The 113,283-nt window shown below is 63.7% G+C and carries 107 protein-coding genes, 1 tRNA gene and 2 pseudogenes (1 of these 110 only partly in view); 56 read left to right on the forward strand and 54 right to left on the reverse strand.

From position 1 onward, the window contains the following. The 3 genes from NKI31_RS03165 to NKI31_RS03175 all read right to left on the reverse strand — a co-directional run. Nucleotides 1-543, reverse strand: a 543-nt coding sequence (locus NKI31_RS03165; RefSeq protein ID WP_502899092.1) for a transposase, incomplete at its 3' end; no start/stop codon positions are given. A 240-nt stretch (nt 544-783) separates the two neighbouring features. After that, nucleotides 784-2,010 carry an amidohydrolase/deacetylase family metallohydrolase gene (locus NKI31_RS03170; RefSeq protein WP_352650376.1) on the reverse strand — a complete coding sequence of 409 codons (1,227 nt, stop codon included), beginning with the start codon at nt 2,008-2,010 and terminating at the stop codon, nt 784-786. 104 nt (nt 2,011-2,114) lie between these two features. Then, entirely contained in the window at nt 2,115-2,480 is a 366-nt protein-coding gene (locus NKI31_RS03175; protein ID WP_023683098.1) for a RidA family protein, read from the reverse strand. Between the two features lie 175 nt (nt 2,481-2,655). On the opposite strand from NKI31_RS03175, the gene NKI31_RS03180 reads away from it, so the two are divergent. Beyond that, nucleotides 2,656-3,141, forward strand: a complete 486-nt coding sequence (locus tag NKI31_RS03180; protein ID WP_352650379.1) for a hypothetical protein — start codon at nt 2,656-2,658, stop codon at nt 3,139-3,141. 132 nt (nt 3,142-3,273) lie between these two features. Here NKI31_RS03180 and NKI31_RS03185 read toward each other — a convergent pair whose 3' ends face one another. Further along, nucleotides 3,274-3,504: a hypothetical protein gene (locus tag NKI31_RS03185; protein WP_023669703.1), complete on the reverse strand. Its 231-nt coding sequence runs from the start codon at nt 3,502-3,504 to the stop codon at nt 3,274-3,276. Nucleotides 3,505-3,650: 146 nt separating this feature from the next. Between NKI31_RS03185 and NKI31_RS03190 the strand changes: the two genes are divergently transcribed. The 3 genes from NKI31_RS03190 to NKI31_RS03200 all read left to right on the forward strand — a co-directional run bounded on the left by NKI31_RS03190 (nt 3,651) and on the right by NKI31_RS03200 (nt 7,026). After that, nucleotides 3,651-4,292, forward strand: a complete 642-nt coding sequence (locus NKI31_RS03190; protein ID WP_023754275.1) for a glutathione S-transferase family protein — start codon at nt 3,651-3,653, stop codon at nt 4,290-4,292. Between the two features lie 137 nt (nt 4,293-4,429). Beyond that, nucleotides 4,430-5,932: a helicase HerA domain-containing protein gene (locus NKI31_RS03195; protein ID WP_352650381.1), complete on the forward strand. Its 1,503-nt coding sequence runs from the start codon at nt 4,430-4,432 to the stop codon at nt 5,930-5,932. 128 nt (nt 5,933-6,060) lie between these two features. Beyond that, on the forward strand, nt 6,061-7,026 hold the full coding sequence (locus NKI31_RS03200) for a hypothetical protein (RefSeq protein ID WP_023714109.1): 966 nt from the start codon (nt 6,061-6,063) through the stop codon (nt 7,024-7,026). A 70-nt stretch (nt 7,027-7,096) separates the two neighbouring features. Here NKI31_RS03200 and NKI31_RS03205 read toward each other — a convergent pair whose 3' ends face one another. Further along, a complete protein-coding gene (locus NKI31_RS03205; RefSeq protein WP_352650383.1) occupies nt 7,097-7,540 on the reverse strand; it encodes an SRPBCC family protein in 444 nt (147 codons plus the stop codon). Between the two features lie 416 nt (nt 7,541-7,956). On the opposite strand from NKI31_RS03205, the gene eglC reads away from it, so the two are divergent. From eglC to NKI31_RS03220, 3 genes are read left to right on the forward strand one after another with little or no spacing between them, the layout of a single operon-like run. Then, nucleotides 7,957-9,381 (forward strand): endo-1,3-1,4-beta-glycanase EglC, encoded by a 1,425-nt coding sequence (gene eglC / locus NKI31_RS03210; protein WP_352650385.1) that lies wholly within the window; start codon nt 7,957-7,959, stop codon nt 9,379-9,381. Next, on the forward strand, nt 9,382-11,142 hold the full coding sequence (locus NKI31_RS03215; protein WP_352650387.1) for a type I secretion system permease/ATPase: 1,761 nt from the start codon (nt 9,382-9,384) through the stop codon (nt 11,140-11,142). Nucleotides 11,143-11,145: 3 nt separating this feature from the next. Beyond that, on the forward strand, nt 11,146-12,465 hold the full coding sequence (locus NKI31_RS03220; RefSeq protein WP_352650389.1) for an HlyD family type I secretion periplasmic adaptor subunit: 1,320 nt from the start codon (nt 11,146-11,148) through the stop codon (nt 12,463-12,465). Here NKI31_RS03220 and NKI31_RS03225 read toward each other — a convergent pair. The 3 genes from NKI31_RS03225 to NKI31_RS03235 all read right to left on the reverse strand — a co-directional run bounded on the left by NKI31_RS03225 (nt 12,452) and on the right by NKI31_RS03235 (nt 14,108). Beyond that, nucleotides 12,452-12,766: a type II toxin-antitoxin system RelE/ParE family toxin gene (locus tag NKI31_RS03225; RefSeq protein WP_023669695.1), complete on the reverse strand. Its 315-nt coding sequence runs from the start codon at nt 12,764-12,766 to the stop codon at nt 12,452-12,454. The genes NKI31_RS03220 and NKI31_RS03225 overlap by 14 nt on opposite strands. Then, on the reverse strand, nt 12,763-13,044 hold the full coding sequence (locus NKI31_RS03230) for a type II toxin-antitoxin system ParD family antitoxin (RefSeq protein WP_023669694.1): 282 nt from the start codon (nt 13,042-13,044) through the stop codon (nt 12,763-12,765). Before NKI31_RS03230 ends, NKI31_RS03225 begins: the two co-directional genes overlap by 4 nt. 68 nt (nt 13,045-13,112) lie before the next feature. Next, nucleotides 13,113-14,108 carry a GlxA family transcriptional regulator gene (locus NKI31_RS03235; RefSeq protein ID WP_352650392.1) on the reverse strand — a complete coding sequence of 332 codons (996 nt, stop codon included), beginning with the start codon at nt 14,106-14,108 and terminating at the stop codon, nt 13,113-13,115. A 289-nt stretch (nt 14,109-14,397) separates the two neighbouring features. On the opposite strand from NKI31_RS03235, the gene NKI31_RS03240 reads away from it, so the two are divergent. The 4 genes from NKI31_RS03240 to NKI31_RS03255 all read left to right on the forward strand — a co-directional run bounded on the left by NKI31_RS03240 (nt 14,398) and on the right by NKI31_RS03255 (nt 17,886). Further along, nucleotides 14,398-15,546: an amidohydrolase gene (locus tag NKI31_RS03240; protein ID WP_352650394.1), complete on the forward strand. Its 1,149-nt coding sequence runs from the start codon at nt 14,398-14,400 to the stop codon at nt 15,544-15,546. Nucleotides 15,547-15,634: 88 nt separating this feature from the next. After that, nucleotides 15,635-15,994, forward strand: coding sequence for a hypothetical protein (locus tag NKI31_RS03245; protein WP_023691921.1), 360 nt, complete (start codon nt 15,635-15,637; stop codon nt 15,992-15,994). 105 nt (nt 15,995-16,099) lie between these two features. Continuing rightward, nucleotides 16,100-16,975, forward strand: coding sequence for an alpha-1,2-fucosyltransferase (locus tag NKI31_RS03250; RefSeq protein WP_023686531.1), 876 nt, complete (start codon nt 16,100-16,102; stop codon nt 16,973-16,975). After that, complete coding sequence (locus NKI31_RS03255) at nt 16,972-17,886, forward strand: glycosyltransferase family protein (protein WP_352650396.1); 915 nt, start codon at nt 16,972-16,974, stop codon at nt 17,884-17,886. The genes NKI31_RS03250 and NKI31_RS03255 overlap by 4 nt, the downstream gene beginning before the upstream one ends. Here NKI31_RS03255 and NKI31_RS03260 read toward each other — a convergent pair. Together NKI31_RS03260 and NKI31_RS03265 are read right to left on the reverse strand one after the other, a co-directional pair. Then, complete coding sequence (locus NKI31_RS03260) at nt 17,870-19,081, reverse strand: cytochrome P450 (RefSeq protein ID WP_023686529.1); 1,212 nt, start codon at nt 19,079-19,081, stop codon at nt 17,870-17,872. The genes NKI31_RS03255 and NKI31_RS03260 overlap by 17 nt on opposite strands. Nucleotides 19,082-19,094: 13 nt before the next feature. After that, a complete protein-coding gene (locus NKI31_RS03265; RefSeq protein WP_352650397.1) occupies nt 19,095-19,763 on the reverse strand; it encodes a GNAT family N-acetyltransferase in 669 nt (222 codons plus the stop codon). Nucleotides 19,764-19,961: 198 nt separating this feature from the next. On the opposite strand from NKI31_RS03265, the gene NKI31_RS03270 reads away from it, so the two are divergent. Both NKI31_RS03270 and NKI31_RS03275 read left to right on the forward strand, forming a co-directional pair. Then, on the forward strand, nt 19,962-20,954 hold the full coding sequence (locus NKI31_RS03270) for a hypothetical protein (protein WP_352650399.1): 993 nt from the start codon (nt 19,962-19,964) through the stop codon (nt 20,952-20,954). Nucleotides 20,955-21,114: 160 nt separating this feature from the next. Next, nucleotides 21,115-21,555 carry a lipid-binding SYLF domain-containing protein gene (locus tag NKI31_RS03275; protein WP_023686526.1) on the forward strand — a complete coding sequence of 147 codons (441 nt, stop codon included), beginning with the start codon at nt 21,115-21,117 and terminating at the stop codon, nt 21,553-21,555. Between the two features lie 289 nt (nt 21,556-21,844). Here NKI31_RS03275 and NKI31_RS03280 read toward each other — a convergent pair whose 3' ends face one another. From NKI31_RS03280 to NKI31_RS03315, 8 genes are all read right to left on the reverse strand, one after another. Continuing rightward, the gene (locus NKI31_RS03280; protein ID WP_352650401.1) at nt 21,845-22,825 is read right to left on the reverse strand and encodes an ABC transporter permease; all 981 of its coding nucleotides are present in this window, start codon (nt 22,823-22,825) and stop codon (nt 21,845-21,847) included. A gap of 241 nt (nt 22,826-23,066) precedes the next feature. Beyond that, on the reverse strand, nt 23,067-24,038 hold the full coding sequence (locus NKI31_RS03285; RefSeq protein WP_023710849.1) for an ABC transporter permease: 972 nt from the start codon (nt 24,036-24,038) through the stop codon (nt 23,067-23,069). Further along, nucleotides 24,035-25,585, reverse strand: coding sequence for a sugar ABC transporter ATP-binding protein (locus tag NKI31_RS03290; RefSeq protein WP_352650403.1), 1,551 nt, complete (start codon nt 25,583-25,585; stop codon nt 24,035-24,037). The genes NKI31_RS03285 and NKI31_RS03290 overlap by 4 nt, the downstream gene beginning before the upstream one ends. A 267-nt stretch (nt 25,586-25,852) precedes the next feature. After that, a complete protein-coding gene (locus NKI31_RS03295) occupies nt 25,853-26,887 on the reverse strand; it encodes an ABC transporter substrate-binding protein (RefSeq protein WP_352650405.1) in 1,035 nt (344 codons plus the stop codon). A gap of 79 nt (nt 26,888-26,966) precedes the next feature. Next, the gene (locus NKI31_RS03300) at nt 26,967-27,881 is read right to left on the reverse strand and encodes a sugar phosphate isomerase/epimerase family protein (protein WP_352650407.1); all 915 of its coding nucleotides are present in this window, start codon (nt 27,879-27,881) and stop codon (nt 26,967-26,969) included. 22 nt (nt 27,882-27,903) lie between these two features. Then, a complete protein-coding gene (locus NKI31_RS03305; RefSeq protein WP_352650409.1) occupies nt 27,904-29,439 on the reverse strand; it encodes a mannitol dehydrogenase family protein in 1,536 nt (511 codons plus the stop codon). Next, nucleotides 29,436-30,218, reverse strand: a complete 783-nt coding sequence (locus NKI31_RS03310) for an SDR family oxidoreductase (RefSeq protein WP_352650411.1) — start codon at nt 30,216-30,218, stop codon at nt 29,436-29,438. Before NKI31_RS03310 ends, NKI31_RS03305 begins: the two co-directional genes overlap by 4 nt. A 79-nt stretch (nt 30,219-30,297) precedes the next feature. Beyond that, entirely contained in the window at nt 30,298-31,185 is an 888-nt protein-coding gene (locus NKI31_RS03315) for a MurR/RpiR family transcriptional regulator (RefSeq protein ID WP_352498316.1), read from the reverse strand. A gap of 86 nt (nt 31,186-31,271) precedes the next feature. Here NKI31_RS03315 and NKI31_RS03320 point away from each other — a divergent pair, with 86 nt between their 5' ends. Next, nucleotides 31,272-32,456, forward strand: a complete 1,185-nt coding sequence (locus NKI31_RS03320) for a Gfo/Idh/MocA family protein (protein ID WP_352650413.1) — start codon at nt 31,272-31,274, stop codon at nt 32,454-32,456. Between the two features lie 6 nt (nt 32,457-32,462). On the opposite strand, the gene NKI31_RS03325 is transcribed toward NKI31_RS03320, so the two are convergent. Genes NKI31_RS03325 through NKI31_RS03335 form a run of 3 tightly spaced genes read right to left on the reverse strand, consistent with a single transcriptional unit; the run spans nt 32,463 to nt 35,505 of the window. After that, on the reverse strand, nt 32,463-33,326 hold the full coding sequence (locus NKI31_RS03325; protein ID WP_352650415.1) for a carbohydrate ABC transporter permease: 864 nt from the start codon (nt 33,324-33,326) through the stop codon (nt 32,463-32,465). Next, nucleotides 33,323-34,213, reverse strand: coding sequence for a carbohydrate ABC transporter permease (locus NKI31_RS03330; protein ID WP_352650417.1), 891 nt, complete (start codon nt 34,211-34,213; stop codon nt 33,323-33,325). Before NKI31_RS03330 ends, NKI31_RS03325 begins: the two co-directional genes overlap by 4 nt. Further along, entirely contained in the window at nt 34,213-35,505 is a 1,293-nt protein-coding gene (locus NKI31_RS03335) for an ABC transporter substrate-binding protein (protein WP_352650419.1), read from the reverse strand. Before NKI31_RS03335 ends, NKI31_RS03330 begins: the two co-directional genes overlap by 1 nt. A 317-nt stretch (nt 35,506-35,822) precedes the next feature. On the opposite strand from NKI31_RS03335, the gene NKI31_RS03340 reads away from it, so the two are divergent. From NKI31_RS03340 to NKI31_RS03370, 7 genes are read left to right on the forward strand one after another with little or no spacing between them, the layout of a single operon-like run. After that, nucleotides 35,823-37,097 (forward strand): extracellular solute-binding protein, encoded by a 1,275-nt coding sequence (locus NKI31_RS03340; RefSeq protein ID WP_352650421.1) that lies wholly within the window; start codon nt 35,823-35,825, stop codon nt 37,095-37,097. 49 nt (nt 37,098-37,146) lie between these two features. After that, on the forward strand, nt 37,147-38,079 hold the full coding sequence (locus NKI31_RS03345) for a carbohydrate ABC transporter permease (RefSeq protein WP_352650423.1): 933 nt from the start codon (nt 37,147-37,149) through the stop codon (nt 38,077-38,079). After that, on the forward strand, nt 38,076-38,933 hold the full coding sequence (locus NKI31_RS03350) for a carbohydrate ABC transporter permease (RefSeq protein ID WP_023700930.1): 858 nt from the start codon (nt 38,076-38,078) through the stop codon (nt 38,931-38,933). The genes NKI31_RS03345 and NKI31_RS03350 overlap by 4 nt, the downstream gene beginning before the upstream one ends. Further along, nucleotides 38,930-39,670: a PIG-L deacetylase family protein gene (locus tag NKI31_RS03355; protein ID WP_031195993.1), complete on the forward strand. Its 741-nt coding sequence runs from the start codon at nt 38,930-38,932 to the stop codon at nt 39,668-39,670. The genes NKI31_RS03350 and NKI31_RS03355 overlap by 4 nt, the downstream gene beginning before the upstream one ends. Then, a complete protein-coding gene (locus tag NKI31_RS03360; protein ID WP_352650426.1) occupies nt 39,667-40,542 on the forward strand; it encodes an ROK family protein in 876 nt (291 codons plus the stop codon). Before NKI31_RS03355 ends, NKI31_RS03360 begins: the two co-directional genes overlap by 4 nt. Then, complete coding sequence (locus NKI31_RS03365; protein WP_023683130.1) at nt 40,539-41,309, forward strand: GntR family transcriptional regulator; 771 nt, start codon at nt 40,539-40,541, stop codon at nt 41,307-41,309. Before NKI31_RS03360 ends, NKI31_RS03365 begins: the two co-directional genes overlap by 4 nt. Nucleotides 41,310-41,346: 37 nt before the next feature. Next, nucleotides 41,347-42,138, forward strand: a complete 792-nt coding sequence (locus tag NKI31_RS03370) for a sugar isomerase domain-containing protein (RefSeq protein ID WP_352650428.1) — start codon at nt 41,347-41,349, stop codon at nt 42,136-42,138. Nucleotides 42,139-42,198: 60 nt separating this feature from the next. Here the strand turns inward: NKI31_RS03370 and rsgA are convergent, their stop codons facing one another. Next, nucleotides 42,199-43,224: a ribosome small subunit-dependent GTPase A gene (rsgA, locus tag NKI31_RS03375; protein ID WP_502899093.1), complete on the reverse strand. Its 1,026-nt coding sequence runs from the start codon at nt 43,222-43,224 to the stop codon at nt 42,199-42,201. 174 nt (nt 43,225-43,398) lie between these two features. On the opposite strand from rsgA, the gene NKI31_RS03380 reads away from it, so the two are divergent. After that, the gene (locus NKI31_RS03380; protein WP_023691904.1) at nt 43,399-43,536 is read left to right on the forward strand and encodes an endonuclease/exonuclease/phosphatase family protein; all 138 of its coding nucleotides are present in this window, start codon (nt 43,399-43,401) and stop codon (nt 43,534-43,536) included. Between the two features lie 459 nt (nt 43,537-43,995). Here the strand turns inward: NKI31_RS03380 and NKI31_RS03385 are convergent, their stop codons facing one another. Continuing rightward, entirely contained in the window at nt 43,996-45,591 is a 1,596-nt protein-coding gene (locus NKI31_RS03385; protein WP_352650433.1) for a GMC family oxidoreductase, read from the reverse strand. A 305-nt stretch (nt 45,592-45,896) separates the two neighbouring features. Between NKI31_RS03385 and NKI31_RS03390 the strand changes: the two genes are divergently transcribed. The 4 genes from NKI31_RS03390 to NKI31_RS03405 all read left to right on the forward strand — a co-directional run bounded on the left by NKI31_RS03390 (nt 45,897) and on the right by NKI31_RS03405 (nt 50,591). Next, nucleotides 45,897-46,967 (forward strand): sugar ABC transporter substrate-binding protein, encoded by a 1,071-nt coding sequence (locus NKI31_RS03390; protein ID WP_023683136.1) that lies wholly within the window; start codon nt 45,897-45,899, stop codon nt 46,965-46,967. A 159-nt stretch (nt 46,968-47,126) separates the two neighbouring features. After that, entirely contained in the window at nt 47,127-48,110 is a 984-nt protein-coding gene (locus NKI31_RS03395; RefSeq protein WP_023704160.1) for an ABC transporter permease, read from the forward strand. A 5-nt stretch (nt 48,111-48,115) separates the two neighbouring features. After that, entirely contained in the window at nt 48,116-49,618 is a 1,503-nt protein-coding gene (locus NKI31_RS03400; RefSeq protein WP_023704159.1) for a sugar ABC transporter ATP-binding protein, read from the forward strand. 4 nt (nt 49,619-49,622) lie between these two features. Beyond that, nucleotides 49,623-50,591, forward strand: coding sequence for an ABC transporter permease (locus NKI31_RS03405; RefSeq protein ID WP_352514027.1), 969 nt, complete (start codon nt 49,623-49,625; stop codon nt 50,589-50,591). A 74-nt stretch (nt 50,592-50,665) separates the two neighbouring features. Here NKI31_RS03405 and gloA read toward each other — a convergent pair whose 3' ends face one another. Next, a complete protein-coding gene (gene gloA / locus NKI31_RS03410; protein WP_019856614.1) occupies nt 50,666-51,076 on the reverse strand; it encodes a lactoylglutathione lyase in 411 nt (136 codons plus the stop codon). 161 nt (nt 51,077-51,237) lie between these two features. Here gloA and NKI31_RS03415 point away from each other — a divergent pair, with 161 nt between their 5' ends. Both NKI31_RS03415 and NKI31_RS03420 read left to right on the forward strand, forming a co-directional pair. After that, the gene (locus NKI31_RS03415) at nt 51,238-52,680 is read left to right on the forward strand and encodes an FAD-binding oxidoreductase (RefSeq protein ID WP_352650435.1); all 1,443 of its coding nucleotides are present in this window, start codon (nt 51,238-51,240) and stop codon (nt 52,678-52,680) included. A 3-nt stretch (nt 52,681-52,683) separates the two neighbouring features. After that, the gene (locus tag NKI31_RS03420; protein WP_023671079.1) at nt 52,684-53,478 is read left to right on the forward strand and encodes a FadR/GntR family transcriptional regulator; all 795 of its coding nucleotides are present in this window, start codon (nt 52,684-52,686) and stop codon (nt 53,476-53,478) included. 323 nt (nt 53,479-53,801) lie between these two features. Here NKI31_RS03420 and NKI31_RS03425 read toward each other — a convergent pair whose 3' ends face one another. From NKI31_RS03425 to NKI31_RS03440, 4 genes are all read right to left on the reverse strand, one after another. After that, a complete protein-coding gene (locus NKI31_RS03425; RefSeq protein ID WP_031251333.1) occupies nt 53,802-54,686 on the reverse strand; it encodes an AraC family transcriptional regulator in 885 nt (294 codons plus the stop codon). 320 nt (nt 54,687-55,006) lie between these two features. After that, entirely contained in the window at nt 55,007-55,774 is a 768-nt protein-coding gene (locus NKI31_RS03430) for a DUF1829 domain-containing protein (protein ID WP_023698607.1), read from the reverse strand. After that, entirely contained in the window at nt 55,771-56,301 is a 531-nt protein-coding gene (locus NKI31_RS03435) for a hypothetical protein (RefSeq protein WP_023713329.1), read from the reverse strand. Before NKI31_RS03435 ends, NKI31_RS03430 begins: the two co-directional genes overlap by 4 nt. A gap of 154 nt (nt 56,302-56,455) precedes the next feature. Continuing rightward, complete coding sequence (locus NKI31_RS03440) at nt 56,456-57,481, reverse strand: NAD(P)-dependent oxidoreductase (RefSeq protein WP_352650438.1); 1,026 nt, start codon at nt 57,479-57,481, stop codon at nt 56,456-56,458. Between the two features lie 2 nt (nt 57,482-57,483). Between NKI31_RS03440 and NKI31_RS03445 the strand changes: the two genes are divergently transcribed. The 3 genes from NKI31_RS03445 (at nt 57,484) to NKI31_RS03455 (ending at nt 60,790) form a co-directional block, all read left to right on the forward strand. Next, a complete protein-coding gene (locus tag NKI31_RS03445) occupies nt 57,484-58,224 on the forward strand; it encodes a FadR/GntR family transcriptional regulator (protein ID WP_023704152.1) in 741 nt (246 codons plus the stop codon). Between the two features lie 225 nt (nt 58,225-58,449). Next, nucleotides 58,450-59,436 (forward strand): aldo/keto reductase, encoded by a 987-nt coding sequence (locus NKI31_RS03450; RefSeq protein WP_352650441.1) that lies wholly within the window; start codon nt 58,450-58,452, stop codon nt 59,434-59,436. A gap of 205 nt (nt 59,437-59,641) precedes the next feature. Beyond that, a complete protein-coding gene (locus tag NKI31_RS03455; RefSeq protein WP_352650443.1) occupies nt 59,642-60,790 on the forward strand; it encodes an extracellular catalytic domain type 1 short-chain-length polyhydroxyalkanoate depolymerase in 1,149 nt (382 codons plus the stop codon). Nucleotides 60,791-60,837: 47 nt separating this feature from the next. Here the strand turns inward: NKI31_RS03455 and NKI31_RS03460 are convergent, their stop codons facing one another. The 4 genes from NKI31_RS03460 to NKI31_RS03475 form a co-directional block, all read right to left on the reverse strand. Beyond that, entirely contained in the window at nt 60,838-61,458 is a 621-nt protein-coding gene (locus NKI31_RS03460; protein WP_352650723.1) for a hypothetical protein, read from the reverse strand. A gap of 182 nt (nt 61,459-61,640) precedes the next feature. Beyond that, complete coding sequence (locus tag NKI31_RS03465; RefSeq protein ID WP_023704148.1) at nt 61,641-62,246, reverse strand: general stress protein; 606 nt, start codon at nt 62,244-62,246, stop codon at nt 61,641-61,643. A 31-nt stretch (nt 62,247-62,277) separates the two neighbouring features. Next, entirely contained in the window at nt 62,278-63,030 is a 753-nt protein-coding gene (locus NKI31_RS03470; protein WP_023733543.1) for a DUF4142 domain-containing protein, read from the reverse strand. 262 nt (nt 63,031-63,292) lie between these two features. Continuing rightward, entirely contained in the window at nt 63,293-63,481 is a 189-nt protein-coding gene (locus NKI31_RS03475; protein ID WP_023671089.1) for a hypothetical protein, read from the reverse strand. 130 nt (nt 63,482-63,611) lie between these two features. Here NKI31_RS03475 and NKI31_RS03480 point away from each other — a divergent pair, with 130 nt between their 5' ends. The 4 genes from NKI31_RS03480 (at nt 63,612) to NKI31_RS03495 (ending at nt 66,591) form a co-directional block, all read left to right on the forward strand. After that, complete coding sequence (locus NKI31_RS03480; protein ID WP_352650446.1) at nt 63,612-63,998, forward strand: hypothetical protein; 387 nt, start codon at nt 63,612-63,614, stop codon at nt 63,996-63,998. 200 nt (nt 63,999-64,198) lie between these two features. Continuing rightward, nucleotides 64,199-64,408 carry a hypothetical protein gene (locus tag NKI31_RS03485; RefSeq protein WP_023671091.1) on the forward strand — a complete coding sequence of 70 codons (210 nt, stop codon included), beginning with the start codon at nt 64,199-64,201 and terminating at the stop codon, nt 64,406-64,408. A gap of 515 nt (nt 64,409-64,923) precedes the next feature. Further along, on the forward strand, nt 64,924-65,472 hold the full coding sequence (locus tag NKI31_RS03490) for a dihydrofolate reductase family protein (protein ID WP_352650725.1): 549 nt from the start codon (nt 64,924-64,926) through the stop codon (nt 65,470-65,472). A gap of 684 nt (nt 65,473-66,156) precedes the next feature. After that, nucleotides 66,157-66,591 carry a hypothetical protein gene (locus tag NKI31_RS03495; RefSeq protein ID WP_023671095.1) on the forward strand — a complete coding sequence of 145 codons (435 nt, stop codon included), beginning with the start codon at nt 66,157-66,159 and terminating at the stop codon, nt 66,589-66,591. A gap of 409 nt (nt 66,592-67,000) precedes the next feature. On the opposite strand, the gene NKI31_RS03500 is transcribed toward NKI31_RS03495, so the two are convergent. From NKI31_RS03500 to NKI31_RS03530, 7 genes are all read right to left on the reverse strand, one after another. Then, nucleotides 67,001-67,813, reverse strand: a complete 813-nt coding sequence (locus NKI31_RS03500; RefSeq protein WP_352650448.1) for an SDR family NAD(P)-dependent oxidoreductase — start codon at nt 67,811-67,813, stop codon at nt 67,001-67,003. After that, nucleotides 67,813-68,805 carry a sugar phosphate isomerase/epimerase family protein gene (locus NKI31_RS03505; RefSeq protein ID WP_352650450.1) on the reverse strand — a complete coding sequence of 331 codons (993 nt, stop codon included), beginning with the start codon at nt 68,803-68,805 and terminating at the stop codon, nt 67,813-67,815. Before NKI31_RS03505 ends, NKI31_RS03500 begins: the two co-directional genes overlap by 1 nt. 26 nt (nt 68,806-68,831) lie before the next feature. Then, a complete protein-coding gene (locus NKI31_RS03510; protein WP_352650452.1) occupies nt 68,832-69,599 on the reverse strand; it encodes an SDR family NAD(P)-dependent oxidoreductase in 768 nt (255 codons plus the stop codon). Nucleotides 69,600-69,638: 39 nt separating this feature from the next. Next, the gene (locus NKI31_RS03515; protein ID WP_352650454.1) at nt 69,639-70,745 is read right to left on the reverse strand and encodes an ABC transporter ATP-binding protein; all 1,107 of its coding nucleotides are present in this window, start codon (nt 70,743-70,745) and stop codon (nt 69,639-69,641) included. Between the two features lie 25 nt (nt 70,746-70,770). Then, the gene (locus NKI31_RS03520) at nt 70,771-71,676 is read right to left on the reverse strand and encodes a carbohydrate ABC transporter permease (RefSeq protein WP_023671100.1); all 906 of its coding nucleotides are present in this window, start codon (nt 71,674-71,676) and stop codon (nt 70,771-70,773) included. Further along, nucleotides 71,669-72,604, reverse strand: coding sequence for a carbohydrate ABC transporter permease (locus NKI31_RS03525; RefSeq protein WP_023831735.1), 936 nt, complete (start codon nt 72,602-72,604; stop codon nt 71,669-71,671). Before NKI31_RS03525 ends, NKI31_RS03520 begins: the two co-directional genes overlap by 8 nt. A gap of 80 nt (nt 72,605-72,684) precedes the next feature. After that, nucleotides 72,685-73,950 carry an ABC transporter substrate-binding protein gene (locus NKI31_RS03530; protein ID WP_352650456.1) on the reverse strand — a complete coding sequence of 422 codons (1,266 nt, stop codon included), beginning with the start codon at nt 73,948-73,950 and terminating at the stop codon, nt 72,685-72,687. 145 nt (nt 73,951-74,095) lie between these two features. Between NKI31_RS03530 and NKI31_RS03535 the strand changes: the two genes are divergently transcribed. Continuing rightward, nucleotides 74,096-75,301, forward strand: a complete 1,206-nt coding sequence (locus NKI31_RS03535) for an ROK family transcriptional regulator (protein ID WP_352650458.1) — start codon at nt 74,096-74,098, stop codon at nt 75,299-75,301. A gap of 29 nt (nt 75,302-75,330) precedes the next feature. On the opposite strand, the gene NKI31_RS03540 is transcribed toward NKI31_RS03535, so the two are convergent. After that, nucleotides 75,331-76,410, reverse strand: coding sequence for an aminopeptidase (locus tag NKI31_RS03540; RefSeq protein WP_352650460.1), 1,080 nt, complete (start codon nt 76,408-76,410; stop codon nt 75,331-75,333). A gap of 199 nt (nt 76,411-76,609) precedes the next feature. Then, a complete protein-coding gene (locus NKI31_RS03545) occupies nt 76,610-76,843 on the reverse strand; it encodes a hypothetical protein (protein WP_023686482.1) in 234 nt (77 codons plus the stop codon). A gap of 185 nt (nt 76,844-77,028) precedes the next feature. On the opposite strand from NKI31_RS03545, the gene NKI31_RS03550 reads away from it, so the two are divergent. The 4 genes from NKI31_RS03550 to NKI31_RS03565 all read left to right on the forward strand — a co-directional run bounded on the left by NKI31_RS03550 (nt 77,029) and on the right by NKI31_RS03565 (nt 80,678). Further along, complete coding sequence (locus NKI31_RS03550) at nt 77,029-79,029, forward strand: AI-2E family transporter (RefSeq protein WP_352650463.1); 2,001 nt, start codon at nt 77,029-77,031, stop codon at nt 79,027-79,029. A 129-nt stretch (nt 79,030-79,158) separates the two neighbouring features. Further along, nucleotides 79,159-79,317, forward strand: a complete 159-nt coding sequence (locus NKI31_RS03555; RefSeq protein ID WP_023744144.1) for a hypothetical protein — start codon at nt 79,159-79,161, stop codon at nt 79,315-79,317. A gap of 31 nt (nt 79,318-79,348) precedes the next feature. After that, nucleotides 79,349-79,804, forward strand: coding sequence for a hypothetical protein (locus NKI31_RS03560; protein ID WP_352650465.1), 456 nt, complete (start codon nt 79,349-79,351; stop codon nt 79,802-79,804). A gap of 118 nt (nt 79,805-79,922) precedes the next feature. Beyond that, entirely contained in the window at nt 79,923-80,678 is a 756-nt protein-coding gene (locus NKI31_RS03565; RefSeq protein ID WP_352650467.1) for a Crp/Fnr family transcriptional regulator, read from the forward strand. A gap of 161 nt (nt 80,679-80,839) precedes the next feature. Here the strand turns inward: NKI31_RS03565 and NKI31_RS03570 are convergent, their stop codons facing one another. Next, the gene (locus NKI31_RS03570) at nt 80,840-81,208 is read right to left on the reverse strand and encodes a response regulator (protein WP_352650469.1); all 369 of its coding nucleotides are present in this window, start codon (nt 81,206-81,208) and stop codon (nt 80,840-80,842) included. A gap of 155 nt (nt 81,209-81,363) precedes the next feature. Here NKI31_RS03570 and NKI31_RS03575 point away from each other — a divergent pair, with 155 nt between their 5' ends. From NKI31_RS03575 to NKI31_RS31820, 4 genes and pseudogenes are all read left to right on the forward strand, one after another. Beyond that, the gene (locus NKI31_RS03575) at nt 81,364-83,157 is read left to right on the forward strand and encodes a PAS domain S-box protein (protein WP_352650471.1); all 1,794 of its coding nucleotides are present in this window, start codon (nt 81,364-81,366) and stop codon (nt 83,155-83,157) included. Nucleotides 83,158-83,349: 192 nt separating this feature from the next. Then, nucleotides 83,350-83,643, forward strand: coding sequence for a hypothetical protein (locus NKI31_RS03580; RefSeq protein ID WP_023704064.1), 294 nt, complete (start codon nt 83,350-83,352; stop codon nt 83,641-83,643). 1,029 nt (nt 83,644-84,672) lie between these two features. Further along, nucleotides 84,673-87,498, forward strand: a pseudogene (locus tag NKI31_RS31815) (beta strand repeat-containing protein); the annotation flags it as partial. A 150-nt stretch (nt 87,499-87,648) separates the two neighbouring features. Beyond that, nucleotides 87,649-89,013: pseudogene (locus NKI31_RS31820) on the forward strand (autotransporter family protein); the annotation flags it as partial. Between the two features lie 161 nt (nt 89,014-89,174). Here the strand turns inward: NKI31_RS31820 and NKI31_RS03590 are convergent. The 6 genes from NKI31_RS03590 to NKI31_RS03615 form a co-directional block, all read right to left on the reverse strand. Beyond that, a complete protein-coding gene (locus NKI31_RS03590) occupies nt 89,175-90,407 on the reverse strand; it encodes a MalY/PatB family protein (protein WP_352650475.1) in 1,233 nt (410 codons plus the stop codon). Nucleotides 90,408-90,456: 49 nt separating this feature from the next. Further along, nucleotides 90,457-91,581, reverse strand: a complete 1,125-nt coding sequence (locus tag NKI31_RS03595; protein WP_502899094.1) for an amino acid ABC transporter permease — start codon at nt 91,579-91,581, stop codon at nt 90,457-90,459. An 18-nt stretch (nt 91,582-91,599) separates the two neighbouring features. Beyond that, complete coding sequence (locus NKI31_RS03600; protein ID WP_352650477.1) at nt 91,600-92,787, reverse strand: amino acid ABC transporter permease; 1,188 nt, start codon at nt 92,785-92,787, stop codon at nt 91,600-91,602. A gap of 171 nt (nt 92,788-92,958) precedes the next feature. Beyond that, nucleotides 92,959-93,972, reverse strand: a complete 1,014-nt coding sequence (locus NKI31_RS03605; protein WP_352650478.1) for an amino acid ABC transporter substrate-binding protein — start codon at nt 93,970-93,972, stop codon at nt 92,959-92,961. 165 nt (nt 93,973-94,137) lie between these two features. After that, nucleotides 94,138-95,097, reverse strand: coding sequence for a LysR family transcriptional regulator (locus NKI31_RS03610; RefSeq protein WP_352650481.1), 960 nt, complete (start codon nt 95,095-95,097; stop codon nt 94,138-94,140). Nucleotides 95,098-95,379: 282 nt separating this feature from the next. Further along, nucleotides 95,380-95,469: transfer RNA gene (locus NKI31_RS03615), tRNA-Ser, on the reverse strand. Between the two features lie 359 nt (nt 95,470-95,828). Here NKI31_RS03615 and NKI31_RS03620 point away from each other — a divergent pair. From NKI31_RS03620 to NKI31_RS03630, 3 genes are all read left to right on the forward strand, one after another. After that, nucleotides 95,829-96,584 (forward strand): hypothetical protein, encoded by a 756-nt coding sequence (locus NKI31_RS03620; protein WP_023831745.1) that lies wholly within the window; start codon nt 95,829-95,831, stop codon nt 96,582-96,584. 105 nt (nt 96,585-96,689) lie between these two features. Next, nucleotides 96,690-97,013, forward strand: a complete 324-nt coding sequence (locus NKI31_RS03625; protein WP_023691865.1) for a hypothetical protein — start codon at nt 96,690-96,692, stop codon at nt 97,011-97,013. A 252-nt stretch (nt 97,014-97,265) separates the two neighbouring features. Continuing rightward, nucleotides 97,266-98,255: a BMP family lipoprotein gene (locus tag NKI31_RS03630; protein WP_023683177.1), complete on the forward strand. Its 990-nt coding sequence runs from the start codon at nt 97,266-97,268 to the stop codon at nt 98,253-98,255. Between the two features lie 291 nt (nt 98,256-98,546). Here the strand turns inward: NKI31_RS03630 and NKI31_RS03635 are convergent, their stop codons facing one another. Together NKI31_RS03635 and NKI31_RS03640 are read right to left on the reverse strand one after the other, a co-directional pair. Continuing rightward, on the reverse strand, nt 98,547-98,960 hold the full coding sequence (locus tag NKI31_RS03635) for a hypothetical protein (RefSeq protein WP_352650483.1): 414 nt from the start codon (nt 98,958-98,960) through the stop codon (nt 98,547-98,549). Nucleotides 98,961-98,973: 13 nt separating this feature from the next. Then, nucleotides 98,974-99,180, reverse strand: a complete 207-nt coding sequence (locus NKI31_RS03640; protein WP_196813821.1) for a SlyX family protein — start codon at nt 99,178-99,180, stop codon at nt 98,974-98,976. A 220-nt stretch (nt 99,181-99,400) separates the two neighbouring features. Between NKI31_RS03640 and NKI31_RS03645 the strand changes: the two genes are divergently transcribed. The 6 genes from NKI31_RS03645 to deoA all read left to right on the forward strand — a co-directional run bounded on the left by NKI31_RS03645 (nt 99,401) and on the right by deoA (nt 105,700). Beyond that, the gene (locus tag NKI31_RS03645; RefSeq protein WP_352650485.1) at nt 99,401-100,933 is read left to right on the forward strand and encodes an ABC transporter ATP-binding protein; all 1,533 of its coding nucleotides are present in this window, start codon (nt 99,401-99,403) and stop codon (nt 100,931-100,933) included. Then, complete coding sequence (locus NKI31_RS03650) at nt 100,930-102,069, forward strand: ABC transporter permease (protein ID WP_023686470.1); 1,140 nt, start codon at nt 100,930-100,932, stop codon at nt 102,067-102,069. The genes NKI31_RS03645 and NKI31_RS03650 overlap by 4 nt, the downstream gene beginning before the upstream one ends. A gap of 1 nt (nt 102,070) precedes the next feature. Continuing rightward, complete coding sequence (locus NKI31_RS03655; RefSeq protein ID WP_023683182.1) at nt 102,071-103,042, forward strand: ABC transporter permease; 972 nt, start codon at nt 102,071-102,073, stop codon at nt 103,040-103,042. 115 nt (nt 103,043-103,157) lie between these two features. Next, the gene (cdd, locus tag NKI31_RS03660) at nt 103,158-103,550 is read left to right on the forward strand and encodes a cytidine deaminase (protein WP_023683183.1); all 393 of its coding nucleotides are present in this window, start codon (nt 103,158-103,160) and stop codon (nt 103,548-103,550) included. A gap of 12 nt (nt 103,551-103,562) precedes the next feature. Continuing rightward, on the forward strand, nt 103,563-104,381 hold the full coding sequence (locus NKI31_RS03665; RefSeq protein ID WP_023686468.1) for a purine-nucleoside phosphorylase: 819 nt from the start codon (nt 103,563-103,565) through the stop codon (nt 104,379-104,381). Then, complete coding sequence (gene deoA, locus NKI31_RS03670) at nt 104,381-105,700, forward strand: thymidine phosphorylase (RefSeq protein WP_023683185.1); 1,320 nt, start codon at nt 104,381-104,383, stop codon at nt 105,698-105,700. The genes NKI31_RS03665 and deoA overlap by 1 nt, the downstream gene beginning before the upstream one ends. A gap of 9 nt (nt 105,701-105,709) precedes the next feature. Here the strand turns inward: deoA and NKI31_RS03675 are convergent, their stop codons facing one another. From NKI31_RS03675 to NKI31_RS03685, 3 genes are all read right to left on the reverse strand, one after another. Continuing rightward, entirely contained in the window at nt 105,710-106,273 is a 564-nt protein-coding gene (locus NKI31_RS03675; protein ID WP_023683186.1) for a TIGR02281 family clan AA aspartic protease, read from the reverse strand. A gap of 129 nt (nt 106,274-106,402) precedes the next feature. Next, nucleotides 106,403-107,032, reverse strand: coding sequence for a uracil phosphoribosyltransferase (gene upp / locus NKI31_RS03680; protein WP_023671129.1), 630 nt, complete (start codon nt 107,030-107,032; stop codon nt 106,403-106,405). 142 nt (nt 107,033-107,174) lie between these two features. Next, nucleotides 107,175-108,146 (reverse strand): adenosine deaminase, encoded by a 972-nt coding sequence (locus NKI31_RS03685; RefSeq protein ID WP_023683187.1) that lies wholly within the window; start codon nt 108,144-108,146, stop codon nt 107,175-107,177. Nucleotides 108,147-108,279: 133 nt separating this feature from the next. On the opposite strand from NKI31_RS03685, the gene ubiE reads away from it, so the two are divergent. The 3 genes from ubiE (at nt 108,280) to coaBC (ending at nt 112,196) form a co-directional block, all read left to right on the forward strand. After that, entirely contained in the window at nt 108,280-109,056 is a 777-nt protein-coding gene (gene ubiE / locus NKI31_RS03690; protein ID WP_023833596.1) for a bifunctional demethylmenaquinone methyltransferase/2-methoxy-6-polyprenyl-1,4-benzoquinol methylase UbiE, read from the forward strand. Nucleotides 109,057-109,087: 31 nt separating this feature from the next. Further along, nucleotides 109,088-110,662, forward strand: coding sequence for a 2-polyprenylphenol 6-hydroxylase (gene ubiB / locus NKI31_RS03695; RefSeq protein ID WP_023683189.1), 1,575 nt, complete (start codon nt 109,088-109,090; stop codon nt 110,660-110,662). A gap of 67 nt (nt 110,663-110,729) precedes the next feature. Next, nucleotides 110,730-112,196, forward strand: a complete 1,467-nt coding sequence (coaBC, locus tag NKI31_RS03700; protein WP_352650488.1) for a bifunctional phosphopantothenoylcysteine decarboxylase/phosphopantothenate--cysteine ligase CoaBC — start codon at nt 110,730-110,732, stop codon at nt 112,194-112,196. 119 nt (nt 112,197-112,315) lie between these two features. Here the strand turns inward: coaBC and NKI31_RS03705 are convergent, their stop codons facing one another. After that, a protein-coding gene (locus NKI31_RS03705) for an MFS transporter (protein ID WP_352650490.1) crosses the window boundary here: on the reverse strand, nt 112,316-113,283 show its 3' portion. Its footprint extends 469 nt past the window's final position; 968 of the gene's 1,437 nt are visible here — the last part of the coding sequence; its start codon lies off the right edge, out of view; the stop codon is at nt 112,316-112,318.

The raw sequence follows: 113,283 nt of genomic DNA on the forward strand, positions 1-113,283 counted from the left end.
GGCCTGCAGATAGGCGCGGTCACCGATGCGGATCTCGCCCGCCACCACCGGCACGCGGTCGATCAGCTCGGCCTCGCTCTGGTCGGTGATCTCGATGAAGTCGAACTGCTCGCGCTCAAGCTCGAAGGCGCAGTGCATGCGCCAAAGACCATTGTTCTTCTTCTCATACGCACCGGCCTTGGCAACCGCTGTCGCATCGAGGATGCGAACCAGCCGGCCTTTGGCCAAACCTGCATCCTCGCGCTTCAAAAGGTGCCCAATCAACTGCTGCAGCCATGGTCCTGCATTGCGCAGCCGGCCAAGCAACGCCACGTCCGAAATGTCGGCAATCCCGCTCGCCGCCGCCCAGGCCACGACGCCCCGCATGCCAACCTTGCCAAGGCAGTAAGCCAGTGTCAGGCGCAACAGGTCGCTCGCCGACCTGACGCCGCGCGGGCGCAGGAACGCCTTCGTCTCGCGGGCACTTCCTGCGATCAACTCTTCGCCGCCCAGAAGCTCAATCGTCTCGGCCCAGCCGTCATCAACAAGCGATTCGTGTGTCATCGCAGCGTAGAATCACACCCGATTCCGCAAGGCAATACCTATCTTAGCGCCTATGGGTGTTTGGGGCGGTGAGTAATTCGGGGCGCTAGCGATCTCCCCCCTTGAGGGGGAGATGTCGCCGAAGGCGACAGAGGGGGTCGCCGCGCGTGGAGCGCTGACCTCCAGCTGCCGCGAGGAGCTTGCGTCCGGTCGAACCGACCCCCTCTGGCCTGCCGGCCATCTCCCCCTCAAGGAGGGAGATTATCCACGCCCGAAATGCCGTGCCGCGATCTCGACATGCGTATGGTGCGTGTGGGCCTCGAAGCGCTCAGTCTCGTTGTGGCCGGCGGCTTCGTTCGGCCACCAGACACCACCCACGACGATGCCGTCCGATGTGAGCCGCTGATCCGCGATCAGCGCCGCACCGACCGCATCGACGAAGGTAAAGCGCCCGGGGCGCAGTCTCAGCACCGCGACATCGCCGACACCGCCAACTTTCAGCGTCCCAAGCTCCGGCCTGGCGATCGCCTCGGCTGGCCTTTGCGTGGCGGCGCGCAGCACCTCGACCAGCGGCATGCCCAGCGCCATCAGCTTCGACATGCAGACCAGTATGTCGAAGGCCGGACCGTCGACGCAATAGAGATGCACGTCGCTGGAGATGACGTCGGGCGCCAGGCCCTCGGCCAGCATTGCCTTCGCGACGGCGAAGTCGAACGAGCCCATGCCGTGGCCAATGTCGAAGATGACGCCGCGTTCGCGGGCCAGCCGCATGTCCGGCCGGACCGCGCCGGAGGCGAACACCGGTGCGTTGGGGAACGGGCGAAAACAGTGGGTGAGGATGTCGCCGCGGCGCAGCCGTGGCAGCACCTCGGAACGGCCGGGCGGCGGCTCGTCTATATGCGCCATCAGCGGCAGACCGGCCTGGTCGGCGGCTTCCAGCGCGAGGTCCACCGGGGCGATGCCGCTGGTGCCGCCGGCATGCTTGCCGGAGCGCACTTTTACGCCGACGACGACATCGGCGTGCTCGCGCACCGCGGCCACCGTCTCGCGTGGCTCGCAGAGCCTGAGATCGCTGCATTCGCCGACGGAGACCGTCTGCGAAAAGCCGAATATGCCGGCAAAGGAGATGTTGACATAGGCCAGGATGCGCACCTTCGAGCGCTCGATGACATGGCGGCGAAAGCCCAGAATATTGCCGGCGCCGGCGCTGCCGGCGTCGATGAAGGTGGTGGTGCCGCTCTTGGCCGCCAGCCGGTCGGCATCGACGCCAAGCGAGGTGCCGCCCCAATAGACATGGCTATGCAAATCGATGAGGCCGGGCGTGACGATGCAATCACGAGCGTCGACTATCTTGGTGGCGTGCTCGGCATCGATCGCCGCCTCGATGGCCACGATGCGTCCGCCCGCAACGGCGACATCGCGCGGCGCGTCCAGGCCCGAGGCCGGATCGATCAGACGGCCGCCCTTGATCAGGAGATCGAACTGCATCGGCGCCTGCCTCTCTTCGTTTTGGGGCATGATCTCTGGACAAAACGGTTTCCGTTTGTCCGAGAAAACCCCGTCTCCACTTTTCGGGATCATGCCCCGGCTGGTCAAACCGGCCGGTAGGCGACGGCTTCGACCTCGATCTTGATGTCGATCATCAGCCGCGATTCGACCGTGGTGCGGGCCGGCGGATTCTTCGGGAAGTGCTTGGCGTAGACGGCATTGAAGGCGCCGAAGTCGCGCGCGTCCTCGAGCCAGACCGTGGTCTTGACGACATCGTCCATGGTGCAACCGGCCAGCGCGAGTGCCGCCTTCACATTCTGCAGCACCTGCTCGGTCTGCTCGGTGATGCCGCCCTTGACCACGATGCGGTCGCCGTCGACCGGCACCTGACCTGAGATGTAGACGAAATCCCCGGCGCGCACGGCCGGCGACAGCGGCACGTGGGATGTTCCAAAACACTCTTTGGGCAAGGGAAACTCCTGTTCAGAATGGCGGGCCGCGCGCCGTTTTCGCCGACCGCTCTACGCCTGTCCCGGTGATCCTCATAGGGGGCTTTTTGGAAAGCAACATTTTTCCAAACGCGTGTTGCTTTATCGCAGGCTCGCCAGCATCTTGCGCGTCGCATTTTCCCGACAGGAGATTTCAATGACCTTCGACAAGAACCCGTTTCCAGAGGGCGATGCCGATCGTCACGCGCTCTGGGAAATGCTGGTGCGGCGCGACATCGACGCCTTTGTCGGTCAGGACTGGTCGATGGTCGAGGATGATTTCCTCGCCGACAGCTTCTTCGGCATGCATGCGCATTTCCTCAGCGATGCCGACGCCTGGCGTCTGCAATTCCCGAGCCTTGCCGTCTATCGCGACGAATGGCTGCGCCAGGCCAAGGAGACGGCGGCGGCCAGATTCGCCGAGCCGCTGCGCGAGGCGCTGTTTCGCGTCACCAACATGCGCGACATCGATGTCGATGGCGACCGCGCCGTGCTGCACAAGAAGTTCAACGGCTCGGTGGCCAAGGCCGATGGCAGCGTCGACAAGCTGAAATGGCAGACGCTGTATTTTTGCAGGAAGGTGGCGGGCCACTGGAAGATCGGCGGCTTCGTCGGCTACATGCCACATCCCTTGGGGATCTGAGGTTTACCCGCTTATGCTATTGCCGGCCTTCGCGCACGAAGACGTCCGCTTCCGGGCTGCAGCTGTAAAAGCTCGCCAACCGAACCCACTCGAGCTCAAGCGAGTTGAACGGGACAGGTTCGTCCAACAGGGCTAGCGGGAGCGGTGGTCGAACACAACCGCCATGGTCTTACCAATTGCCGCCATGACGACGAGTTCGACGAGATCGTCGTCGCTGTCGACACAGGTTGGATCCATGCGGCGGATGGCGTCGAGCGCCGCCCTGGTCGAGACGGTATCGCCAGCGCGGAATCTGGAAAGCGCAGAGGAAACAAGGTTCTGGGTTGTCACGTCGATGACAGGTACGCTCGGCACTACGTTCATGGCTTCCTCCTGCCAAGAACCCTCTCCCGAAGGAAATAATACGCCGAACAACGGCGTGTGCCAGCGGATTCGTGGTCCGACCAGATTGCCGGGAGGGCACGTTTGCGTGTTTGATAGGGTCGAGCCCACAGCGTCCAGGACCGGATATGAAACTGTACTTCAGCCGCAATCCCAATCCGCGCCTTGCGGTAGCAACGGCACGTCATCTGCAGGCCAAGGTCGAGTGTGAGTTCGCGGCACCCATGGCGCCCGGGCAGGCTGAGCGGTTTCGTCAGCTCAATCCCAATCTTACCCTGCCGATATTGGCATGGACGGGCGGCAGCCTGTGGGAAGCCGACGCCATAGCCTGCCTTCTGTCGCGCGAAGCGGGTTCGGATTTCTGGCGCGGCGGCGGCGACCAACCCGACATGATCCGCTGGCTGAGCTGGGGCAAGGAAAATTTCGTGCGGGCCTGCGACACCGTGCATTTCGAGCGCGGAACCAAGCAGCGCTACGGGATTGGGCCTGTCGACCAGGGCAAGGTCGAGGAGGGGCTGGCGGAGTTCCGCATCGCGGCAGCGATTCTCGAGGCGGAGCTCGCCAAGCGGCCATGGCTTGTGGGCAAGTCGCTTTCCTATGCCGATTTCCGCATGGCGACGTTTTTGCCGTTCAACGATGCAGCCGGCCTGCCGCTGGCGGACTATCCCTCTGTTCTGGGTTGGTATCGCCGGCTCGAAGCCATCGATGCCTGGCGCGATCCCTTCGACGGGCTGGAAGCGCCGCTTCTGCCGCCGGTCAACTCCGCTTGATGTGCCTTCCCTTTGGGCAGATGGGCTGATGTGTGGCGCTTTGGCAGCATAGGTGTGGAACAGCGGGCGAGTTGCCATGGCGCGCTCGACGGCTCGCGGCCGGGTTGATAAGCCCTGTCCGCAAGGAGAGTCGTGACATGACCGTAGCCATCGAGATGGGACAGACGACGGCGGGTGCGTCGGCGGCGCTCGACCTTGAGGAGCTGCTGGCCACCCGGCTTCTGGTGCAGGGCAATTCCGGCTCCGGCAAATCGCACCTTTTGCGCCGGCTCCTGGAGCAGAGCGCGCCCTGGGTGCAGCAGACCATCATCGACCCGGAAGGCGATTTCGTCTCGCTGGGCGACCATTACGGCCATCTGGTCATCGATGCCGAGGAGCATACGGAGCGTGGCCTGCAAGCAGCCGGCGAGCGGGCGCGCATCCACCGCGTCTCCACGGTGCTCAATCTCGAAGGGCTCGATGCCGAGAACCAGATGCGGCGCGCCGCTGCCTTTCTCGGCGGATTGTTCGAGGTTGCCCGCGAGCATTGGTATCCGATGCTGGTGGTGGTCGACGAAGCGCAGCTGTTCGCGCCCGCCGTGGCCGGCGAAGTGTCCGACGAGGCGCGAAAGCTCTCGCTCGGCGCCATGACCAATCTGATGTGCCGCGGCCGCAAGCGTGGCCTTGCCGGCATCATCGCCACGCAGCGGCTGGCAAAGCTCGCCAAGAATGTTGCGGCGGAGGCCTCCAACTTCCTCATGGGCCGTACCTTCCTCGATATCGACATGGCGCGCGCCGCCGACCTTCTGGGCATGGAACGGCGTCAGGCCGAGGCGTTTCGAGACCTGGAGCGCGGGCACTTCATGGCGTTGGGACCGGCGCTGTCGCGCCGCCCGCTCGGCGTGCGCATCGGCCAGACCGAGACCAGCCCGCGCAACGGTACGCCGCGGCTGATGGCAATGCCGGAAACAGCGCTTGAAGACGCACGCGCCATCATCCTGGCGGCGCCGCCGCCCGAGACGATCCGCGCGCCGCGCCGGATGGCGTCGCCGGAGCTGCTCGACCAGCTGATGGCGGCCAAATCGGCGGCGCTGGACATCCGCCCCGAACCTGCGGAACCGGCGGTAAGCGCCGAGGATATGGCCGAGCGGCGAGAGCGGGTGGACCGTGTCCTGCGCGCCATCCTGGCGCAGCCCGATGCGGGTTTCCGCGTCATCGGCGTGCTTTATCAGGAGTTCGTCGTCCGCTGCCGCATCGAAGGCCTCGCTTCGGTGGTGCCGGACCTCTCAGAATTCCGTCGCATGCTGACGCGCGCCCGCGCCGGGCTCGGCGCCGACATGGCAGGCGATGACGCCTGGCAGGACGTTTCCGTGCGCGCCTCGCTGCTGCCCGAGGACATGCAGGGCGTGTTCATGATGATCGCCCGCGCCGCCAAGGAGGGCTGGCCGTGCCCGAGCGACGCGGCGATCGCGCGCGCCTACGGCTCGCATTCGCTGCGGCGCGCCCGGCGGCTGCTCACCTATATCGAGGAGCAGGGCCTCATCGTCTGCCAGCTCGACGGCACCGGCCGCCGCACGGTGACGCTGGTCGAGCTCGCCTGGGCGACGGCGCCGGGCGACCCCAATGCCGCGGAGGCGGAACAGGGCAGCCTGGCGCTGTGAAAGGCGAACAGGCAGCTACCTGACTTGCTTGCGCGGTTCTGAACAAGATGTGTTTCGCCGATCGGCGCGCGACGATTTATGATGGGTTTCCGAGAATCGCAGAACGGTTCGGGCGGGAGGGTTGTCCGGTGCGGTTGAAATCTCTGGCTGTCTTTGTCTTTGGCCTCCTCGCCATCGCCGGCATCGCCTTGACGATGTCTGCCCGGTCTTTTGCCGCGTCCTCCGATTTACCGGCGTGGCTGCAGGCCCACGTCGGCAATGACGACGGCGAGATTTCGCAAGTGGTGCTGGAGCGGGCGCGCGCGCTTTACCTGAAGAAGGTCGCGCAAGGCGCTGTCCACAATGGCTGCTATTTCGCCATGGATGCGACGCGCCCCGGCGATCTCGGCAATGGCGTGCTGGGGCGGCGCTACTACGTCATTTGCGAGGCCAAGCAGTCGTTCAGGGCGATCTCGTCGGGCCATGGCGGCGGCCGCAATCTGAAGGGCGTGGTCGATTTCTCCAACGGGAAGCGCTGCGCGAAAAACTTCGGCAATGCGCTGGACTCGTCCTTGACGACCGGCGGCGCCTATATGACCGGCGAGGCAAAGACCTCATTCAAGGGTTTTTACCGCATCGGCGCAAAAAAGGACCAGGCGCTGCTGCGCACCTTCATCCAGTTCGACGGCGAGGGCGAGACGGCGAATGCCAGGCAGCGGGTGATCGGCGGCCACGCGGCGCGGCTGTTGCGCGGCATGTGCCTGCGCAAGAACCCGAACAGCTCCTATGCCGACCATGACGGCTTCGTCCCATACGGCAAGCTGGTGGATTACGCCGGCGGCCGCAGCAATGGCTGCACCAGCTGGTCGCCGTCCGACGCCGACCAGATCATTTCGATGGTGAAGAGCAATCCGACGACGCTCTATATCTACCCGGAATCGCGCGACATCGCCGCCGTTGGTAAATCGGGCGCCTATTGGAATGCGTCCTGCCTGAAGGAGATCGGCAAGCCGAAATTCTGGCCGCGAAAGAGCCTTGAGCCGATCATCGCGCAATACGCCAAGGACAACCCGCCACCGCCGCCACAACCGTTGCCGATCTGCACCGGGCCGTGAGGGATGAGTCCTCGGCTCGGCATTGTCGGCGGCGCGGACTGGCTGGGCGGCGCCGCCGATCCGATGGGCTCTACTGATTGATCTCGGGTTCGACGAGCTTTGCCAGATTGCGCAGCGACTCCTGCCAGCCGAGATAGCAGGCTTCGGCCGGAATAAGGTCCGGAATGCCGGCCTGCGTGATGTCGAGTTCCGTGCCGACCGACACTTTCTTCAGGAGCACGGTCACTTCGATCTGGCCGGGCAAATTGGGGTCGTCGAACCTGTCGGTGTAGCGCAGGCGCTCGCCGGGAACGAGTTCGAGATATTCGCCGCCGAAGGAATGGCTGCCGCCCGTCGTGAAGTTTCGGAACGACATCTTGAAGGCGCCACCGACTTTCGCGTCGAAGCTGTGTACCGTGCAAGTGAAGCCGTTCGGCGGAAGCCATTTCGCCAGCGCGTCGGCTTCTATGAATGCGCGGTAGACCTTCTCCGGGCTGGTCGTCAGAACGCGGTGCAAACGTACGGTGCTTGGCATCTCTTCGGTATCCTTTGTGGTTTCGTTGTTCGATGCCCCAAGGACGGGTGAACCTCACCCGGTCCGACACAGCCTGTCAAATTTTCTTGAGCCCTTTGCCGGCGGCCATCCGCCCACGACTTCGACCGCCGCCTCAGGCAGGCGGCCGTGTCGCGTCAAATTTGCATGCATCATTGACAGATTGCTTAACTTTTCGGCGCGGATCTCACAATTTATTAAAATTGTAAGTCTCTCCTACAAAGTTGTATTAGGATCGGCTTAACGCCTTCGGCATTATCTATTAAATGATGGGCGACGATCTTCTTCGTGTACTATAGGATGATTCCCTGGAACGATGGATCAATTTAAAAGTTGATCCGAAATGGTTGCTCGAAGGTTGTCGAACGATCAAGACAGCACGCACAAGGAGTGTCGGAATGACCACAGTCCTCAACGCCAAAGGCATTCCACTTCCCTATACCGGCGCTTCCACCCACTGGTTCTCAGCGACTGGAGGCGCGCCTTACCGCTACGGCACCTCGGGCAACGATTCCTTCTGGGGCGACACCAACGTCAGGGTCACCATGTATGGCGGCGCGGGCGACGACTATTACCATCTCTATTCGACGATCAACAAAGCGGTCGAGAACTACGGCGCGGGCGTCGACACGATCGACACCTGGATGAGCTACAAGCTGCCCGCCAATTTCGAGAACCTCGTCGTCACCGGCGACGGCCACTATGCCTTCGGCAATGCTCAGGACAACATCATAACGGGCGGCGCTGGCAGCCAGACGCTGGACGGCGGCAAGGGCAATGACGTGCTGATCGGCGGCGCCGGCGCCGACACCTTCATCATCGCCAAGGGCAATGGCAGCGACCTGATCTCCGATTTCGGCGCGACCGACACGGTGCGCCTCAACGGCTATGCCTTCACCTCGTTCGAGGCCGTCCACGCCAATATGGTCCAGGTGGGATCGAACGTGCAGCTGAACCTCGGCTCGAGCGAGGTGCTGGTGTTCCACAACACCACGATCGACAAGTTTCAGCCCGGCCAGTTCGAGCTGCCGATCGACAAGACCGGCATGACGCTGTCCTTCAACGACGATTTCAACACGCTGAGGCTGTGGAACGGCCAGAGCGGCATCTGGGATTCCAATTTCTGGTGGGGGGCGCAGAACGGCAGCTCGCAGCCCCAGAACGGCGAGCTGCAATGGTATATCGACGCCAATTATGCGCCGACCAGCTCGGTCCATCCGTTCAGCGTCGCAAGCGGCGTGCTCACCATAACCGCGGCGCATGCGCCCGACGACATCAAGCCGCTGATCAACAATTACGAATACACTTCCGGCATACTGACGACGCACGACACCTTCTCGCAGACCTATGGCTATTTCGAAATGCGGGCCGATCTCCCGGAAAACGCCGGCGCGTGGCCGGCCTTCTGGCTTCTGCCCGAAGACGGTTCATGGCCCCCGGAACTCGACGTGATCGAAATGTATGGGCAGAACCCGAATGCGCTTCTCATGACCGCGCACACAAATGAGACGGGAACCCACACCACGGTCGGGTCGACGGTGAATGTCTCCAACACCGACGGCTATCACACCTATGGCCTGTTGTGGACGCCGGACAAGCTGGTCTGGACCTATGATGGCGTCCAGGTCGCGGAAGCGGCGACGCCGTCCGATATGAACAAGCCCATGTATATGCTGGTCGACCTTGCGGTCGGCGGTCAAGCCGGCGCGCCGCCCGACCATCTGGCGACGCCCGCGCAAATGAAGATCGACTATATCCACGCCTATACGCTGAACGATTTGCAGCAGAGCCATCTGAGCACGACAGCCGAGCACGCGGTCTAGATGTCACGGGACCGCGCGCCACTCAGGGATGCGGCCATCGGCCTGCGCCCGGTTTTCCTGCGCGGCATCGCCGATATCGGCATCTTTTCGTTGCTGATCAACATCCTGCTCCTGGTGATCCCGCTCTATCTGCTGCAGGTCTATGACCGGGTGTTGCCGTCCTCCAGCGTCGAGACGCTGCTTTATCTCTCGGCCATGGCGGTCCTCGCGCTCGCCTTCCTCGGCCTGCTGGACGCGGTCCGCGCCATCTACGCGCAACGTGTTGCGGCCACCGTCGACCAGAAACTGGGCGCGCGGACATTCGCCGCCTCGCTTGGCGCCAGACATGCCGGCAGCGGGCTGTCGCCGCTGAACGACCTTGCCACGGCCTGCGCCTTCATCAGGTCGCGCGGCGTGGCGGTGCTGTTCGACCTGCCGTTTGCGCCCGTCTTCCTGGCCTTGCTCTATTTCATCCATCCCGTCCTGTTCTGGCTGACGCTCGCCGGCGCCGTGCTGCTGTTTCTCTTGGTCGTGGCCAACCAGCTTGCCATCGGCAGGAACGATGCCATGTCGGCGGAACGCTCGGCGGTGGCCAGCCAGGCGGAGCAGGCCTTCGCCCGCAACACCGACACGCTGCGCGCCATGGGCATGGTGCAAAATGCCGCCGCGGTCTGGGGACAACACGTTGCTGAGGCGCTGACCCTGCATGACCGTTCCGGAAGCGCCAATGCGATCTTCAGCGCGACGTCGCGGGCGCTGCGCATGATGCTGCAACTGGCGATCCTCGGCGCCGGCGCGTGGCTGGTGCTGCAAGGGCAGATGACCGCCGGCATGATCTTCGCTTCGTCGCTGGTGTCGTCGCGCGCGCTGCAGCCGCTCGACCAGCTGATCGGATCCTGGCGGCAGATCGTCGACGCCAAGCGATGCTGGAAACGGCTGGACACCGCCCTTGCGGCGCAACCAGCGCAGGGGCGCAAGCTCGCACTGCCCGATCCATTGGGCGCGATTTCGGTGCAGGATCTGTTCTTCATCGCGCCGACTGCGGCTTTCGGCACGGAGCCCATCCTCAAGCGGTTGAATTTTGCCATCGGCGCCGGCGAAGCGGTGGCGATCGTCGGCCCGAGCGGGGCCGGCAAATCGACGCTGGCGAAATTGCTTGTGGGCGCGCTGCAGCCGACCGGCGGCGCGGTCAGGGTCGACGGCGCCGACCTGAGGAGCTGGGACGAAACCCAGCTTGGCAGGCATATCGGCTATCTCGCGCAGGAGGTGGAGCTTTTCCCGGGATCGATCGCGCAAAATGTCGCCCGCTTCGAACCCGACGCCGATGACGCCGCGATCGTCGAAGCGGCCAGGCGCGCCGAGGCGCATGAGCTGATTCTCACGCTGCGCGACGGCTATCAGACCATGATAGGCCCGTCGCATACCGTGCTGTCGGGCGGCGAGCGCCAGCGGATAGGGCTGGCGCGCGCCTTCTACGGCAAGCCACGCATGCTGGTGCTGGACGAGCCCAACGCCCATCTCGACGGCAGTGGGGAGGCGGCGCTCGAAGGGATGCTTTCGGCCGCGCGAAGTGTAAGCGTCACGACAGTCGTCATCACGCATCGCCCTTCGATCGCCGCGGCCTGCGACCGCGTCATGGTCCTGCGCAACGGCATGGTCGAAGCTTTCGGCCCTGCGAGCGAGGTGCTGAGGCAACCGGCGGCCGGCAAGGCCGGGAGCGCGGTGGTGACAGGCTCGTTCGTGCCGACCGTGCGCCCGCACAGCGTCCGCTTCGGGTCATAGACGATGATGCAGCAGAGCCTCGCCTTCGAAGGTCGACCGCGCACCGACTTCCGCCGCATGGCCGTCGTCGGCTACGTGGCCATAGCGCTCTTCGTCGGCTGCTTCGGCTATTGGGCGGCGAACGCGCCGCTCTCCGGCGCGGTGATCACCTCCGGCACGATCTCGGCGACGGGCGGCAACATCCTCATCCAGCACCCCGAGGGCGGCATCATCGAGCAGTTGCTGGTGCATGAAGGCGACCGCGTGCAACAAGGCGAACCGCTGGTCCTGCTCGACCGCAGGGCGGCCGAGACCGACCTCAACCGGCTGACCAGACAGACGATCGCGCTCAGGGCAAGTGCCGCGCGACTTGAGGCCGAGCGCGACGGATCGGACAGGCTGGCGCCGATCGCCGAAGCAGCACCCGCGCCGTTCCAGCGCGATTTCGACAATCTGGTGCACGAACAGCAGAAGGAGTTCGAGGCCAGGCTCGCCCGGTTCCGCTCCGAGCAGTCGATCCTGGCGCAGCGCGTCGCCATGCATCGTGAGTCGGCGCTGGGACTGGAGGCGCAGAAACTCGCCATCCAGCAACAGGCCGAGATCGTGAAGAAGGAACTCGGCATCAAGACCGGCCTGCTCGACAAGGGTCTCACCAACCGCAGCGAATATTCGCAGCTTCTGCGCAGCGAGGCCGATCTGGTCGGCCAGGCCGGCGCGCTGGAGGCGGATATCGCAGCGACCAAGACGCAGATCGTCGAAGCCCAGGCGCAGGTCGAGCGCGCGACCACGCAGCGCGTCGAGGACGCGCTGACCAAGCTCGACGAGGTTCGCACCAGCCTGGCCGACATCGGCGAACAGATCACCGCAGCCGAGGCGGTGCTGGGGCGCACGACGATCAAGGCGCCGGCAGCCGGCATCGTGGTATCCTCGATCTACAACTCCAAAGGCAGCGTGATTGCGCCGGGCCAGAAGATCATGGAGATCCTGCCGACCGAGTCGGGCCTCATCGTCGACGCGAAGCTGCGGCCGAAAGACGTGGACCTGGTTCGCGTCGGCCAGCCGGCGAAGCTCAGGCTGTCCGCCCTGAACGCGCGCCTCACCCCTGAGGTCCCGGCTACGGTGACGCAAATTTCCGCCGACCGGCTGATCGATGAAACCACGCATGAGGCGTATTTCCGCGCCAGGCTGAAGATCACCGACACGCTGCCGCAGAGCGTGAAAGCCGAGCAGCTTTACCCAGGAACGCCGGTCGAGGCGTTTATCAGCACCGGCGACCGAACCTTCCTCGAATATCTGGCGCGGCCGATGCTGGACTCGTTCGCGCGGGCGTTCACGGAGCGATAGGCGCCAGCTCGTCCTCCCAGTTGACGCCGCCGTAGAACACCCTGAGAATCACCACCTGGTCGCCTTCTACGGTGAAGGCCACAGTCAGGCGGCGCTCGAAGCCAACGATGCGAAGCCCCGGCCGCACATCATCCCTTAGGGTTCCGCGTTCCGAGGCATAGTCGAGACCCAGGCAAAATCGCTCGATCCGCTCGATGTAGCGAAGGGCGGTGAGGTTGCCGGATGCGTGAGCGACCGTATCGTATATCCATAACAGGTCCGTCTGGGCTTCCGGCAAAAGGACAACATGCCGGCGCTTCACACGTTCCCCTTGAGGCGAGCTGCGTGATGTGCGCGGATGCTGTCAAAAGACTTGTCGGCCGGGATGGCCTGGGAGGGGTCTGCCTTCCACCTATCATAGGTCGGCGCGACCTCCTCACGCAGCCAGCGCTCCACGGCGGCGTCGCGTTCCTGCAATGCGCGAAGACCGGCGCGGATCACTTCACTGCTGGTCGCGTATGTGCCGGACCGAACGAGCTGGTCGATGAAAGCAGCCTGCTCGGCCGGCAGGCTGAAGGTGCGTTTTTCGGTGGCGGACATGGATCCCTCCTATCAGGTTGGTATGATATTATCATACCAACGGCGAGATCGCACGCCCCAATATAGGCTTAGGGACCGCTCCCCTTGCCGTCGGCAAAGACACCGGACATTCGGTTCGGATGCCTGAGATGGGTCGGCGTGATACCGGTCTGATGGCGGAAGACACGGCTGAAATGGCCGGCATTGGGAAAACCGCAGCGGTAGGCGATGTCGCCGATTGCCAAGTCGCTCCCCTCCAGCAGCGACTTGGCCTGATGTACACGCAGCGCAAGATAGGCGGCCATCGGGCCGATGCCGAGCTCGGCGCCGAACAGCCGCTCAAGCTGGCGCCGGGATAAATGCAACCGGCCCGCGATCTCGGCGACCGACAGCGTCTCCTGGAGATTGCTTTCCATCAGAAGCAGCGCCCGTTTCACCGCTCGGCTCGACGCGGCCGGAAAGAGATCGCCGACGGGCTGCACATCCAGGCTCGAGCGGATGCGGTCGAGCACGAGGATCTTGGCGGCTTTTTCCGCAGCCTTGCGGCCGATGAACTGCGACACGAAATGGCCGGCAAGGTCGGCCGCACCCGTGCCTCCGGCGCAGGTCGAGCGGCCCCTATCGACGGAAAACAGGCTGTCGGCATGGGCGTTCACATCAGGGAATTGGCTGCGGAAATCCTTGATGTGAAACCAGCTGACTGCAGCACTGTAGCCATCGAGCAGACCGTAGCGCGCGAGCACGAAGCTGCCGGTGCAGAGTGCCGTCAGCGGCACGCCCTTTTCGGCCGCCCGCAACAGGAAGACCTCCTTTTCGGAGCTGAGGCTGCGGTTGGTGTCGAGCAGGCCACCGACCACGACGACATTGTCGAACTCCTGCGGATTGCCGATCGCCTTGGTCGGCAGCAACTCGACACCGCAACTCGCCCGGATCGGCAGGCCACGCTCGCCGACGATCTCCCAGTCGAACTCGATCCGGCGGCTGCGGTCGCCTTCATCGCCGGCGAGCCGCAGCGTGTCGATGAACAGCGACAGCGGCGACAGCGTGAAGTCGCGAACCAAGAGAAACGCAAACCGCCTGGCCATTGTTGCTCCGAAACCGTTCCTTCGGGTGGATGGAAGCAATTATCGCGAAAGATGTCGCACAGGCGAGCACGCGGCGCTTTTCAGGAGAAGCCACCGGATGTCGGAGATGAGATCGACGGCCTCAGTGCGGAGCTGGAAATTCTCTGGGTTGTGTGGTGGTCATGGGATGTCGTCATCTACGCTCACACAAGACAGGCAGATGGACCAGTGGAATTGATCAGTATGGCACGGCGTGAGAAAAACCCTATCGTGTTTGTGTAACCTGCAGCACCAAAGCGGAGCCCAAGCCATGACCCTGACCAATCGCGATATCATCGAGCTGACGGCATGGCGCCGCAAGCTGCACCAAAACCCGGAAATCTCCAACGAGGAAGAACAGACCGCCAAGGAAGTCGTCAGCTTCCTCGCCGATACAGCGCCGGACAAGGTGCTGACCGGCCTCGGCGGTCATGGCGTGGCGGCGGTCTATGACAGCGGCCAGGCGGGACCGACGGTGCTGTTCCGCTCGGAGATCGATGCGCTGCCGATCGAGGAGCTTTCGGGCGTCGAGCATGCCTCGCAGGTGCCGGGAAAATCGCATATGTGCGGCCATGACGGCCACACCGCGATCCTGGCCGCACTTGGCCGCCAGCTCGGGCGTGAGCGGCCGGCCCGCGGCCGCGTCGTCTTGATGTTCCAGCCGGCGGAGGAGACCGGCAATGGTGCGGCCGGCGTCGTCGCCGATCCACGCTTTGGCGAGATCGCGCCGGACTTCGCCTTCTCGCTGCACAATCTGCCGGGCGTGCCGTTCGGCGAGGTGCGGCTCAAGCCCGGCGTCGTCAACTGCGCCTCGCGCGGCATCCGCATCGTGGTGGAGGGCAAGACCGCGCATTCCTCCATGCCCGAAACCGGCGTGTCGCCGATGCCGGCGATCAGTCAACTGATGCCGGCGCTTCCGGCACTGGGGCGCGGCACTTTCGCCGATGCTGATTTCAGCATGGTGACCGTCACCCATGCGACCATGGGCGAGGCCGTGTTCGGCATTGCGCCCGGACATGCGGAGGTGTGGGCGACGCTGCGCACAAGGCGCGACGAGCGCATGGCGGAGCTGGTCGCAGCTGCGGAAGCCCTGGCTGCCAGGACCGCGGACGAGCACCACCTTTCCGTGCGCTGCGACTATCACGAGATCTTCGTCGCCAGCATCAATGCGCCGGATGCGGTGGAGCATCTCAACCGCGCACTCGACGAGGAAGGTGTCGCGCGCAGCGAAGAGGCCCTGCCGATGCGCGCCTCGGAAGATTTTGGCATCTTCGGCCACAAGGCGAGCTCAGCCATGTTCTTTCTCGGCGCCGGCGAGCGCCATCCTTCGCTGCACAATCCCGATTATGATTTTCCCGACGATCTGATCCCGATCGGCTCGAAAATCTTCATGCGCACGGCGCGCAACCTGTTGGGGTGAGCGGCCATGCAAGATCCGCATCCTGAACCTGCCTTTTTCCCGCTGGAATCGTCTTGTAGTCGCCTCCTACATTAGGAGGGGCTTGCGGATGAGAATTGCAATGGTCGTCGCGTTGACCGCGACAGTGGCAGGGTGCGTATCGTCTCCGGTCCAGTATGGAGCCTCGCTCTCGACCCAAGACCCGAAATGGGCGACGCCGGAATGCCAGCAGGCCCGCACCGATGCCATGAATTACGACGCGCGCGAGAAGGAGCATCCGGGATGGGCCGCCGGCGTCGTGCTGGGGCCCTACAGCATGGGCCTCGTGGCGGCCATCAAGGAGAACGAGCAGAAGCAGCGAAGGCTGCTCGCACGCGAGGTGCATTTGCAGTGCTCAAGCCTGCCCTTGCCGAGGGATCTGGACTTCGATCCAAAGATCTACGCGCCAAAGCCGACGCATTACCCCTGAGGGTGGCTTGCCGGCGGCGATCATGATGCGCCCTTGGCGTCAGAGGCCAGTCGACCGGCCCGCGCAGCTCGGGTAACAATGACCGTCTTTGGCGAAAGGGGTCCAATGCGGCAAGTGCCCATCGTGATGCAGCCGTTTGGCGGCATGGCGAACAAGATGTTCCAGTACATGTTTTGCCATGTGCTGGCGAAGCGTATCCCCGGTGGCTATGTCTGCGACGCCGACCTGCCGGAATGGTCCATTGCCAGGGTGCGGCCGCCTTTGTTGTGGAAATACCGGCTGCTTCGGGTCGACGGCTATCACCGCTACGACCTCGACGGGATCATAGCCGCGTTCCGCGACAGGCGGGCGCGGAGCATCCGCTTCAAGGGCTTCGCGCAGCGGCTGGGTTATTATGACCGGGACGAGGTCTCCGGGCTGTTCGACGGGCGTGCCGTCGCCGCGCCGACCCATGGCGACGATTTTCTCGTCATCCATGTGCGGGCCGGCGACATCCTCGACGGCTTCCACCGCAACTATTGCCCGATGCCATTCGGCTTCTTCGAGACGCTCATCAAGGATAGCGGCCGCAAGCCGGTCTTCGTCGGCCAGACCCATGACGACAACGATTATTGCCGGCGCCTGCGTCAGCGTTTTCCCGATGCTGTCTTCGCGCCGAAGGCGTCGCCATTGACCGATTTCGAGACGCTGCGCCGGGCGAGCCATCTCGTCACGGGGGTGAGCAGCTTCTCCTGGCTGGCCGGTTGGTTGTCTTCGGCGCGGACGATCCATCTGCCGGTGGCCGGCATATTCGACCGGTGCATCAGGCCGGATATCGACCTGCTGCCCCTTGACGACCCACGCTATCGGTTCCACCAGTTCGACATGGGCGACTGGACGGGCTCTTCGGAGCAGCTTGCGGCATTTTATGGCGATGCGATCCCGTTCCGGCAGGTCGAGCCTCAAGCAGCAGCGGGTGGCGCGGGGAAAGCGTTGCGATGAGAATTCCGTTTTCCGTCAACAGGCCGGTGATCTGCGCGATCATGAAGCTGGAGCAGCCCTATGTGATCGAGTGGGTCGCCTGGCACAAGCTGCATGGCTTCGACCTGATGATCGCCGACAACTGCAGCGCCGGACCGCAGACGGCGGTGCTCCAGGCGTTGCGCGATGCCGGCTGGATCCGGCTGGTCGACTGGCGACACGACACGGTGCTGCCGCAGCGGCGGGCCTATTCCTATCTTTACTGGCAGGCATTGCTCCACGGCTATCGCTATCTGGGCTTCATGGACGCCGACGAGTTCCTCGAGCCGCTCGACGCGCCGCCGTGGAGCGGAGCCGAACTGGTCCGCTCGCTTTTGAGCCGCCCGGGCGTGCGCAGCGTCGCCTTTCGCTGGGTGAATTTCGGCAGCGACGGCAAAGAGGCCTATGACGACGAACTGGTGACGGTGCGGTTTCAAAGGCGCGGCACGCATGACGCCCCGACCGCGCGCTGGAAGAAGTCGTTTGCCCGCGTGTCCTCGGTGCTGCGCAAGGCGCTGCGGGATCCCGGGCAGTTCATGCCGCACCCGCACGGTTTCCGCATCTCGCTGCGCAGGACGCTGGTCGACGGCATGACGCTCGACAAGCACCCGGCGGCCATGCCGATGGAATGGAAGATCGGCTGGATCCGCCACTATGCCGTGAAATCGAGGCAGGAACTGGCCGACAAGCATGCCCGCGGCGGCGGCTTCACGCCGTCGAGCGAGGCGCCGTCGCTGGACGAGTACCGGGTATCGAGAGATCAGAACGATATTCTCGATCCGCTCGACGATGCGACGGTGGGCGCCTTGCGGGCAAAGGTTTCGGAAATCGTCAGGTCGCTCGACCCGGCGGTCATCCCCCTGACGCGGCCGCTTTTCACGCAGCGGGGTTGAGGATCAGCGGCGCGGTAGCCATGCCGTGAAACGACATCGAGGCGCGGCGCTCGGCATTTGCGGCATCGAGCCGCCATCCGGGCGCACGGGTGAACAGGGCTTCTATCATCGCCGCGATCTCGATACGGGCGACATGCTGCCCGAGGCAGACATGCAGGCCGGTGCCGAAGGTCATCGACATGGTTGGCGGGCGCGTGAGGTCCAGCCGGTCGCCATCGGCGAAGACGGCATCGTCGCGATTGCCGCTGCCGAGCACCGGCACGACCGCTTCGCCAGCCGCAATCCTGACGTCGCCGAGGTCGATGTCCTGCGCCGCGATGCGGGCGACGGCGTATTGCACCGAGGCGCCATAGCGCAGCAGTTCGGCCGCCGCGCTGCTCCAGTCGACAGCGCCGCGCTCGAGCAGCGCGCGCTGTTCGGGAAAGCGATCCAGCGCAACAATTGCGTTGCCGAGAGCGTCGACGACAGTCTCCTGTCCGGCAAACAGCATGAAGACGATGTTGGCCACCATGTCCCCGCGCGACCAGCGGCCTTGCGCAACCTCCCGCACCATGCCGGCAACCATTCCGTCCGGCCGGTAGGCCTGTCGAGCCAGCCGCTCCTCGACAAAAGCCTGGCATTCGCGATAGGCCTCGGCGCTTGCTGCCGGCGGCTGCGCTCTTCGCAGGTCGAATGCGCTGGCCATGCGGCGGGTCACCGATTTCAACGCCCAAGGGTCCTCGATCTCGATGCCGAGGATTTCCTGCAGCAGCCAGAAGGACACCGGCACGGCGAGCCCGGCGACGGCGTCGACGCGGCCATCCGCCAGCGCACGCTCGACCAGCTCGTGGCTCAGCGCGCGAAGACCTTGCGTCAGAGCTTCGATGGCCGGCCGTGAGAAAAAGCCAGCGACCGGCCGGCGCAAGGCGCCATGCTGAGGCGGATCGGCGAGCAGCACCGAGCGGCTGAGCAGAGCCATGGGCGCATGGTCGACGAGCTTGCGGCGGACCTCTTCATATGTACCCGGCGGCGCCTGAAGAAGAGCGGGATGCTTCAGCGCGCCCGACACCAGCTCATGGCTGAACACATAATGCGCGTCGGCCAGCTCGGGATAGGGCGCGACGCCGCGCGCAATGCCGCCGGCGGCGCGCATGCGGGCGAAATGCGGAAACGGGTCGTCGCCGAGCGCGAACGGATCGAAATGCGGAGCTGTCATGACGGCTCGAATCTCATGCCTTGAGATTCTTGGCTGAAATGACCCTGAAGCCGCCTGACGTGGCGTCCTGCGGGAAGAAGTCCGGCATGACGTAGAGGAACTCGCATCCGTAGACGCGGTAGTGCATGCGCAGCAGCGGATCGCGGATGATCTCTTCCAGCGGCGGTCTTGTGCCGGTCTGGTTCCAGCGGTCGATGGTGGCGCGGAACCGCGCATCGGCCTTGACATGATCATACTCTTCGCCCGAGGAGCCGGCATAGGACGAGCAGCGGCCATCGCCGATCAGCCAGCTGGCGCCCAGGCGGCGGCCGTGGCTCTCCATCTCCTTCAAGAGCCGCACCGCCGTGTTGGAGCCGCGATGGCTCGGCCGGACGCAGAGATTGTAGGCGTAAAGTGCGTAAACCGGCTCGCTGCGCGGCAGCGATGCATAGGCATCGAAATTCCTGGGGAAATCGGCGCGCACCAGCGGATCCTGGCTGGTCTCGGTAAAGCAGATGGTGCCAGCAAGCAGATCGCCATCGATCGCGCCGAACATGGTGTGTCCGAGTGCCAGCCGGTGGCGGATGGTCGTTTCGCTCGCCTGCAGCGGTGCGACCCAGGCGGCAGCCTCAAGCTCCATCAGCAAAGGGATGTCTTCCAGGTCTAACCGGCGGATGGGTATCGCAACATCGTCTAAATTCATGTGTCGGCTGCCTCGACTTCTAACGCGTTGATGGCGCATGGCAGTTTCTTGCCAATGCGGTTTGCAGCTTCACGGAAACGTCAACCTGTTCTATCTCCTGTTTGACGCATGCCGGATCGAGAACCATTTCACGGCTTTCACAAGCCTGTCTAATTATCATGGTTCCCCTTTGCAATTACATACGGACAACGGAAACGCATGATATTTTACGTCGCGCACCGGGAGCACGCCTACACGCAGGCGGTGGTGCTTCTGTATCACCGGACTGACCTGGAGGCGTGGTTCCGGCTGGTGCGCTACGAGGATGCCGGGCTGCTGCGCGGCGTTCGCGCCGGGGTGGTCATCTGGTCCGACATGGACCGGCTGACATCGGACGAATTGAGCCGCGCGGCCGGCATCAGCGCCGAACTGGCTGACAACACCGGCCTGACGCAGCTCAATCACCCGACCGCCAGCCTGCAGCGCTTCGACCTGCTGCGCCTGCTTCATGCCGACGGCAGCAACGCTTTTCGTGTGTTCAGGCCGGACGAGCTGGAAGAGGCGATACGCTATCCCGTTTTCATCCGCGACGAGACGGGCGCACTCTACAGGGAGCCGCCGCTGCTGCACGACCGGCCGGCGCTGGACGCCGCGATCGCCCGGCTGGACGGTAGCGATCTGGTGCGGCCGATGGTGGTGGAGATGATCGGCACCCCCGGAATGGACGGTTATTTCAGGAAGTACGCGGCGTTTCGGGTCGGCGATACGATCTACGGCCAGCATTGCGCCATGTCGAAATCGTGGTTCGTCAAGAATTCGCCCGAGCAATTGCTGCCGGCGCATATCGAAGAAATCAGGACCTATATCGATACGAATCCTGACGCCAATGCGGTCATGCAGGTCTTCGAAAAAGCCCGCATGCAGTATGGCCGCATCGACTACACTTTCGTGGACGGCAGGCTTGTAGTGTTCGAGATCAACAGCAACCCCACCGTGCTCAGCGACCCGCCGACGCCGTTCGCCATCTATGACCCCAAGCCCTTTGCCGATCTTCAGGCCGACGCGCTGCTCGCGCTGCCGCAGGCTACCGAAGCGGACTCGCTGGCTGCAATCGACACCGCCCACCAGTCGGCGCTGGCCAAGTTGCGGCGCCATTACCAGATGAGGCGGTTGAAGTTAACGCTGCGAAAAGTGCTCAGGAAGAGGAAATAGCCGCCGCCTCCTCCGCAACCCGAAAGTACACCACGTCACGTTTCGTCGGATCTTGTCACAGCCTGCCTGGAACCAAATCACGGGCTAGATTGTTCAAGTTGGTTACGACGCCGACGAGCCCTGCCGGTTGGGTGAGCGGCGCACTTGAGGAGCTCCCACCATGACCATCTCGTCCAGCTTTCGTTCGCTCGCGGTTGCGGCCATCACAACTGTGTCCGTCAGCGCTGCCAGCGCCGCGCATGCCGATAGCGGCACGATCCGCTTTGCCGTCTACAAGGCGGCCTTCTTCGTCGGCGGCTCGGGCGGTGAGGGCACGCTGACCTTCCATGGGCGCTCCTATCCGATCACGATCGGCGGCGTTTCGGGCGGCTTCGCCTTCGGGGTTTCCAAGACCTATTTCCGGGGCACCGTGCGCCATATCCGCAGGGTGCGGGATGCGACCGGGGTTTACGGCGCGGCGGGTGGTGGCGGCGCGCTCGGCAAGGGCGCGCAGGTGATCGTCATGACCAACGACAAGGGCGCCCAGCTCGAGCTTACCGGCCGGCAGGTGGGCCTGCAGGTGAATGCGGATCTGAGCGGGATGGCGATTTCGTTGAAGTAAGGGGCGTTGCGTCTGGGTGGGCAAGGTCGCCCAGGATGGTGGCAACCGCATAGGGTGCTCCCCCACTCCGTCTCGGCTTCGCCGAGCCACCTCTCCCCCACATCCGTGGGGGAAGAGGAAACGCTAATCTCCGAGGTCGCGGCCTTCAAAAGTTTGGGTGTCCCTCTCTCTCGAAAAGCTTGGGTTCCTCCACGCCAAAAAGCTTGGCATTTCCTCTCCCCACGGACGTGGGGGTAGAGGGGGCTCGGCGAAGCCGAGAGGGAGTGAGGGCTGGCGCTGGCCTCGGCCACTACCGCTCCTCCACAATCCGCAAATACGCCGCCGTCACGAACAGCACGATCAGCCCGAACAAGATCCGCCGTGCTCCCTCCGGCATCTGCAGGATGGTCAGCAGTGTTGTCAGCACGGTCAGGATCAGGGCGCCGATGATGGTGCCGGTGTAGCCGCCGCGGCCGCCGAAGATGGAGGTGCCGCCGATGACGGCGGCGGCGACCGAGGGCAGCACCAGCGGTTCGGCGAGCGACAGCGACGGCGCCTTGATCAGGCCGATATAGAGCAGGCCGGTGATGCCGGCGAGCACGCTAGAGGTGACGTAGAGCGCGGTGATGACCTGCCAGTATTGCACGCCCGACAGGCGGGTCGCGCGCTCATTGTCGCCGACGGCGTAGAGCAGGCGGCCGAAGCCGGTGCGGGCGAGCGTGAAGACGATCAGGGCGGCGAGCGGCACGAACAAAAGCAGCGCGTTGGGGAAGCCCCATGTCACGCCGGTGCCGAGCCAAGCCAGGAAGTCGGGGATTTTTGCGCCCGACGCGATCACCGTGCGCTGGTAGACCTGCAGGCAGCCGGTGCCGATCAGGCTGGTGCCCAGCGTCATGATCAGCGGGTGGACGCGGAAGACACCGACGCCGATGCCGTTAACGAGGCCGATCAGCACCGCCGGCATCATCGCCAGGAGGAACGCCACCGCCGGGTCCTGGTTGACCACTTGCGTCGCCATGATGAAGGCGCTCATCGTTGCCACCGTGCCGACCGACAGGTCGATGCCGCCGGTCAGCATGGTCATGGTCTGGCATCCCGAGAGGATCGCCAGCGGGATGGCGAATTTGATGGTGTTGGCGATCCAGCGCTCGTTGACGATGCCGGGGCGCAGGACCTGCAGGACTATAACCAGGATGGCGAGCAGGACGATCAGCGGGATGAGCGGGCGATCGGCCATGAAGCGCTTTATGCGGCGGCCGAAGGGGACCGGGGTGATGGCGGTGGTGCTCATGGGGCGGCTCTTGGTGTTGTGTGCTGCGAGGATGGCGCTCTACGGCGCCCCCCTCTGGCCTGCCGGCCATCTCCCCCACTTGTGGGGAGATTGGCAGCTCCAGCGCCTCGCTCCTTTTTGCAACGTTGAAGGCTGGCGAAAGCGGCGATGACAGCTGATCTCCCCCCTCGTGGGGGAGATGTCCGGCAGGACAGAGGGGGGCGCGAAGGAACGCCGACGTCTCTCTGCGACAGCACACCCATCATTGCCGCCCCCGCATGGTGATAAACGCCCCGAACATCACCACCGCCACCATGATCAGCCCTTCAATAATCGCGGTGACATTCGGGTCGATGGCGAGCAGCGTCAGGTCGGTGCGCACCAGCCTCAACACGAAGACGGCGACGATGGGGCCGAGCAGGCCGCCCTTGCCGCCGCCGAGCGCTACGCCGCCCAGCACCACGGCGGCGACGCTGGCGAGCAGATAGGGGCCGGGGATGGGGGCGCCGATGCCGGTGCTCATGGTCAGCGCCAGGCCGCCAAAGGCGGCGAACAGGCCCGACAGCGCATAGGCGATGATGCGAGTGCGCTTGACCGGCACGCCGGAGCGGAACGCCGCCAGTTCGCTAGAGCCGATGGCGTAGATGGAGAGGCCGAGGCGCGAGCGCCGCAGCGGTATCCAGATGACGCAGAGGCACACGATCAGCACCAGCAGCGCCTTGGGCAGCCAGGCATCTACGGCGTCGGGCAGGCCGGGGATCGGTACCGTGCCGGAGATCAGCGCCTTCAGCCATTCGGCGATGCCACCGCCGGGCGCATCGAGCACCAGCAGGGCGGCGCCCTGCAGCACGAACAGCATGGCCAGCGTGACGACAATGTCGGGCACGCGGGTGACGACGATGAGCAGGCCGTTGAGCGCGCCAAGGCCAAACCCCATGGCCAGCACGAAGGGCACCACGAACAGCGCGTATTCCTCGCTCGCGCCATTCATCATCGACGCCGCGGTGACGCTGGTCAGCGCCATCATGGCGGCGACCGACAGGTCGATGCCGCCGGCGATGACGACCACCGTCTGCGCGGCGACTGCGAAGGCATAGGGCAGAACGGCGCGGGCGAGCGAGCCGAAATCATTGCTGCCATAGGCCGGCTGGATGATCCTGGTGGCGATGAACAGGACGATGAGCAGGGCGAACAGGCCGACAACCCAGCCCTGGCGGCGCAGGAAATGGCTCATGGCGTCGCCTCCGGCGAAGCCGAAGTGTTCGCGGTCGGATCAGCCAATATGCCGATATCGGCCTTGGCGCCGCGCGGCAGGCCGTAGGCGGCGCGCATCAGCGCCGGCTCGTCGGCCTCCTCGACCGGAAAAATGTCGACCAGGCGGCCGCCGAAGATGACGATGACGCGGTCGCAGACGCGCTGCACCTCCTCCAGCTCCGAGGTGTAGAACAGCACCGACTTGCCGTTGCCGGCGAGTTCGCGCAGCAGCTTGTAGATCTCCTGCTTGGTGCCGACATCGATGCCGCGCGTCGGGTCGAAGCACAGGATGGTGCGGGCATCCGCCGCGATCCAGCGGGCGATGGTCACCTTCTGCTGATTGCCCCCGGACAGGCGCTGCACCTCGCCTTGCGCGCGGGTGTCGATCTGCAGCCGCTCGATGGCGCTGAGCACGGTCGTGCGTTCGCGGCACCTGTTGATCGGGCCCCAGTTGCGCAGCGCGGCACTGAAAGGCAGCGCGATGTTTTCGCGCACCGAGCGCTGCATGGCGAGCGCTTCCGAGCGGTCGCCCGGCACATAGGCAATGCCGGCGCGGATGGCGTCGATCGGATGCGAGAATTTCACCGGCTGGCCATCGACTTCGATCGTGCCGCCGGAGGGCCGGATCGAGCCGGCAAGGGCGGCGAACAACTCGTCCTGGCCCTGGCCTTCGAGCGCCACGACGCCGGCCACCTCGCCGTCGGCGAGATCGAAGGAGACATCGCTGAGCTTGGCGCCGACGCGCAGGTTTCGCACCGAAATGCGCGGCCGGGTGGTCGCGGGCGCGGCCTTCTCGGCGGCGCTGCGGGCGGCGACATGAGTTTTCACGATACGGGTGCCGAGCATCAGCTCGACGATCTTTTCCTCGACGCCCGGCACGATGTCGACGACGCCGACGGTCTCGCCGTCGCGCAGCACGGTGGCGCGGTCGCATAGTGCGGAGATTTCGACGAAGCGGTGCGAGATGAAGATCACGGCGCGGCCTGAATCGCCCTGGCGGCGCACCACTTCCAGCACCTTTTCGGCGAGGTTGGCGGGCAGGGCCGCCGTCATCTCGTCAAGCAGCAGCACGTCGGGCCCGACGGCGAGCGCCCGCGCCAGGTCGAGCACGCGCAGCACGGCCAGCGGAATGTCGCGCGCGGTGTCGCGCAGATCGAGGTCAAGAATGCCGAGCTCGCGCACCCAGGCGCGGAACGGCTCGACCGGCGTGCCGGTGAGCCTGAGATTGGAGAGAACGTCGAGATCGGGGATTAGCGACGGCTCCTGGTAGACCGGCAGCAGCCCGGCGCGGCGCGCGGCGGCGGGCGAGCGAATGTCGCGCGCTTCGTCGCGGATCAGGATGCGGCCGGCATTGGCGGGAATGGCGCCGGTCAGGATCTTTACCAGCGTCGACTTGCCGGCGCCATTGGCGCCCATAAGCGCGTGGACTTCGCCGGGCCGGACGGAGAGCGACGCGTTGCGCAAGGCCGCGACCGCGCCGTAGTTCTTGGCGACGCCGGTGGCGTCGAGGAGGGGGCTGGTGGTCAAATCGATGTCCGCATCAGAAATTCTCTTGCTGGCACTCTACGGCGCCCCCCTCTGTCCTGCCGGACATCTCCCCCACTTGGGGGGAGATTGGCAGTTCCGGCGCCGTCCCTCGTCTTGCGACGTAGAAAATTAGCGAAAGCCGAGATGACAGCCAATCTCCCCACCTGTGGGGGAGATGTCCGGCAGGACAGAGGGGGCGCGGTAGAGCGCTAGTCTGTGTGGCGAGGGGGGCCGTTCGCCGTCCTCGCCAGTTCATTCAAACCAGGCTTACTCCCCCGGCCCCTTGCAGGCCACGATCTGCTCCTTCGTGTAGGTCGTCCACTCCGGGATCGAGATCGAGACCGGCCATTCCGGGCTGAGCGACGGGTCGGCGGCTGCCTTCAGCTTGGCCTTGCCTTCGTCGGTGGCGTTGTCCCACAGCTGCGGGTCGACCAGCACGGTCTGCTGCGCCGGCTTCTTGCCGTCGAGGATCTGCAGTGCCAGCGTCACGCCCGCGCCGCCGATCGAGCCGGGGTTGGTGACGGCTGCACCGACGAGACCTTTCACCGAGCTCAGCTGGCCGACGAAGCCGGCATTGTCGGCGCCGACCACCGGCACCAGCGGCGCCTGCGATTCGACCAGCGCGTCGACGATGACGTTGTCGATGCCCGACGTCCACACGCCGTTGAACGGCGTGCCGGTGGCCAGGAACGACAGCATCTGCTGCTTGGCCTGATCCTGCTGCCAGCCGGTGAAGACTTCCTGCGCCACCTTCACGCCGGGGTTTTCGGCCAGCGCCTTCTTGAAGCCTTTGTCGCGATCGCTATCGGCCGAGGCGCCGGCGGCACCGCGCATGTAAAACACCTCGCCCTTGCCGCCCATCTGCTGGAACAGCCATTTGGCGCCGAGATAGGCGTACTGTTCCTGGTTGTTGGAGATGATGTAGGCCGACGGTTCGGTGACCGCCTGGTCGACGGCGACGACGACGATGCCGGCCTTGGTGGCTTCATCGAGGCCCGCCTTGATGCCGGCGGGATCGGCCGGGTTGACGACGATGGCGTCGACCTTGGCGCTGATCAGGTTGCGGATGTCTTCAAGCTGGCCGGCGGCGTCGGTGTTGCGGTGGGCGATGTTGAGCTTGGTCACTTCGCCCGAAGCCAGCGCCTGCGCCTTCATGGCGCAGACCATCTCCTCGCGCCAGCCATTGCCCTGCACGGTGTTGGAAATGCCGATCGTGTATTTGCCTTCGGCCGACGAGACGCCCATCGACGCCAGCAAGGCAGCGCCCGCAAGCAACGGGACCATGGTCAGTATTTTCTTCATGTCAGTACTCCTCCACATTGTTATTTTTCAGTCTCAGGGCCAGACCCTTCGGCAGGATCAGACCAAGCCATTCACCCCGTCATTTGACGAAGGGACGCAGCACGTCGCGGGCGAGCAGAAAGCCCCGCTTGACCTGATCGTCGCTGCCTTCAAAGCGCCTGTCTTCGTGTTCGATGATGACCGAGCCGTCATAGCCGGCGCGGTAAAGGCCGGAGAAGAAGCCGCTCCAGTCGACATCGCCCAGCCCCGGCATGCGCGGCACCTGCCAGCCTATCCCGGCCGAGAGGATCCCGCGCTCGAAAAGTCCATCATGATCAATCATCAAATCCTTGGCGTGGACATGCAGCATGTAGGGGCCGAATTCCCGGATGAAGCGAGCCTGGTCGATCATCTGCCAGACCAGATGCGAGGGGTCGAAATTCATGCCGACCTCGCCGCCCCAGGCTTCCAGGATGCGACGCCACACCTGCGGCGAATAGGCGATGTTGTGCCCGCCCGGCCACTCGTCATAGCTGAAGATCATCGGGCAGTTTTCGAAAGCGAGTTTGACGCCGTGGTCACGCGCATGAGCGACGATCTCGGGCCAGACGGTGAGCGCGTCCTGCCAGTTCACGTCGACGGTCTTTGAGGCATCGCCGCCGCAGAAGGTGTTGACCACGCCCACGCCCATATTGGCGGCGAGCACGATGACCTTCTTCAGATGGCCGATGACCGCCTCGCGATGGGCGGCGTCGGGATGCAGCGGGTTGGGGTAGTAGCCGAGGCCGGAGACCGTCAGCTTCTTCTCCGTCAGCGAAGCGACGATCTCCTTGGCCTGCGCGGGCGAGGTGGAGGCGGCGTCGATATGGCTGGTGCCGGCATAGCGCCGCGTCGCGCCGGAGGTCTTCGGCCAGCAGGCGATTTCCAGCGCCTCGAAGCCGGCCGAGTGCGCCCAGCCGGCGACCTCGCCAAGCGGCGTCTCCGCAAACGGTGCTGTAAGCACTCCTAGTTTCATTCTGCCTCCCTAGACCCGACGACTATAATGCCGATTGTTTGGATCGCTTCAACCTCGCGACCTCATCTTGTTCGAGACTGTGCCGGACAGCCGCCATCGGATCGTCCGACAGCAGGTCGCCCAGCGCCGATGTGACGGCCGCACGGAACGTCCCGTCAGCGGCAAGGCCGGGGTCGAATATCCCGTCGATGGCAAGGATGGCGGACACCAGCGCGCTGGCATCGTGACCGGTCGCATCGGCGATTGCGGCGACCTTGCCGGCATAGGGATCCGACACCGGCCAGCGTCTGCCGAAACGTTCCGAGGCCTGGATCAGATAGGCCATCCAGCCGGCGACCGGCACCGACAGCAGGCCGATGCTCTGGCCCATCGCGAGCCGGTCGCGGATCGGGTTGAGCAGGCGCTGGACGATCTTCTGCGAACCGTCGGTGGCGACCTGGTGGTTGCGGTGGCGGATCGCGGTGTTCTTCAGCCGGGCAAGGCTCTGCTCGACATAGGCAAGCGGCAGGACGCCGGATACCGGCATCAGCGTCGGCACAGTCTCCTCGACCAGCATGCGCCTGATGAAGTCCGACAGCAGCGGGTCGGCCATGGCATCCGATGTGTGCTCGAGACCAGCCAGAACGCCGAGCGTGGCGAGTGCCGTCTGGGCGCCATTCAGCACCCGCATCTTGAGATGCTCGAACGGCGTGACGTCGTCGACGAAGGTGGCGCCGACCAGGTCCCAGCGCGGCATGCGGCCGGCGAATTTTTCCTCGATCACCCACTGCCGGAACGGCTCACCGACAGCGACGGCGGCATCGTGGTAGCCCAACCATTGCTCGACACTGTCGAGGTCATCTTGCGTTACCGCCGGCGCGATGCGGTCGACCATTGCCGCGGGGAACGCGACATTGGCCTCTATCCAGCGGGCCAGCCCTTTGCTCCGCCGTTCGGCAAACGTCCGCACGACATTGTTCAGGATAGTACCGTTGGTCGGAATGTTGTCACAGGAGAGAAACGTTATGGGTCGCCCATGCGTGGCCCGGCGCTGCTCCAGCGCCCGCACCAACAGGCCGGGCACGCTGCGCGGCGTCTCGGGGTTGGCGAGGTCATGGACGATGTCGGGATGGCCGAGGTCGAGTTCGCCGCTCGACGGGGTGTGGCAATAGCCTTTTTCCGTCACCGTCATCGTCACCAACTCGATATCAGGTGAAATCAGCACGCCGAGCGCCGGTGCGGCACTGTCCTGGCTGTCGACCACCCGGACGATGCTGCCGATGACGCGCGCCTCGATGTGGCTGTTTTCGCGGATCAGCCTTGTGTAGAGCCCGCCCTGCCGTCCCAGCGTGTCGGCAAGGCGGGGTGGGCGGATGTTGACGCCGACAATGCCCCAGCGGTCGAAGCGCAGCGAGATGAGATCGTCGGTGTATTCGGCCTGATGGCAGCGATGGAAGGCGCCGACGCCGAGATGCGCCATGCCGGGCGCCAGCATCGTGCGGTCATAGGACGGTCTCTGCACCGATGCCGGCAAGCGGTCGAGCAGCGCCGGCCCAAGCGTTTCGGTGGAAGCGCTCACCGGTTCGCCCCGATCACCGCCTGCTCCTGGTCGATGACCGCGCCGGTCATCGGGCCGGCCGCGTCGGACAGCAGGAAGACGGCGAGGCTGGCGATGTCGTCCGGCGTCAGCAGCCGGCCGAAAGGCTGCGCGGCATTGGCCTTGTCGAGCCAGCCAGGGCCGTTGCCCAAAGTCTCCGCCTGCATGATGCGTTCGGCCGGCGTGTCCGTCCAACCGACATTGATGCCGTTGACGCGGATGCGGTCGAAACGGTGGGCGTTGGCGGCGTTCTTGGTCAGCGTCGCCAGCGCGCCCTTGGTGGCGGAATAGACGGCAAGCTCCGGCGAGCCGCAATGGGCGTTGATCGACAGAATGTTGAGAATGGCGCCACCTTGGCCGCGCTGCTTCATGTCGGCAATCGCCGCCTGCATCAGGAAGAACGGCGCGCGCGCATTGACGGCAAACAGTGACGCCCAGTCGTCGAGGCTGGCGTCGAGGAAAGAGGCGCGATCGGTCAGGCCGGCGGCGTTGACCAGCGCATCGATGCGGCCGAAGCGCTCGATGCAGGCTTGCGCCAGAAGGGTGGGGGCGTCAGCATCGGCAAGGTCGGCGGCGACGAAGATCGTCGGCGTGCCCATTTGCGAAAGCTCGGCCGCCACAGCCTCGCCACGCGTCTTCTCTCGGCCGGTGACCAGCAGCCCGGCGGCACCGGAACGCGCCAGCGTCTCGGCAATGGCGCGGCCAATGCCTTGCGTCGACCCGGTGACCAGAGCCACCTTGCCGTCAAGCCGGATCTCCATTCCTCCTCCCGGGAATAAAGTTTCTATTTTGAGAAATATGGAACGACAATTCCCGATAGTCAATTGGACCAGTGACGCCTCATTCGCCGCGCCGCGCCGCCACGCCATGGACCAGCGCCATCCCAACGGCGAGCGAGGCCGCCAGTGAGCGGAAGCCGGCAAAGTCGGATTCCACCACTTCCAGCCAGCTGTCCGAGAGCGGGATCAGCGGGCTGAAGGTGCTGTCGGTGACGGTGACGATACGCGCCTTGCGCTCATGCGCCACCGCGACGAGATCGGGCGTGATCGAATTGTAGGGGCTGAAGGAGACAGCGAGCACGGCATCCCGGCCGCCGATGCAGCCGATCTGGTCGAGTGCGGAGGACCCGACATTGTCGACCAGCACGTTGCGCACGCCTTGCTGCGAGAGCGTCAGCGAGAGATAGGCGGTGACGGGAAAGGCGCGCTTGGAGCCGATGACATAGATCAGCTCGGCCGCCGCCAGCAGCGCCACCATCTTGTCGAAACTCTCGACGTCGAAGCCGGTCTCGATGCGGCCCAGCGAGGCCTGCGATGCGCCGACCATGCCGTGCAGGAAATGCAGATTTGGCTCGGTCTCGGTGCGCGGTTCGCCGCGCCCTTCCGGCCATGAGCCCTTGATGTGCTCCTTGAACAGGCCCTGGAAATCGGAAAAGCCGGAATAGCCGAAGATCTGGGCAAAGCGCACCAGCGTCGAGGGCTGCACGCCGGCCTGTGCCGCAACCTGCGCGATGGTGCCGAGCGCGACGTCGCTCGGATGCTGCCACAGGAAGATTGCCACCTGGCGCAGCCGCTTGGGGAAATGCACCGTGCCCGACGACAGCACCGCGCGTAGCTCCTCATAGGTCTGCGGCTGGATGTAGCCAAGCGCGGCCAGCGAGCGCCCGCGCTTGCGCGTCGCCGCCTCGTCGGTGCTGGACCGTCCGGATGCCTTGCTTGCCCCACTCATGATTTCAGGCTAGCGCGATACGATCGTTTTACAATATGAAAATTGGAAATCATGTTCGAAAGCGGTGTGCCGGGAGGAGCTTGAAAATGGTCTACGCAACATCGGACGGATCAGCCGGCAAGCGGCTGCGGGTCGGCATGGTCGGCGGCGGCCGCAATGCCTTTATCGGCGCCGTGCATCGGCTGGCCATGCGCCTCGACGACCAGATCGTGCTGGTCGCCGGCGCTCTGTCGTCGGACCCAGAAAACGCCGCCGCGTCGGCTGCCGAGATCGGCATCGCGCCGGAGCGCAGCTATGCCGATTACCATGTCATGGCAAAGGCGGAAGCTGCTCGGCCAGACGGCATCGAGGCGGTGGTCATCGTCACGCCCAATCATCTGCACGCGCCGATCGCCACGGCCTTTCTGGAGGCCGGCATCAACGTCATCTGCGACAAGCCGCTGTCGACGACGCTGGATGAGGCCGAGGCGCTGGTGGCGCTGGCGCGGGAGAAAAAGCGTCGCTTCGTCGTCACGCTCAACAACACCGGCTACGCCATGGTCCGCCAGGCGCGCGAGATGGTGGCGGCGGGCGCGCTTGGCCGCATCGTGTCCGTGCATGGCGCCTACATCCAGGACTGGCTGACCAAGCCGATCGACGCCGAGGGCCAGAAGCAGGCGGAGTGGCGCACCGATCCGGCGCGCGCCGGGCAGTCGGCGGTGCTGGCCGATATCGGCGTGCATGCCTTCAACCTGGCAAGCTATATCTCCGGCTGTGAGGCCGAGGCGGTGTCGGCCGATCTGTTCACTGCCGTGCCGGGACGCCGGCTCGACGACAATGCGCATGTGCTGGTGCGCTGGACCGGCGGGGCGCGCGGCACGATCCTCGCCAGCCAGACCTCGCCCGGCCACTACAATGATCTCTCGGTGCGCATCTATGGCGACAAAGCCGGGCTCGAATGGTCGGGTGGCCGGCCGGAGGAATTGCGCTTCTCACCATATGGCGAGGAAACCCGCACGCTGGTGCGTGGCGGTCACGGCTCGACAGCTGAAAGCCAGCGCGTGTCGCGCATGCCAGCGGCGCATCCGGAGGGATATATCGAGGCCTTCGCCAATTTCTACCGCGACGCCGCCGATATCATTCGCGCGCACCGTTCGGGCGGGACGGTTGATCCGGCGCGCGCGGCACAGGTGCCCGATGTCGTCGATGGCGCGCGCGGGGTGAAGTTTGTGGCGGCGGCGGTGGAGTCGAATGCTGCGGGTGGGGCTTGGACGGCGGCAAGGTTCGGGTGAGGCGAGCTATCCCTTGATCGCCGAGCCGACGATGGAATCGACGAAGAAGCGCTGCAGGAAGACGAACAGGATGAGCGGCGGCAGCACGGCCAGCGTCGCGCCGGCCATCACCAGGCCGGTGTTGACCGCACCTCTGTTGTAGCTGAGCAGGCGGCTCAGGCTGATGACGATCGGATAGGCGTCGGCATTGCCCTGCAGCACGGTCAGCGGCCACAGATAGCTGTTCCAGTGGTAGACGAAGGCGAAGAGGGCCAGAGCCGCGATTGCGGGGGCGATGCTGGGCGCGACGATCTTGTAGAGGATCAAGAACTCCGAGGCGCCGTCCATGCGCGCGGCGTCGATAAGCTCGTCGGGAACGCCGGAGATGAACTGGCGCATCAGGAAGATGCCGAAAGCATTGGCGAGATTGGGCACGATGATGCCGGCGAGGCTGGCGTTGAGGCCGATCGAGCCGACCAGGCGATAGAGCGGGATCAGCGTCACGATCGGCGGCAGGAACATGGTGGCGATCAGCACAGAGAACAGCAGCGACTTGGCGGGGAAGTAGTATTTGGCGAAGGCGTAGCCGGCCATCATGCTGGTCAGCAGGATGCCGGCGGTGGTGATCGAGGCGATGACCAGGGAATTCCACATCGAGCGGCCGACATTGACCACGCCCGACACCTTCTCATAGGCGTCGAAGCTCGGCGTAAGGGGGATCCACACCGGCGGCACCTGCATGCTCTCGGCCGGCGTCTTGAGGCTCGACAGCACCATCCATACCAGCGGGAAGGCCGAGGCGACGGCGACCAGCAGCATCAGCGTCGCCAGCAGCGCCTTGCGGCCCGACGGGCGCCGGCGCGACAGCCGGCTCGACGATCCCGCGCTCATTCGTCGTTCTTCCGGTTGGCGAAGGCAAACAGCGCGCAGACGACGACAATCAGCGAAAGCATCAGCATCACCGCCATGGCCGAACCCAGTCCACCCTGCGCACGCTCGATGCCGACGCGGCGGATGTGGTAGGTCAGCACATTGGTCGAGCCGACCGGCCCGCCCTGCGTGATCAGGGCAACCGGCTCGAACACCTGCACGGCGTTAATGATGGCGATGACGGCGCTGAACAACAGCGTGCGCCGTATCAGCGGCAGGGTGATGAAGCGGAACTGCTCGAAATGGTTGGCGCCGTCGAGCTTTGCTGCTTCATACAGGCTGCCGGGAATCTGCGTCAGCCCGGCGATCGCCAAGACGGTGAAATAACCGACCTGTTGCCAGACATTGAGGAAGACGATCGAGATCAGCGCCGAGCGCGGTGACGACAGAAAGGGCTGTGGTCCCACACCGATCAGGCCGAGCATCTGGTTGAGCGGGCCTTCGCTCGGCGAATAGAGTTTCGACCACACCAGCGCGACAGCGATCATCGGCACCATGTAGGTGGCAAACAGCACCGTGCGCAGCGCCGTGCCGCCGGCGACATCGCGCTGGTAAACCATCAGCCCAAAGGCCACCGACAGAGGCAGGATGAGGATGACGGAGAGCGCGGTGTAGACGGCTGTGTTGGCGAGCGCGGCCTTGAAATCGCGGCCAACCGAGGAGACCCCAAAAATCTCGCGGAAATTGTCGAGGCCGATGAAGCCGGCGCTGGAAAACGGCGTCTGCGTCGACCAGTCCTGGAACGACAGCCAGACGGTGAGCAGCATCGGCAACAGGATGAAGATGCCGATCAGCGTCACGGCGGGCGCCAGCATGATGCCCGCCGAGGCACGGTACCTCTGAATCATTATCTGGCGGCGCGCTCCAGGATCGAAATGGCGTCGGCCTGCGCCGTCGCCTGCGCATCCTTGGCCGAGACCTGGCCATACTGCAACGCCTCGAGCGTCTGCTGCAGCGATTCCGAGAATTCCTGGCCGCCGGGCACGACAGGGAACGGCTTGGCGTCGGTGAGCACGCTGACATAGCCGGAGAGGAATTCCGAGCCGAGCTTGTCCTTGTGCGCCTCGATGTCGGAGAGGCGTGAGGGCAGGATGCCCATCGACATCAGGATATCCGACATCGCGGAAGCGCCGTTCTTGCCGGACTTTGGATTGTTCAGCCAGGCGAGGAAGTCCCACGCCGCCTTCTGCTCGGCGGTACCTGCATTGGCGTTGACCACGGTCATCCAGGAGTAGGAGATCGAATGCGGCTTGTCGCCGCTCGGGCCGACGGGAATCGGCGCCGTTGCAATGTCGGCGAACTTGTCGCCCATGCCGGCCTTCAGCGCGCTCTCCCACCAATTGGCCATGATGATCATGCCGGTCTTGCCGGAGACGAAATTGTCGAGGAAGGGGCCGGTGGTGTTGGCGTCGGCTGTCGCCATCGCCGGCACGCTGGCGCCCGACTTGATCAGGTCTTCATAGAGCTGGAATGTCTCGGCGGCCTGCGGGCTGTCGAGCACCGGCTTGCCGTCCTTGACCAGGTCGCCGCCATTGGAGACCAGCAGCGAGGCGAAGGGGTGGACGACACCGGCGGCCCATGAATTGATCATGCCGAAGCCTTGCTGTCCCGCATCCTTGTTGGTCAGCTTTTTCGCCGCGTCCTTGAACTCGTCCCAGGTCTTGGGTGGCGCCGCGATGCCGGCCTGCTTGAACAGCGCCTTGTTATAGTTCAGCGCATAGACGTCGATTTCGTTGGGGATGCCGTAGAGCGTGCCGCCGACCGAGGCGGCGCTGGTGACGCCCGCCGGCCAGGCGGCCTTGACCTCGCTGGCCACCGCATCGGGAGCGGGCGCGACCAGCTTGTCGCGCGCCAGTTCCGGCAACCAGAGATCGTAAATGCCGCCGATCGTCGGACCGTCCGCGCCGCCGCCTTGCGAGCGCAGCGTGGTCAGGAGGTCGCCGAAGGGGACGGCGCGCACGGTGACGCTGACATCCGGATTGGTCTTGGCATAATCCTTAGCCGCCGCTTCCAGCAGCGCGACCGTCTCCGGCGACCAGTGGGTGAGATAGGAGATGTTGACCGACTGCGCCCAGGCCGTGGCGGGCAGGATGGCGAGGCCTGCGGCCAGTGCCAGTTTCGACGTCCAGGCAAACGACATTCCTCATCCTCCCTATTGGTTCGCATGAGGTTATGACAAGTCAGCGCGGCGACGCAAGGGCTTGCTGGCGAAAAAGTCTCACATGGTACGGTCACAGATTTCTTTGCGGCGCTGGAATGTGGGTATTTGTCGTTATGTAACAAACAGTTGCGGGTACTGCAATGTCGCGAGGGGGCCAAACGCCGCCATTCCTGAGGCGCAGCAGACCTCTTGCGAATACCGCTATGTCGTTATAATGACTTTTGCCGAACCAATGACTTCTCACGGCACGGGAACGCCGCGGGACGCCAAGGACAGAGAACAATGGGAGACTGGCAATGAGCATGCTTTCACTTGACCGGCGCGTAGCACTTGGCCTGATCGGCGGCCTTGCCGCCGCCTGCGCCGGCGTCTTTGCCTCATTGCCGGCGCGAGCCGCCGACAGCACGGTGACGCTGTGGAGCTGGCGCACCGAGGACGAGGCGGCGATGCGCCGCATCTTCGATGCCTTCGAGGCGAAGAAGCCCGGCATCAAGGTCGCCATCCAGTTCACGCCCGATGCCGACTACCAGAACCGGCTGAGCACGGCGCTGCGCGGCGGGCGCGGGCCCGACATCGCCCAGCTCAAGGCCTATGGCGAATTGCAGCCCTTCGTCGAGGCCGGCTATCTCGACGCGCTGGACGACAGCGTGCCGGAGCTGAAGAACATGGAGGACGCGGCGCTTGGCGGCGCGCGCGGCCGCAGCGACGGCAAGCTCTATGGCGTGCCCTACTCGGTGCCGATGATGGGCGTCTTCTACAACCAGGATATTTTCGCCGCCCAAGGCATCGAGATCCCCAAGACCTACAAGGATTTCACCGCTGTCTGCGAGAAGCTGAAGGCGGCCGGCATCACGCCGATCGCCACCGGCGGCGCCAACGGCTCGGCCTGGGAACTGGAGATCGCCGTCGGCGTCGTCGGCCCGACCGTCTATGGTCCTGAATTATACGACGAGATGATGAGCGGCAAGGCGACCTTCGAGGATCCGCGCTATGTGGCGGCGCTGAAGCGCTTCGCCGAGCTGAAGCCGTATTTCCCCGACGGCTTCGCCGGCATCGACTACACCACCGCCACGCAGCAGTTCATCGGCGGCAAGGCGGCGATGTTCCTCGGCGGTTCGTTCGAGAACGGCAGCTTCAAGGCGCAGAACCCGAAGCTGAAATTCTCGATCTTCCCGTTCCCCGCCGACGATGCCGGGGCAAAACTCTACACCTCGGCGTTCTCCGACGGCTCCTATGGCCTGGTCTCCGAGAGCCAGAACAAGGAAGCCGCGACCAAGGTGCTGGGCTTCATGGCTTCGGCAGAGTTCGCACAGATGTTCGCCGACGAGCTCGGCTGGCCGCCGGCCCGCACGGATGTGACGGTGAAGGATCCAGTGCTGGCCGCGATGATGGAGATGGCGAAGAATTCGACGCCGTATCTGACGCTGGTCGGCTTCCGCTGGCAGTCGCCGACGGCGTCTTCGGTGCTGCAGTCGGAGATCATCGACATGGTCGAAGGCAACATCGCGCCGGAGAAGCTGGCGGCCGACATGCAGGCCGCGGTCGCCACCTGGTTCAAGCCGAAGCAGTAGGCGTGGCCGGTCGCAAAAGCGGCCGGCCTCTCACGGACCAGAAAAGCGCATGAGCACCCTTCGCCGCACCAGCAGCCTTCGCCGCACGCAGCAGCGCATGGCCGTGCTGTTCATCCTGCCGGCGCTGGCGGTCTATGCGCTGTTCGTCCTCTATCCCCTGGGGATGTCGCTGTGGGGCAGCTTCTTCGTCTGGAAGGGGCTGCGCATGGTCGAGTTCGCCGGCCTGTCGAATTTCTCAAGGCTGTTCGTTTTCCCCAGCGGCGCGCGGATCTACGGCGCGCTGTGGCACAACACCGCCTGGTTCTTCGGCATCATGGTCTTCCAAAATGGCCTCGGCCTGTTGTTCGCCTGGCTGCTGTTCCTGCGCGACAAGGGTGCTGCGTTCTTCCAGTCGGTGTTCTTCTTTCCGGCGGTGCTGAGCCCGGTCATCGTCGGCGCGCTGTGGCGGTTGCTTTTGGCACCGGGCGGCGTCGTCGAATGGGCGCTGAACGGGCTTGGCCTGCACCAGGGCAGCCTGACCGTGCTCGGCAACAGCCACACCGCGCTCGCCATGCTGATCGCCGTCGATGCCTGGAACTGGATGGGCCTGCCGGTGCTGATCTACACGGCAGGTCTGCGGCAGATTTCCGGCCAGATTTTCGAGGCGGCAAAACTTGACGGCGCCGGCAATGCGCGCATGCTGTTCTCGATCGCGCTGCCGCTGCTGATGCCGGCGCTGGGCACGCTGACGACGCTGTCGTTCATCAACACCTTCAACCAGTTCGACATCGTCTATGTCATGCAGGGCGTGCAGGGCAATCCGAGCTATTCGACCGACACGCTGGTGACCTACTTCTACCGGCTGGCCTTCGGCGCGGAAGGTGCTGTCGGCATCACCGATATCGGTCTGGCTTTGGCGCTCGGCACCGTGCTGTTCTTGATCCTCAGCATCGGCACGCTCATGATGCTGCGCTTCTTCGACCGCCGCACGGTGCAGCTATGAGCGCGCTGGCGATTTCGCAAAGACCGGCCATCTCTCGGCAGCTGGCGCGGCTGCCCGGCTGGACGGTGCTGGTCGTTTGGACGGCGGCCGTGCTGTTGCCGCTCTACATCCTCATCGTCTCCTGTTTCAAGACCACGGCCGAGATCTACGACAACAGGCTCGGCCTGCCGCAAAGCTTTGCCTTCGATAATTTCGTCAACGCCTGGACGCGCGCCGATCTCGGCCAGAATTTCATCAACAGCCTGATCGTCACGGGCGGCGCTGTCATCCTCACCATCGTCGTCTCGGCGATGGCCGCCTATCCGCTCAGCCGCTACAAGCTTGGCTGGAATGCCATCATGCTCGGCCTGTTCTTGTCAGGCATCATGCTGCCGATCCGGCTCGCCTCGGTCGAACTGTTCACGCTGATGCGCAATCTCGGCCTGCTGGATTCGCTGACCGGGCTGATCCTGGTCTATTCGGCGATCCGCATTCCCTTCGCCGTCTTCATCTTCGCCAATTTCATGCGCGTCTTGCCCTCCGAGTTGGACGAGGCGGCGCGCATGGACGGCGCCGGCGAGGTCCGCATCCTGTTCCAGATCATCCTGCCGATGGTCAAGCCGGCGGTGTCGATCGTGGCAATCTTCACCGCGATCGCGGTGTGGAACGATTTCTTCTTCCCGCTGATCTTCATCTTCGACGACCGCTACAAGACGGTGCCGCTGGCGATCAGCGTCTTCGTCGGCCAGTTCCGCACCGACTGGGGCCTGGTGTTCGCCTCGCTGGCGATATCCATGGCGCCCATCCTGATCATGTATTGTCTGCTGGCGCGCCAGATTCGCGAAGGCGTCGGTACCGGAGGGGGCATGAAATGATCGAAGACAGGATTTATGCGGCGAAATCGATCCTGGTGGTCGGCGCGCACGCCTTCGATGCCGAGGTGATGGCCGGGCCGCTGGCGGCTGCTGCCGTCAAGCGCGGCGCCACGGTGACCTTCCTGCATCTGACCATGGGTGAGCAGGGCCATCCGTACCTGGTTCCCGCGCATTATTGCGTGCAGAAGGAAGAGGAAGCGGGCAGCGCGGCGGAGCGGCTCGGCGTCACCATGCGTGGCTTTGGCCTGCGCGACGGCTTCCTGCCCACAGACGATCAGACGGCGCTCGAAGTGGGCGACATCATTCGCGAGCTGAAACCCGAGATCGTCATCACCCATTGGCATGGCAGCTGGCACAAGGACCATCGCGCCGCCGCGCATTTGACGAAGACCGGTATCTTCTTCGCCGGACTGCCGACCGTTGCCAGCGACCATCCGGCGCACACGCCGCAACTGCTGCTGTTCGGCGAGAACTGGGAGGACGATGACGGCTTCCGGCCCGAGCATCTCGTCGATGTCAGCGACGGGTTCGAGGCCTGGCGCGACGCGGTCATGGAGTATGAGCTGGCGCGCGGCCTGAGCAGCTTCCCCTATGTCGACTATTACAGTTCGCTATACCGGCTGCGCGGCTGCCTGCGTGGCACGCGCCATGCGCAGGCCTTCGCGGCGGCGTCGCATTCGTGGAATGCCGGCAGCGGCCTGTTCTCGCTCCCCTTCGGCAAAGGGTCCGGTCGATGAGGCGGGTACTCGCCATCGATCTCGGCGGCACCAATCTGCGCGCCGCCGTATCTACGGGCGATGTCGGTGCGTTGGAGGCGCTGGGCAGCGAGCCGGCGCCGGCAACCCTTGGTGCCTTCATTGCGCGCATCGACGCGCTGTGCGCTGAGGCCGGGTCGGTCTCAGCGCTTGGTATCGCGGTGCCGGGTCTGGTCGAGGGCTCAATCTGCCGCTGGATCCCCAACTTGCCGTTCCTCGACGGCGTCGATATCCAGCCGCTGTTTCCCAAACTGCGCGTAGCGCTCGGCAATGACGCGCAGATTGCGCTGCTGGCGGAGGCTGTCGAAGGCAGTGCGAAAAACATGTCGGATGCGATCCTGCTCGCCATCGGCACCGGCATCGGTTCGGCGGTGCTGGCCAATGGCCGCATCGTTGCCGGCGCGCATGGCGGCGCCTGCTCGTTCGGCTGGGCCTGCGCCGACGTCAAAGATCATGGCGAGGAGCGCAGCGGCTGGCTGGAGCGCGTCGCGTCGGGCCGGGCGCTTGATGCCCTTGCCGGACAGATCGGCCTTGCCGACGGCCGCCAGCTGATCGCCGCTGCCCAGGCCGGCGAGCTGGCTGCACTCACCTTGCTTGAACTGCCGGCGCGACAGCTCGGCACCGCGCTTGCAGGCGCTGTCGCGCTGCTCGATCCGCAAGCGGTGCTGATTTCGGGTGGTTTGGCGGACGCGCTGGATGTGATCCGGCCGCCGCTGCTTGCGGCGCTGCGACGTCAACTGCCGCCGCATCTGCGCGGCATCGACGTCAAGGCTGGAAAGTTCGGTCCCCGCGCCGGTCTGGTCGGCGCGGCGCTGGCCGGCGCCGTTGGGCAAGGGTGGAGGCAGGTGCGATGAGCGAAGCAAGCTTTCAGCAGCCGGACCGCAGACGGCCGGAGCCGCTCTGGTATCAGGTCGAAGAGGCGATCCGCGCCATCGTCAAGAGCGGCGAATGGGCAACGGGCGACCAGATCCCGGCGGAGGACAGGCTGTGCGCCCTGTTCGGCGTCAGCCGTATCACGCTGCGCCACGCCTTGCGCAATCTGGAGGAGGCCGGGCTGCTCAGGCGCGAACATGGCCGCGGCACGTTCGTGCGCTCGACCACGCTGGTCGCCGGCACGCGCGAACTGACCAGCTTCACCCAGGAGATGGGCAATATGGGCGTGGTCGCGGGCTCGCGTCTGCTCGACTGCAGCCTGACCACCGCCAACGCGGCGGCTGCCGGCGCGCTGGAGATCGAGGAGGGCGATCCGGTGGTGCGCATTCGCAGGCTGCGGCTCGGCAACAATGAGCCGATCGGCATCCAGACGGCGCAGCTGTCGGCCGTGCGCGTGCCAGGCTTCCTCGATGCCGGCCTGCTGCAGGGCTCGCTCTACGAGGCGCTGGAGCGCCATTACGGCATCGTGCCGGTGGCCGCGCGGGAGAACTACCGGGTCGGCGCGGTCGGCGCGGCGGACGCCGAACTGCTCGACCTCGCTGTCGGCAGCCCGGCCTTCGTCGTCGAACGCATCACCACCGACGAGCGCGGCCCGTTCGAATTCACCGTCTCGATCATGCGCGGCGACCGCTACGAAATCCGCTCGACGCTGCGCGCCGGACGCGTGCCGCTGAACCCGAGAAGCTGATCCATTCCAGACCGACACAGCAAACAGGAGTACCCACGTGTCCGATCTCTACATCCACCGTCTCGCCGCCCTCATCGACCAGGCTGCGAAAGCCAATGAAGAGGCCTTTGACCAGGCCGCCAGCCACTTTGCCGACTCGCTCGAGGGCGGCGGGCTGGTGCATCTCTATGGCTCCGGCCATTCGGTGCTGCCGGTGCAGGAAGTGTTTCCGCGCTATGGCAGCTATGTCGGCTTCAACCCGCTGACCGACCCGCGCGTGATGTGGCACAATGTGCTCGGCGCCGGCGGCGTGCGCGAGCTTTTGTGGCTGGAGCGTACGGAAAAATACGCCGAAAAATTCCTCGACCACCAGCCGCTCAACAAGGGCGATTCCATCATCATCTTCGGCCATAGCGGCCGCAACTCGTCGGGCATCGACACCGCGCTATACGCCAGTAAGCGCGGCATCTTCGTCGTCGCGGTCACCAGCAAGAACAATCTGGACAAGCCGGCGACGCACTCCTCCGGCAAGCGGCTGGCCGATGCCGCCGACCTCGTCATCGACACCTGTTCGCCGATCGAGGACGCCATCGTGCCGGTCGAGGGCTGGAGCCGGCCGGTGTCGGGCTCATCGACGGTGCTTGCCATGATCCTGGCGCATGAGCTGATCGCGCGCACCGCCGAGCAGCTCGCCAAGCGGGGCATCGAACTGCCGGTCTTCGCCTCGCCGACCATTGCCGGCGTGACGCTGCACGACACCGACGTCATCTACGGCGTCTACCGCGAGCGCATGCTTGACGCGCAGCAGAAGCACCTGCCGACCTTCCAGGCAACGATGCGCGGAGAGTGAAAAAAGGGAGGCCCGGCACATGCCGGGCCTCCGACGTCTCGTTCCGCAACTCCTATCCTCTCAACGCCGCTTCGGGCGCCCGGCAGGCGATTTGTTGCCGCGCGGGCCGCTCTGAACCGGCGTGTTGCCCTGGTTTTCCTCCGACAGCTTGCGCCAGCGGGCAAGGCGCTCAGGGTCGAGCGTACCCGCCTTCAACGCAGCCTGCACCGCGCAGCCCGGTTCGTGGACATGGGTGCAGTCGCGGAATTTGCACAGCGGTGCGAGCTCGGTGATTTCGGCAAACAGCGTGTCGATGCCGGATGCGACGTCGCTGACATGCAGCGTGCGCATGCCCGGCGTGTCGATCACCCAGCCGCCACCGGCAATGGGGTGCAGCGACCGCGCCGTGGTGGTGTGGCGACCCTTGGCATCGTGTTCCCGGATGCCCGCGGTCTGTTGCGGCGATTGCTGCGCCGATCCGGCCAGCGTGTTGACCAGCGTCGATTTGCCGACGCCGGAGGAGCCGACCAGCGCCACCGTCTGCCCTGCGCCACACCAGGGAGCAAGCGCCGCTGCGGCATCGGCGACGCGCGGGTTCAGCACCACCACGGCCAGCCCACGCTGCAGGGCGGCGGCCTGGCCTTGGTAAGCCTCGGCATCGTCAGCGGTGTCGGCCTTGGTCAGCAGGATCACCGGCGTCGTTCCGGCCTCGTTGGCCAGCGCGAGATAGCGCTCGAGCCGGGCGATGTTGAAATCGGCATTGCAGGACGTCACGATGAACAGCGTGTCGACATTGGCCGCGGCCAGCTGCGGCACCCTGCCGCCCTGTGTGCGGCGCTCCAGCACCGTCTTGCGGGTCAGGCGGCGGCGCAGCAGATGCGTGTGAGGCTCGACCAGCACCCAGTCGCCGACGGCATAGTCGCCGGTGTTGGCATTGGCCGGCAGCGTCAGATCCACTGGCCCTGCCCGGGACAGGCCGGCCAGACGGTCGCGGTGCACCGAAGCGATGCGCGTCGGCACCAGGTCTGCCTCATCGGCTTCAAGCTGGTCGCCGAAGAAATCCGTCCAGCCCAGGGTTGCGAGGGAAGCCGTCACGGTTTTGACCACGGCGACGGCGTCACAGACATCGGAGAGTATCCTTTGGCAAAATGGGCGCGGACCCTCGGGGCGGTTGTTCAAGCTGTGTATGGGCGGCATGGCGGCATTTGGCAAGCCGAACCGCGCCGATGGCCGAGCCGTTTCGCGCACCACGTTGGAACGCATCGCGGCGGTGGTTCGCTGATGCGCTTACGCGTCGTTACTCTCAATGTCTGCAACACGGAAGGCGAACCGGAGCGCCTGGCGGCCATCAACCGGGAGCTGAGGCGGCTCGACCCCGATCTGTCGCTCTCCAGGACGTCGTCCAGACAGCCGATGTGAAATCCCTCGATACGCTGCCGATGGTCTTGATTTGCATGCCACGCATCAGGCCTCGTCGTCGACCTCGAAGTTGGCAGGGACGGCTGAGGATGGCAGGTCGAGAAGCCTGCCAAAAGGGGGAGGGGGATGGCCGGTACCGCAGGGGGCGGGGGGTTGGGATGGGGTTGCCTGAAGCACCGGCCAAAGCGGGACAAGTCCCACGCCCACAAGCTAGCAGAGCTTGGATCGGTTCATATGGTGTGATCGCGGAACTGGCGCAAAAGCGCTTTCACATCCCCGCGCAGGCGTCGGCAACGAGCCCGCAACCGGGGGTTTCCGGTCGGTTGGTGGGTTGCGCAAGCGTCGGTTGAAGGCGCTGCGGGAGGCTGTCGTTTTTAGTGCGGTTCGAGTGCTATGCGCTCAGCGACAGGTGCTCAAGGCAGGGCAATCGCGTGGCGCCACCACATGCGATTGTCCTGCTTACGCCACCGGCAGCGTTCGCCCCGCAATCAGATCCGCAGCCTTCTCCGCAATCATGACCACGGCCGCGTTGGTGTTGGAGGACACGATGCTTGGCATGACCGAGCTGTCGCAGACACGCAGGCCTTGCAGACCGCGCACGCGCAACTCGGGATCGACGACGCTGTCGGCATCGCCGCCCATCCGGCAGGTGCCGACTGGGTGATAGGCGCTGCGGCCATGTTCTCGGGCGAAGGCTTCGAGTGCTGAGCGCCCCTGCATCGCCTTGCCGGGCAGATGCTCGCGGCTGATGTATCTGGCGAAGGCTGGCTGCGACAGGATTTCGCGGCTGATCTCGATGCCGTCGATGGCGCGTTCGAGATCATAGCGCTCGGCGAACGGGTTGGGGTCGATGATGGGCGCATCGCGCAGGTCCGCGGACTTGAGCGTGACGCTGCCGCGCGAACGCGGGCGCACATGGTAGGAGTTCAGCGTGCAGCCATTGCCGCCGGGAACCGAGCCGATGCCTTCCTCGACGCCGGCGCCGGGCAGGAAATGGAACTGGATGTCCGGCGTCTTCTCCGCGCGGTCGCCCCACCAGAAGCCGCCGGCCTCTACAATGTTGGAGGCCACCGGCCCCTTGCCGAACAGCGCATATTCAAGACCGGCAACCGCCTGCCAGCGCTTCTTCTTGTAACGGTCGATGCCATGCGGTCCGTTGAGCTCGGCGACGACATCGACGTCCATGTGATCGTGCAGATTCTGGCCGACGTTTTTGGAATCGTGGACCACCTCGATGCCGTGATGGCCGAGATGCACGGCCGGGCCGATGCCGGACAGCATCAGCAATTTCGGCGAGCCGATGGCGCCGGCGGCGACGATGACTTCGCGCTCGGCGCGGAGCAGTTCGGTGCGGCCATTGACGATGATCTCGACACCGATGGCGCGGCCGTTCTCGACCACGATGCGGCTGACGGAGGCGTCGGTGCGTAGCGTCAGATTCTTGCGGCCGAGCGCCGGCTTCAGATAGGCGACCGCCGTGCTCGAGCGTTTCCCCCGGCGCGTCGTCGTCTGGTAGAAGCCGGCGCCCGCCTGCTTACCGGCGTTGAAGTCGGCGCGGAAAGGAAGGCCCGCCTGCTGCGCCGCCTTGACGAAGATGCGGGTCAGCGGATGCGGCGCGCCGCTGGAGACGCCGAGCGGGCCGTCAGTGCCGTGCTGCGCATCGGCAAAAGTGTCGTTGCCCTCGGAGCGGACGAAGTAGGGCAGCACGTCGGCATAGCTCCAGCCGGCACAGCCATTCTCAGTCGCCCAGCCGTCATAATCCTCAGGGCAACCGCGGGTGAACACCTGGGCGTTGATCGAGGAGCCGCCGCCCAGCACGCGGGCCTGCGGATAGACCATGGTGCGGCCGTCGATCTCCTTGCCGGGCGCGGTGTGATAACCCCAGATCAGCGGCCCCGACGTCATCTTGAAGAAGCCGACCGGCAAATGGATGTAGCGGTCGGTGTCGGGCGGACCGGCCTCGAGCAGCACGACGGACACGTCCGGGTCCTCGCTCAGCCGGGCGGCCAGAATGCAGCCAGCCGAACCGCCGCCGACAATGATGTAATCCGTCATTTCCACTCCCGGGTTCTCTTTGTTGGAGCATGATCTCCGGACAAAACGGTTTCCCGATTTGTCCGAGAAAACCGGTTCCCACTTCTAGGGATCATGCTCCGGCGGGCGATGAAAATCACCGCCCCTTCCTCTTGCGCGCGACGATCTCAAGTCGCTTGTGCCACGTCAAGAGAAAGGGTATGGTTATCGTGTTGAAGGGTTGTCGTACAAGTGGAGGAGCTTGACGACCCTCACCAGGAGGTCCCGGCCGCGCTCCCCGCGCAAGATGCCGGGCGGAACAGAATTCAATCGGGAGGATTCGAGGTATGAACGACACGAAGAATTTTGCGGTCAACCGGCGCACGCTGATGATGGGCGCCACCGCCGGCGTGGCGGCACTCGCCATGCCGAGCGTGCTGCGCGCGCAGGACAAGCCGACGCTGGTGACGTCGATCCGCTCGCTGTCCAACCCCTATCACGCGGTGTGGAAGACCGGCGCGGAAGCGTATGCCAAATGGGCCGGGCTGGAACACGTCACGCTGGTTTCGGAAGGCAACAGCGAGAAGGGCATTGCCGACATCAAGGCGATGCTGGCCAAGACCGGCGGCAACATGGTGCTGAATTCCGATCCCAACGACACGCCCGATGCGCGCCCGATCGTCGAGGCCTGCGCCAAGGCCGGCGCCTATGTGGTGACGCAGTGGAACAAGCCTGGGGATCTGCACCCGAAGGATTTCAACCCGAACTATGTCTCGCATATCGAGTTCGACGGCATCGACAGCGGCAAGACCATCGCCGAGATCCTGTTCAAGACCATTGGCGGCAAGGGCGGCATCGTCGCACTCGGCGGCCTGATCTCGACCACGGCGGCGATCGAACGCAAGAAGGGCCTCGATGCGGCGCTCGCCGCCAACCCGGACATCAAGCTGCTCGACTTCCAGGTCGCCAACTGGAAGTCGACCGAAGCCTTCGACCTGATGGGCAATCTGCTCACCCGCTTCGGCGACGACATCAAGGGCATCTGGGCCGCCAATGACGATATGGGCTCCGGTGCACTGGAAGCGCTGCGTGCCGAAAATCTCGCCGGCAAGGTGCCGATCGTCGGCGTCGACGGCATCAAGACGGCGGTCGATGCGGTGCGCACCGGCGAGTTCGCCTGCACCGTCACTTCGGATCCGTTCTGGCAGGGCGGCATGGGTCTGGCCATCGGCTACAACGCCAAGATCGGCAAGTTCGACCCGACCAAGGAGCCCCCGGAGCACCGCGAGTTCTACGGCAAGGCGGTGCTGATCTCGCACGACAATGTCGAGGAATATTACAAGACCAATGTCGATGCGAAGCCCGAGATCGACTGGAACGATCTGTGGGGCCGGGTCACCGGAGCAATCCGCACCTGATCCATCGGAGTGGGCTGCAACTCCCTGGCGGCCCGCTTCCTCCCGCAGCCGTCGCGATCCCCTTGTCGCGACGGCTGTCACCAGCAGACGGGAAGCGGTTTCTTGACAATCCATACAGAACCCCTGAAGTCCGTTTCGGACATCGAGCGGACGACGCCCATGACACCGTTCCCCGGCCGCATCGCGACATTCCTGGGCGGCAGGCGCTGGCGCAGCCTGGCGCCGCTGGCGGTGCTGATTGTACTCTGCGTACTCATCGCCATTGCCAACCCCAATTTCATCGAGCTGCGCAATCTGGTGCGGCTTGCGAATTCCGCCGCCGTGCCGCTGACGCTGGCGATGGGGCTGACCTTCATCATCCTGATGGGCAGCATCGACCTCGCAGTCGAAGGCACGCTTTCGGTGGCGGCGATGGTGCTTGTGCTGCTCGCCGCCAATGACGGCAACGGCAACGACTATGGCTGGTGGGCGGTGCTCGCTGCCATCGCCGCCGGCACCGCCATGGGCTTCGTCAGCGGTCTCATCCAGACCATGCTGCGCATCCCGTCCTTCATGGGCACGCTCGGCATGTGGTTCATCGGCCTCGGCCTGTCGGTCTATATGCTGGGCGGCACGGCCATCAAGCTGAACGACGCCTCGATCCGCGACCTGGCCTTGCACCGTTTCCTCGGCCTGCCGGTGGCGGTCTGGGTCGCGTTCGGCGCCTTCCTGCTCGCCACTGTCATCCAGTATCACACCAAGCTCGGCCGCCACATATTGGCGATCGGCGGTGATGAGGATGTCGCCAAGCTCTCCGGCGTCAATGTCGTGCGCGTGCGCATCACCGCTTTTGCGCTGGCCGGGTTCTTCTTCGGCATTGCCGGCGTGCTGGCCGCGGCACAGCTCGGCCAGTCGCACGCCGTCATCGGCGACGGCAGGCTGTTTGCAGCGGTCACCGCAGTGGTCGTCGGCGGCACCGCTTTGACCGGCGGCGAGGGCGGCGTCGTCAACACGCTGATCGGTGTGCTGATCGTCACCGTGCTTGCCAATGGCATGATCCTGCTCGGCATCTCGCCCTACATCCAGCAGACGGTGCAGGGTCTGATGATCATCGCCGCGGTGGCGCTGTCGCTCGACCGTGTCCGCCTGAAAATCGTCAAGTGAACGCCATGCTGCAGGCGTCCAGCATCATCAAGAATTTCCCCGGCGTCCAGGCGCTGCGCGACGTCTCAATCGAGGTGCGGCCCAATGAAGTTGTCGGGCTGATCGGCGAGAACGGCGCCGGCAAGTCGACGCTGATGCGGGTGCTGGCCGGCGGCTACCGGCCGGATAGCGGCTCGCTGACGCTGGATGGCGAACAGCTGCGCATGCGCAACGCCCGTGATGCGGCCAGGCATGGCATCGGCATGGTGTTCCAGGAGCAGTCGCTGGTGCTGAACCTGACGGTTGCCGAAAACATCTATCTCGGCGAAGAGGACCGCTTCACCCGCTTCGGCCTCGTCAATTGGCGCGCCATGAACGCGGCGGCGCGGCGGCAACTGGCCAAGATCGGCATCGACATCGACGTCACCGCGCGCACCTCCGAACTCACCTTCGCCGCACGCCAGATGGTCGAGCTCGCCAAGGCGCTGACCTTGGAGGAAGTGGTCGAGCGGCAGTTGCTGATCCTGCTCGACGAGCCGACCTCGGTGCTCAACGCCGCCGACATCGAGGTGCTGTTCGCGCGGGTGCGGTCGCTCAAATCCCGCGCCAGCTTCGTCTTCGTCTCGCACCGCCTCGAAGAGGTGCTCAATATCTCCGACCGCGTCTACACGATGAAGGATGGCGCCGTCGTTGCCGAACATCGTGCAGCCGAAGTCACCGCGCCTGAGCTGCACGAGATCATGGTCGGGCGCGGCCTGCAGGCCGAATATTACCGCGAGGCCCGCCAGCTCGCGCCGCGCGATATCGTGATGGTCGAGGCCAAGGGGCTTGGCGCCAACGGTTTCTATCACGGCGTCGATCTCTCGATCCGGGCCGGCGAGATTGTCGGCATTGCCGGCGTCGTCGGCTCCGGCCGCGAGGAGGTGACGCGCACCGTTGGCGGCTTCGTCCAGCATGATGCCGGCGAGATGAAAATCGCCGGCGATGCCGTGCGCTTCTCCTCGCCGGAGCCGGCTGTGCGCAAGGGCATCGGCTATGTCCCGCGCGAGCGCCGGCTCGAAGGGCTGGTGATGTTCCTGTCGATCGCGGAGAACATTTCGCTGGCCGATCTCTCCAGCGTCATGCGCCATGGCGCCATCGACTATGGCAAGGAGCGCCGGCTTGCCGCCGACTGGATCAAGCGGCTGCGCATCAAGGCGCCCGGTCCCGATGCCGCCTGCCGCAAGCTCAGCGGCGGCAACCAGCAGAAGGTGGTGCTGGCGCGCTGGATGACGGCGGGCTCGCGCATCCTGGTGCTCGACCATCCCACACGCGGCCTCGATGTCGGCGCCAAGGAGGAGGTCTACGAATTGGTGCGCGATCTCTCGGCGCAAGGCGTGGCGATCCTTTTGATTTCCGACACGCTGGAGGAAACGATCGGTCTGTCGCACCAGGTGCTGGTGATGCGCGACGGTGCAATCACCGCGCGCTTCGATGCCAGTCCGGGCAACAAGCCGAACCAGGTCGATCTTCTCAGGGCAATGGTGTGAACCGATGAATGAGGCGTTCTCCATCAGGCAGGTTTTCGAGGGCAAGTGGACGCAAGGCGCCATTCCGCTGATCCTGCTGGTCGGCCTGCTGCTGATCATCGAGATCGCCGCGCCAGGCTTCCTCACCGGCGAAACCGTGGCGCTTTTGTTTGCCAACACCGCCGTGCTGTTCATCCTGGCGACCGGCGTCACCTTCGCCATTCTGCTCGGCGGCATCGATTTGTCGATCCAGGCGGTGGCGTCACTAGCCAGCGTCATCCTGGCGCAATTGCTGCCGTCGCTCGGCCTCGCCGCCTTTCCGGTGGCGATCCTGTCGGGGCTCGCCTTCGGCGTGTTGAGCGGTGTCGTCCATGTCAAGCTGCGCGTGCCGTCCTTCGTCGCGACACTCGCCACCGGCGGCGTGGTCACCGGCCTTGCGCTCTGGGTCTCCAATGGCCGCGCCATCACCATCGAGGAAGGTGGCCGAGAAAACACGGCGTGGATCAACGCCACCATCATCGGCATTCCGGTGGTGGTGCTGATTTCGGCGGTCATCGGCATCGCCGCCTTTCTGGCGCTGCGCTACACACGCTTCGGCCGCCAGGCGATCGCGGTCGGCGCCGGCGAGCCGGCGGCGTGGGCCGCGGGCATCAATGTCGACCGCACCAAGATCATCGCCTTTGCCGCGTCGGGTATGCTCGCGGCCATCGCCGGCGTCGTGCTGGCGGCCAGGTTGTCGAGCGGCTCGCCGGTGCTGGCCAACCAGCTGCTGCTGCCGGCCATCGCCGCCGTCATCGTCGGCGGCACGGCGATCACCGGCGGGCTCGGCGGCGTTGCCCGCACGGCGGTCGGCGCGCTGATCATCTCGATCGTGCGCATCGGCATGACCTTTGTCGGCGTCAATATCTTCCTGGAAAACATGGTGTTCGGCGCGGTGCTGATCGCTGCCGTCGCCATTACCATCGACCGCAGCAAGATCGCGGTCATCAAGTGATCCCGCCTCCCAGGCAAGCGCGGACAGGACGGGACCGCATCGGCGCGAGGCCGATGCGGTCCGGCCCGATCGGATCACATCGTGTCGAGGCCGATCAGCTCGATCTTGTAGCCGTCGGGGTCTTCGACGAAAGCGATGTGGGTGGTGCCGTGCTGCATCGGGCCGGGCTTGCGCGGGATCTTGGCGCCGCGCTTTTCCAGTTCGGCGCAGACGGCGTAGATGTCGTTGACGCCGAGCGCCAGATGGCCGAAGCCGGTGCCGATCTCGTAGGGTTCCTCGCGGCCCCAGTTCAGCGTCAGCTCGACGACGGCTTCCTTGTCCTCGGGGCCATAGCCGACAAAGGCGTTGGTGAACTTGCCGCCGGGGTAGTCGTCGCGGCGAAGCAGGGTCATGCCGAGCACCTCGGTGTAGAAGGCGATCGACTTGTCGAGGTCGAGCACCCTGATCATGGTGTGCATATAGCGAAAGCCCGGGGCGTCGCTCATTGGGGAAGTCCTCCGAATTCTGTGATTTGCGAGTCTGATCATCCACATCGAACGCTTGGCGGCAAGATGGCCTCGCTTGATGTTCTCAATCAGGGTTGTATGATAACACGACAACGCCGGTATTTGTCCAGCCGTTTTGCCGAGGGGCCCAGAGCCAATCCATGAATGCCGTGCCGCCACCCTCCGCATCGCAGATCGCAGCCCTGGCCGGCCTGCTGCCGAATGGCGGGCTGCTGACCGAGGAAGTGGATCTGGCGCGCTACAGCCGAGATTGGTCGGGAGATCATTTCGGCCGGCCGCTGGCCGTGGCGCGGCCCTCTTCGGTGGAGGAAATGTCGGCGCTGATGCGGTTCTGCCATGCCGAGCGCATTCCGGTGGTGCCGCAAGGCGGCCTGACCGGGCTCGTCGGCGCCGCAGTGGCGGCGGATGGCGGCGAGATCGTCATCTCGCTGGAGCGCATGAACAAGATTCGCTCGATCAGCCCGATCGACTTCGCCATGGTGGTCGAGGCCGGCTGCATTCTCGAGGACGCCAAGCGCGCCGCCGAAGCGAGCGACTGCCTGCTGCCGATCACTTTCGGCGCGCAGGGCAGCTGCCGCATCGGCGGCAATGTCGCCACCAATGCCGGCGGCTTCAACGTGCTGCGCTACGGCATGACGCGCGACCTGGTGCTTGGCCTCGAAGTGGTGCTGGCCGACGGCCGCATCTGGAACGGGCTGAAAGTGCTGCGCAAGGACAACCGCGGCTATGATCTGAAGCAGATCTTCATCGGCTCGGAGGGCACGCTAGGCATCGTCACCGCGGCGGCGCTGAAACTATTCCCCAAGCCGACGCAGATCGAAACCGCGCTGGTTGGCCTGCGCTCCGTCGAGGACGCGATGGCACTCTATGCAAGGGCGCGGCGCGATTGCAGCGATTTGCTCACCGCCTTCGAACTGATCCTGCGCGGCGGCATCGAGATCACCATGCGCGAAGGCCAGGATTTTCCCGATCCGCTCAGCCAGCCCTATCCCGTCTATGTGCTGATCGAGGTGTCGTCGGGCGGGCTGATCGACCTCTCCAATATGCTGCTGGGGTTTCTCGGCAGCGTCGAGGACATCGTCGAGGACGGCGTCATCGCTTCGACCAGGGCTCAAGGTGAGCGGTTGTGGCTCTACCGCGAGATCATGGTCGAGCGGCAGGGCAGGGGCGGGCGCTACCTGCGCACCGATGTGTCGGTGCCGATCTCCAGGCTTGCCGATTTCGTCACCGATGCGCTGGCCGCCTTGGAGAAAGCCCGGCCCGACGCGCTGGCCGTCACCTACGGCCATGTCGGCGACGGCAACATCCACCTCAACGTCGTGCCGCCGGAAGGCATGGGCACCGAGGCGATGGAACATCTGTTCGAGCAGGCGGAAGCCGAGATCTTCACCGTCGTCGATCGCTATGGCGGCTCTATCAGCGCCGAGCACGGCATCGGCCGGGTCAAGCAGAAGGCGTTCCTCGAACGCATCGATCCGGTGACGCTCGACCTCGCCGCCGGCATCAAGGACGCATTCGACCCGCGCCACATTCTCAGCAACGGCCGCATTCTGGCGTCCGCACCCGCCGTCGACTATAGGTGAGCGATGACGCTGAAACTCGACAAGGTCAATCGCGGCCCACACCTCTCCACTCTGGTGGCCAGTTCCATCTCGCGCGAGATCGCGCAAGGCCGGCTGAAGCCGGGTGACCAGCTGCCGACCGAGGCGGCGCTGGCAACCACTTTCGGGGTCAGCCGCAACGTGGTGCGCGAGGCGATCGCGCGGCTGCGCTCGGAAGGCCGAATCTGGTCGCAGCAGGGGCGCGGCGCCTTCGTGGTCGAGAGCAACAACCCGACGGTGCTGACCATCGACCATGAGACGCTGCAGCGCGCCGACTCGTTTCGCAATCTGTTCGAACTGCGTGGCATCCTCGAAGTGCAGGCGGCGGCCCTTGCCGCAAAACGGCGCAGCGACGCCGATCTCAAAGCCATGGGCGATGCGCTGTCCGGCATGCGCGCCGCCCCCTATGGCAGCGTCGCCTGGCTGCGCAGCGACCTCGAATTCCACCGCACCGTCGCCGAGGCGACGCGCAATTCCTACATGGGCCAATTCCTGGTCTTCGTGTCCGAGCGGGTGCGCGAAAGCATTCTCGCTGCCGGCAACCAGCAAAAGTCGGACGACATGGCCCGCATCACGCTCGGCGAACATGAGCGCATCCTGAGAGCGATCCGTGCCGGCGACGCCGAAGGGGCGCAAGCCGCGATGCGCGACCATCTGGCGGGCGCGGCGCTGCGGGTGGGGTTGCATGAGGGGGAAGCTGCGGAGATAGCGCCGGGGCCCGAGGCAGCGTCTCCGGTACGGCATTCGCGGTTGCGGAAGGCTGTGCGCGGGCAGGCTTAGGGATAGCCTTGCCTTATCCGCGCGCTGGGCCAATCGCCTATGGCAGCGCTGACCCCCACTCCGTCTCGGCTTCGCCGAGCCACCTTGCCGGGGCGAGCCACGGGTCTCGCCCGTCCTTCGGACCCCCCATTTCATGGGGGATGAGGAAATGCCAATCTCCGAGATCGCAGCCCTTCAAAAGCTTGGGTTTCCTCTCCCCCACGAATGTGGGGGTAGAGGTGGCTCGGCGAAGCCGAGACGGAGTGGGGGAGCGCCATATCAGATTTCACTCGGTCGTCGGCTCAACCAGCTCAGGGCCGGAGACAGGCCGCCACCCCACCGCGCTATTTCAGCGGCAGAAACAGCTCAAGCACCACCTCGCGCACCGGTCCGTTCGACGAAAAGTGCCGTTGGCAATAGATCGGAAAGTCGCGCGCCTCCTCGCCGCTGGCCTGAAGCCATTCGCGGTACAGGTAGAGCGCTGCCGGCTCGAGATTGTTGGTGTTGCCGGGGTAGCGCAGCACCGCGCAGCGTCCGCCGGGGATCACGCCGGCCTTCATCTGCACGTCCTCGATCGGCCCGCCCTCTACCGGCAGGTCGGTTCCGGCACAGATGTCCATGCTGTAATCGGCCGGGTTCGCGGGCTCCCTTTCGGAACGGAAGATGTTGAAGGTCGGGCTTGTCTCGGGCGAGAGGCCGGCCGCCTTGCGCCAGGCGATGAAGCGCTGGATGGTGTCAGGAAGCGTCGCCCGGTCGCCGCGATGCTCCATGATCGCCACCGGCGTCGGCGGCACATCGCGGATCATCACGTCGGCGGGTTCGAAGATTATCTGCATGAGCGTGGTCCTTGCTTTGTCGAGCGGCCCGAAGGCCATGAGCCACGCCCCCCAGTCGGGAGACTTCCGGAACGACGAAGGCGATTGTCCGAACCGTTGCCGAAAGGCGCGGGCGAAGGCATCCGGTGCGTCGTAACCGGCATCCATCGCTATGTCGGTGACGCTTTGGGCGTCGCTCTCGGCAAGCCGGTACGAAGCGCGCTTCAGGCGGGCGAGCTGGACATAGCGATGCACGGACAAGCCGAAGGTTGACGTGAACTGCCGGTGGAAATGGTATTTCGAGAACGCCGCGACGCCGCTCAACGCTTCCAGGCCCAGATCTCCGTCCAGATGCTGGTCTATGTGGTCCAGCACCCGCTGCATCCGGGCTTGGTAGCTTTCAAGTGGCGTCATCAAACGTCTCGTCCTGCGTGGCGACACCAGATAGGCGGTTCCGGACATGTCGCGCTCGACCGATCTTGCGGTTTGATAGGATGGGCTGGTGGGCGCCAGCGGGTGCTAGAGGCGCACCTGATCTGCCTGAGATTGAAGCGGCCGCGGAGTCAGTGTCACGGGCGCAGGAGGTTGCGTCTCCGGTGCGGCATTCACGGCTGCAGAAGGCCGTGCGCAATCGGGCTAGGGTGTGAAGGTACGCCGAAGACACCCAAAGCGATGCGCGCTAAGGCAAAAGACGCGACTGACGTGGAGTGCGCCAAGCATGAGGCCGAAGAATTTCATAACACTTTGCGATGTCGCTCATAGCTCAACGCTCTCTGTGTACCCTGCGCGAAAGATGCCAAGGGTACGAGATCAGCAACTTGTTCCATCAGCGCTGCATCATCGTGCTCAAGGGCACGGTCAAACACCGCGAAGCGTTCAATTGGCTCGTTGAGCGCAGCCTTCACGTCGGAAAACGCGACGTACTTTGCAGCAATCGAGTTATGATGCGGCGCGACAGCATCAATAAGCAAGATCGGCGCGGCGTCACGCCTTACAACCGCAAAATCAAAAACATGCTGCTTGCCGCTCTTGCCGCGCAAACTGAATCTCTCCTCCGTAGGCATATCCTTCGGGACTGTCTTCTCAAGAATACGGCCTATCCGCTCCTTGAGAGATGTTTCTGCGGCAGCCACAAACTTTGCTACAGCGGCATTCGCGGTCGCAGCGGAAGCGTTTGCTACAGCTAGGATAGCCGCCGTAAGCCATTCTTTGTCTGAAACACGAGCCACAAGGACATTGCCTCGCTCAGTCAGATTGAAGCGCGCCGCCTGCTCTTCCATGACGTTGGCAATCAGTCGAGGATCACGCCCGTGTGCCCACGCTGAGCGATATGCGTTGCCGGAATCGTGGACTTCGAAACCATCACGCTTCTTGCTGACAAAAACATCCACCGGCTCGAAAGAAGGATATAGGCAATGAGTGGGCACACGAATACCCTCCTCGGTCGCCTTGAGGATCTCGTAATCAGCTAGCAGACCGGCGATTTCGTCGCTCAGAGTCATGGCTTTTGTTCCAGGCGCATTGTCCGTTGTGCAGGCACATCGAATGATCTCTGATCATGGGACAATGTGAGGTTAACCCGGCCGCAAAAATCGGCAAGTACCTGCGGCAGCTTTCGTACTTGCACATTTATGGGGCGCCTATATGGCAAACCACCCCAGCCACTGTTCCTGACAGCGTCGACATTGTCGTACCACGCATGCTCATGAACACCGCACACCCTTGGTGGCAAGTTGAACTTCCCGGCGTCATGGGGATTTGGCTTACACTCATCTGGCTGCGCGACATCGACACGCCAGATGGGCTGCCCCCTAAAGATTAAACTCATCGACGGATATTCGGGAAAGCGAAAGCGGAAACGAAGATGCGCCCTGACGATCCCGATATCGTCCTCAATAGGCCATTTCGCTTCTTTGTCCCCTATCCTTGTGGAGTCGGTCCACTCCGGCGGGCCGCCCTGAAGCGATTTCGCACCAGCGAGAAAGTCATTGACCTGGTTCAGCTCGGTAGCTGACGGTTTGATGAACATGACGCACCGTAACGGTGGAATCTCTTTTGGAAACAGTCTCTTTCCAACTGTTCACAGAATTTTGGCGCGTCGAGTAATACTGCGAAGGATGCAGATGGGCAGTTGGCTTGCGCGTTCGAATACTAAATCGCCGCGCCGTATCGCTCCAGCGCTGTCACGTCTCCGCCGCCCCCACCAGCGACACCCCGTTCAACCCCGCCACGATATCCGAAAGCGCCGGCACAAACTTTTCGCCATGGCCTGTGGTGACTGCCGTGGCGAACCCATTGCGCACCGCCGCGCCGATCGGGTTGGCGATGCCGGCTGTTTGCGCGAAGGAGGCGAGGTAGGTCATGTCCTTCAGCGCATTGGCGATGGCGAAGCGCTGGGCGTTTTCGTTGCGGTTGAGGACGAAATCGAAGAAGGCCTGGTAGAAGCCGCAATCCATGCGGCTGCCGGAGATGACGCTGTTGAAGACCTGCGGCGTCAGCCCGGCCTTGGCGCCGAGGCTCAGCGCTTCCGAGTAGATCGCGGAATAGCCCATCGAGACGAAGTTGTTGAGCAGCTTCATGGTGTGGCCGCTGCCGGTCGGGCCGGTGTGGACGATTCGCGCAGCGAAGGCTTCGAGCACCGGCCGCGCGCGGGCGACAGTGTCGGCCGGACCGCCGACCATGACGTCGAGCTTGCCCTCGGTGGCTTCCTTGGGCGTGCGCGCCAGCGGCGCGTCGATCAGCGTCATGCCCTGCTCCGCGAGGTCGGCGGCAAGCGCCGTCGTCGATGACGGGTTGGAGGTCGAGCAGTCGATGATGAGCAGCGGCTTGGCGGCAGCAGCCAGCCCGTCCGGGCCCTTGACCAGCGCTTCGACCTCGCGCGAGCCGGTCACGCACAGGATGACGATGTCGCAGGCGGCGGCGAGCTCGCGCGGGCTTGCCGCCTCGCTGGCGCCGGCCGCGATCAGGCGGTCGGCGGCGGTGCGGCTGCGGTGCACATGCACGGTCAGCTGCCAGGCCTTGCGCAACAGATTGTCGGCCATGCCGGCGCCCATACTGCCCAGACCGATGAAGCCGATGCGTTCTTTCATGCAATCCTCCCATGGCTCGTGCCAGCGGGCCGAACTTTCGTCACCTTGCGGCGGGCACCCGTCGATGCAATTCTTTGAATAAGATTCGGCCTTCGAACAAGAATCGAAACGGAGTGCCACCGATGGCGGAGCCCATGACTTTCGACGCCATACCGCAGGCGCCCAACCTGCGGACGGGTCTGGTCAACACGCTGATCGCGCAGATCGAATCCGGTGACCTTGCGCCGGGGCAGCGGCTGCCGACCGAGCAGGAGATTGTTGCTGCCACAGGCGTCAGCCGCACCGTGGTGCGCGAGGCGCTGGCGGCGCTGCGTGCGCGCGGGCTGATTACCACGCGCCAGGGGCTCGGCGCCTTCGTCGCCAAGGATCCGCCGCCGAAGACGTTTTCCGTGCTGCCCGACGATCTCGAATCGATCGACGAGGTGCTGCGCGTGCTCGAACTGCGCATGGGCATCGAGGTCGAAGCGACAGGCCTCGCCGCCGAACGGCGCAGCGAGGCAGCGCTCCAGCAGATGAGCGCGCGGCTCGACGCGCTGGAGGCGGCGGTGCGCGCCGGCGGCTCCGGCTCGGAAGAGGATTTCGGCTTCCACCGCGCCATTCTGGCGGCGACGCAGAACCCGAATTTCACCCGGCTGTTCGACACGTTCGGCAGCGCCATGGTCCCGCGCCATTGGACGCGGCTCGACCGCATGACGGAGGCCGAGCGGGAAAAATATCTCGACCGCATGCAGCGCGAGCATCGCGCCATTCTCGGGGCAATCGAAGCCAGGGACGTCAACGCCGCGCGCCGCGCCATGCGCAGCCATCTGACCAAAAGCTATGCCCGCTTCGAGGATCTGCGCGACAAGGCTGTTCACGATTAGGAGCCGACCACGGTTGACGGACTGCTCATCCGGCGACCCCGCCGAGATAAAGTTCGCGCATCGACGACATGTTCCTCCCGGCCTCAAATCGTTGCAGTCTTACCCCGTTGTCATACAACCCTGTAATCTGGTAAATCCCAGGAAGAGGGATGTCAATCGCGTTGCCATGCGGTATGAGGCTCCCGAAATCAGAACCGTCATCAAAGCCGCAAGTCAGGAAGCAAAATGCAGTCACGGAAATTTGGCCGTACCGGCAGATCAGTCAGCGAGATCGGCTTCGGCGCCTGGGCGATCGGCGCCGCCTGGGGCGAGGTCAATGACGACGATGCGGTCGCCGCCCTGCATGCCGCGCTCGATGCCGGCGTCAGCTTCCTCGACACCGCCGACGTCTATGGCGACGGCCGTTCGGAAAAGCTGATCGCACGGGTGATGAAGGAACGCGGCGGCGGGCGCCCGTTCATCGCCACCAAGGCCGGACGGCGGCTGCCGAAGCAGACGGTCGAGGGCTACAGCGTCGAGAACCTCACCGGCTGGATCGACCGCAGCCTGAAATACCTCGAGACCGACACGCTCGACCTGGTGCAGCTGCATTGCCCGCCGACCGATCTCTACTATCATCCGGAGGTGTTCGAGCGTCTCGACAAGCTCACCGAGCAGGGCAAGATCCGCAATTACGGCGTCAGCGTCGAGCGTGTCGAAGAGGCGCTGAAGGCGATGCAATATCCCGGCGTCGTCAGCGTGCAGATCATCTTCAACGCCTTCCGCCAGCGCCCGGTCGAGCTGTTCTTCGACCAGGCGAAAAAGAACGACGTCGCCATCATCGCCCGCGTGCCGCTGGCCAGCGGCCTGCTGTCAGGCAAGTTCAAGGCGGACACCAAGTTCGAGACCACCGACCATCGCCTGTTCAACAGGAATGGCGAAGCCTTCGATGTCGGCGAGACATTTTCGGGCGTGCCCTATGACGTCGGGCTGGCGGCGGTCGAGAAGGTGCGGCCGCTGGTGTCAGGCGACACCACGATGGCGAAATTCGCGCTGCGCTGGATCCTGATGTTCAACGCGGTGACGGTTGTCATCCCCGGCGCCCGCAATCCGGCGCAGGCGGTTTCCAATGCGGAAGCGGCTGAGCTTGCGCCGTTATCCTCCGAGTTGATGGCCAAGGTGAAGGCGGTCTACGATGAGAACATCAAGCCCTACGTGCATCAGCGCTGGTGAGCCAGCGCCTGCCGCCCTCGACCGGCTGACTGACCAGAGGCCAGCCGGGCCAATTGCGCGCGTCTGTCAAGCCGTGCAGCGGATTCTATGATCCATCGGTCATTTAATCGGCCGCGCCGCTTGTTATTGTGCAGTGCAGCAACGATATTGCTGCGTGTGCGTTGTGTGCACGAGTTTGCCCATTCCGGCGCGCAAGGATACCAATTTGCGAGACATATCCGATACGATCGCCCGGCTGAGCGCGATGCGCCGCCGGCCAGCCGGTGCAGGACAGAGCAAGGACGACCACCTGTCCGAGATGACAGGGTTCGGGTCCAATCCCGGCGCCTTGCGTGCGCGGCTTTATCTTCCTGAAAACCTGCCGAAGCAGGCGGCGCTGGTCGTGGTGCTGCATGGCTGTACCCAGACTGCCGCCGAGTACGATCATGGCTCCGGCTGGACCGAACTTGCCGACGAGCAGGGTTTTGCCGTGCTTTTCCCCGAGCAGCAGCGCGCCAACAACGCCAATCTTTGCTTCAACTGGTTCGTGCCGGGCGATATAAGCCGCGACAGCGGCGAGGCGCTGTCCATCCGCCAGATGATCGAGGCGGCGGTGGTCACCCACGGTCTCGACCGCAAGCGGATATTCGTCACCGGTCTTTCCGCCGGCGGCGCCATGGCGGCGGTGATGCTGGCGACCTACCCGGACGTGTTTGCCGGCGGCGCGATCATTGCCGGGCTTGCCTATGGCAGCGCCTCGACCATCCCCGAAGCCTTCGACCGCATGCGTGGCCATGGCGGCCCATCCAGAGCCGACCTGCAGCGTCTTTTGCGGGAGGCCTCGCCGCACAAGGGGCCGTGGCCGAGGATTTCGGTCTGGCAGGGCTCGGCCGACACGACCGTGGTGCCTTCCAATGCCGACGCGGTGCTGGCGCAATGGCAGGGCGTGCACGGCCTCGCTCAAGCGCCGACACACACGGAAAAGGTCGACGGTCAGAGCCGAAAAGTCTGGTCCGATGGCAAAGGCCGCGACGTGGTCGAGGCATACAGCATTGCCGGCATGGGCCATGGCACGCCATTGCAGGCGAGCGGCGACAATGCTCTCGGCAAAGCAGGGCCGTTCATGCTGGATGTCGGGATTTCCTCGACGCGCCACATCGCCCGTTTCTGGGGGTTGACGAAGCCAGAGGTACGACGCACGGCGAAAGCCGAGGCCGCTTCAGGCACTGCATTGCAGCCTTTCTCGCCGAAGGAAAAACCGCGAGCCGTCCGTGTCGCTCCGACCCCGGAGCCTGTCAATCCGCCAGGCGGTCCGGCGGGCGGGATTGCCAAGGTCATCGAGGACGCGCTGCGGGCAGCGGGATTGATGCGCTGAGGCTGAGGCTCGCCCGGCCCAAAGGACAAGGGCAAGCGCCAGCATCATTATCGCAGCAGGCCTTCGTCCTCGAACGCATCCCAGCCCTTCAGTCCGGGCGCCGGGCCGTCCGTGTTCCGGGCGTTCCTCGTAGTGCGCGCCTGGCCGGTGCCCTTTCCCGCGCGCGTCAGCGCGGCCTTGCCCGCGCCGCGCCGCCTGTTCTCGGCGACCTCCTGGACATCCTGCTCTCTCCAGACGGTTGCCAAATCGCGGTCCAGGACGTCCTCGATGTGGTGCGGGTCGAAAACGTGGAAGGTGACAGACTTTGATCGCCCACGCATCTTGACGGTGCGTGTTCCGGTGCTTTGCAGCCGACCGTCCTTGAGCCATTTGTGGCGCTCGCGCGAAGAGATCGTAAGGATATCCTCGACCTCGCGTGGAAGCACAGGCAGCGCTTCCACTCCCTCCAGTGTTTTGGAGATACTGGCAGAGGCGGCCTTGAACGCTTCCGCTTCGGATCTCGACATTCGCAATGCGATGCGGCCCGTCTCGGCCTTGACGTGCTTCCTGACTGCCCATGGCAGCCGGGCTCTGACTTCACGTTCGATCCCCTTGGAGCGCACGGCGGACCCGAGTGTCGCTGACGGCGACAACGGCCATTCGGCAATCAGTTGCGGGGACGGGCTCATGCTTTCCTGGGGCAGGGTTCGTTGGTTCGACGTTAACACGGCGAGAGCCGGTCAAGCCAAGGCAACAGCGAAAAGGGGCAGGTCCGATGAGAACCCGCCCCTTATGGCCGAATCTGAACGTCGCTTTCAGTGCGCCGACAGCACCTTCGGCCCCGCCGCCGTACGGCGACGGGGCTCGATGATCAGAGTGGGCTGGCGTTGCGCGTTCTGTCGCGCTCGGCCTCGATGTCGGTGTAGGGGTCGGCATTGGCATCGAAGCCAGTCCAGCCCCCGGCTTCATAGGCGCGTCGGCGGTCTTGCAGATCGACCGAGTTGGATTCGCCAAGAATACGCTCTGCCTCGTCGGCGAGTTCGTCGCTGACCCTGGCGGTCACCATCGTGCCACCGCGGCGAACGCCCTCCGCATAGACATGCGCATCCCTTTCGGGGACGCCTGACTCGGTCAGCGCCCCGACGATGCCACCGGCAGCGCCACCGACGACCGCGCCGCCAACGGCGCCGACCGCGGTGGCAGCCAGCCATCCTGCGGCCACGACAGGACCGACGCCAGGAATGGCCATGATGCCGAGCCCTGTCAGAAGCCCTCCGGCGCCGCCAATGACGGCTCCGAGACCGGCGCCCCCGGCTGCATCCTCGGCGGCGTTGGAAGTGTCGCCGTCGTCGTACCAGTCGTCCGAATTGTTGGCGACGATGCTGATGTCGGCCTGCGGCACGCCGATTGCCTCCAGTTCGCCGACGGCATCGGAGGCATCATCGTAGTTGTCGAAAAGTCCGGTTACGGTTTTCATGGTCTTGATCTCCTCGATCTGGTTCAGAGGTTCAGTTGGCGCCGGCAACGACGTTGCCCTGATAATCGAGCGCCACGGTCGTGGTCTTGCCATCCTTGGTGGCCTGACCGCGCCAGATGCCCTGGTCGTCTTTGGTCAGCTTGGACACGCCGGAGAAGCCGGCATCCTGAATGCGGCTCTTCGCCTGATCCTCGGTGAAGCTGTTGGCACCCGGGACCGGGGCGGCCGAATTGGTGGTGTCGGTCGTGCTCACGGCCGGGGTGGTGGAGCTGGTGGTCGACGATGCATTGTCGGCGGAAGCGATCTTCTCGACCATTTCCTGATGCATTTTGAGCGTCGGCAAGGTCTCGGAAGCGAAGGTCTTCAGCTGCGCGTTGTCGCCGTCCTTGGCATAGCTCTCGAACAGCGTGACCGCCTCCGAATGCGCATCGCGCTGCATCTGGACATAGGGCTTGTCGACGGCATCGTTGGCATTCTGCAGAGCCTCCAGATCGGCCTTGTGCTTGGCGTCCAGCTCCGTCGGCACTTTCAGCTTCTGTTCGCCGGCGATGGTCGCAAGCTTGGCGTTGGCGGCGCCGTGATCGTCGATCATCTTCTTGGCGAAATCCTTGACGCCTTGATCCTGGGCCTTGCCTTCTGCGATCTTGCTGGAGTCCACCTCGAACAGGCCGCCGATGGCAGCCTTGTCGACAAAGTCCTGAGCACTGTCGGCGGCGAAGGCGGGCAGGGCGAAGACCATGGCTGTGGCGGTGGCCAGCGAAGCTAGAAGAACACGTGTTTTCATGGACAGAGATCCTCGTTGGGGCACACATCGTGCTGTGAGCCTAACCAGTGCGGCCAAGCTTTGTTCCGCCGCCCAAGCGTTATAACCGGGAGGGTCGATGCCGCGATGATGGCCCCTCATCTTCGGCTTTTGCGCCTTTGCGATGTCGACGCGTGGCGCGGACGGCGACCCGCTCGATGGGGCGCCTTGCAAGTCCATCGCAAAGGGAAACGAGGCCTTCGCCGCCCGCAAATGAACACCGCCCGCGGTGGCCTATCGAGGTTCAGCGATCGTTGCGTTCGAGGCGGCGCGCAACCTCTGTTTGTGCGACCTGCAGCAGCGTGTCTATTTCGAACATCGCCGCCGCATGGCCGCCGTCGCGAATGACACGGCGGGCGCGGTGGAGCAGGTCGGAGACCGTCCGCAGCGTTTCAGCATGGCTCGATCGATTCGACAAATGCGTGCCCTCCATCAGCCACAACCGTTGGATCGGGAGAGTGTTCCCAAAGTTGGCGGCCGGCCGGGTGAATGACTGTGAGCGCAGGCAGCGGAACCATCCTTGTCCGTTGGCCGTTCCCCCTGCCTCAACGAAAGGAACAGCCATGGCCGACAACGACACCCCGAAGGACACCCCGAAGGACACCGCGAAGGACACCCCCAAGGACACCCCGAAGATTTCCGCCCGAGAGGCCCAGGAGGCCCTGGAGAAGCAGGTCGCATCGCTGAAGCGCGAGATCAGCAAGATCAACCGGACGCTTGCCGAGCGCGCAGAAGATGCCGTTGGCGAAGCCGGCGGCTGGTATGGCAGCGCGACCGAGCGCGCGGCACGGGCAACGCAGCAGCTGAGATCGCAGGCGCAGACGGTGTCCGAAGCCGTCCAGCAAAATCCCGGCACCATCAGCAGCGCTTTCGTGCTTGGTGGCATTGCCGGGTTGTTGATCGGCATGCTGCTCGGGCAAAGCCACGAACGCGACCGAAGCTGGTTCTAGCGGCGCATCTTATGACTATTGCGCCCGCCGGCTTTGCTGGCGGGCTTTGTATAGACGCCAGATCACGTGGCTTTGAGTGAAAAACTCCCCGCTCGGGTAAACGGGATTTGTGGTCGGCGCCGCCCGCGCGGCGCCCTCGACAGGTGAGTTGAGTTTCCCTGCCGCGGTCGTATGTTGTTGACCGTAGTGGAGGATCACAAATGCCCATTCGACGCAAAGCCACCGAGGCCGGCGTTTTGCAGCCATCCGAACTCGAGCTGTTGGGCCGTGTATTCGAGCAGCTTAAGCGCGACGGTCAGTCGCCCGAAGCACGCGACGCCATCGCATCCCGAATTATCGCGAACTATATGGCCGGCGTGGTCGACGAAGCCGAGCTCGTCAGTCTTTCGAGGCAACCGCTGGGCCGGTAGTGCGCTTTCCATTCCGGGTTCAGAAGAGTTTCAGGTCGTCAAATCAGAGGGATAAGGCAATGCCGGCTGACCCACCGATAGAGCGACGGTCGCTTATCCGTGATCTCGTTCTGAAGGAAGCGACAATCCGCGTTGGCGACGCCAGTATCAATTGTCTGGTTTGTAACCAGCACGCCCATGGCGCGGAGCTACGGGTGAAGGCCGATATCGCAATCCCCGACCGTTTCGTGCTTCACGTGCCGGTCGATCATACCAGCTATCGCGCCGTGGTGCGGTGGAGACGGAACGAGCGACTTGGGGTGCAGCTTGATTCGGGAAGGCAGGCCTAGATGGCGGTAGCCGGGACGGATCACCCACCTGTTCAAGTGCAGGGTTGATGGGACAAGGCAGGGCTCGTTTGCGGCACGAACGCTTCTTCCATGCTGCTTGCGATTTGCAATCAGTTGCTATAGCGTCTGACTGCTTGCAAATTACAAGCGGTTAATCCGTGAACCGACTATGTGAAGGCGCTGCTTATGGCCAAACTTATCTTGGGAATGAACGTTTCCATCGATGGCTATGTCGATGACCTTGCCGGAAATCTGGTCATGGGCGCACCAAGCCAGAAGCACTTCGAGTACTGGATCGAGACGATACGCAACCATGCCGGCGCTGTGTATGGCCGCCGGATGTACGAGGTCATGCGCTATTGGGACGATGATCACGCGGAATGGGACGCTCCGCTTCGCCAGTTCGCGACACTCTGGCGCAAGCTGCCCAAATGGGTCGTTTCGCGCACACTTTCACGGGTCGGCCCGAACGCCACGCTCATCTCCGGCAATATTGAAACGCAGATTCGCGAGATCGCGGCCGGCACGGAGGGTATCCTGAGCGTTTCCGGTCCGGAACTGGCCGGTCTTATGACCGGGCTGGGCCTGATCGAGGAATATCACCTGCACGTGAGGCCGTTCGTGCTCGGCAAGGGCAAGCCTTTCTTCCACGAGGCAAGGCCTCCGCTGCAACTGGTGTCGAGCACATTGATCGATGACGATACGGTTCATATGATCTATGTGCCGCGAGGCTGAACGATAAGGCGCTTCAGCGCCAACATGCGAACCAACACGTACGTTCGCAGTGGGCCTGGTCCCGGCCTTCGCACCGAGGTCTCACATGTCAGCTTGCGTGCTGGGTACCCAAGCAGCAGAGGGTCTGCTGTCGTCCGAAAATCTGCCGGTCAGCAATGCGCCCCATGCCGGTCAAAGAGGCCTTGCCGCCGTTCCTCCATAAGCAGACAATGCAGACCTACAAGGACATCGCTTTTACGCCCGAAGCGCCGCTTCGGTTGGTCCTTCAGTGACCTGGCGGCCCAAGGGCGTCGTCCTCCACCGCCCGCCCTCGTCCGCAACTCACCGTTGCCAGCGGCTCTGCTCCTGGCCTTCCCGCGATGACCGAGCGGGTAGTGAAACATCATGGTCAAGCCTGAAAAGCAAGGTCCAACCTAGCCGCCTTTCCAGGCCTGCGTCATCATCGTCCAGCAGTTCAGGATCCTGCGTGCGCCAGCCGGGTCCGTCGGGTCGGCCGGCCGCACAGTTTTTTTCATCCCGCTGGAACATTGGCGAAGGAATGCAGTTGGGGTCGCTGCCGCGTGGTGCCTGTGGGCGATTGGTGGCAACACCTGATCGGCCGCCGCTCCTTTACGAGGCGGCTTAGCGTGTGAGCCAATCCTGCAGCAAAGGCCTTGGGATTGGAACGACCAACAGGAGGCAGTCATGAAGCACCAGACACTCGATCAACTCCAGTCAGTCGCGGACATCAGTCCACTATCGCCGGCTCTGCTGGCTACAAGGACGCAACGGATAGAGCGGTGGGCGGAACTGCTCTATCGAAATCCGACGCGCTCCCTTGTGGCTCTCACCGGGACTGAGCATCTGCATCCCTCTGTCCGCGGAGAAGCGCGCGCGGTCGGATCGGCGATCAGTGTCGCCTTTGACGATCCACTGCTGCGTGCATCGGGCATGCAATCGGATACCTACGGGGAAGCCAGACGCTTCTTCGAACTCTCGGATTGGCAGTTGCATGAGATCGTCTGCAGTTGCCACACCGGCGCCACCATGCAGGCTGGCTGGGCCGCCGGGCGTGTCCGCAGGGTTCTCAATGGGAGCAAAATATTGGCTTGGCTGAGAAAAGGATTCATGCCGCACTGAGACACAGCGCTTGCGCCTGAAGAAGCATGCAGGCTCCAGCAGAGATTGCGTCGGCTCCGCGAAGGCATGGCTGACCTCAATGGAGTAGGCCGGCCGAGTTGCTTGCGACTTCAGAAATGACGTTCACCATTGCTTAGTGGACCTCGTCAGGGTGATCGGCAATTTCGTGAATAGCGAGTACCAGCGCCAGTTTCGACCAACCGGTCGGCAGCGCCCTCGTGACCAAGCGGGGTTACTTATCCTCGGTGCGTCACATGTGCGCTTCGTCAGCGGTATAGCCTGCCAATCCCTCCACAGCCGTTTTGACGCTGCGAAAAGCTCGAGGCGTGAGGGGGCAATTTAACCCAGGAATCCCGAAAACGGCACTTCCGCTTTCGGCCCCGAAATTGAAATCCGAGGCACCCCGCCATCACCCCGGAAAGATCGTAAACCCGCCATCGACGCGGAGCACCTGCCCATTGATAAATCGTGCGCGGGGGCCGGCTAGAAAGGCCACCGCCTCGGCGATCTCCTCCGGCTCGGCATAGCGGTTCAGCGACTTCTTGCTCGAATCCATGCGCTCCGGATCGACCGTGCGGGTCGCCTGGAAGCGTGCCGTCTTCGTGGCGCCTGGGCTGACCGCGTTGATGCGCACGCCGTCGTCGATCAGTTCCTTGGCGAGACAGCGCGTGTAATGCACGACCGCGGCCTTCAAGGTGGAGTAAACGACCTCGGGCGAGCAGCCGAGATGTGCCGCCGCGGAGGCGATGTTGATGACGGAGCCGCCGCCGCGCTGCTTCATCGGCGGCACGAAGGCCTGGCAGACCAGCATCGTGCCGATCATATTGTTCTCGGTGAGCACGCGGATGTCGTCCAGTTCGATGTCGAGGGCGTTGTTCGGGTTCGGCTTGCCGCCCTTGGCGCCGATGTCGCCGCCAGCGCAATTGACCAGCACATGGACGTCGCCGAGATCGGCCTCGATCCTGCGCTTCATCTCGGCCACCGCCTTCTGGTCGCCAATGTTGCCGGTCACCGACGTGACCTTCGTGCCGTGCCGCTTCAGGCGCTCGACCACTTCGCCGAGATTGGCGAACTCGCCGTATTTGGCCGGCGCCGTTTCGTCCATGTCGTGGATCGCGACATTGGCGCCGAGTTCGGCCAGGCGCTCGGCCATCACGCGGCCGAGGCCGCGGCCGGAGCCGGTTACGAAGGCGGTCAATCCATCGAGTTCACGTGCCGTCATCAGATCTTCTCCATCAAACCAAATTTGCGCATGTTGGCGGCGCTGCGCCGGATCATGTCGAGCTCATAGGAAACCAGTGAGACGTCGGCTTCGCGCTCCCAAGGCGTGCGGTAGTCGGCATCGTCGGGCAGCCGGTTGCGCTGCGCGGCCGCCAGGCAGGCGGCAAATTCGCGTGCCGTCTTCTGCGGATAGCCGCGCCACCAGTCGTCGCTGAGATAGCGGACATGCCGGGCCTCCAAGGCGCCCGGTTCGAGAACGGCGGTCATGCGATCGTGGTGTTGGCCAAGAATGGCGAACAGCTCGGCAAACGGCACCGCACCGTCGCCGATGGCGCAGCGGATCAGCCGGTAACCTTCGGTCGTGAACTGCACGCGGTAATCCTTGAGGTGGACATGGCGGACACAGGGGGCGATCACCTTCGTGAAATCGAGCGGCGCTTCGCCGACCGGGAACGTGTTGCCGGTGTCGAAGGTGACGCCCACACTGTCACCACCGAGGGCGCAGAAATCGACGAGTTCCCGGCTGGTAAAGTCCTGGTGGTTTTCGATCGCAAGGACATACCCTTCGGCATTCGCGCGGGGACCCCATTCCACCAATCGCTCTCGAATGATGCCGACGTACTCGCTCCATTTTTCGCCGGCCGCGTTGCGGTCGCCGCAGAGAACCGGCGTCAGCGCCGTCCGGATGATTTTGGCGTTGAGCAGGCGCGCGGCCCGAAACGCATCGTCGAGCGGTTCGCCCACCAGCAGGCCGCCGCTGACGACCGGCGCGATGCGAAGGCCGGCGAGCCGTTCGCGCAGCGCGATCACCGCGTCGTCGGAAAGCTCGGTCAGCCATGGCACCCAGATCTCCAGCACGCGCGCGCCGAGATCGGTCGCGAGCGCGATGAAACCTTCGAGCCCCGCAGGTCTAGGATTGGCGCGTGGCGTGCCGCGGCCCTGGAGGCCGAGATGATAGGTCAGGCCGTAGGGGTTCAGGCCGACCTCGAGCATGAAGCGGTCCTTTGAGTCAGGTGTGGTCATCGCAGGCCGGCGTCCACGGTGATCGACTGCTTGGTGATCATGCGGCTGTCGTCGGCGGCGAGGAACAGTACCGTGCGCGCGATCTCCTCGCCGAGCAGAATCTTGCGGATCACCTGGCGCTGCACGACCTGATCGACCGAACCTTGGGTCTTGTACCAAAGCTCCCGCTGCCGGTCGGTGATGACGGCGCCCGGCTCGATGGCGTTGACGCGGATGTTGTCGGGGCCAAACGCCCGCGCCAGCGCGAAGGTCAGCCCGACCACCGCAGCCTTGGCCGCCGCATAGGGCGCCATCTCTGACGCGCCGAAACGCCAGGCGATCGAGGAAAAATTGACGATCGAACCAAAGCCCACTTCCTTCATGTGCGGATGCACGGCCTGGGCGGCAAAGAAGTGGTGCCTGAGGTTCACATCCTGGGCATGGTCCCATGTCGCCTGGGTCACGTCGGCGACCGGCTGGCGATTGTCATCGGCGGCGTTGTTGACCAGCACTGCGACAGGCCCGAGGCGGTCGCGCACCGTGCCGATCGCGGCCTGGAGGGCGGGGATATCGGTCACATCGCAGCGCAGGAACAGGGGCGCGTGCGCTGCCGCGGCGGCGAGGTCGCGGGCAAGCTGCTCGCCGGCCTCCTGCTGCAGATCAAGAAACGCCACTCGTGCGCCATTGGCGGCGAAGGCGCGGACCGTGTCGGCGCCGATGCCCGACGCACCGCCGGTGATCAGCACGACACGCTCGGACAGGCTCGGATAGGTGACGAAGGACAAGGCGGAACTCTTTTCAGATCAAGCTTCGGTCAGATCGGGTCAGATCAGGCGTTGGGTCGTCGGGTCGAACAGGCACGCCCGCGCCATGTCGATGCCGAGCGTCACCGTCTCGCCCATAAGCGGCGTGCCGTCGGGGTCGAAACGGCCGGTGATCTCCTTGCCGCCCAGGCGCAGGACGGCCATGGTCTCCGCGCCTGTCGGCTCGACGAGCTCGACCACTGCATTGATCTGCGCGATGCCCGGCTTGCGGCGCGCAAGGTCGGGATCGAAGCGGTAGATATGCTCGGGACGGATGCCGAGCACGAGCTGTCGCGGCGTGTCGGATGGGAGCGCCTGGACCATCGGCAGGCTGGCCGTCTTGCCGTCGGCGGTCTGCAACACAACAGTGGCGCGACCGCCTTCCTGGCTCAGTTCGGCGGCCAAAAAATTCATCGCCGGCGACCCCATGAAGCCGGCGACGAACATGTTGGCCGGACGGTTGTAGATCGTGGCGGGATCGTCGAATTGCTGGACCTCGCCCTGGTGCATCACGGCGATGCGCGATGCCAGCGTCATCGCCTCGACCTGGTCGTGGGTGACGTAGACCGTGGTCTTGCCGACGCGGTGATGCAGCTTCTTGATTTCGGTGCGCATGTCGACGCGCAGCTTGGCATCGAGATTGGAGAGCGGCTCGTCGAACAGGAACAGTTTGGGATCGCGCACCAGCGCCCGGCCCATGGCGACGCGCTGGCGCTGGCCTCCCGAAAGCTGTCCGGGCTTGCGCCCTAGCAGCGGTTCGATCTGCAGGAAGGCAGCAACTCGGCTGACGGCCTCGTCCTGCTGCGGCTTCGGGACGCGGCGGCTTTCCATGCCGAAGGTGATGTTCTCGCGCACCGTCATCGTCGGGTACAGGGCATAGGACTGGAACACCATGGCGATGTCGCGGTCCTTCGGCGCCACCGAATTGACCAGCCGCCCGTCGATGCGGATCTCGCCGGAGGTAACGGATTCGAGCCCGGCGATCATCGCCAGCAGAGTGGACTTGCCGCAGCCGGACGGTCCGACCAGCGCGATGAACTCGCCGTTCCGCGCTTCGAGATCGATGCCCTTCAGCACCTCGACCGCGCCGAAGTTCTTGCGCAGCGATCGGATGATCAATGTCGACATGCAATGCCCTTCACTTGATCGCGCCTCATTTGATGGCACCTTGCGTCAGGCCGCGCACAAAATACTTGCCGCCGAAGAGATAGATCAGCAGCGGCGGCAGCGCGCCGATCAGCACGGCGGCGCTCATGACATCGTAGGCGCGCACATTGGTGCCGCTTGCCGTCAGCGCGACGAGCGCTGCCGTGATCGGCTGTTGCTGCCCGGAGGTGAAGACGACGCCGAACAGATATTCGTTCCAGATGCCGGTGAACTGCCAGATCACCGTGACGATCAGGATCGGTGAGGAGAGCGGCAGAATGATCTTGCGGAAGATGCGCCAGAAGCCGGCGCCGTCGATGCGCGCCGCCTTGATCAGGTCGTCGGGGATGCTGACGTAGTAGTTGCGGCAAAACAAAGTGGTGAACGAAATGCCCTGGATGACGTGGATGAGGACGAGCCCGTAGACCGAATTGCTGAGGCCGAGATTGCCGAGGATGAACGCCCACGGCATCAACGAAATCTGGCCCGGAATGAAGACGCCGAGCAGCATGCAGGTGAACAAAGCTTCCGAACCTCTGAAGCGCCATTTCGACAGGATGTAACCGTTCATCGCGCCGACCGCCGTCGAGATGATCGTGGCCGGGATCGTCATCTTCAGGGAGTTGTAGAAGTTGCGCTGCATGCCCTCGCAGGTGCCGCCGATGCAATAGGTGCTCCAGGCCTGGCCCCAGGCATCGAGGCGGAAGCTGCGCGGCAGCGAGATCAACCCGTTGCGCGCGATCTCCTGCTGGTCGCGGAATGAATTCAGCACCACCACCAGCAACGGGACCAGGTAGATCGCCGCGAAGACGACCAGCAGCCCATAGATGGCGAAGCGGGTGAGAAAATGCCGGCGCGACGCGACTGCGGCAGCGCGACGGTCGAGCGACTGGTCCAGGGAGACGTCAGCCATGGCCGGCTTCCTTGCGCCGGCGCCAGACCACCCAGAATGAATAGGGCACCAGCACCACGGCAACAGCGGCAAGCATCATGATGGCGGCGGCCGCACCTTCGCCGATCTGGCCGCGTTGGAACATCAGGTCATAGACGTAGATGGCGGGGAAGGTGGTCGAGATCCCCGGGCCGCCTTTGGTCAGGGCCGCCACGAGGTCGAAGGTCTTGATGGCGAACTGGATCTGGATGACGGCGACCGCCAGGAAGATCGGCGCAATGGTTGGCAGAAGCACCTTGCGATAGATGCGGAATGTCGATGCGCCGTCGATCTGCGCGGCCTTGACGAGGTCCTGATCCACCGAGCGCAGGCCGGCCAGGAACAGCGCCATGGCAAAGCCCGAGGCCTGCCAGACGCCGGTGATGATCACCGCGTAGATCGCATAGTGCCGGTCGCTGGCCAGTGCGAAACTGAAGCTCGTCCAGCCGAAACCGCGCACCATGGCCTGGATGCCGTCGGTCGGATTGTAGAGCCAGCTCCAGACCGTGCCGGTGACGATGAAGGAGACGGCCAGCGGATAGAGGAAGATCGTGCGCCATGCCGCTTCGCCGCGCACGCGCTGGTCGATCAGGATCGCCAGCAGCAGTCCCACCGCCATCGAGCCGACGATGTAGAAAGCGCTGAAGAAAAACAGGTTGTTGTAGGCGATGTTCCAGCGCCGGTTCGCCCACAGCGACGCGTAGTTGTCCAGGCCGACGAAGCCGTAGGTCGGCAGCAGCGAGGAGTTGGACAGCGAGATATAGAGCGTCCAGCCGGTGAACACGAAGACGTAGACGAAGCTCGCCACGAGTGAGGGGCCGAGCACGAGCAAGGGCATCGCGGAGCCCAGCCGCTCGCGCCAGGGGCGGGCGGGCGTCGGTACCGACAGGATCAGGTCTTGATTTGACATTCAGAGTACAGCATTGGCAGAGCACGGGACTGAAAGGGAGGACGGCCGGGCGGATAGGCATCGCGCCCGGCCATTCCCGTCTATTTCTGTGCTTCCGCCGCGTCGGCCATCGCATTGGCGCCATCCTCGGGCGACATGTCCGGTGTCGCCACGAACTCGGTAATGGAGTCCATGATCGCGCCGCGCATCTTCTGCGGGATGGTCATGTTGTGCGCCATCGAGCGGACCAGCGTGCCGTCCTTGATCGAAGCCTGCAGATCCTTCTGCGAGAGCTGCTGGCACGGATTGAAGCCCTTCGACAGATCGATATCCAGGCGTGCGGGGATCGAGCCCTTGGCCTGGTTGAAGACCGTCTGGAAGTCGGGCGACAGGATCAGGCTGGCCAGCAGCTTCTGGCCGTCGATGTAATCCTGGTCCTTCTGCTTGAAGAACACGACCGAGTCCGAGTTGAGGATGAAGCCGGGTTTGCCCCAATCGGTCGGCGCCTGGGCGCAGACATAGTCGGTGCCTTCCTTGAAGCCGGCGGCGGTCAAAAGGCCGATCGTCCAGTCGCCCATGATGTGGAACGCCGCGTCGCCCTTGCCGACCAGCGCCGACATCGAATCCCAGTCGCGGCCGACCATGCCCGGATCCATGTATTTGCTCGTCATCAGGCGCATCTGCGTGAAGGCCTTGACCATTCCCGGGCTGCGCATGGACTCGACATCGCCTTCCACAAAGGCCTTACGGTAGACATCGATGTCCTGGCCGTAGAGCACGACCTCGAACACCGTCGAATCCGTCCAGTCGGCGGTCGAATGCGAGATGCAGATCTTGCCTGTGGCGACGATCTTGTCGCAGGCCGCATTGAACTCGGCCCAGGTCTTCGGCATTTCCGCTACGCCGGCCGCCTGCATGACCTTGGGCGAGGCCCAGAGCCAGTTGATGCGGTGGATGTTCATGGGCGCGGCGACCCATTTGCCGGTCGGCTTCATCACCGGAAGCAATTCCGGCGCCACCACTTTCTCCCACCCTTCCGAGGCCGCCAACTCGTCGAGATCGGCGGTCATGCCGGTCTCGTTCCATTCGGCGATCTCAGGGCCCTTGAGCTGCACGGCAGGCGGGGCATTGCCGGCGATCACGTCGGCGCGCAGCTTGGCCAGCGTATTGGCGGTGTGGCCGGCGATCGAGGTCTGTTCCCATTTGCCGCCCTTGGCGGTGAACATCTCGCCGAGCTTGGCGATCGCCTGGGCGTCCGATCCGGTCGCCCACTGGTGCAAAAGGTTCGTCTTGGGTTCGGCGAAGGCTGCCCCGGCGAAAAATGTGCACGCAGCAGCGGCCGCAAGCGCGGTCATGACGGACTTCATCGTTTCACTCCCATATCGTGTTGCACGGTTCGTCTCGACCGCTTATGGCCGCGGTTTGAAGCCGCCGCCGGCGAGATGCGTCAATCTCGAGTTCTTTCCAAGATGACATATTGGAGCTATCAGTCAACGATGTTTATGTTGAGTCATGACAAAACCTTCGCTTAGAACCTGGCTGATCGACAGACCCTCCGCGTCGCCGGAGAGCATGATCGTGCGCTGCCTGAGCGAGCGCGGCGCACTCTCCGCGTTGCAGATCGCACGCGCCACCGGTCTGGCGCGCTCGACGGTGTCAACCGCGCTTAACGGCTTGAAAAGGTCTGGAATGGTGATCGAAGCCCCGACCAGCCGCGACGGCATCAGAGGCATCGGCAGGCCAGCCGCGGCGGTGACGCTCAATCCGACAGCGGGCACCTGCGTCGGCATTCACCTGGCTCTTCAGCAGATACGGCTCATCGTCGCCGATGTCTCGCATTCCGTCATTGCCGAACAAAATATTCCAATGGGGCTGGACTACCAGCCGCAACAGGCGGCCCAGGCGGTCAAATCGGCGATTGCCCAATCCTACAGGGAAAATGGTCTGCCGATGGCGGGGCTCCTGGGGGTTGGTGTCTCCGTCTCCGGCCCTGTCAGCCGCGATGGAGTGGTGCTGCGCGCAAGCATGGTTCCAACATGGGCCGGCGTCAACATACGAGATGTGTTCGGACCCGTCCTGGAACAGCCGATCTTCGCCGACAACGAGAGCAACTGCGCGGCCATTGCCGAGCTGATGTGGGGTGCGGCCGTCGGCCAGGACGATTTCGTGCTGTTCAAGATCGATCTGGGTGTCGGCGGCGCCATTGTCCAGCATGGCCGGCTGGTGACGGGCATCGCCGGCGGCGCCGGCGAATTCGGCCACATCAGCATCGATCCCGGCGGCGACCTTTGCCGCTGCGGCAATCGCGGATGCCTGGAGCTCTACGCGAGTTTTACCCGGCCGCTGGAACAGATTTCGCGTGTCGTTGGGCGGCAAGTCACCATGGACGATGTCATCGCCATGGCCGAGCAGGGCGACGTCAGGGCGTTGCGGATGATCGAGGATACCGCCGAGATCGCCGGCCGGGGTCTCGGCCTGATCGGCTCGGTGCTCAATCCGCCGCTCATCATCATCGGCGGCCACATGGCTTTGGCAGGGGACATTCTGTTGACGCCGCTGATCGCGTCCTATGAACGCCATACGCTGATCAAGTCCCGCGATGTCGCTCCCGCCCTGCGCACGCGCATCATCGTTGGCAAGCACACCGAGAACGATGCTTTGCTGGGCGCGGTCGGCCTCGTTTTGAGACACCAGACGAAGGAACTGTCGCTGGGGTGATCGTCAGGACCTGCCTGTGCTTGTTCAAGTCAATTGCATGTGTCCGCAGCCTTGAGCGCTTCGGCGCGGGACGATTTGGGCAAATCCGCGATCCGCCGGACAGAAGCGTAAAACCTTGGATAGTCGCCCGAACACAGGTCGAACAAGCGAAGAAAGGCCGGAACCTGTTCACCGTAGACAGAAGTTGCGGCGAGCTTTGCGTTGTTGATCGGGGCAGCGAACCAGGCGTCGTATCCCCGGTATCCCGCCCAGTGCTTGTCGCGCATCTGCCGGTAGCGCGCCCGCATCCTCTCGATCGCGGCTTTCTTTGCAGTCGCCATCTGCTCCGGGGTACGGGGACTACCATAGACCTGCCTTAGCTCGTCGCGCGTCTTCGCCACCAGCCCGAGAAAATCGGCGCTGCGTTTGCGATCGGCTTCGTAGCGGCGCAATCCGGCCCGGTCGCCGGCCGCGCGCAGCCATTTCCTGACGCCGCTGGTTTCGACGGCAACGGCGAATGCCTCGTTGAATGCGGAATCGCCATCCACATAAAGCCGCTGATGCGCCAGTTCATGAAAAACAAGGCTTGCGAGATAGGTGTCGTCCTGACGCAGCATGGTGCTCAGCAGCGGGTCACTCGACCAGCCAAGCGTGGAATAGGCGGTGACGCCCGAGACATAGACGTCGAGGCCTTGTCTTTGAAGCTCGACAGCGCTTTCAGCCGCGGATTTCCGGGAGAAATAACCCCGGTATGGAACGCAGCCGAAGACCGGAAAGCACCATGTCCGTGGCGCGAGCGAGAATTGCGGCGCGGCAAAAACGGCCCAGGTCACGGCATCGCGATGGATGTCGACATAGCTGCGGTAGCTGCTGTTCTCGGGCAATGCCAGTTCATCCGTCGCAAACCGTCTTATCGCGCTGGCCGACGCCAATTTCGCGCGCAATGCCTCGGGCGTCGAAGGGTCAAGGATGAGTTTCCCGACATTCCTGCGCGCGGCCATGATCTGCGCGTGACCCTGCAACGACTGCGCGTAGTAGGAAATGCTCGTGCAGCCGGTCGCCCCGGACGCCATGATCGCCGCGGCAAGCATCCGAAGAACGCGCTTCACTGTTTGCCCACCCTTGCCCATCTCCCCATGCAGCAAACGTCCTGGTCCACCTCAAACAGGAGGCACCGGTTTCCGTCAAGAGCTGCAGGGGCAGGGGGCGACACCGACCTGGGCAGGGCAATGCGGGCATTCGCCTAGGATTGACGAAAGTCCACCGCAGGGCGGAGCGGGCGAGATACGGACCGTCCGTTGGGACGCCGTTCCCCCAAGCTGCCGCGCGCTACTGGTCCGAAAACTTCACGCTCACGCCGCGCTGGCGAAAATAAGCCTGCATCAACTTACGGCCCGAGCGGTTGTTCTGCGCCAATTTGGCCGGATCGAACACCGCCTGTTTTGCGCCCTCTCGCGTCAGCGCAGCCTTGAGCGTCGCGATATGGGCGTCGATGTCGGCATTGTCCGCCCGCAGCGAGGCATAGATACTTTCGGTCGCTTCGGCCACAGTCGGTTCGCTCACAGATGTCGTCCTTTGGTTGGTTGGGCGGCGGCTTTACCACAGATTTGCGGCTCCGACGATATCGACCGAACCGTCAGAGCACAGCGCCCAGGGCGCAAAACCGCAAAACGTATGTATTCGGCCCTGCTAAACATTGCCCGGCAGGCGAATGGGTCTAACTATCGCTAGGAAACGGGGGGAATCAGGTGGCTGCCAATCGTCGAAACGACATCTCATCGTCCGAGCGAGGGCTAGGACGGATTCTTGCGGCAGGCAATGCCCATCCGCGAACAGCTCTGCCTACCGTCGCAACCATCGTCACGACGGTAGCTGCGCTGTATTTCGGTCGTGAGGTGTTCCTTCCCATTGCCATCGCGCTGCTTTTGACCTTTGCGCTGGTGCCGATGGTCTCCGCACTGAAGCGTGTCGGCTTGCCTCGGCTGCCCGCAGTGCTTCTGAGCGTGATTGGCGCATTCGCGGCCCTGGGCCTGTTCAGCTTCATTGTTGCGACCCAGGTAAGCGAGCTTGCTCAGAACATTTCCGTCTACCAGACAAACATTCTGACCAAGGTGCGTTCCCTCAAGGAGACGGGGGTTGGTGGCGGCATAATTGCCAGGCTGAGCGGGGTGATCGAGCGTGTCGGTCAGGAGATCGACAAGCAGGATGTGGCGCCGCCTGCGGCCGACAAGCCCCGGCGTGAGCCCGTACCGGTCGAGATCGTCGCCCGCGAGAGACCTCTGGAGGTATTGCAGAACATCATCGGACCGTTGATCAGCCCGCTGGCTTCAGCTGGCCTGATCATCATCGTCGTCATCTTCATGTTGCTTGAGCGCGAGGATCTGCGTGACCGGTTTATCCGCCTCGTCGGCTATGGCGACCTCCATCGCACAACGCAGGCATTGCAGGATGCCGGCAAACGGGTTGGCCGCTATCTGATCATGCAATTGGTGGTCAACATCGTCTACGCGATACCAATCGCGATTGGCCTTTGGGTGCTCGGCATTCCCAACGCGCTGCTGTGGGGATTGCTGGCACTGGCGCTGCGCTTCGTTCCCTATATCGGCCCTGTTATCGGCATGCTGCTGCCCTTGTTTCTGGCCTTGGCGGTTGCGCCCGGCTGGTCGCTGGTGCTGTGGACCGCCGCACTGTTTGTCGTCATGGAATTGGTAACCGGCAACGTCATCGAACCGTGGCTCTATGGCTCGCGCACGGGACTTTCTCCTTTGGCAATCATCGTTGCGGCAATTTTCTGGACATGGTTGTGGGGGCCGCTCGGCCTGGTCCTTTCGACGCCGCTGACAGTTTGCCTCGTCGTCCTCGGGCGACATGTTCCGCAGTTCGAATTTCTCGACGTCCTGTTTGGCAACGAGCCCGTCCTTGAAGCTCACGCCCGGCTCTATCAACGGCTCCTGGCCGGTGATCCGGACGAGGCAACTGACCATGCCGAGGAGATCCTCGAGGAGAAGTACCTGATCGATTTCTACGGCACGGTCGCCATTCCTGCTCTCCTGTTGGGCGAGCAGGACCGCATGCGTGGCGTGATGGGCGATCAAGAGCGAAGGCAGGTGGCGGCGAGCGCCCAAATTCTTGTGGCAAATCTTGCCGACGATGCACAGGAAGAGGCAAGCGAGGAAGATGCGCCGACAACCACCGCCGAAGGGACCGCGAGCAAGGAAACAGATGGCATCGAAGAGGAAGAGATCGAACTGCCCGACGGCAAGGACATGTCGGTGCTTTGTGCCGGCGGTCGCGGCGAACTCGACGATGCCGCTGCCGCCATGCTCGCTCAGGTGCTGGAGGTGCAAGGTGCTACGGTGGCGAAGGCCAGTTTTGTCGATATTGAGCCGGCAGGTATTCGTCGTCTCGAACTAGAGGCGATCGACACCGTCGTGGTCGGTTTCCTGAACCGGGATTCGCTCAAGCATGCCCGCTTTCTGGTCCGGAGACTGAAGCGCGCCAAGGCAGGTTTGAGAATTGGGATTGTGTTCTGGTCAGACGCGGAGCAGGGCGATGTCGGGCAAGAAGGGCAAGCTTTGGCCGCCGGCATCAGCGCCGATTTCGTAGCCCACGGCATGGTCAACGCTGTGCTTGGCGCACTTTCTCCAGCGCCGGCCGTTCCCCTCAAAGTCGTTTCGAAACGCCGCGATCGACGCCGTCCGGCCCCTCGAAAACGGATCCCGGCCCAGGCAACGGCCGCAACAGCCTAGCCGCACCGCCATGTCTCAGATTGCCGCGCCGGCGCTGGAATGTCTGGTGCGACGGCAAGATCGTCCCCACTCGCAAACCATGGAACAATCTCGCGGCCTTGCGGTTCCTAGCATCGAAGGAGAACCCCCATGCTTAGATTCCTTATCCGCCTCGGCGCGATCTACGCGGCGTTCCAGATCGGCCGAGAGTTCGGCCGCAAGGAGACCGAAATCATGCTCCTGCCGCCGCCCGTTGACTACGAGCGGCACCCGACGTCAAGAAACGAAACTGATTTCGGAGAGGCATAGGACTGCTCAATCTGTCTGGTCGATCTGGCCCATGCTGGCGCCGTCCCTGTCAGGCGCATTATTGGTGCGCAGCGCGAGCAAGGCCGAATGGCTGAAGCCGGGACTGGTCGGCCGGGTCAAGAGGTCGAAGGGCGAAGAGAGGCTGCGCCGCGCAAAGCTACCGGATTCCTGGGAGGATAACCAAAGAGCGCGGTCAGTCTTGGGTATATTGTACGATTGTTACCCAAGCGGCGGCCGAGATGGACTCTCTTCGTTGTGGAACTACATTGCCACAATGGCTCAGCTCTTTGAATCCGCCCCAGTGAACGCTTCATATCAGTTGATCGTGGACCACTATGAGACAGCGGTTTCACTCCAGGAGCGCATTGTAACTCGCGTTCGACAACGCAATTTGTCAACGAAAGGTGATGACGAATTCCTGGAGCATCTGAATGCCGTCTTAGCGCGGGTGCGCCAACGCTTGGCTCAGGCCGATCAACGCAATTAATTAAAAATGGGACATCCGCGGTCCGCAGGCATAGAGTGTGCCATCGACGGCAACTCCAAGGGCGTCCGTCGGCTGTGAGCGATCAACATGCTTCCGCCCCGATAGGGAGAGGGGAGCTATGACAGACTCCAGGTCACAAACTCACACTGCCGCGCAACGCGACACCGGCCAAAATTCCATCTATCGCAATTCGCTACTGCTTCGAATGTGCTCGGCAGATTTGGCATTGCTGCAACCTCATTTCGAAAGCGTCTCCCTTGGGCTGAAGACGCATCTCGAAGTGGCGGGGTCACCGATCAGCACCGTATACTTCTTCGAGAGCGGTCTCGGGTCAGTGGTGGGCGAGCTGCGGCCTGGTATCGAAGCTGAGATCGGAATCATTGGTTGTGAGGGCATGACCGGCTCAGCGCTCGTCATGGGCGATGACCGATCAACGCACGATTGTTACGTGCAATTAGAAGCCCGAGCCTTTGGTATAGACGCGGGCCTCTTCAGCAAGGCGCTTTTGACAAGCCCAACCCTGCGAACTTTTCTGCTCCGCTACGTTCACTACTTTCACCTCCAGGCAAGCTTCACCGCTCTCGGCAATGCCCGGATGAACATCGTCGACAGGCTCTCAAGATGGCTGGTGATGTGTGATGATCGCGTCGACGGGAACCGCTTTGCGATTACGCACGAGTTCTTATCAGTCATGCTCGGTGTCAGGCGGCCCGGCGTCACCATAGCGCTGCAAACCTTGGAGGGCCAAGGTCTGATACGATCGATGCGAGGAGAGGTCGTCATCCTTGATCGCGCCCGTCTCATTGCGCTTGCCGATGGGTCCTATGGCAGGGCTGAAGCCGAATACGCTCGGCTGATCGGCCAACTGCATTGACCAAAGGCGCCCCGCCCCTTTTCGACGACCAACTCCGGATCGATTTGCGGTGATGGGGCAGCCCCCATTGAAGGGAAGCGGAGTGTATCGCGGCCGCCGAAACCCTTGGTGACAGGCCGCGCCATTACGCCCCAATTAGACCAAAGGTGCTCAGAGCACGGCTATCCCGTCATCTTCTGCTGGCCGGCGGCCATGGCTATGAGAGCCCGGATCACCTCTGCAGGTCCGGCGGGTTTCATCACTCTTACGCCGGGCGAGAACGCTTCGTGGGTTTCCTCGACCCCCAGGCCGGAATAGACGACGAAAGGAACCGCCCGCCCTGCCAAGGTTTTTGCCGCGTCAACAGCCTCGCCGTCCGACAGCCTGACGTCCAGGATCGCTGCGGCGGGGGTATGGTCAGCAAGAAAACGTTTCGCCTGGGAACATGTCGCCGCTAATGCTACGGCAAAGCCCGCCTCCGAAAGAGCGGACTCCATATCCAGTGCTATCAAGGCTTCGTCGTCGACGACAAGGACCAAGGGTTTGCCCATGCGCGGATGATCGCACGTTTGTAGATGGAAGACGAGTCGAGGCTAGGTCCCTTTTAGGGTCCAGTTCCCGTATGCCGCGGGTCGAGATCGCGAGCAATGGGAACCAACTGATCCAAGCCGAATTATATTTGGTTGGACTGGACAAGGTGTTTGGGATGCATGAAGCAACACAGGCGACTGTTGTCGCCTTCGAAAACCCGGGAGTGTCCAGCAATGACAGTCTGGATTTCGATTACAAGGATTTCTTCGAAAACGGCGCCGTTGCCCTGCATCTGGTGAACGCAGACGGCGTGATCGTGCATGCCAACCAGGCTGAGCTCGACCTTCTCGGCTATCCTGCAGAGGACTACCTCGGTTGTCACATCGCCGAGTTCTATCCCGACCGGGACGTCATAGAGGACATTTTGGGTCGCCTTGCCAATGGCGAGAAGATCGTAAGATATCCGGCGCGATTGAGGGCCAGCGATGGATCGATCAAGCACGTCGAAGTCACCTCAAGCGGACATTTCCGGGACGGCAAGCTGATCAACACCCGGTGCTTCACGGTGGATGTAACCGACTTGGTGCACACCCGCTCGGAGCTCAGGCAGCAAGACAGTACCTATCACCAGATACTCGATGGCCTACCCGTCGCCATCTACACGACCGATCAGGATGGGACGATCACCTACTACAACCGCGCCGCGGCCGATCTGGCAGGCAGGGAGCCTGAGGTCGGCAAGGATAAATGGTGCGTGACGTTCAAGCTGTTCACTGCCGACGGCAAGGAATTGCCGCACGATGAATGCCCGATGGCCATCGCGCTCAAGGAGAACAGGCCGGTCCGCAATCAGCAAGCTGTTGCGCAGCGTCCCGATGGATCGTTTTTTCCGTTCCTGCCCTACCCGACACCGCTGCGGGACGAGCACGGCGCTCTGATTGGCGCCGTCAACATGCTGCTGGACCTGACGGACCGCCAACGCGCGGAAGAAACCAGGCAGCACCTGTCAGCGATCGTGGAATCCTCATTTGACGCTATCGTCAGCAAGGATCTCAATACCATCATAAAAAGCTGGAACCAGGGCGCCGAACGGCTTTTCGGCTATACCGCCGAGGAAGCGATTGGCCGGTCGGTGACCATGCTGATCCCCGAAGACCATCAGGACGAGGAACCCCGCATCCTCCAACGCATTCGCCGTGGCGAACGCGTCGAACCATTCGAAACGACCCGCCAGCGCAAGGATGGCAGCCTGGTTCCGGTTTCGCTGACGATATCGCCCGTGCGTAACGCAACTGGGCAGATCACCGGCGCATCGAAGATAGCGCGAGACATCACGTCGGCGAAGGAGAATGAATATCGCATCCGCATGCTGATGCGCGAGGTCAACCACCGGGTGAAAAACCAGTATTCGGTCATCCTGTCGATGATCCGGGAGACCAACAAGCGATCGGAGACGCCAAAACAATTTGAAACCCAGGTGCGCGAGCGCATCATGGCGTTGTCGCGATCTCACGACCTGCTTGTATCGGCGGATTGGAAGGGTGCCACGATCAGCGACCTTTTGGCGGCCCAGGTCGAGCCTTTCCCGCGGGGGGATTTGATCGAAATGTCGGGCCCATCATTGGTGCTCAGTCCCAACGCAGTTCAGTATCTCGGGATTGCCTTCCACGAACTGGCGACCAACTCGGCCAAATACGGGGTTCTCTCAGGGGACAAGGGCCGGATCTCGGTCACATGGGGCATCACCGGTTCCGGTGCTTCGAGGCTCTTTCACCTCACCTGGGTCGAAACCGATGGGCCGCAGGTTCAGACTGTCGGACAAGGTGGCTTTGGAACCGTGGTGCTGAAGCGGGTCGCGCCCGCAGCGGTTAGTGGGCAGGGAATTCTCGAACACGGTCCGCATGGCATAACATGGAGCTTGGAAGCGCCTTTGGTTTCCGTGGCAGCTTCTGCCGTCCATGAAGCTTAGAAGCAGGAAGCAGCCCTGCAACGAGCATTCGTCAATTGGAAGCCCTTGATGCGGCCTTTGCCGAGCGAAAACCCCGTTTCCGCTAAAGATCGCCAGAGCCATTGCTAAAGTCGACAGAGCAAATCACCGGCAGAGGGCGCATTTCGTTGCACGGAACGGGACAGGACCGGCGTAGCCAGAGGCGAGGTAACTATGGACATCGACGAGTTCCGTGCGACCCTTCAGGGAGTAGAGCCCCCGGCGAATCTTGGGATGGCGCTCCACGCTCTATGGTGGGATAGACAGGGCGATTGGGAGCGGGCGCATGAGTGTGTGCAGGCCAACGAATCTGATCCGGCCTCTGTATGGGTTCATGCCTATCTGCACCGCAAAGAAGGCGACCTTTCTAATGCAGCCTACTGGTACCGCCGCGCCGGGCAGCCTGTGGCAACTGGCAAGCTAGACGCAGAGTGGGAGTCGATTACAGAATCACTTCTTGCAGGATAGTGAGGGGTCGCCCAAGGGGCAGCCTAGCGCCTCATCGCCCCCGTAGAGGCGAAACTCACCTCCGCCCGATGGGATCGGCTGGAGCCCAGGAGGTCCGAACGTTTCCGCATAAATTGATGCAGCGAGATTGTTCTCGCGATTCCGTAAGGTCTCTGTTTAATAAGCTATATCTAATATTGACTACTTTCTGTCGCTCAAAAGTCGCAGACTTCATTTTACTGATCACCGTTAGCTTCTTGGTAGCTCTCATGACTATAAACTTCTTGCGGGCGAATAGCTTTCATGCTGCCTTCGCGCACTCAGGAATCAGGGAGCTTAGGCATGGCGGAGCGGATTGCGCGTGATGGGTTTTGGGTTTTGCATCTCGCGCGCTTGCCGCAAGTCGTGTCGCTTCGCTCCAGCACTTCCGCCTTGATGATCCTAACTGTTGCCCTTGCGCTGAGCGCCGCGCCGGCTCGGGCCGATGGCGGCAATGGTAGCAGCGCAGGCGCTGGACAAGGTGGCGTTGACGGCGCGCTCGCGAGTGCCACGGGTCAGAATGCCGCCAATGGCGCGACCGCTGGTGGCGGTGGTGGCGGCATTGACCTCACGACGGGTGACGGGGCGCCAGGAGGATCGGGAGCGGTAAGTGGGACAGCCAACAACCCAAATGGCGTTGCCGGTGCCACTGGTGCTACGGGTCTGGTCATCTCGACAGACGGGACCATTGCAACCAGCATCAGCGGCGGGGCCGGCGCTTTGGGCTCCCCTGGCACGAATGGCGTCGTCAGGAGCGGCGGCGGTGGCGGTGGCGGTGTGGGCGTCAGTGCCACGGCCGACGTTACAGTCACTGGCACAGGATCGGTGAGTGGTGGCACTGGCGGCCGAGGTGGGACCAATGGCAACAGCGGCAGCGGTGGTGGCGGCGTCGGCATATTCTCGTCCGCAAACGTGTTTGTAGAGGCGGGCGGCAGCGTTACCGGCGGCACGAGTCTCTCCACAATTGGGGTCCAAGCAGGTGGTGGCGGCGGCGCAGCTGCCATCGTCCTGATGGGCGGCGGGACAATCCAGAACAGCGGGAATCTGCTCGGGGGTGCCGGTGGAAGAACAGTTCTCGGCGGCGGTGGGGACGGTGGCGTCGCTGTTCTGCTGCTTTCAGGTGGAACCGTCATCAACAAGCTAGGTGCGACGATCGTTGGCGGCAGTGGCGGTCAGGGCTCCTTGGCAGGCGGCGATGGCGCCGCAGGGATCAAGGGCGCCAACATCGCGGTCATCAATGCGGGTACGATCAGCGGCGGTGCCGTCGGCACCGGTGGCGGAACGCCGGCAGCCGGCAAAGCCATCCAGTTCACCGGCGGCGTCAATTCGCTGGAGATTCAGGCCGGCTCCACCATCACAGGCAATGTGGTCGCTTTCAGCGCCGCGGATACATTCAAGCTGGGTGGCGATATCAGCGCCAGTTTCGGTGTGTCGCAGATCGGCGCTGGCGCCAAATATGACGGGTTTGGGTTCTACGAGAAAACCGGAAACAGCACCTGGACCCTAACGGGGACGACAACTGCCGTCACGCCTTGGACCTTGTCCGGCGGGACCCTGCAAATTTCGAGTGACAACAATCTGGGCGCCCTCTCGGGCGGCTTGACCTTCGACGGCGGCACGTTGCGCACGACCACCAGCTTCGCCACCAATCGCAATGTCCTGATCAATTCGACCGGCGGGTTCGACACGGTGGCAGGCACGCAGTTGGACGTGTCAGGCCAGGTGACCGGCACCGGCACACTGGTCAAGAGCGGCGCCGGCACCCTCAACGTCACCAATTTGTCCAACAGCTATACGGGTGGCAACATCGTCAATGCAGGAACGCTTGCCGGCAACACCGTGGCGATCCGTGGCGACATCCTGGACAACGGCGCTGTCTCGTTTCTCGACCTCGGCCCCCACACCTTCGGCGGAAATATCTCCGGCTCGGGCAGCGTCGACATCGAAGGCTTCGGCACGCTGACGCTGACCGGTGCCAACACCCACAGCGGCGGCACGAAGGTCGGGACCGGCAAAAGCATCTCGGTCGCGTCGGACCAGAATCTGGGTGCCGCGACGGGCCTGCTGACACTCGACGGCGGCGAACTCGGCACGACAGCAAGCTTCGCCATGAGCCGCGATGTCAACCTCACTTCCGCCTATGGCTACTTCCGCGCGGCGGCGGGTACGACGCTGACCGCCAATGGCGAGCTGAGCGGCGTGGGCGGCGTCTACAAGGAGGGCGCCGGCACCCTGGTGCTCAAGGGCGACAGTACCTATTCCGGCCGCACCACCGTCGACAGCGGCAAGCTTATCGTCGAGGGCTCGCTCGGCAGCACCGAAACGACGGTCAACAGCGGCGGCACGCTGGGCGGCTCCGGCTCGATCGGCGGCGCGGTGATCGTCGCCGATGGCGGTGTGCTGGCGCCGGGGTCCAGCCCTGGCACGCTTACGGTCGGATCGCTCAGCCTGAGCTCCGGTTCTATGCTCGACTACGAGCTCGGCCAGGCGGGCATTGTCGGCGGCGGTGTCAACGACCTGATCGAGGTGACCGGCGCGCTGACGCTGGACGGCAGCCTCAACATCACCGATGTCGGCGGCTTCGGGCCTGGCGTCTACCGGCTAATCAATTATGGCGGCGCACTCACCGACAATGGTCTCGAGCTCGGCAATCTGCCGGCCGGTGTCACGGCCGCCGACCTGACGGTGCAGACCTCCGTCGCCAACCAGGTCAATCTCGTCAGCAGCGTCGGCACCGACTTGCTCTTCTGGGATGGTGACGCGGCCGGCAATGCCAACAATGATCTGGTCGACGGCGGCAACGGCACGTGGACGGCGACAAGCCTGAACTGGACGACGAGCACCGGCCTGGTAACTGGCGCGATGAAGCCGCAGCCCGGCTTCGCCATCTTCCAGACGCTCGGCGGCACCGTCATCGCCGACGGCAGCGCCGGCGCGCTTGCGATTACGGGCATGCAATTCGCCGCCGATGGCTACCGCATCGAAGGCGACGCCATCACGCTTGATGGCGCTGGCGGCGAGAGCATCATTCGGGTCGGCGACGGCACGGTGGCCGGAGCAGGTTACACCGCCACCATCGCCTCCGTGCTAACCGGGACCAGCAGCCTGACCAAGACCGATGCGGGCACGCTGGTGCTGTCCGGCGCCAACACCTACACGGGCGGCACCACCGTCCTGGGCGGCGTGCTATCTGTTTCAGCCGACAACAATCTCGGCGTTGCCGCTGGCGGCCTAACGCTCTCCGGCGGGACGCTGCGCAACACAGCGGCGTTCAGCTCGGCGCGCGACGTCACGCTTTCGTCGGCCGGCGGCACCTTCGACACTGTGGCCGACCTGACCTTGTCCGGTGCGATCTCTGGCGCTGGCAGCCTTGTCAAGACCGGCGCCGGCACGCTGACGCTTACGGGAACGAACAGCTATGGCGGCAACACGTTGGTCAGCGCTGGCACGCTGGTCGGCGATGCAACCTCGATTCGTGGCGACATCGGCAATTCCGGCACTGTCGTGTTCGACCAGGCGGCGGACGCCAGCTTCGCCGGCGATATCTCCGGCACCGGCGCAATGATGAAGGATGGCGCCGGCGTGCTGACGCTGTCAGGCACGTCGCTGCTGGACTGGACCGTCAATCAAGGCGGCCTCGTCTCGGCAGCCGAGCGCTTCGGTGGCGATGTCGCGATCGGCGCCGGCGCCTCCTTCACATTCGACCAAGTCGCCTCCGCCAGCTATGCCGGCGTGTTCTCGGGCGCCGGTACGTTCATCAAGGACGGCCAAGGCACGCTGCTGCTTGCGTTGGACAACTCAGGCTTTACCGGCGCCACTACGGTCAGCGGCGGCACGCTTGCCGCGGGCGCTGCGAACGCGTTCAGTTCCTCCTCGCAGTTTTCCGTCGCCTCGGGCGCCACGCTCGATCTTGCCGGCACGTCCCAGACGATTGCGGGGCTGAGCAACGCCGGAACGGTGCGCATCGCGGGTGGCGTCCCAGGCGACACACTTACCGTAAGCGGCGACTATGTCGGCAATAGCGGCGCCGTCGTTCTCAACGCTGCGCTCGGTGGTGACGGTTCGCCGACAGACATGCTGGTGATCGCCGGCAACACGTCAGGGACGGGTACCCTTCAGGTCGTCAATTTCGGCGGGTCGGGCGCCCAAACGGTCGGAGGCATCAAGATCGTCGACGTCGGCGGCGTCTCGAACGGCAGCTTCTCGCTCGACGGCAATTATACCTTCGAAGGCGATGCAGCGGTCGTCGCGGGCGCCTACGGATACAGGCTCTACAAGAACGGCGTCAGCACACCGGCCGATGGCGATTGGTATCTGCGTTCGGCCCTGGTCAACGGCGATCCCGATCCGCAGCCACTCTATTCGCCCGGCGTGCCGCTGTACGAGGCCTATGAAGGGGTGCTGCAGGCCTTCAATGAACTGGGCACCATGCAGCAACGCATTGGCAATCGGTCGTGGGGCGAGGGTGCTACGCCGCAAGGTGCGGACCTGCCAGGCCAGGGCTCGGTCGACGGCAAGGCGATATGGGCGCGCATCGAAGCTGCCCATGCCGAGATCAAGCCTGAGACGTCGACCTCCGGCACGAACTATGACGTGACCACCTGGAAGCTGCAGGCCGGCATCGATGGCCTGCTGCACGAAAGCGACGCCGGTACCCTGATCGGAGGGATTACGGCCCACTACGGAACCGCGTCGTCGGACGTCTCCTCGATCTTCGGGGCAGGGTCGATCGCTGCCACCGGCTACGGCGTCGGCAGCACGCTCACCTGGTTCGGCAGCGGTGGCTTCTACGTCGACGCGCAGGCCGAGGCGACATGGTATGACAGTGACATCCGGTCGGCCACGCTGGGCACCACGCTTGCGGACGGCAACAACGGTTTCGGCTACGGGCTGAGCATCGAGACCGGACAGAAGATCGCCCTCAACGGCAACTGGTCGCTGACGCCGCAGGCCCAGCTTGCCTATTCCTCGGTCGACTTCGACGCGTTCACCGACCCGTTTGGCGCCGTCGTGTCGCCCGGCAGCAGCAACAGTCTCGTCGGCCGCCTCGGCCTCTCCGCGGACTATGAAGACCAGTGGGTGGACGATGCGGGGCAAGTCAGCCGCACGCACATCTATGGGCTCGGCAACCTTTACTACGACTTCCTCGACGGAAATGATGTCGATGTGTCTGGCACGAAACTGGTCAGCGAAAATCAGGCGCTGTCGGGCGGTGTCGGCCTTGGTGGCTCGCTGAGCTGGGCGGACGGTCGCTACGCCGTCTTCGGAGAAGGGACAGCGCGGACAAGCCTCAAGGATTTTGGCGATAGCCACGCCCTGGGCGCCAAGCTCGGGTTCGCTGTGAAATGGTAGCGGCGATCAAGCTGGACATGTCGACTTTGGCTTGAGGGTCGTGTCCGGCACGGCTATGGAATCCGGACTTGCGGGCCACCCGGCTCGTCGCCCTCGGACGTTTCCTTACCGGCTGCCGGCATCAAGTACCAGGCTCGCATCCGAAGCACCCTGGCGGTCGATCACAGGGATGCCAGCGCGCTGGACATGCGCTCCAGTCCTTGGCGCAACAGAGGACGCGGGCAGCCGACATTCAGGCGGATGAAGCCTTCGCCGCCAGGCCCATAGACGCGGCCATCGTAGAGATTAACCTTGGCCCAATCGACAAAGAACTTCTGAATTCCACCCACTCGGCCATCGAGCGCGCACGCGTCCAACCACACCAGAAACGATGCGTCGGGCCGCATGGGCGTGATGCCTGGAAGGTGTTCACCGGCGAACTCGCAAACCAGATCGATGTTGCCGGCGATGTAGCGCGTGAGTTGGTCGAGCCACGGCGCGCCGCTGCTGTAAGCAACCTCCAAAGCCAGGCGGCCGAAAAAGTTCGCATTCACCATGAATGACGCCTGCATTGCGGCAAGAAGCGCCTCGCGGCGCTTTTTGCTGGCTACCGAAATGGTTGCCGAAGGAACCCCGGCAAGATTGAAAGTCTTCGTTGGAGCGGTGCAGATGAACGATTTCTCGGCAGCATCTTCCGAGATGGAGGAGAAGACGATGTGGGGGCGATCCGACAACCTTATGTCGCAGTGAATGTCGTCGGATATGACCAGGATCCCATGACGCTCGCAGATGTCGTTGAGCGCCGCCAATTCTTCGCGTGTCCAGGCCATTCCGGCAGGGTTGTGAGGATTGCACAGCAGGAATGCCTTGGCACCGCCGGCCGCCAGTTTCTCGAAATCCTCGAGATCGAGCTCATATCTGTTGTTCTGCAGCCTCAGCCGGTTCGTAAGCAGAACGCGGCCGTTTCCCTGAACCACTTCGAAATAGGGCGAGTACACGGGCGACTGCACAATGACGCCGTCACCGGGCTTGGTGAAGGTTCGCAGTATCGCAGCCACCGACGGCATGATCGCCGGCGCGGGAAGCAAGGTTTCCAGTTTCGGCGACCAGTTGTGCCGGTGCGCGAACCACGATTGCACGATCTCATAGTGGCGCGGATCGCGGCGTGTGTAGCCGTAAATGCCATGCTCCGCGGCCTCGCGCAGTCGCGCGATGACGGTTTCCGGAGCGCGGAAGTCCATATCCGCCGTCCACAGCGACAGCAGGTCCTGGCCCTCGACCTGGGGAGAGAACTCGTCCCACTGGTTGGCCCATTTGACGGATCCGAACTGCTGACGGTCGTGGATCTGGTCGAAATCTATTCCCGCGATATGTCGCTGCCCATGCGCCGATGCGGGCGAGTCTGCACAAGCCATTTGATAGTCACCTGGCCGCGGGCATTGCTTGTGGCATCATCATCGCCTCCTAGGATTTGCGGCCACGCGCCAATTGGCGCTCCATAGATTGCGAGTAACGCGACATGCCGAAGCAAAAGCTCCAGTAGACCAGCCCCGCAAAGAGGTAGCCGGTTGATGAGATCGTCGGGCCTGCCCAGTTCGGATCGACGCGCGCCGTTTCAACGGCCTTCAGGAAATCCGCGATGCCGACGATGGCGACCAGAGTCGTGTCTTTGAACAGACCGATGAAGGTCGAGACGATGCTCGGTATGACGATCGTCAGCGCCTGAGGGAGGACGATCAGGCGCATCATGTCGAAGTAGCCGATCCCGAGCGCCTTGGCCGCTTCGTGTTGGCCCTTCGGGATCGCCTGAAGGCCGGCCCTCACGACCTCGGCCATATAGGCGGACGAGAACAACGCTATCGCGATGAGCGGGCGCAACAGTCGATCAGGCGTCAGATAATCCGGGACGAAGAGCGGCATCATGAAGTTCGCCATGAACAACACTGTGATAAACGGCACGCCGCGGACGACTTCGATGAACGTGACGCAAACCGTCTTGACGAAAGGGAGTTCCGACCTGCGTCCAAGCGCCAGGATAACCCCGATCGGAAGCGAGAAGACGATGCCCACGATCGACATCAGCAACGTGATCAAGAGACCGCCCCAGAGCGTCGTATCGATGACAGGCAAATGAAGCCAGGCAACGCCGCGCACGAGAACGAACGCGGCCACGGGGTAGACGAGGAAGAACAGCAACGCCGCCATTTTGCGCCGCGGAGCCTTCGTCCACAGGAGCCAAACGATGAGGATGGCGCCGATCGCCTGCGCAAGGTCCACGCGCCACCGCTCGGAAACCGGATACGCGCCGTATCGCAGGTAGTCGAACTTCTCGGCGATGAAAGGCCAGCAAGCCCCCTGGCTGTTCGCACGGCAAGCTTCATGGCCGCCGCTCCAGACCGCGTTGAAGATCGCAAAGCTCAGGAAGTGATGCAGCAGCCACGCGGCTAGGAGGACAAAGCATATTGTCAGCGCGCCTGAAGACGGCGTCGAAAACAGGTTCTTTTTCATCCAGCTCACTGGACCCGGTCGAACGTCCGCGGGAGGCGCCATGGCTGGTATGAGTGCGCTGATCACAACTGGCGAACGCATGGACTGATCGCTCACCCGTCACCTCTCAACGATTGCAAAATGTTGGTTGCACGCGTTCATGGCCAATGACGTGGCAAGGGAGATAACGAGATAGACCGACAGGGTAATCGCCATGACCTGGACGGCGGCTCCGGTCTGGTTGAGCACCGTGCCTGCAAAGATCTGAACGAGGTCGGGATAGCCGATGAACACGGCAAGCGACGAGTTCTTGATGAGATTGAGATACTGGCTTGTCAAAGGGGGAATGATGATGCGCAGCGCCTGGGGAACGACGACCAGACGAAGCGTCTTGCCCGGCGCCAGCCCCAGCGCATGCGCAGCCTCGGTCTGGCCCTTTGGCACTGCCTGGATTCCACCTCGCACGATCTCGGCGATGTATGAACCGGTGTAGACCGACAGACCGATCAGGAGAGCGGCAAACTCCGGATAGAGCTGATGCCCGCCTTGAAAATTGAAACCCCGCAGCTGCGGAGCGACGAACGAGACCGGCTCGCCAGCCGCCAGGAAAAGGACCAACGGAAATCCTGTCAAGATCGCCAGACTGACCAGAAGCACCGGCAGCTGCTTGCCCGTCCGTCTCTGGACGCTCCTGGCGCGAAACCAGAATGCAACGCAGCAGGAAATGGCCGCAACGAATGCCAGGCCCACCAGACCCGCTCCCGGATGCAAATGAATCTCCGGAACGATGAGGCCGCGATTGTTGAGGTAGATGCCGCCGGGCATGGCGATGGACGCCTTCGGCGAGGGCAACGGCTTGAGGACGGCGTTGTACCAGAACAGCAGCTGCAGCAATAACGGAACATTTCGCACAAGCTCGACATAGGCGGTCGCCACCTTCGAAACGATCCAGTTCGGCGACAGGCGGGCAACGCCGATCACGAAGCCAAGCAAGGTTGCGAACAGGATTGCGAGGAGACTGACGTAGAGGGTGTTGACCACTCCCACCCAGAACGCCTGACCGTAGCTGGACAATGCATCGTACGGTATCAGGGTTTGATTGATGTCGAAGCCGGCAGACTCATTCCAAAAGTCGAATGAGAGCGGAATCCCCCGGACCCGCATATTCGATGCAGTCTGCATGCCGATGCCCAGGGCCAAGGCCAGCAGGCAGCCGGCGAGCAAGAGCTGGTAGAAGATGCCCCGCACCTTCGTATCGTGCAGCGACAACCTCCTGCGCGACGGCGCGGGAAGCGACAAATGGGACATGGGCTGTTCCTATCGGGTCCGTGCAAGGCGCTGACGGTAACACGCCAGCGCCTTGCAACCATGCCTTTGCCTAAAGCGCGTCGGGTTTGAACGGACTCAGGCGACGCGCTTTAGGGTCTTCGGTATGCATGTCGTTGTCTCAAAACCGGGGCCATTTTTGAGCGACATGCATTAGCGGATCGGCGGAGCGTACTGAACGCCGCCTTTGTTCCAGAGCGCGTTCATGCCGCGCTCCATTTTCAGCGGCGAATCCTTGCCGACATTGCGATCGAACACTTCGCCGTAATTGCCGACCTGCTTGATCACCTCGACCGGCCAGTTATCGCCGAGCCCGATGTCCTTGCCTATGCTGCCTTCCACGCCAAGCAGGCGGCGGATGCTGGGATTGTCCGACGATTTCATGGCATCGACGTTCTTGGAGGTGACCCCGTATTCCTCCGCGGCCACCATGACGTAGAGCGTCCACTTCGCCACATTGAGCCACTGGTCGTCACCCTGCCGCACCGCCGGGCCAAGCGGCTCCTTGGAGATCAGCTCAGGAAGAACAATGCTGTCGTCCGGCTTGGCCATGCGAAGCCTCGACGCGTTCAAGGTGGAGGTGTCTGCGGACAAGACGTCGCAACGCCCCTCCTCATAAGCCTTCACCACAGCTTCCTCGTCCGCGAAACCAACCGTCGTGTACTTGATCGACTGCGAGCGAAAATAGTCGGCAAGGTTCAACTCGGTCGTGGTGCCCTGGGTGACGCATATCGATGCGCCGTCGAGCCCCTTGGCCGACGTGATGTTGTCGGCCTTGCGCACCATGAACCCCTGGCCGTCATAGAAATACGTGCCGGCAAACAGTATGCCTAGCGACGTATCGCGGGACGATGTCCAGGTTGCGTTGTGCGCGAGAATGTCGATCTCTCCCGACTGCAAGGCGGTGAAGCGATCCTTTGGCGTCAATGGGATGAACTTGACCTTTTGCGCATCCCCGAGCACGGCAGCGGCCACGGCGCGACAATAATCGACGACAAATCCGGTCCATTTGCCTTCATTGTCGGGGAGGCTGAAGCCAGCCGTGGCCGAATTCGTGCCACAGGTCAGCACGCCATTTTTCTTGACATTGTCGAGGGTCGCGGACCACGCCGAGGAGGCGGTGCACGCGATGGCGAGGGCAAGTAGGCCCTTGAACGTTGATCTCATTTCGGCATTCCCCTGTTATTGTTGAAAGGGAATGTGCTCTCCAGGTAAACTATTCGTCAAATCGATTGTCCTCATGGTCAAAATGAGCGCCCCTCATAATTGCGCAGCACCCGCTCGCAGGTAAAAAGGCGCTCGAGTGTTGAAACAGACGACAGCGCGCGCGACCTATTTTACGGCCGACCCAGGTCTCCGACGGTCGACCCTTGGTCTCTTGGTCCGCGACTCGTTGTAGATGCTCACGATGATTTCCCGGAGCCACCTGGTTCCCGGGTCATTCGCCATCTGGCGGTGAACAATAAGCCAGGCATTCACATTCGATATCGGAATGGGTGGCGGGACCAACGTCACCTCACTCCTCTCGTCCAGCATTTGCAGGATGGCATCACCGCAATGGGTAATCAGTTCAGTGCCGCGAAGCGCCCAGGGCAGCACCGGATAGTTCGAGATGGTCGCAACGACATTGCGGCGAAGACCCATCTGTTTGAGGGCGGCATCCGCGAGGCCTTCCGCCAGGCCATCTGCGGAAATCTGGAGGTGAGAACTGGCCAAATAGGTTTCCAGCGTCATAGCGCTTCTGGCGATCTTGCTTCCACTCCACACCGCGCAAAACAATCGGTCCTGGCCAAGCTCCACCTTCAAGAGACCTGGGTCGTCGCGTATCGCTGCTCCCGTCAGCGCACAGTCAACTTGTCTCAAATAGACCGATGAACCGATTTCGGGTCCGTTTGCGGGAACGACGTTCAGCGTCGCGCCAGGAGCTTGCCTGGAAAATTCTCGAATGAGGCCCGGGATGAAAACCATGGCATGATAATCTGTAAGCCCAACTCGAAAGTTGCGTCGCGTCGTTGCTGGATTGAAGATCTGATGCCGGTCGATCGATGCGCGGATCGTCGCGAGTGCGGCGGAAATATTCGACAGCAGCTCAACTGCCCGGGGAGTTGGCCGCATCTCGCCGCCATCTCTGGTGAACAATTCATCCTGCAATAGATACCGAAGCTTCGACAGGGAGTGGCTTACAGCTGATTGTGTTCTGCCCAATTCGGTAGCCGCCCGCGTCACGCTCCTTTCCCGCATCATCACGTCAAAGACCCGCAATAGATTGAGGTCGATATCGTTATAATTCATGGAATTACCTCATCTGCGACCTGAGACCGCACCAGGCGGCACTAACGCGTTGGTTGCGACGGTGACAGATGGGGCACGAAGAGTGAAGACAGAGGTCCGGCTACGCCTTTGAAACTCTGGCGGTTGAACAGGTGACGGCGACCGCCGGATCGCTCCGCGGCATTTCTGCGCCTGGCTTGGCGAGCAAGCCGGCAATCCGCCATGAACCCAGGGCGAGCATGTGAAGTAAAGTCAGCCGCACCCGCTGGGATGGGAATCGCAGCGGTTTCAATGGCTTGATAATGGCGGAGAGAGCGGGATTCGAACCCGCGTTACGGTCTCCCGTAAACACACTTTCCAGGCGTGCGCCTTCAACCACTCGGCCACCTCTCCGTCCTTGCATTCGCGCCGGCCGGTTTTGCCACGCGGGTTGGGGAGATGCATCCCTTTGGGATTTGCGGGAAGACCCGCTTGATGGACACCGCCAACCAGCGGATGCCCTTCCCGGCGCCCGTCAATCAAACAGGCGCGGGGCTCATCTAGTCGATCCGGCGCCGAATGCCAAGCCATAACGGCAGTCTATTCGCTTTGCCGGCCATCCATCGTTTCGCGGGGCGTTGAACGGCTCCGCTTCTATGGCGCTTCGGTTCTGAATGGTGTGCACGGGCAAGGCGGCAGGGCCGGCCGTGCTTGACTTCGCCCCTCGCCACCTGTCGAGTGCGGCGGAGGCTTTGCGGGGGCAACGTCCAGACATGACATCGAGCAATGAACAGCCGGCCAGCGGAACGCCGGCCGGAGGCATGCCAGGCGGGCTGACGCCCGCAGGGCGTCCGGACAGCGGGCTGTCCTTCGTGCCCGTGGTCTGGCTCCTCTTCGTCATGGCATGGTCGGTCTACTGGCTGGTCTCGGCGCGGTGGCTGTTCGAGAGTTCCGGCCTGCCGGACAGGGTCTTCTATTTCGTGCTTGGCGGACTGGCCTTCGACATCGTCACCATCGTGTGGGGGCTTTATCTGCTCGGCCTCGCCTTAAGCCGTTCCGCGCGCTTTCCGCGTCATTTCACCATCTGGCAGATCACCACCATCGCCTGGCGGCTGGCCGAGCAGGTCTATGCGCTGACCGTGCCCGATTTCACCGTCTCCGCCAGGGAGCTTGCGATCGCCGCCACCGAAATCGTCATCGGCCTTTTTTGCATTTACTTGCTGCGCCGCCGCGACGAGGCCAAGGCCTTTTATGCAAGGCCGGAAGCGCAGGCACCGTCAGCCTTTAGTTCGATCGTCGCCGCCCTGGCCGGCATCATCCTCGGCGCCGTCGTCGGCACTGTCGCCGGCTTCGCGCTCGGCGCGGGGATCGCCGAAGCCACCGACATCAGCTGTTTCGAAGGCGGCTGCGGCTACTTCGCGGTGTTCATCGGCCTTGCCGGGCTGGTGGTCGGGGCCATTGGCGGCGGCGTCCTCGGCGTCTGGCTCGTCCATCGGCGGAGCCGAAAAGTGGCCATAGGCGGGCGATAGGCTTCAAATTCGCGTATGGCGATTGCACGCCGGGCGTGCGCATTCTATTCCTCGCCTTTGACCGGAAGGTCCTCGGGAGGAACTTGAGGACCGGGGAAGATTTCGATGCTGCGTTTTTTGTTTCGCCTCGCGGCCATGGTCGCACTCTCGGTCGCCGTCATCATGGCCGTGCTCGACGCGACGCGCTCGGTGGCGGCTTCCGCATTGGTCATGACGCCGCTGAATTCGAGCTGGCTGGCGGTTTCGCCCGACACCCGCGCGGCCTTCGAGACCTTCGTGCGCGCCAAGGTCAATCCGATGATATGGGATGGCGGCATCGCCTGGGTGCTTGCCCAGCCCGGGTTTGCCGTGTTCGCGGTGCTTGCCTTCATCCTCTATGCGATCGGCTACCGGCGCCGGCGGCGCGGCGGAGAATTCGCGCCGGGCTGATGGGTTGTCCCAGCGGACTTGAGACGACAATGTGGCAATCGCCCACAGCTGTCACCGTCTTGGGCATGTTTTTCCAACGGGGGGCATGCTTTTCCAAAAGGTCAAAATTCCGCGTGAATTTTGTTTCGGGCCGTGCCAGATTGCCTTGAGCGGGAGGGGAGTACACTCCTGGCTGATGCCGCATGCCTGCCGGAGAACCGGGCAGGCGGACGGCGCGTAACGGAAAAAAATAACCGACAGGGTGTGGATCACATGAAACGTATCGTTCTCGGCCTCCTGGCCGCAACCGCAATGGTTCTTCCGGCTTTCGCCGCGGATGTCCAGCCGGCCATCCTCTACGATCTCGGCGGCAAGTTCGACAAATCCTTCAACGAGGCTGCCTATCACGGCGCCGAAAAGTTCAAGACCGAGACGGGCACCGCCTATGTCGAGTTCGAAGTGTCGAACGCCTCGCAACGCGAGCAGGCGCTGCGCCGCTTCGCCGAGGACGGCCGCAACCCGATCGTCATGGCCGGCTTTGCCTGGGAGGATGCGCTGAAGGTGGTCGCGAAGGAATATCCCGATCTCAACTTCGCCATCATCGACGATGCCGTCGATATGCCCAATGTCCGCTCGCTGGTCTTCAAGGAAAACGAAGGCTCCTATCTCGTCGGCATCCTGGCGGCGATGGCCTCGAAGTCCAAGAAGGTGTCCTTCATCGGCGGCATGGACATTCCGCTGATCCGCAAGTTCGAATGCGGCTATGTCGGCGGCGCCAAGGCGGCCGGTGCGACCGATGTCATCCAGAACATGACCGGTGACACGCCCGCGGCGTGGAACGATCCGGCCAAGGGCGGCGAGATCGCCAAGACGCAGATCGACCAGGGCTCCGACGTCGTCTATGCCGCGGCCGGTGGCACCGGCGTCGGCGTGCTGCAGGCGGCGGCGGATGCCGGCAAGCTCGGCATCGGCGTCGATTCCAACCAGAACGGCCTGCAGCCCGGCAAGGTGCTGACCTCGATGCTGAAGCGCGTCGACGTTGCGGTCTACACCGCCTTCATGGACGGCAAGAACGGCACCTTCAAGGGCGGCCTGCAAAATCTCGGCCTCAAGGAAGGCGGCGTCGACTACGCCATGGACGACAACAACAAGGCGCTGGTCACCGACGAGATGAAGGCTGCCGTCGAAAAGGCCAAGGCCGACATCATCGCCGGCACGATCCAGGTGCACGACTATACCGCCGACAACGCCTGCCCGTATTGATTGATAAGAATTCGCTTACGAACCGCCGGGTAAAAGCCCGGCGGTTTTGTTTGAGGGCTTTAAAGGACGTTGAGGATTGGCGGAGGTCTCGGCGACGTCCGATCTCCCCCCTTGCGGGGGAGATGCCTGGCAAGGCAGAGGGGGGGCTGTCCCTCGGCCTAACGGCCAATCAGGTTGGCGATCCTTCACACCCCCTCTGGCCTGCCGGCCATCTCCCCCGCAAGGGGGGAGATCGGCAGTTTCGGCGTTGCGGGTCCTTCTTCGCAAGTCCATATGCGATTGCCTTGGACGTCAGGGCAGAAGCGCACCGCCGGTCGACAACAAGCCCAAGAAATAACCCAGCGCGAATACCATGATCAGCGCGATGGCGATGACGGCGCCGCGCCGGCCACCGAGCGAATGCACGCCGACGCCATAGGGCTTCCGCTCCAGTCTGCCGAGCGCCGGCGTCGCTTCGTCCTGGCCGACCACACGCATCTGCGGCAGTTCGGCGATGCGTTGCGAGATCAGCCGCCAGCGATCGTCGTCGCCCGAGGGCCGCCCCGTGCCGTCGAAGACATGCATGCGCTCGGCCAGCCGCATCACCGTGTCGCGGAAGGCGGGATCGATCGCCAGGTCTCGCTCGGCACGCTCGCGGTCGCGATCGTTCATCAGGCCAAGCACATAGTCGCCCGCCCGCGCAACGCGATCGCTTTCACCGGCCATCGGCTTCTCCTTGTTACCAGTGCGGCGGTTTGGTTATCGGCACGTCGGGGGCCGACTGTTCCTCCAGCGCCATGAAGCGCCCGGTCAGCGCATCGAGCTTGCGCTGCATGCGTTCGATCGCCGTCCACTGTTCGGCGATCTGGCCCGACAGTTCCTCGATGGTCTTTTCCTGCTCGGCGGCGCGGATTTCCAGCGTCGTCAGCCGGTCGACAGGCATGATCATTCGAAACTCCCCAGGTCCTGGTGCACGCAGTTGCAGCATGATGATGCGACTGGTGACCCTTGCATATTAGTGAATGTGAAGGTCTGCGGCCACGTTCGAAATTGACAAGCGCACCGGGATTTGTCGAGAGTGGCCACTGCGCCGCCAATTGGCACGGGTGGGGCATCATGCTAGGCGTTTTGACCAAGCGATAAAAAATAAGAGTGGGACAGGCTGCATGGCGCAAGCCGCAATCGAACTGATCGGCATCAACAAGAGTTTTGGCGCCGTTCGCGCCAATCGCGACATCAATCTGGAGATCGCACGCGGCACCATCCACGGCATCGTCGGCGAGAACGGCGCCGGCAAGTCGACGCTGATGTCGATCCTCTATGGCTTCTATCAGGCCGACAGCGGCGAGATCCGCGTCGGCGGCAAGCCGGCGTCGATCAAGACCTCCAACGACGCCATCGCGCTCGGCATCGGCATGGTGCATCAGCACTTCATGCTGGTCGACAATTTCACCGTGCTGGAAAACATCATCCTCGGCGCCGAAAGCGATGCGCTGTTGAAAAAGAGCATCGCCAAGGCGCGCTCCGAACTGGAGCGGCTCGAGCGCGAATACGGGCTGGAAGTCGATCCCGACGCCATCATCGAGGAATTGCCGGTCGGCCTGCAGCAGCGTGTGGAAATCCTCAAGGCGCTTTATCGCGGTGCCGAAATCCTGATTCTCGACGAGCCGACGGGCGTGTTGACGCCGGCCGAGGCCGACCATCTGTTCCGCATCCTCAGGCAGTTGAAGGACCAGGGGAAAACGGTGGTGCTGATCACCCACAAGCTGCGCGAGATCATGGCCATCACCGACAATGTCTCGGTCATGCGCCAGGGCACGATGGTGGCGACGCGCGAGACCAGCAAGACGACAGTCGGCGAACTGGCCGAACTGATGGTTGGGCGGCGCGTGCTGCTGCGGGTCGAAAAGGGCGAGACGGAGGCCGGCGCGGTCAAGCTGGCCGTCAAGAACCTGACGGTGAAAGACCAGCGCGGCGTCACCATGGTCGACGACATCTCCTTCGATATCCACGCCGGCGAGATCGTCGGCATTGCCGGTGTCGCAGGCAACGGCCAGTCCGAACTGCTCGAGGCGATTTCCGGCATCAGGCGCGCGGTTTCCGGCTCGGTGATGCTCGATGGCAAGCCGATCGACCTGACCGGGGCCGCCGATCCCGGCGAGTTGCGCGACCGTGGGCTCGCCCATGTGCCGGAGGACCGCCATCATGTCGGCCTGGTGCTGGCCTTCGAGGAGAACGAGAATTCGATCCTCGGCTACCATGACGACCCGCGCTACCTCAAAGGGCCGTTCCTCAACATCGACGCCATCATGACCGATGCCAAGGACAAGATCGAGAAGTACGATATCCGTCCCGGCAATCCGCGTCTGAAGACGGCGAATTTCTCCGGCGGCAACCAGCAGAAGATCGTGCTGGCGCGAGAAATGGAGCAGGATCCCGGTGTTCTGATCGTCGGCCAGCCGACGCGCGGCGTCGATGTCGGCGCCATCGAATTCATCCACAAGCGGCTGATCGCAATGCGCGACCATGGCAAGGCGGTGCTGGTGGTGTCGGTCGAGCTCGACGAGATCCGTTCGCTGTCGGACCGCATCCTGGTGATGTTTGCCGGGCGCATCGTCGGCGAACGTGGCCCCGAGGCGACCGAAGGCGAGCTTGGCCTGCTGATGGCAGGCGTCGATCGCCAGGAGGCGGCAGAGTGAGCACGCCTTACGCCAAACTGCCGGCCTGGGCCGATTATGGGCTGATCCCGCTGATCAATCTGTCAGTGGCTTTCATCGTTGCCGGTTTCGTCGTCATGCTGGTCGGCGAAAACCCGTTTCGTGCCGCCGTCATCCTGGTCGAGGGCGCTTTCGGCAAGGGAACCGGCATTGCCTTCACGCTGTTCTATGCCACCACCTTCATCTTCACCGGCCTGTCGGTGGCGGTGGCCGCGCATTGCGGCCTGTTCAACATCGGGACCGAGGGCCAGGCCTATATTGCCGGCCTTGGCGTGGGCGTGGTCTGCCTCGCCTTCGACACTGTGCTGCCGTGGTGGCTGACCTTTCCGCTGGCGATCGTCGCCGGAGCCGCCGTCGGTGCGCTGTGGGCGCTGATCCCGGCCTATCTGCAGGCCAAGCGCGGGTCGCACATCGTCATCACCACCATCATGTTCAACTTCATCGCGGCCTCGATCATGGTCTATCTCCTGGTCGGGCCATTAAAGCCGGCGGCGTCGCAGGCGCCGCAGACGCGCAACTTCCTCGCTGGCGCCGAACTGCCCAAGCTCAACTGGATCATCGAACTGTTCGGCGCCAAGATCCGCTCGGCGCCGTTCAACATCTGCTTCCTGCTGGCGCTGCTCATGGCATTCCTGGTCTGGCTGCTGATCTGGCGCACCAAGCTCGGCTACGAGATGCGCACCTACGGGCACAGCCCGAAGGCCGCGCGCTATGCCGGCATTTCGGAGACCCGCATCATCATTATCGCGATGATGATTTCGGGCGCGCTGGCCGGCATGATGACGCTGAACCCGGTGATGGGCGACCAGCACAATGTGGCGATCGATTTCGTCTCCGGCGCCGGCTTCGTCGGCATCGCCGTGGCGCTGATGGGCCGACTGCATCCGGTCGGCATCGTGCTGGCGGCGATCCTGTTTGGCATGCTCTACCAGGGCGGCGCCGAACTCGCCTTCGAAATGCCGGCGATTTCCCGCGACATGATCGTCATCATCCAGGGCCTGGTCATCCTGTTTGCCGGTGCGCTGGAGCACATGTTCCGGCCCTACGTCCAGGCGCTGTTCGCCTCGTTCAGTCCAAGGTCGGTGGGCATCGAAGCGGTCAAAGGGAAGGGCGCCTGAGATGGACGTCTTCATCGCCATCGTGCAGATCCTGGACTCGACCATACGCCTGTCGGTGCCGTTGCTGCTCGCTTGCCTTGCCGGCCTCTATTCGGAACGCGCAGGCGTTTTCGACATCGGGCTGGAAGGCAAGATGCTGGTCGGCGCCTTTGCAGGTGCGGCCGCCGCTTCGGTCTTCCATTCGGCCTTCCTCGGTCTCGGCATGGCGATCGTGATGTCGGTCGCCTTTGCCCTGGTGCACGGCTTCGCCTCGATCACCCATCGCGGCAACCAGATCGTCTCCGGTGTGGCCATCAACTTCGTCGCCGCCGGCTCAACAATCATTCTGGGCCAAGCCTGGTTCCAGCAGGGCGGGCGAACGCCGGCGCTGCAGCCGGGCGAGCGTTTCGAGGCCATCACTCTGCCTGGTGCTGCCGCGATCCACGACGTGCCGATCATAGGGCCGATCTATTCCGAGCTGCTCTCTGGCCATTCGATCCTGGTCTATCTCGCTTTCGCCATGGTGCCGTTCACCTGGTGGGTGTTGTTTCGCACCCGCTTCGGCCTGCGCCTGCGCGCCGTCGGCGAGAACCCGGCCGCCGTCGACACCGCCGGCATCTCGGTCGCCTGGCTGCGCTACCGGGCGCTGATCTGCACCGGTGTGCTGACCGGCATTGCCGGCGCCTACCTCTCGATGGTGCAGAATGGCGGCTTCGTGAAGGACATGACCGCGGGCAAGGGCTACATCGCACTGGCGGCGCTGATCTTTGCCAAATGGCGACCGGTCAACGCTATGTTCGCCTGTCTTCTGTTCGGCTTCCTCGACGCGGCGGCGATCCGCCTGCAGGGTTCGCCGCTGCCGTTGATCGGCAAGGTGCCGGTGCAGTTCATGCAGGCGCTGCCCTATGTGCTGACCGTGATCCTGCTTGCCGGCTTCATCGGCAAGGCGATCCCGCCGCGCGCCGGCGGCGTGCCTTATGTCAAGGAACGGTGATCCGGGCACGCTAGTGTCTGAGACCGTTGAGCCGAACATGCGGCTCGGTGCTCGAAAGGCGCCAGGAAACGCAAATGGCCGGGTTTTGAACACGATCGTCGGAGAGAACGTCTAGATGTCGCATGATCTGTTCGAAGCCGCGCAGGAGGCCATGGCCAAGGCCTACGCGCCCTATTCGAAGTTTCCGGTGGGTGCGGCGTTGCGCACCGAAGACGGCCGTGTCTTCACCGGCGCCAACATCGAGGTCGCGTCCTATCCGGAAGGCTGGTGCGCCGAGACCACGGCGCTCGGCCATTACATCATGGGCGGTGGCGGCAAAATTGTGGAAATCGCCGTCATTGCCTCGCGCATGGCCAAATGCTCGCCCTGTGGCGGCTGCCGGCAAAGGCTGGCGGAATTCTGCCGGCCGGACACAAAGCTCTATCTTTGCGACAACACCGGCGTGGTCGAGACCGTGACCATGGGCGACATGCTGCCCTACGGGTTTCGTGGCGACATTTTGAAGTGAGAGTTGGCTGATATGAAGGAAGCTCTGGACCACCTCGTCGAAAGGCTGGACGGGTTAGCGCCGACAACGGCGATGGTGCTGGGGTCGGGCCTTGGCGGGCTTGTCGACCAGGTCGAGAATGCCGTGCGCATCTCTTATGCCGACCTGCCGGGTTTCCCCCGCAGCGGGGTGACTGGCCATGCCGGCGAGGTGGTCGCCGGGCTTTTCGCCGGCACGCCGGTGCTGATGCTGTCCGGCCGCGCCCATTATTACGAGCACGGCGTTGCTGCGGCGATGCGGCCGGCGCTGGAGGTGCTTGCCGGCATCGGCATCACCAAGCTGATCCTTACCAATGCCGCCGGCTCGGTCGATCCCGACATGCTGCCAGGATCGGTGATGCTGATCACCGATCACATCAATTTCTCCGGCTCCAACCCGCTGATCGGCGAACCGAGCGACCGCCGCTTCGTCGGCCTGACCGAAGCCTATGATGCCGGCTTGCGCGCGGCGATCGAACGGGCGGCGAAGGCGACAGGGACGGCGCTGCACAAGGGCGTCTATATGTGGTTTTCCGGTCCGTGTTTCGAAACCCCTGCTGAAATCCGCATGGCGCGCGTCATGGGCGCCAATGCGGTAGGGATGTCGACCGTGCCGGAGGTCATTCTCGCCCGCTTCCTTGGGCTTCGCGTAGCCGCCTGTTCGGTGATCACCAATCTCGCCGCCGGGATGACCGGGGCGGAACTGTCGCACCAGGAGACCAAGGACATGGCGCCGATCGGCGGCGCACGGCTGGCGACGATCCTTGCGCATGTGTTCCAGGATGGGTTGCCGGAGCCGAAGGGCGCTGCCTGATGCTTCCGCAGGAAATCATCCGCCGCAAGCGCGACGGCCAGAAACTGTCCCCGCAGGAGATCTCGGCCTTCGTCGCGGGCGTGACTTCGGGCAGCGTCTCGGACGGCCAGGTCGGCGCCTTCGCCATGGCCGTGTTCTTCAACGGCATGAACCGCGACGAGGCGGTGGCGCTGACACTGGCAATGCGCGATTCCGGCGATGTGCTCGACTGGTCGGACCTGCCGGGTCCGGTCACCGACAAACATTCGACCGGCGGCGTCGGCGACAATGTCTCGCTGATGCTGGCGCCGATCGTCGCCGCTTGCGGCGCCTATGTGCCGATGATCTCCGGCAGGGGCCTTGGGCATACCGGCGGCACGCTGGACAAGATGGATGCCATCCCAGGCTATATCAGCCAGCCGGATATCGCGCGCTTCCGCAAGACGGTGCTCGAGACCGGCTGTGCCATCATCGGCCAGACCGCCGATCTCGCGCCCGCCGACCGTCGCCTCTATGCGATCCGCGATGTGACCGGAACGGTGGAATCGGTGCCGCTGATCACTGCCTCTATCCTGTCGAAGAAACTCGCGGCCGGCCTGCGGTCGCTGGTGCTCGACGTCAAGGTCGGCAATGGCGCCTTCATGGAGAAGTCGCGCGACGCGACAGCACTGGCCAACAGCCTGGTCGAGATCGCCAACGGCGCCGGCCTGAAGGCCTCGGCGCTGGTCACCGGTATGAACGAGCCGCTGGCGTCGGCGGCCGGCAACGCGGTCGAGGTGCGCAACGCCGTCGATTTCCTCACCGGAAGGTTCCGCGACAAGCGACTGGAGGATGTGACGCTGGCGCTGGCCGCCGAAATGCTGCAATCGGCAGGGCTGGCGTCGTCCAATCAGGACGGTCTCAGGCGCGCGGCCGAGACGCTGGCCGGCGGCCGCGCGGCAGCCGCCTTCGCGCGTATGGTCGCAGCCCTTGGCGGTCCCGCCGATTTCGTCGAGAAGCCGGAAAAATACCTGCCGAAAGCGGCGGTGGAGTTTGCGGTCAAGGCGACAGGCAACGGTTTTGCCACCGCTATTGCCACCCGCGATATCGGCCTTGCTGTGGTCGGGCTCGGTGGCGGGCGCACGCGGCCGGACGACAGGATCGACCATGCGGTCGGCATCACCAGGCTGCTGCCGCTCGGCGCCGAGGTGCGGGCCGGCGAGCCGCTGGCGCTGGTCCACGCCCGCACGCAAGTGGAGGCCGAAGCGGCCGCAGCCGCTGTGCTTTCGGCCTATACGATCGGGGCGTCGAAACCAGCCGCCGACAAGACTGTCATCCGGCGCGTGCTGCCGCGCGGGTAGCGGAACGCGCTACTGCACCAGCAACAGTGTGCCGTTTTCGACCTGGTATTTTGCCAGCCGCTGCAAAAAGCTCATGCCAATGAGGTTGGTGCGCAGAGCCTTGTCGTCGAGCACTACCGCCTGGACGTTGTCGACGCTGATCTTGCCGATCTGCAGGCGATCGATGTTGACCACGGCGGCCCTGATCGCGCCATTGGCGGTGTTGACCTGCTGGTTGAAGTCCGACGGGTTGAGCGAGATGCCGATGCGGCGCGCCGTCGAGGTGTTGATGGCGACCAAAGTGGCGCCGGTGTCGATCATGCCGTCGACCTGGCGGCCGTTGAGCTTGAAGGCGGAGGTGAAATGGCCGCGCTCGTCGGCCGCCACCAGGACCTTGCGGCCGGTGGGCAGCGGTGCGGCCGGCTTGCCGGGAACCGAGGCCATGTTCAGTTCGGGCTGAGGCTGCGCGGACGGCTTGCCGGCGACGGTCGACTTCAACAGGTTGTCGAGAATCTGCGGGTTCGACTGATAGACGATCGGGATCGATGCCGACGTTCCGGCGAACACGCCCAGAATGAGAAGCTTGCGCAGCATGAACGGACCTTCGTGAAGGCCCATTCTTGCCCACGTATGGTGTGTGCCGCTTTAACGCCAACCCGAAACCGCGGCTTTGCGTAAACGGGCGGTAAACGACTGGATGCCAGCTGGCCTTGCCAGCCGCCGTCATTTAGTTCCGTACATGCGGTCGCCGGCATCGCCGAGGCCGGGCATGATGTAGCCCTTCTCGTTGAGCTGGCGGTCGATGGAAGCGGTAAAGACCGGGACATCCGGATGCGCCTTGGTGAAGCGCTCGATGCCTTCTGGCGCCGCCAGCAGGCAAAGGAAACGGATGTTGGTGGCGCCGCGCTCCTTCAGCTTGTCGATGGCCGCGATGGCCGAGTTCGCGGTCGCCAGCATCGGATCGACGACGATCACCAGCCGGTCGGCGAGATCGCTCGGCGCCTTGAAGAAATATTCCACCGCCTCCAGCGTTTCGTGATCGCGGTAGAGGCCGACATGGGCGACGCGGGCCGCCGGGACCAGGTCGAGCAGGCCTTCGAGCAGGCCATTGCCGGCGCGCAGCACCGAGGCGAAGACCAGCTTCTTGCCTTCCAGCGTCGGCGCTTCCATGGTTTCCATCGGGGTTTCGATGGTCGTCGTCGTCAGTTCGAGGTTGCGGGTGACCTCGTAGCCGAGCAGCAGCGAGATCTCGCGCAGCAGCCGCCGGAAGCCGGCGGTCGACGTCTCCTTCTTGCGCATGATGGTCAGCTTGTGCTGGACAAGCGGGTGGTCGACGACGGTGACGCCCTGCATGGGTTGCTCCAGTGAATGGTGAATAGTGAATAGTGAATAGTGAGCAGGTTTGCGAGTCCCGATGGATCGATCATTGCCGTTGACAGGCCGAACCGCCGGCAAACCAATCACCAGTCACCAGTCACCAGTCACCAGTCACCAGTCACCTCTTCGCATCGAGCCGGGCAAGCAGCGCGCTTTTCGTCTTCCTGTCGACGAAAGCCGCTTCGATCGCCGTCCTGGTGACGGCGGTCAAAGCTTTTTCATTCATGGAGAAATGCTCGGCGGCAATGTCGTATTCGCGCTTCAGCGAGGTCCAGAAATAGGGTGGGTCGTCGGAGTTCAGCGTCACCTTGCAGCCGGCCGCCTGCAGGGCAGGCAAAGGGTGATCGGCGAAACTGTCGTAGACTTTGAGCGCGATGTTGGAGCCGGGGCAGCATTCGAGCACGATGCCCTCATCGGCGATGCGGCGCACCAGGTCGGGATTTTCGATGGCGCGCACGCCATGGCCGATGCGCGAGGGGCGGATGTGGTCGAGTGCGGCCTGCACCGTCTCCCAGCCGGTCAACTCGCCGGCATGGATGGTGATGCCAAGACCCGCTTCACGGGCGATCTCGAAGGCCCTGACATAATCCTCCATCTCGCCCATGCGTTCATCGCCGGCGACGCCGAAGCCGGTGACCAGCGGATTTCCGCAGCGCGCCGCAAAACGCGCCGCCTGCTCGATCGATTCGACGCCGACATGGCGTACGCCAGTGACGATCATGCGGCCCTCTATGCCGGTCTTGGCTTTGGCGCGCAGCATGCCTTCGCCGAGCGCATCGGTGTAGGCCTTGGGCGACAGGCCGGCCCTGACGGCATGGTCGGGCGAGGTGAAGACTTCGGAATAGATGGCGCCGTCGCGGGCAAGGCTGGTCAGATAATGGTCGGCGAGGCGGGCATAATCCTCCTCGGAGCGGAACAGGTCGGCGGAAAAGTCGTAAGCCGCGAGGAAAGAGGTGAAGTCGTGCCAGACGAACGAGCCGTTCTGGATATAAAGCGAGGTGTCCTTGCCGTATTTCTGCGCCTGGCGGACGACGAGTTCGGGCGCCGCTGCCCCCTCGATGTGGCAGTGCAGTTCCGCTTTCAAAGGCATGCAGTTATCCCGTCTCATCAGTCCAGGCCGTAAGCCCACCACCTGGAAGCGCGGCCGAACACCGCGCCTTAAACAATAGCGCCCGCACCATCGATCGGCTATGGTCCCGCCGGTTTTATGACGGATCAAAATAATGTCAGTTGAGAGAACCACGGCCGCGGGCGGCATGGAAACCTCCTATGGTTTCAAGAAGGTAGGGCCGGGCGACAAGCAGCCTCTGGTCAATGAGGTTTTCCACAAGGTGGCGAACCGCTACGACCTGATGAACGACCTGATGTCGGCCGGGCTGCACCGGCTGTGGAAGGATGCCATGGTGACATGGCTCAATCCGCCGAAACGTCCGGGCTGGAAAGTGCTTGACGTGGCGGGCGGCACCGGCGACATCGCCTTCCGCATTGTAGACGCCAGCCATGGCAACGCGCATGCCACGGTGCTCGACATCAACGGCTCGATGCTCAGTGTCGGCCGTGACCGCGCGGAGAAAAAGGGCCTGTCCGGCAACACCGATTTCGTCGAGGCCAATGCCGAGGAACTGCCTTTCACCGATAGCACCTTTGACGCCTACACCATCGCATTCGGCATCCGCAACGTGCCGCGCATCGATGTCGCGCTGACGGAAGCCTTTCGCGTGCTGAAGCCCGGCGGACGGTTCCTGTGCCTGGAGTTTTCCGAGGTCGAGATGCCGCTGCTGGACAAGGTCTACGAAGCCTGGTCGTTCAACGCCATTCCGCAGATCGGCAAGATGGTGACGGGCGAGGGCGAACCCTATTCCTACCTGGTCGAATCGATCCGCAAATTTCCCAATCAGCAGAACTTTGCTGCCATGATCACCCGCGCGGGCTTCGAGCGCGTGTCGTTCCGCAACTATTCCGGCGGCATTGCCGCCCTGCATTCGGGCTGGAAGCTTTGAGGCACCACAGTTTGCAGCAGCAGGGTAGGCGATGAGCAGCGTCGGCGCCGCCTTTCGGCTCGCACGGGCCGGCTGGGTGCTGGTTCGCGAAGGCGTGATCGCAGCATTGCCGGGCGACGAACTCGGCGGCCTGCCGAAATTCGGCTGGCGCATGGCCCGGCTCTTCACCCGCCGCCGCGCACTCGCTTATGAGCGCAGCGACCGGCTGGCCAAGGCGGTGGTCCGGCTCGGACCCTCCTACGTCAAGCTCGGCCAGTTCTTGGCGACGCGGCCCGATGTCGTCGGCAACGACATGGCGCTCGACCTCGCCATGCTGCAGGACAAGATGCACACTTTTTCGCAGGCGGAAGCGGTGGCGGCGATCGAGGGCTCGCTCGGGCGCAAGATCGGCGAACTCTATACGCAGTTCGGCGGGCCGGTCGCGGCGGCCTCCATCGCCCAGGTCCATCCCGCGCAGGCCATGCATGACGGTGTCGATACCAAGGTGGCGGTGAAGGTGATCCGGCCTGGCGTGCGCCGCCGCTTCTTTCAGGATCTCGAAAGCTATTTCCTCGCCGCCCGGCTGCAGGAGAAATACATCCCGTCGTCGCGCCGGCTGCGGCCGGTCGAGGTGACCGAGACGCTGGCGCAGACCACCAAGATCGAGATGGATCTTCGCCTCGAGGCGGCCGCACTTTCGGAGCTGGGCGAAAACACCAAGGACGATCCGGGCTTCCGCGTGCCGTCGGTCGACTGGGAGCGCACCGGGCGCGATGTGCTGACCATGGAATGGGTCGACGGCGTCAAGATGAACGACATCGCCGGCCTCGCTGCGGCGGGGCACGATCTGAAGGCGATCGCCACCAACCTGATCCAGTCGTTCCTGCGTCACACGCTGCGGGACGGCTTCTTCCATGCCGACATGCATCCAGGCAATCTGTTCGTCGAGGCCAATGGCAATATCGTCGCCGTCGATCTCGGCATTGCCGGACGGCTCGGCAAGAAGGAGCGCCGGTTCCTCGCCGAAATCCTCTACGGCTTCATCACCCGCGACTATTTGCGCGTCGCCGAGGTGCATTTCGAGGCCGGCTACGTGCCGCGCCAGCACAATGTCGCGGCTTTCGCGCAGGCGATCCGCGCCATCGGCGAGCCGATCCACGGCCAGCCGGCTGAAACCATCTCGATGGCGAAGCTTCTCACGCTGCTGTTCGAGGTCACCGAACTGTTCGATATGGCCACGCGGTCGGAACTGATCCTGTTGCAGAAGACCATGGTGGTGGTCGAAGGCGTCGCACGCACGCTCGACCCGGCCTTCAACATGTGGAAGACGGCCGAGCCGGTGGTCGGCCAGTGGATCGCCGGCAATCTCGGGCCGAGCGGCCTGCTGATGGACGCGCGCGACGGCGCCAAGGCGCTGCTGGCGCTGGCCCGCCAGGCGCCGGACCTTGCCGCTCGCACCGAGCGGCTGTCACGCGAGATCGATTTTATGGCGGAGCACGGCCTGCGCTTCGACGAGGCGACATCGCGCGCCATCGGCAAGGCCGAAGCCCGCTACACCCGCTCCGGCCGGATGGCGCTGTGGGTCATCGCGCTGACGCTGGTGTATATCGCGTGGAAGCTGCTCTGATCGCTTGCAACGCTAGCAACTGTGGTGCTAGCGTTGCAGTCGCGCTATTGATGTCGCGGAGCAAGTCATGGGCACCATTACTGTCCGCAATCTAGCTGACGACGTGAAGCAGAAATTGCGTGAGCGCGCTGCGGCGCGCGGGGTGTCGATGGAGGAAGAGGCGCGTGATGCGCTTGCAAAGAGCGTGCTGTCGGCGGGAGCCCGCATGCCCGAGAGCGAAACCCTCTATGCAACAATCCGCCGCTTGGTTGAGCCTCATGGAGGTTTTGACATCGATCTGCCCCAGCGAGGTCAATCCACAAATACGCACAAAACCCTCGATGGCAAGCACATCCTGCTGATCATTTGCGGCGGCATCGCCGCCTACAAGGCGCTCGACCTGATCCGCCGGCTGCGCGAGCGCGGTGCTGGCGTGCGCGTGGTGATGACATCGGCCGCCCAGAAATTCGTCACCACGCTATCGGTTGGGGCGCTTTCGGCGGACCATGTCTTCACCGAGCTGTTCGACCGCAATGACGAGCACGATGTCGGCCATATCCGCCTGTCGCGCGAGGCCGACCTCTTGGTGGTGGCGCCGGCCACCGCCGACCTGATGGCCAAGCTCGCCAACGGCCATGCCAACGATCTGGCCTCGACGGTGCTGCTCGCCACCGACAAGAAGGTGCTGATGGCGCCGGCGATGAATCCTAAAATGTGGTCGCATGCCGCGACGCGTCGCAACCGGGCGACGCTCGCCAAGGACGGCATCGCCTTTGTCGGCCCGGCCAAGGGCGAGATGGCCGAGAGCAACGAGGCGGGCGAAGGCCGCATGGCCGAGCCGCTGGAGATCGTTGCAGTGATCGAGGCACTGCTCGACAGCAGGCCGAAGCCGCTGGCCGGCCGCAGGATCATCGTCACGTCGGGGCCGACGCATGAGCCGATCGACCCGGTGCGCTACATCGCCAACCGCTCTTCGGGCAAGCAGGGCCATGCGATTGCGGCGGCGCTGGCGAGACTGGGCGCGGATGTACGCCTGGTCTCCGGTCCGGTCGGCATTGCCGATCCGGCAGGCGTTGTGACGACACATGTCGAGACCGCGGCCGAGATGAAAGCGGCCGTCGAACAGTTGTTGCCGGCGGACGCCGCGGTCTTCGTAGCTGCCGTCGCGGACTGGCGCACCGCTGGCACGGCCGGCGAGAAGATCAAGAAGGTGGCGGGCCAGGGCCCACCGGCGCTGCAAATGGTCGAAAACCCGGACATTCTCGCCAGTGTTGGTCATCACGGGCAACGGCCGGGGCTGGTTGTCGGCTTCGCCGCCGAGACGCAGGACCTGATTGCCAATGCCGAGGCCAAGCTGAAGAAGAAGGGCGCCGATTTCATTGTCGCCAACGATGTCTCGCATGAAAGCGGCGTCGGCCCCACCGGCGTCATGGGCGGCGACCGCAACAAGGTGCGCATCGTCTCGAAGGACGGCGTCGAGGAATGGCCTGAGATGGGCAAGGACGAGGTGGCGGCGCGGCTCGCCGCGCTCATCGCCGAGCGTTTGCAAGCCTGAGCGGCCGCCGTTCCGCAATCGGGCAGGCCATGGTCTTGCAGGCAGCCTTGTGGCCGAGGGCATTTGACGCCGACAGCGCCGGCGGAATGCTGTCGCCAAATTCTCGATCCGCCGTGCCCTCAGCCTGTCGCCAATTGCGGCCGGCGTGCCGCCAAAGCCATCTTCAACGCCGCCAGGCAACCCACAATGCCAAGTGGCACGAAGGCCAGGTACAGCCAGCCGGCGACGTGCGCTGCTGCCTCGCGGTTCAGTCCGTCCGAAAAGCCGCTGGCATTGGCGATGATGCCGGCCATGGCGGCGCCCACGGCGTAGCCGATGCGCTGCATGGTCGGGACGGCGGCCGAGGCGATCGTCTGCTCGCCGTCGCGGGCCGAGGCGACGATGATGCGGGTCAGGAAGGGCCATGACACGCCGAAGCCACCGCCTTGCAACAAAGCGCAGAGCAGGATCAGCGGGATCGAGCCGGCGGGGATGGCATAGGCGAAACCGGCGAGGCCGGCTGCAATCATCAGCGCGCCGATGACGAGGATCTGCCGTTCGCGCTGCAGCGGCGCATTGGCGACGGCGATCGACAGGATCGACCAGGCGATCGATTCGGCGGCGATGATGTAGCCTGTGGTCAGGATCGGGATGCCGTGCAGCGTGGTAAGCAGAAGCGGCCCGTAGATGGAAAAAGAGACTGTCGCCACCGAGAAGGCGGCAACCATGGTCATGCCGCTGCCGACCGGCGAGCGCCATGAGAACAGGCCCGACGGGAACAGTCGCGATTGCGGCTTCATGGCGTCGACGAAAACGAACAGCGCCAGGCCGGCGAGGCCGATGATCAGCAGCAGCGACGATCGAAGCAAGGCGACGTCGACGCCTGCGGTGGCGATCAGCACGACGGCGATGGCGAGGCAGCCAAGTGCTGCATAGGGGAAGGGCGGCGAGGTGCCGGCGGCGGCTTGCGGCTTCGCCGCTTCCGGCGTGTTCAGGACGATGAAGCTTGCCGATGCCATGGCGATGCCACCCAGCACGAAGACGCCGAAGGCCCAGCGCCAGGACAGGAGCTCGACCATGATCGCGCCGAGCATCGGGCCGCTGAACG

The sequence above is a fragment of the Mesorhizobium sp. M0659 genome (assembly GCF_040320605.1).
In the GTDB taxonomy this organism is placed as follows: domain Bacteria; phylum Pseudomonadota; class Alphaproteobacteria; order Rhizobiales; family Rhizobiaceae; genus Mesorhizobium.

Bases quoted from the DNA above. Each gene is read 5' to 3' on its own strand.
- NKI31_RS03170 (WP_352650376.1), bottom strand. From the start codon at position 2,010: ATGCAGTTCGATCTCCTGATCAAGGGCGGCCGTCTGATCGATCCGGCC.
- NKI31_RS03180 (WP_352650379.1), top strand. From the start codon at position 2,656: ATGACCTTCGACAAGAACCCGTTTCCAGAGGGCGATGCCGATCGTCAC.
- NKI31_RS03185 (WP_023669703.1), bottom strand. From the start codon at position 3,504: ATGAACGTAGTGCCGAGCGTACCTGTCATCGACGTGACAACCCAGAAC.
- NKI31_RS03190 (WP_023754275.1), top strand. From the start codon at position 3,651: ATGAAACTGTACTTCAGCCGCAATCCCAATCCGCGCCTTGCGGTAGCA.
- NKI31_RS03195 (WP_352650381.1), top strand. From the start codon at position 4,430: ATGACCGTAGCCATCGAGATGGGACAGACGACGGCGGGTGCGTCGGCG.
- NKI31_RS03205 (WP_352650383.1), bottom strand. From the start codon at position 7,540: ATGCCAAGCACCGTACGTTTGCACCGCGTTCTGACGACCAGCCCGGAG.
- eglC (WP_352650385.1), top strand. From the start codon at position 7,957: ATGACCACAGTCCTCAACGCCAAAGGCATTCCACTTCCCTATACCGGC.
- NKI31_RS03215 (WP_352650387.1), top strand. From the start codon at position 9,382: ATGTCACGGGACCGCGCGCCACTCAGGGATGCGGCCATCGGCCTGCGC.
- NKI31_RS03220 (WP_352650389.1), top strand. From the start codon at position 11,146: ATGATGCAGCAGAGCCTCGCCTTCGAAGGTCGACCGCGCACCGACTTC.
- NKI31_RS03230 (WP_023669694.1), bottom strand. From the start codon at position 13,044: ATGTCCGCCACCGAAAAACGCACCTTCAGCCTGCCGGCCGAGCAGGCT.
- NKI31_RS03235 (WP_352650392.1), bottom strand. From the start codon at position 14,108: ATGGCCAGGCGGTTTGCGTTTCTCTTGGTTCGCGACTTCACGCTGTCG.
- NKI31_RS03240 (WP_352650394.1), top strand. From the start codon at position 14,398: ATGACCCTGACCAATCGCGATATCATCGAGCTGACGGCATGGCGCCGC.
- NKI31_RS03245 (WP_023691921.1), top strand. From the start codon at position 15,635: ATGAGAATTGCAATGGTCGTCGCGTTGACCGCGACAGTGGCAGGGTGC.
- NKI31_RS03250 (WP_023686531.1), top strand. From the start codon at position 16,100: ATGCGGCAAGTGCCCATCGTGATGCAGCCGTTTGGCGGCATGGCGAAC.
- NKI31_RS03255 (WP_352650396.1), top strand. From the start codon at position 16,972: ATGAGAATTCCGTTTTCCGTCAACAGGCCGGTGATCTGCGCGATCATG.
- NKI31_RS03260 (WP_023686529.1), bottom strand. From the start codon at position 19,081: ATGACAGCTCCGCATTTCGATCCGTTCGCGCTCGGCGACGACCCGTTT.
- NKI31_RS03265 (WP_352650397.1), bottom strand. From the start codon at position 19,763: ATGAATTTAGACGATGTTGCGATACCCATCCGCCGGTTAGACCTGGAA.
- NKI31_RS03270 (WP_352650399.1), top strand. From the start codon at position 19,962: ATGATATTTTACGTCGCGCACCGGGAGCACGCCTACACGCAGGCGGTG.
- NKI31_RS03275 (WP_023686526.1), top strand. From the start codon at position 21,115: ATGACCATCTCGTCCAGCTTTCGTTCGCTCGCGGTTGCGGCCATCACA.
- NKI31_RS03280 (WP_352650401.1), bottom strand. From the start codon at position 22,825: ATGAGCACCACCGCCATCACCCCGGTCCCCTTCGGCCGCCGCATAAAG.
- NKI31_RS03285 (WP_023710849.1), bottom strand. From the start codon at position 24,038: ATGAGCCATTTCCTGCGCCGCCAGGGCTGGGTTGTCGGCCTGTTCGCC.
- NKI31_RS03295 (WP_352650405.1), bottom strand. From the start codon at position 26,887: ATGAAGAAAATACTGACCATGGTCCCGTTGCTTGCGGGCGCTGCCTTG.
- NKI31_RS03300 (WP_352650407.1), bottom strand. From the start codon at position 27,881: ATGAAACTAGGAGTGCTTACAGCACCGTTTGCGGAGACGCCGCTTGGC.
- NKI31_RS03310 (WP_352650411.1), bottom strand. From the start codon at position 30,218: ATGGAGATCCGGCTTGACGGCAAGGTGGCTCTGGTCACCGGGTCGACG.
- NKI31_RS03315 (WP_352498316.1), bottom strand. From the start codon at position 31,185: ATGAGTGGGGCAAGCAAGGCATCCGGACGGTCCAGCACCGACGAGGCG.
- NKI31_RS03320 (WP_352650413.1), top strand. From the start codon at position 31,272: ATGGTCTACGCAACATCGGACGGATCAGCCGGCAAGCGGCTGCGGGTC.
- NKI31_RS03325 (WP_352650415.1), bottom strand. From the start codon at position 33,326: ATGAGCGCGGGATCGTCGAGCCGGCTGTCGCGCCGGCGCCCGTCGGGC.
- NKI31_RS03330 (WP_352650417.1), bottom strand. From the start codon at position 34,213: ATGATTCAGAGGTACCGTGCCTCGGCGGGCATCATGCTGGCGCCCGCC.
- NKI31_RS03335 (WP_352650419.1), bottom strand. From the start codon at position 35,505: ATGTCGTTTGCCTGGACGTCGAAACTGGCACTGGCCGCAGGCCTCGCC.
- NKI31_RS03340 (WP_352650421.1), top strand. From the start codon at position 35,823: ATGAGCATGCTTTCACTTGACCGGCGCGTAGCACTTGGCCTGATCGGC.
- NKI31_RS03345 (WP_352650423.1), top strand. From the start codon at position 37,147: ATGAGCACCCTTCGCCGCACCAGCAGCCTTCGCCGCACGCAGCAGCGC.
- NKI31_RS03350 (WP_023700930.1), top strand. From the start codon at position 38,076: ATGAGCGCGCTGGCGATTTCGCAAAGACCGGCCATCTCTCGGCAGCTG.
- NKI31_RS03355 (WP_031195993.1), top strand. From the start codon at position 38,930: ATGATCGAAGACAGGATTTATGCGGCGAAATCGATCCTGGTGGTCGGC.
- NKI31_RS03360 (WP_352650426.1), top strand. From the start codon at position 39,667: ATGAGGCGGGTACTCGCCATCGATCTCGGCGGCACCAATCTGCGCGCC.
- NKI31_RS03365 (WP_023683130.1), top strand. From the start codon at position 40,539: ATGAGCGAAGCAAGCTTTCAGCAGCCGGACCGCAGACGGCCGGAGCCG.
- NKI31_RS03380 (WP_023691904.1), top strand. From the start codon at position 43,399: ATGCGCTTACGCGTCGTTACTCTCAATGTCTGCAACACGGAAGGCGAA.
- NKI31_RS03385 (WP_352650433.1), bottom strand. From the start codon at position 45,591: ATGACGGATTACATCATTGTCGGCGGCGGTTCGGCTGGCTGCATTCTG.
- NKI31_RS03390 (WP_023683136.1), top strand. From the start codon at position 45,897: ATGAACGACACGAAGAATTTTGCGGTCAACCGGCGCACGCTGATGATG.
- NKI31_RS03395 (WP_023704160.1), top strand. From the start codon at position 47,127: ATGACACCGTTCCCCGGCCGCATCGCGACATTCCTGGGCGGCAGGCGC.
- NKI31_RS03400 (WP_023704159.1), top strand. From the start codon at position 48,116: ATGCTGCAGGCGTCCAGCATCATCAAGAATTTCCCCGGCGTCCAGGCG.
- NKI31_RS03405 (WP_352514027.1), top strand. From the start codon at position 49,623: ATGAATGAGGCGTTCTCCATCAGGCAGGTTTTCGAGGGCAAGTGGACG.
- gloA (WP_019856614.1), bottom strand. From the start codon at position 51,076: ATGAGCGACGCCCCGGGCTTTCGCTATATGCACACCATGATCAGGGTG.
- NKI31_RS03415 (WP_352650435.1), top strand. From the start codon at position 51,238: ATGAATGCCGTGCCGCCACCCTCCGCATCGCAGATCGCAGCCCTGGCC.
- NKI31_RS03420 (WP_023671079.1), top strand. From the start codon at position 52,684: ATGACGCTGAAACTCGACAAGGTCAATCGCGGCCCACACCTCTCCACT.
- NKI31_RS03425 (WP_031251333.1), bottom strand. From the start codon at position 54,686: ATGACGCCACTTGAAAGCTACCAAGCCCGGATGCAGCGGGTGCTGGAC.
- NKI31_RS03430 (WP_023698607.1), bottom strand. From the start codon at position 55,774: ATGACTCTGAGCGACGAAATCGCCGGTCTGCTAGCTGATTACGAGATC.
- NKI31_RS03435 (WP_023713329.1), bottom strand. From the start codon at position 56,301: ATGTTCATCAAACCGTCAGCTACCGAGCTGAACCAGGTCAATGACTTT.
- NKI31_RS03445 (WP_023704152.1), top strand. From the start codon at position 57,484: ATGGCGGAGCCCATGACTTTCGACGCCATACCGCAGGCGCCCAACCTG.
- NKI31_RS03450 (WP_352650441.1), top strand. From the start codon at position 58,450: ATGCAGTCACGGAAATTTGGCCGTACCGGCAGATCAGTCAGCGAGATC.
- NKI31_RS03460 (WP_352650723.1), bottom strand. From the start codon at position 61,458: ATGAGCCCGTCCCCGCAACTGATTGCCGAATGGCCGTTGTCGCCGTCA.
- NKI31_RS03465 (WP_023704148.1), bottom strand. From the start codon at position 62,246: ATGAAAACCGTAACCGGACTTTTCGACAACTACGATGATGCCTCCGAT.
- NKI31_RS03470 (WP_023733543.1), bottom strand. From the start codon at position 63,030: ATGAAAACACGTGTTCTTCTAGCTTCGCTGGCCACCGCCACAGCCATG.
- NKI31_RS03475 (WP_023671089.1), bottom strand. From the start codon at position 63,481: ATGGAGGGCACGCATTTGTCGAATCGATCGAGCCATGCTGAAACGCTG.
- NKI31_RS03480 (WP_352650446.1), top strand. From the start codon at position 63,612: ATGGCCGACAACGACACCCCGAAGGACACCCCGAAGGACACCGCGAAG.
- NKI31_RS03485 (WP_023671091.1), top strand. From the start codon at position 64,199: ATGCCCATTCGACGCAAAGCCACCGAGGCCGGCGTTTTGCAGCCATCC.
- NKI31_RS03490 (WP_352650725.1), top strand. From the start codon at position 64,924: ATGGCCAAACTTATCTTGGGAATGAACGTTTCCATCGATGGCTATGTC.
- NKI31_RS03495 (WP_023671095.1), top strand. From the start codon at position 66,157: ATGAAGCACCAGACACTCGATCAACTCCAGTCAGTCGCGGACATCAGT.
- NKI31_RS03500 (WP_352650448.1), bottom strand. From the start codon at position 67,813: ATGACGGCACGTGAACTCGATGGATTGACCGCCTTCGTAACCGGCTCC.
- NKI31_RS03505 (WP_352650450.1), bottom strand. From the start codon at position 68,805: ATGCTCGAGGTCGGCCTGAACCCCTACGGCCTGACCTATCATCTCGGC.
- NKI31_RS03515 (WP_352650454.1), bottom strand. From the start codon at position 70,745: ATGTCGACATTGATCATCCGATCGCTGCGCAAGAACTTCGGCGCGGTC.
- NKI31_RS03520 (WP_023671100.1), bottom strand. From the start codon at position 71,676: ATGGCTGACGTCTCCCTGGACCAGTCGCTCGACCGTCGCGCTGCCGCA.
- NKI31_RS03525 (WP_023831735.1), bottom strand. From the start codon at position 72,604: ATGTCAAATCAAGACCTGATCCTGTCGGTACCGACGCCCGCCCGCCCC.
- NKI31_RS03530 (WP_352650456.1), bottom strand. From the start codon at position 73,950: ATGAAGTCCGTCATGACCGCGCTTGCGGCCGCTGCTGCGTGCACATTT.
- NKI31_RS03535 (WP_352650458.1), top strand. From the start codon at position 74,096: ATGACAAAACCTTCGCTTAGAACCTGGCTGATCGACAGACCCTCCGCG.
- NKI31_RS03540 (WP_352650460.1), bottom strand. From the start codon at position 76,410: ATGGGCAAGGGTGGGCAAACAGTGAAGCGCGTTCTTCGGATGCTTGCC.
- NKI31_RS03555 (WP_023744144.1), top strand. From the start codon at position 79,159: ATGCTTAGATTCCTTATCCGCCTCGGCGCGATCTACGCGGCGTTCCAG.
- NKI31_RS03560 (WP_352650465.1), top strand. From the start codon at position 79,349: ATGCTGGCGCCGTCCCTGTCAGGCGCATTATTGGTGCGCAGCGCGAGC.
- NKI31_RS03565 (WP_352650467.1), top strand. From the start codon at position 79,923: ATGACAGACTCCAGGTCACAAACTCACACTGCCGCGCAACGCGACACC.
- NKI31_RS03570 (WP_352650469.1), bottom strand. From the start codon at position 81,208: ATGGGCAAACCCTTGGTCCTTGTCGTCGACGACGAAGCCTTGATAGCA.
- NKI31_RS03575 (WP_352650471.1), top strand. From the start codon at position 81,364: ATGCATGAAGCAACACAGGCGACTGTTGTCGCCTTCGAAAACCCGGGA.
- NKI31_RS03580 (WP_023704064.1), top strand. From the start codon at position 83,350: ATGGACATCGACGAGTTCCGTGCGACCCTTCAGGGAGTAGAGCCCCCG.
- NKI31_RS03590 (WP_352650475.1), bottom strand. From the start codon at position 90,407: ATGGCTTGTGCAGACTCGCCCGCATCGGCGCATGGGCAGCGACATATC.
- NKI31_RS03595 (WP_502899094.1), bottom strand. From the start codon at position 91,581: ATGCGTTCGCCAGTTGTGATCAGCGCACTCATACCAGCCATGGCGCCT.
- NKI31_RS03600 (WP_352650477.1), bottom strand. From the start codon at position 92,787: ATGTCCCATTTGTCGCTTCCCGCGCCGTCGCGCAGGAGGTTGTCGCTG.
- NKI31_RS03605 (WP_352650478.1), bottom strand. From the start codon at position 93,972: ATGAGATCAACGTTCAAGGGCCTACTTGCCCTCGCCATCGCGTGCACC.
- NKI31_RS03610 (WP_352650481.1), bottom strand. From the start codon at position 95,097: ATGAATTATAACGATATCGACCTCAATCTATTGCGGGTCTTTGACGTG.
- NKI31_RS03620 (WP_023831745.1), top strand. From the start codon at position 95,829: ATGACATCGAGCAATGAACAGCCGGCCAGCGGAACGCCGGCCGGAGGC.
- NKI31_RS03625 (WP_023691865.1), top strand. From the start codon at position 96,690: ATGCTGCGTTTTTTGTTTCGCCTCGCGGCCATGGTCGCACTCTCGGTC.
- NKI31_RS03630 (WP_023683177.1), top strand. From the start codon at position 97,266: ATGAAACGTATCGTTCTCGGCCTCCTGGCCGCAACCGCAATGGTTCTT.
- NKI31_RS03635 (WP_352650483.1), bottom strand. From the start codon at position 98,960: ATGGCCGGTGAAAGCGATCGCGTTGCGCGGGCGGGCGACTATGTGCTT.
- NKI31_RS03645 (WP_352650485.1), top strand. From the start codon at position 99,401: ATGGCGCAAGCCGCAATCGAACTGATCGGCATCAACAAGAGTTTTGGC.
- NKI31_RS03655 (WP_023683182.1), top strand. From the start codon at position 102,071: ATGGACGTCTTCATCGCCATCGTGCAGATCCTGGACTCGACCATACGC.
- cdd (WP_023683183.1), top strand. From the start codon at position 103,158: ATGTCGCATGATCTGTTCGAAGCCGCGCAGGAGGCCATGGCCAAGGCC.
- NKI31_RS03665 (WP_023686468.1), top strand. From the start codon at position 103,563: ATGAAGGAAGCTCTGGACCACCTCGTCGAAAGGCTGGACGGGTTAGCG.
- deoA (WP_023683185.1), top strand. From the start codon at position 104,381: ATGCTTCCGCAGGAAATCATCCGCCGCAAGCGCGACGGCCAGAAACTG.
- NKI31_RS03675 (WP_023683186.1), bottom strand. From the start codon at position 106,273: ATGCTGCGCAAGCTTCTCATTCTGGGCGTGTTCGCCGGAACGTCGGCA.
- upp (WP_023671129.1), bottom strand. From the start codon at position 107,032: ATGCAGGGCGTCACCGTCGTCGACCACCCGCTTGTCCAGCACAAGCTG.
- NKI31_RS03685 (WP_023683187.1), bottom strand. From the start codon at position 108,146: ATGCCTTTGAAAGCGGAACTGCACTGCCACATCGAGGGGGCAGCGGCG.
- ubiE (WP_023833596.1), top strand. From the start codon at position 108,280: ATGTCAGTTGAGAGAACCACGGCCGCGGGCGGCATGGAAACCTCCTAT.
- ubiB (WP_023683189.1), top strand. From the start codon at position 109,088: ATGAGCAGCGTCGGCGCCGCCTTTCGGCTCGCACGGGCCGGCTGGGTG.
- coaBC (WP_352650488.1), top strand. From the start codon at position 110,730: ATGGGCACCATTACTGTCCGCAATCTAGCTGACGACGTGAAGCAGAAA.